The following is a 115,343-nucleotide window of genomic DNA, read 5'->3' on the forward strand; positions in this document are numbered from 1 at the left end:
AGCGACTGCCATCATGTTCCTGGGTGGAATGTTCGCCCTGATGATCAAGCTGTTACCGTGGCTACTGCTGGCGGTGGCTGTGGTGTGGGTGATCAAAGCAGTAAAAACGCCAAAAATCCCACAGTATCAGCGCAATAACCGTCGGTTTTACTAAGGTATTGAGCGGTTCGTCACAACCTGGAACTTTGCCCTCACAAGCAAATAGGAATCGATTATTAAATCTGTCATGATTGCGCAGGTAACGAATTCATCGCGCTGTACCCTACATACAGCCGAACAAAAAAAGAAAGGGCTTCCCGGGTGGAAGCCCAATTTCTTTGCAGAGCTATTACGGAATCAGCAGGCTTGAGCCCTGTGTGGCCCGGCTTTCCAGCACTTCATGCGCGCGACGGGCATCTTTTAACGCATAGCGTTGATTTTCAGCCACATCAACTTTAATCACGCCGCTGGCGATCAATGAGAACAATTCATTGCTGGCTTCGGTCAGTTCTTCACGCGTCGTAATATACCCCTGTAGTGAAGGTCGCGTGGCATACAGGGAACCTTTCTGATTCAGAATACCTAAATTCACGCCAGTGACGGGGCCGGACGCATTGCCGAAACTGACCATCAGTCCCCGACGTTGCAGGCAGTCCAGTGAGGCTTCCCAGGTATCTTTCCCCACGGAGTCATAGACCACGCGGACTTTTTTGCCGCCGGTGATCTCTTTTACCCGTTCGACAATGCTCTCCTCACGGTAATTAATCACCTGCCAGGCGCCGGCGTCCAGCGCCCGCTGCGCTTTTTGCGCGCTACCGACGGTACCGATAAGCTTCGCGCCCAGCGCTTTCGCCCATTGGCAGGCGATCAGACCGACGCCGCCCGCAGCGGCATGAAACAGGAAGGGTTCGTCGGGTTTCACTTCATAGGTTTTGCGCAACAGGTAAAAAACGGTCAATCCCTTGAGAAAAGAGGCTGCCGCCTGTTCGAAAGAAATGGCGTCAGGCAAAATCGCGGCTTTATCTGCGGTGACGTTATGGACGGAACTGTAAGCGCCGAGCGTTGACTGCGCGTAGACGACGCGATCGCCGACGCGAATGTGCTCCACGCCGTTGCCGACTTTACTGACCACACCCGCAGCTTCGGTTCCCAGGCCCGCAGGCAACGACGGGGGCGGATAGAGTCCGCTACGGATATAGGTGTCGATGAAGTTGATACCAATGGCTTTGTTCTCAACCTGGATTTCGTGTTCCGCCGGTTCCGTTGGCGTAAACTCCACGGTCTGAAGCACTTCCGGACCACCATGCTTGTGAAATTCAATACGCGTTGCCATGCTTCCTCCAAAAGAAATGTGGTAATCTTTCGACCCAATCACTATCTCGGTAACTCCATTCACTATGGCAGGAAATAAACCCTTCAACAAACCACAGACTGATGCCCGCGACCGCGATCCGCAGGTTGCCGGGATAAAAGTGCCGCCGCACTCGATTGAAGCGGAACAGTCGGTGTTGGGCGGTTTAATGCTGGATAACGAGCGCTGGGACGATGTGGCCGAGCGCGTGGTGGCGGAAGATTTCTATACCCGTCCGCATCGCCATATCTTTACGGAGATGGGGCGCTTGCAGGAAAGCGGCAGTCCTATTGACCTGATCACGCTCGCGGAATCGCTGGAGCGGCAGGGCCAACTGGACAGCGTCGGCGGTTTCGCCTATCTGGCGGAACTGTCTAAAAACACGCCAAGCGCGGCGAACATCAGTGCTTATGCGGACATTGTGCGCGAACGCGCCGTGGTCCGCGATATGATCGCGGTGGCGCATGAAATTGCGGACGCCGGTTACGATCCACAGGGGCGCAATAGCGACGAACTGCTGGATCTGGCGGAGTCGCGCGTCTTCCAGATCGCGGAAAACCGGGCCAACAAAGACGAAGGTCCGAAAAGCATCGACCAGATCCTCGACGCTACCGTGGCGCGTATTGAGCAGTTGTTCCAGCAACCGCACGATGGCGTTACAGGCGTGGATACCGGCTATCAGGATCTCAATAAAAAGACGGCAGGGTTACAGCGTTCGGATTTGATTATCGTCGCGGCGCGTCCCTCCATGGGTAAAACCACTTTTGCGATGAACCTCTGCGAAAATGCGGCGATGTTGCAGGATAAACCGGTACTGATCTTCAGCCTGGAGATGCCCGGCGAACAGATCATGATGCGTATGCTGGCCTCGCTGTCCCGCGTCGATCAGACACGTATTCGTACCGGTCAACTCGATGATGAAGACTGGGCGCGAATCTCCGGCACGATGGGTATTCTGCTGGAGAAACGCAATATGTATATTGACGACTCCTCAGGTCTTACGCCGACAGAAGTCCGTTCGCGCGCGCGGCGTATTTTCCGCGAACATGGCGGGTTAAGTCTGATTATGATCGACTACCTGCAATTGATGCGTGTGCCGTCGCTTTCTGATAACCGTACTCTGGAAATCGCCGAAATTTCTCGCTCGTTGAAAGCGCTGGCGAAGGAACTCCAGGTGCCGGTCGTGGCGCTATCGCAGCTTAACCGCTCCCTGGAGCAACGCGCGGATAAACGTCCGGTGAACTCCGACCTGCGTGAATCCGGCTCTATTGAACAGGATGCCGACTTAATTATGTTTATCTACCGTGATGAGGTTTATCACGAGAACAGCGACTTAAAAGGCATTGCTGAAATTATTATTGGTAAGCAGCGTAACGGTCCTATCGGTACGGTTCGTCTGACGTTCAATGGTCAGTGGTCGCGCTTCGATAACTATGCGGGACCGCAATACGATGATGAGTAACTCTCCGTCATTCTGTTAACAAGGAATTCAAATGCAAGCGGCAACAGTCGTCATTAACCGCCGCGCTCTGCGACACAACCTGCAACGTCTGCGTGAACTGGCGCCTGCCAGTAAGCTGGTTGCGGTGGTGAAAGCGAACGCTTATGGACACGGTCTTCTGGAGACCGCGCGAACGCTCCCTGATGCTGACGCTTTTGGCGTGGCGCGTCTTGAAGAGGCTCTACGTCTGCGAGCGGGCGGGATCACGCAGCCTATCCTGCTGCTGGAGGGTTTTTTCGACGCCGCCGATCTGCCGACCATTTCCGCGCAATGTCTGCATACTGCCGTACATAATCAAGAGCAGCTTGCCGCCCTGGAGGCGGTGGAGCTGGCGGAGCCGGTAACGGTCTGGATGAAACTGGATACCGGTATGCATCGTCTCGGCGTGCGTCCCGAAGAGGCGGAGGCGTTCTACCAGCGTCTGACGCACTGTAAAAATGTACGCCAGCCGGTGAATATCGTCAGCCATTTTGCCCGTGCGGATGAGCCGGAATGCGGCGCTACCGAACATCAGCTCGACATTTTTAATGCCTTCTGTCAGGGTAAACCCGGTCAGCGCTCTATTGCCGCGTCTGGCGGTATCCTGCTGTGGCCGCAGTCTCACTTTGACTGGGCGCGTCCGGGCATCATTTTGTATGGCGTATCGCCGCTGGAGCACAAACCCTGGGGGCCGGATTTTGGTTTTCAGCCGGTGATGTCCTTAACCTCCAGTTTGATCGCGGTGCGTGACCACAAAGCGGGCGAACCGGTGGGCTACGGCGGGACATGGGTGAGTGAGCGCGACACGCGCCTGGGCGTGGTGGCGATGGGTTATGGCGATGGCTACCCACGAGCGGCGCCTTCCGGTACGCCAGTACTGGTCAATGGTCGTGAAGTTCCGATTGTCGGGCGGGTGGCGATGGATATGATTTGCGTAGATTTGGGGCCAAACGCGCAGGATAACGCGGGCGATCCGGTGGTCTTATGGGGTGAAGGTCTGCCGGTTGAACGTATCGCTGAAATGACAAAAGTAAGTGCTTACGAACTTATCACGCGCCTGACCTCAAGGGTGGCGATGAAGTATATTGATTAAATACGCGGCGGGCCGGGTGGCGCCTGCGCTTATCCGGCTTGTATCGCGCATTGGCTGTAGGCCGGATAAGACGTTCACGCCGCTATCCGGTAATATGCGCATCCACCACAACATCCTCTCGATCTTCTCGTCCTTCCGGTTTATTGTGTTATTTCCTGCCCTCTGTAAACCTGGAGAACCATCGCGTGTTTCAAAAAGTTGACGCCTATGCCGGCGATCCGATTCTTTCACTGATGGAGCGTTTTAAAGACGACTCCCGTCACGACAAAGTAAATCTGAGCATTGGCCTGTATTACAACGAAGACGGGATTATCCCACAGCTCAAAACGGTGGCCGAAGCCGAAGCCCGGCTTAACGCGCAGCCGCATGGCGCTTCGCTGTACCTGCCGATGGAAGGACTCAATACTTATCGCCATACTATCGCGCCTTTGCTCTTTGGCGCCGATCACCCGGTTCTTCAGCAACAGCGCGTGGCCACTATCCAGACATTAGGCGGCTCCGGCGCGCTGAAAGTAGGCGCGGATTTCCTGAAGCGTTATTTCCCCGACGCAGGCGTATGGGTGAGCGACCCCACCTGGGAAAACCATATTGCGATATTTGCCGGGGCAGGATTCGAAGTGAGTACTTACCCCTGGTATGACGACGCGACTAACGGCATCCGTTTTAACGATCTGCTGGCCACGCTGAATACGTTACCTGCGCGCAGTATCGTGCTGCTGCACCCCTGTTGTCACAACCCGACCGGGGCGGATTTAACGCCTTCGCAATGGGATGCGGTGATTGAAATAGTGAAAGCGCGCGATCTGATTCCGTTCCTTGATATTGCCTATCAGGGGTTTGGCGCAGGCATGGACGAGGATGCTTACGCTATTCGCGCCATTGCCAGCGCCGGGTTACCTGCGTTAGTCAGTAATTCTTTTTCGAAGATTTTCTCGCTGTACGGCGAGCGCGTCGGCGGCCTGTCCGTGGTGTGTGAAGATGCTGAAATCGCCGCGCGGGTTCTGGGACAGCTAAAAGCGACGGTGCGCCGAATTTACTCCAGTCCGCCGTGTTTCGGCGCTCAGGTGGTCGCTACGGTCCTGGGCGATGAGGCGTTAAAAGCGGGCTGGCTGGCGGAAGTCGACGCGATGCGTAACCGCATTATATCGATGCGCCAGACGCTGGTGAAGGAGCTGAAGGCGGAGATGCCTGACCGCAACTTTGATTACTTGTTACAGCAGCGCGGTATGTTCAGCTATACCGGGTTAAGCGCGGAGCAGGTCGAGCGGTTGCGCGATGAGTTTGGCGTTTACCTGATTGCCAGTGGCCGCATGTGTGTCGCCGGGCTTAATGCTTCAAATGTACACCGCGTGGCGAAGGCATTTGCCGCTGTCATGTAATATTCAGGCCGGACGGCGATAACAGTGCCCTCCGGCCTGACAATAGCTGTTGTGATCATCCTCTTTTTTCGTAACAAAACCGCAGATAATCCTTCCTTTTGACCGTTACTGGCGTTATGGTCAGATAGTTTTTTGAGCAAAGACTCATCTTAATAATTATAATATTTTGAATTTTAAGGGAAAACCATGAAAAAAATAACCCTGGCGCTGAGTGCCGTCTGTTTGTTGTTTACGCTAAACCATTCCGCGAATGCGTTAGTATCCTCCCCTTCGACACTCAATCCGGGCACTAATGTTGCAAAACTCGCGGAACAAGCGCCTGTCCATTGGGTCTCTGTCGCCCAGATTGAAAACAGCCTCACCGGACGCCCGCCGATGGCGGTCGGCTTTGATATTGACGACACCGTGTTATTTTCCAGCCCCGGATTCTGGCGCGGAAAGAAAACCTATTCCCCGGACAGCGACGATTATCTGAAAAATCCGGCCTTTTGGGAAAAAATGAACAACGGCTGGGATGAGTTCAGTATTCCAAAAGAAGTGGCCCGACAGCTCATTGATATGCATGTTCGCCGTGGCGACAGTATTTACTTTGTCACTGGTCGTAGTCAGACGAAAACGGAAACCGTGTCGAAAACGCTGGCGGATAACTTCCATATTCCGGCGGCGAATATGAATCCGGTGATTTTCGCCGGCGATAAACCGGAACAAAATACGAAAGTACAGTGGCTGCAGGAGAAGAACATGCGTATCTTCTACGGCGATTCGGATAACGATATTACCGCGGTTCGTGATTGTGGTATCCGCGGTATTCGCATCCTGCGCGCGGCTAACTCCACCTACAAACCGCTGCCGCAGGCAGGAGCGTTTGGCGAGGAAGTCATTGTCAACTCGGAGTACTAAAAATCAGGAGAGCGTCAGGCTCTCCTTTTTTGCATGATTTTTGCACAAACTTGCCCCGCTGGCTTTTACCTTTTCCAGACTTGCTGCACACTATTCAGGAGACGTTTGTTTTTAGGAAGGAGCAGCCTATGTGGTATCAGCGCACCATTACATTGAGCGAGAAGCCGCGCGGGTTTCATCTGATAACAGATGAAATTATCGATAAATTGTCTGGCTTACCGCCTGTCGAAACGGGTTTGCTGCATCTGTTGTTGCTACATACCTCGGCCTCGCTGACGCTAAACGAAAACTGCGATCTCACCGTGCGCGCTGATATGGAGCGCCATTTCCTGAAAACCGTTCCCGATAATGCGGCGTATGAACATGACTACGAAGGCGCGGATGACATGCCTTCGCATATTAAGTCGTCAGTATTGGGCGTCTCGTTGCTGCTGCCTGTACGCCAGGGGCGTTTACAGTTAGGAACATGGCAAGGTATCTGGTTGGGAGAGCACCGTATTCACGGCGGTCCACGTAAAATCATCGCGACACTACAAGGGGAATGATAATGACCATTTCGGAATTACTGCAATACTGCATGGCAAAACCTGGCGCAGAGCAGAGCGTCCACAGCGACTGGAAAGCGACGCAAATTAAAGTGGAAGATGTACTTTTCGCGATGGTAAAAGAAGTTGAAGGACGCCCGGCAGCCTCTCTCAAAACCAGCCCGGAACTGGCAGAGTTGTTACGTCAGCAGCACAGCGATGTACGACCGAGTCGGCACCTTAATAAAGCGCACTGGAGCACGGTCTATCTGGACGGCTCGCTGCCGGATTCACAACTCTATTATCTGGTCGATGCCTCTTATCAACAGGCGGTAAATGCGCTGTCGGAAGATAAACGCAAGCAGTTGCCGCAGTCCTGATTATAGCGCGCCGACCAACAACGCCAGGGCGATATCAATGAGGCGGATGACCGTAGACCGGATACGGCTGCCGAGGGCGATTTGCGCATTATTGGCGCGTAGCCTGGCGAGGTCCCGCTGTCCTTCCAGCAGAATAATCATATCGTCGTCGTCCAGCCAGCCGCGAGCATGTTCCTGAAGCGCGCGGGCGATAAACGCGGCGGACTCGCGGATAGCGTCGTCGCTGTCTTCTCTTGCCTGCTTATACGTCTGGATAAACTCGGCAATCGCCGAGGACGCTACAGGGTGTTCGGCCCGGGCGGTGGTCATCAGGTAATGTATTTCGTTAATAGACGCCATTTTCATCTCCTTGAGTGCAGTGGGCGCCCCAATGCAGACACTCACCCTGTATAGCTAATTTCCAGACCTGATTATTTTGCTGTTGGTATCTCTCTGCCTGGATGTGAGTAAGTGGTTGCTTACGTTGCATAACCCGCGTATAAAGACGCAAATAGTGATTTTTCAGCAGCGCCAGATTATCGAGTCGGTGTTTATCCCCACCTTGACGGGCGACCCGCTCAGCCTGAAAAAATGTCTGGCGGATATCGCGGTCATCCTTGAGCAGTGTCTCTTTTTGCCACGGTATTCGCGCCGCGTCCTGCAGGAAGCGGGTTGAGCGCGTTTGTAATAGCGTCAGTTGTTGAAAAGCCACGGCGCTAAAGCGGTCAGGCAGCGTACAGGCGGCTAAAAACAGGCACAGCAGTAGTGTGATTGCGTAGGGCAACTTCATGGTGTTTTCCATAACAGACCGTTTGCGCTATCACATGTCAGAGCGAGGCGGCACGCAAATCACAAATGCTCAACACGGATACAATGAGGTGGGATGAGGAAAAATGATGCCGCTTCCCGGCGAATCGGAAAGCGGCGTGAAGGTTATTTGAGCATAGGTTTAAGGAAGCGGGCGGTATGCGACGCCTCGCACTCCGCCACGGTTTCCGGCGTACCGGAGACGAGAATTTCGCCGCCGCCGCTGCCGCCTTCCGGGCCGAGGTCGACAATCCAGTCCGCCGTTTTAATGACGTCCAGGTTGTGTTCGATCACCACGATGGTGTTGCCCTGATCGCGCAACTGATGCAGAACGTCAAGCAACTGCTGAATATCGGCAAAGTGCAGGCCGGTGGTCGGCTCGTCGAGAATATACAGCGTCTGCCCGGTGCCGCGCTTCGACAGTTCGCGCGCCAGCTTCACGCGCTGGGCCTCGCCGCCGGAAAGCGTCGTCGCCGACTGACCAAGACGGATATAGGTCAGCCCCACGTCCATCAGCGTCTGCAGCTTACGCGCCAGCGCCGGAACCGCATCAAAGAACTCACGCGCTTCTTCAATGGTCATATCCAGCACTTCGTGGATGGTCTTGCCTTTGTACTTAATCTCCAGCGTTTCCCGGTTATAGCGCTTGCCTTTGCACTGGTCGCACGGCACGTAAATATCCGGCAGAAAGTGCATTTCGACTTTAATGACGCCATCGCCCTGGCACGCTTCGCAGCGACCGCCGCGCACGTTGAAGCTGAATCGCCCTGGCGTGTAGCCGCGCGAGCGAGACTCCGGCACGCCAGCAAAAAGCTCGCGAACCGGGGTAAAGACGCCCGTATAGGTCGCCGGGTTGGAACGCGGGGTGCGCCCGATTGGGCTCTGGTCGATATCGATCACTTTATCGAAATGTTCCAGCCCCTGAATATCCCGATACGGCGCCGGTTCGGCGATAGTCGCCCCGTTTAACTGACGCTGGGCGATGGGGAACAGCGTGTCGTTAATCAGCGTCGATTTACCGGAACCCGAGACGCCGGTGATACAGGTAAACAGCCCTACCGGTAGCGTAAGGGTCACATCTTTCAGGTTGTTGCCGCGCGCGCCGGTGAGTTTGAGCACTTTTTCTGGATTTGCCGGCACGCGTTGTTTCGGCACTTCAATTTTGCGTTTACCGCTCATGTACTGGCCGGTCAGCGATTCCGGTACCGCCATAATGGCTTCCAGCGGGCCTTCCGCCACCACCTCGCCGCCGTGAACGCCCGCGCCGGGGCCAATATCGATCACATGGTCGGCGGCGCGAATGGCGTCTTCATCATGTTCCACCACAATCACGGTATTGCCAAGATTGCGCAGATGAATCAGCGTACCCAGCAGCCGTTCGTTATCGCGCTGGTGCAGACCGATGGACGGCTCATCCAGCACATACATCACGCCGACTAACCCGGCGCCTATCTGGCTCGCCAGACGAATACGCTGGGCTTCGCCGCCGGAAAGCGTCTCTGCCGAGCGGGAGAGCGTGAGATAGTTCAGGCCGACGTTCACCAGAAACTTGAGGCGATCGCCGATCTCTTTTAGCACTTTTTCGGCGATTTTCGCTCGTTGCCCGGAAAGCTTGAGATTAGTGAAAAAATCCATCGCATGGCCAATGCTCATATCGGAAATAGCAGGCAGCGGCGTATTTTCCACAAATACATGGCGCGCTTCGCGATTCAGTCGCGTTCCTTCACAGCTGGCGCAGGGGCGATTACTGATGAACTTCGCCAGCTCTTCGCGCACCGCGCTGGATTCCGTCTCTTTATAACGGCGCTCCATATTATGCAGCACGCCTTCGAACGGATGGCGGCGCACGGAAGTATCGCCGCGATCGTTCATATATTTAAATTCAATGTTCTCTTTGCCGGAACCGTACAGCACGACTTTATGTACGTTGGCGCTGAGGCTTGCCCACGGCGCATCCACGTCGAACTTATAGTGTTCCGCCAGCGACTTGAGCATTTGAAAGTAATAAAAATTGCGACGATCCCAACCACTAATCGCGCCGCCTGCCAGCGACAGGTCGGGATTCTGGATCACGCGGTCCGGATCGAAATATTGCTGAACGCCGAGCCCGTCACAGGTCGGGCAGGCGCCTGCCGGGTTGTTGAACGAGAACAGACGCGGTTCCAGTTCGCGCATACTGTAGCCGCAAATCGGACAGGCAAAATTGGCGGAGAACAGAAGCTCCTCCGCTTTCTCATCGTCCATATCGGCAACAACCGCCGTGCCGCCGGATAATTCCAGCGCCGTTTCGAACGACTCCGCCAGGCGTTGGGAAAGATCGTTGCGAACTTTGAAGCGATCGATCACCACCTCAATGGTATGTTTCTTTTGTAGCTCCAGCTTCGGCGGATCGGAGAGATCGCAGACTTCGCCGTCAATACGGGCGCGAATGTAACCCTGGCTTGCCAGATTTTCCAGCGTTTTGGTGTGTTCGCCTTTACGCTCTTTAATAATCGGCGCGAGCAGCATCAGACGTTTGCCTTCCGGCTGTGACAGCACGTTATCGACCATCTGGCTAACGGTTTGCGCCGCCAGCGGCACGTCATGATCCGGACAACGCGGCTCGCCCACGCGGGCAAACAGCAGGCGCAGGTAGTCGTGGATCTCGGTAATAGTACCCACCGTAGAGCGCGGGTTGTGCGATGTCGATTTCTGTTCAATTGAGATCGCGGGCGATAGCCCCTCAATATGGTCGACATCCGGTTTTTCCATGAGCGACAAAAACTGCCGCGCGTAAGCGGAGAGCGATTCAACGTAACGACGCTGCCCTTCGGCATACAGAGTGTCGAAAGCCAGTGAGGATTTGCCTGAACCCGAAAGCCCGGTCACGACAATCAGTTTGTCGCGGGGGATGACGAGGTTAATATTTTTGAGATTATGGGTGCGGGCGCCCCGAACTTCGATCTTATCCATTCACCTTTCCCGGTAGAGACTCGGATGCCTGGTTTGTTTGAAGGACAAACGGCAGAAACGGCTAATTATGACACAATTTAACCTGTTTGAATATACAGTATTGGAATGCATCTTCAGCTAAAGTATGCAACAATATGAGGTTCGCGCGAGTGACCTGGAACCTGCATCGCAGCTATTAAAATGCTACGTGGAAATGGTACACTCACGCGTTTACACTATTTATGAAACGTATTCAGGAGACTCAATTATGGCCAGCAGAGGCGTAAACAAGGTGATTCTCGTTGGTAATCTGGGCCAGGACCCGGAAGTACGCTATATGCCGAGTGGCGGCGCTGTCGCCAACTTAACGCTGGCTACTTCTGAATCCTGGCGCGATAAGCAGACCGGCGAAATGAAAGAGCAGACTGAATGGCACCGGGTGGTGATGTTCGGCAAACTGGCGGAAGTGGCCGGCGAATATCTGCGTAAAGGTTCTCAGGTGTATATCGAAGGTCAATTGCGTACCCGCAAGTGGACCGATCAGAGTGGCCAGGAACGCTATACGACTGAAATTAACGTTCCGCAGATCGGCGGCGTGATGCAGATGCTGGGTGGTCGCCAGGGCGGCGGCGCGCCGGCAGGCGGTCAGCAGCAGGGGGGTTGGGGTCAGCCACAACAACCTCAGCAGCCGCAGGGCGGCAACCAGTTCAGCGGCGGCGCGCAGTCGCGTCCACAGCAATCCGCGCCAGCGCCGTCTAACGAACCGCCAATGGATTTTGACGACGACATTCCGTTCTGATTTTTGGTAAAAAAGTCAAAGCGTTATTTGCATTTTCGCTATAGCTCTCGTCTGCTGAAATGCCTGGTGTAAACCAGGCATTTTCTTACCTGGTATTATTGTCTTTGTATCCCTTTCAAAAAAGAGAAGCGCATATCTTACGGAAAAATGTCGCTTATCGCCTCTGGCCGACTCGCCTCGGCACATCATTATCCAGCCGAAGTTCATAAATGTACTGCAATAACCCGGATTGTCTTAAATATGAAAGAGAAAACTCATCTGCAAAATATATAATTTATAGCCATTTTTTGACAACAAAAAGATATTATAAAATAACGTTAGAGAATGGTCGGTATTATCAATGGTTAATTAAATGTTTGCTTTAGCTTGTGATGAGCTCAAATATGATATGTGCATCTTGCTTTATTTTTAATTGCTGAAGATAAAGTTGTTACTTATAGCTGGCTTTATATAAAAAATGGTTTTATTTGTGTGTGTTTTTACGCAATTCTGATTTTTTACTCCCCACTTATTATATTGTTAATGATTTAAGTTATATTGAAGTCCCTATGACCCTATGTTTTAATTGTGAAAATTAATTTTATCCTCTGGAGGCAAATTTATTAAATACGTATGGTTATAACGCGTATTAAAAAGAAATATGTCCTTAAAATGATTTAGAGTTTCAATGATTAGCTAACAAATCTATTTATCGGTGGGTGGTTTTAATTTGCTGATGACTATTTTTTATTTATGAGTTGAGAGCTTATGCGATACCTATTATTGGGGAAGATATAGTTAGTGCAATAATTGATGTCTACCTAATTAAAAAAATGAAGAGTGTTTTTAATTAAAGCACTCATCTTTGTTGTGGGCGCATAAAAATGGCGTCGTTGTTTTTATTTTTCTGATTACGAGATGTAGGAAAACTGAAATCTATAAAGCGTATTGGTAGCAGGAAGCCAAGGGCGGTAGCGTTCACTTTCTGAATAAGTTGAGCATCCTTTATCCTTTCTAATCCACAAAAACATTTTATTCACAATGTAATATCAGGAGACAACATGGAAGACGAAAGTAATCCGTGGCCTAGTTTTGTTGATACATTCTCTACGGTATTGTGTATTTTTATATTTCTTATGTTGGTGTTTGCACTTAATAATATGATTATTATGTATGACAACTCAATTAAAGTTTATAAAGCAAATATAGAGAATAAGACTAAATCTACTGCTCAAAATAGCGGAGCCAATGACAATTCAAATGATAATGAAATAGTTAATAAAGAAGTGAATACTCAAGATGTGTCGGACGGAATGACTACAATGTCAGGTAAGGAGGTTGGAGTATACGATATCGCCGATGGTCAGAAAATTGATATAACATCTACAAAAAATGAGCTTGTTATTACGTATCATGGCAGGCTGAGAAGCTTTTCTGAAGAGGATACTCATAAAATAGAGGCTTGGTTAGAAGACAAAATCAATAGTAATTTATTGATAGAAATGGTTATTCCTCAGGCAGACATCTCTTTCTCTGACTCTTTACGACTGGGATATGAACGGGGAATTATTTTAATGAAAGAGATTAAGAAGATATATCCTGATGTAGTTATTGACATGAGTGTTAACTCCGCAGCATCAAGTACAACGAGTAAAGCTATTATCACGACTATTAATAAAAAGGTGTCAGAGTGAAATATATAAATCATTACCGCTATTTGTTTGTCTGTTTTTTCCTTGCCATACTCCCTTTTTTCGCTTTATCTTTTCCCGGTATAAGAGAGTATGTTTTTGATAACTTTATGGTTTCTGCAATTTACAATGGGGTCATTATTGCCATTTATATTACAGGTTCTTTGTGTGCATTATTCACTATTCTTAAAAATATTTCAGCAAAAGACATATTAATAGCTCAGGACGCCAGTAGAAAAAATAGCATTCTTTCTAACCTCAATCAGGTTTTGTTTGCCGGGGAACCCAAACAGTGTGATTTCAATTTGCTGATGGAATTAGATGACAATGTGTCTACCGCCCGTAATCAACGATTGTCATTTATTATGAGCTGTAGCAATGTGTCGACGCTTGTTGGCCTGTTGGGGACGTTTGCGGGTCTGTCTATTACGATTGGTTCAATCGGGAACTTATTGAGCTCGCCATCAGATGTTGGCGGTGATAATGCAAGTAATACACTCAATATGATCGTGACAATGGTAGCGTCGCTTTCTGAACCATTGAAAGGGATGAATACCGCATTTGTATCTTCTATCTATGGTGTTGTTTGCGCCATACTCCTGACCTCACAAAGTGTTTTTGTTCGCAGCTCCTATTCCCTTGTTTCTACGGAAATCAAAAAATTAAAAATCATAAGCAACAGATCCAATAATAAACAACGAAGCCTGCGGGTTGAATCAGAGACGCTTGTAGAATTTAAAGAGTTGTTTAAAGCGTTTTTTGATAACTACCTGACAGTTGAAAACTTACGGACGCAGGATGAAGAAAAGAAACGAGTGATGCTATCAGATAGCTTTGTCACTTTGCAAAACCGACTATTGGATAACTCAGCAAAACTGGAACAACTTTCTACGCTGATTGATGGTTATCTGGTAAGCAATAACGAAAATACCAAAAAATTAGTTGACGGTGTAATAACAATTACCTCTCGTTTATCTGAAGGTAATACCCTGCTTGCTGATAATAATGCACGACTGGAGGCAATGAGTACAATACAAAATATTATAGATAAAAAGAATGATTCAATAATGACATCAGTTGATAAATGTTATCAGGAATCTCTTTCACATGGTAAGACCATAAACGATATTGCCGCTGGCAGTGCCGATATTTCTCATACTCTCGATGGGCTGAGAAAAGAAATGGATGAGGATATGAATAATGTTCATTTAGCGCTATCCGATCTATCGGCTACTGATAAAAAGATTATTGCCAATACTAAAGAGATTAGTGCTGAAATGGTTAGCTACCGTGATACCTATATGCCATTAATGGAAAAAATAACATCTATGCATCAGGAAATAGTAAAGCAACGTTTGTTAAACAAGGAGGAAAAAAATGAAGATTAAGATGTTTTTTCTGACGACTGCTTTTATTACACAAAGCACATACGCCAGCGAGCTTCCGGTCATTCCTCTAAGAGATTTAGTTAATGCCGCATTAATGCATCAGCCCTCTGTTGCTGTTTCATATTATGAGACTGAAAAGAAAAACAGTGACTTAGATCTTTCACGGGCAGCACTTTATCCTACCCTGGATCTAACATCTGGCCTTAATAATAACAGGAAAGAGTCATCAGGTACCGAGAGGAACGTTGAAAATAAGGTGTCTTTATCATACCGAATAACGGATTTTGGAGTGAGGGGGGCTAATATCAGGAAATCTGAATATGAAAGAGATAATAGTAAAACTGACTATGAAAAAACAAAGAATATAGTGTCTCAGGAGGTTGTGACAACCTATTACAACATCAGTAAATATCGTGAAATGATTGATGGCGTAAATCTGGAGAAAGAGTTTTATAAAAAGATGCTGGAAACTTTTTCGTTGCTGGTATCTTCCGGTGTAGCTATGCAATCTGATATGCGTAAAGTACAAGTATCTATCGATGCATTAAATACCAGAAGCATTATGTATCAGTCGATGTTGGATGATGAAATGTATAAAATGCAGAATATGACTGGTCTGAATTTATCGCCAGTTCAGATTCAAAGCGATGAAAAATTCAACCTCTTCAAAAAATATATCTTTGTCGAAAGCCCTGAAAAACTTATGGACATGGTGATGAAATACAACGATGACTATAAGATGCTTGTCAATACCCGAAAAGCCGCGACCGAAGATATTAATGCCGCAAAATCATCCTATTTTCCGACTGTAGATCTTGTTTCCAGCTATGTACAGAATAACCCGAGCGGTAGTGCCAAAAAAAGTGATTATGAAGATGAATTTAAAACGGGTATCAATGTCAGTTTCAACATTTTTAATGGGTTCAGAAATTCAGCCCAGGAAAGAAAAATGGTGGCAAGTTACTCGCAGGCTAAGCTGCAAATTGACGATTTTTTGATTAAAACGCGTTATAACATTGATTCACAACTTTCAAGATACGCCGCTGCAAAAGAGACTTACTCAGTGGCGGAACGTTCACATACAAACGCGTTACAGCTTACTGAATTATATGAGCAGGAGTTTCAGTTAGGGCAAAAAAGTTTGCTTGATTTAATTTCAAGCCGTAATGAAGCATTTCAGGCATATGTAAGCATGATCGACAGCAAATATAGCCTGTATATTTTAAAGCTACAGCAACTCTCATTGATTTTTCATTTAATGGATTATTTAAAAGGAAATACTGAAAGTGAGTTAAATGTAATGAAATGAATAGAAGACAAAGCGATCATCTCATGATGATAATTATTTCTTTGACGATCTTAATTATTATCCTTACCTACTTTATAGAAATTAATTCAGTGGTTCATGGTCAGGGCGTTATCACTACTAAAGATAATGCTCAGTTAATATCTCTTTCTAAAGGAGGGACGATACAAGATATTTATGTAGCCGAGGGTGATACTGTAAAAAAAGGAGAACTCCTTGCAAAGGTCGTTAACCTTGATCTGCAAAAAGAATATCAAAGGTATAGAACTCAAAAAGGGTATCTGGATAAAGATGTTAACGAAATATCTTTCATTCTTGATAAAGAAAATGAGAGTGGGTTGATTACCCTGGATGGCACCCGTTCTTTAAGCAATAAAGAGGTAAAAGCGAATATTGAATTAGTGCATAGTCAGATAAGAGCTAAAGAGTTAAAAAAAACCTCTCTTGATTCTGAGATTAGCGGATTACAAGAGAAGCTGAGTTCGAAAGAAAAAGAACTCGCATTGCTTGCCGAGGAAATAAATATTCTTTCCCCACTGGTAAAAAAAGGAATTAGCCCATATACCAATTTTCTTAACAAGAAACAGGCGTATATAAAAGTTAAGTCTGAAATTAATGATATTGAAAGTAGCATCACTTTAAAAAAAGATGATATTGAGTTGGTTGTTAATGATATTGAGGCGCTTAATAATGAATTGCGACTATCTTTATCTAAAATAATATCTAAAAATCTTCAGGAACTTGAGGTTGTTAACTCTACATTAAAAGTAATAGAGAAGCAGATAAATGAGGAGGATATCTATTCACCGGTTGACGGTGTAATTTATAAAATCAATAAAAGTGCCACTACTCATGGTGGTGTGATTCAGGCGGCGGACTTACTTTTTGAAATAAAACCAAAAGTAAGGACTATGCTGGCCGATGTGAAAATATTACCCAAATACCGTGACCAAATATATGTAGATGAAGCCGTTAAACTGGATGTGCAGTCAATTATCCAACCAAAGATAAAATCGTATAATGCGACTATCGATAATATTAGCCCTGATTCCTATGAGGAAAATACCGGAGGAACAATTCAGCGTTATTATAAAGTAATTATTGCATTCGATGTTAATGAAGATGATTTACGGTGGTTAAAACCAGGTATGACTGTTGACGCCAGTGTAATTACCGGAAAACACAGCATTATGGAATACCTGTTATCTCCCTTGATGAAAGGCGTGGACAAAGCCTTTTCAGAACCAGTTAATACTAAACGATTAGATACACCTTGAGAGTGAATATAATATTATGGGAAATAAAAGCATACAAAAGTTTTTTGCCGATCAAAATTCTGTAATTGATTTATCTTCTTTGGGTAATGCCAAAGGCGCAAAAGTTTCTCTTTCCGGGCCAGACATGAACATTACCACGCCGCGTGGTTCAGTGATCATTGTCAATGGCGCTCTTTATTCAAGTATCAAAGGCAATAACCTCGCTGTTAAATTTAAAGATAAGACTATTACCGGCGCTAAAATTCTGGGCAGCGTAGATTTAAAAGATATTCAACTGGAGAGAATTGACAGCTCATTGGTTGATTCTGCTCAGGTAGAAAAGAAAGGTAATGGCAAACGACGAAATAAGAAGGAAGAAGAGGAATTAAAAAAGCAGCTTGACGATGCTGAAAACGCAAAGAAAGAAGCTGATAAGGCGAAGGAAGAAGCAGAGAAAGCTAAGGAGGCTGCAGAAAAAGCGCTCAATGAAGCGTTTGAAGTACAGAACTCGTCAAAGCAAATTGAAGAAATGCTGCAGAACTTTTTGGCTGACAATGTAGCAAAAGACAATCTGGCTCAGCAAAGCGATGCTTCCCAGCAAAATACACAGGCTAAAGCAACGCAGGCTTCTAAACAGAACGATGCTGAAAAAGTTCTTCCTCAACCTATTAATAAAAATACCAGTACTGGCAAAAGTAATAGCAGTAAAAATGAGGAAAATAAGCTCGATGCCGAGTCTGTTAAAGAGCCGCTTAAAGTCACATTAGCGCTTGCGGCCGAGAGTAACAGCGGTAGCAAAGATGATAGTATAACTAATTTTACCAAACCTCAGTTTGTAGGTAGCACTGCTCCCAATGCCACGGTTATTATTAAAATTAATGGTATTGCTGTCGGTCAGGCTGTAGCGGATAGTTTGGGTAACTTCACCTTTACAGCGCCTGAAACATTGACTGATGGAACATATAATCTGGAGGCAGAGGCCAAGACTGCTGATGGGAGCGGTAGCGCCAAACTTGTCATTACTATCGATTCCGTTACCGATAAACCAACATTTGAACTTTCGCCTGAAAGTAGTGTGTCCGGTCATAAGGGCTTAACGCCGACCTTGACGCCTTCAATTGTTGGTACGGCGGAAGAGAATGCTAAGGTTGACATTTATGTAGATAATAAACTGGTTGCCAGCGTTGATGTCGATAAAGATGGAAACTGGAGTTATGAATTTAAGGATAATGAATTATCTGAGGGCGAAAATAGTATAAAAGTCGTTGCTGTAGATAAAGCAGGTAATAAAAACGAAACGACGGATAGTATCATAACCGACACCATTCCTCCGGAAAAGCCGACGATTGAGCTGGATGATAGTAGTGATTCCGGCATTAAAAATGACAACATTACAAATAGCACCCTGCCAACATTTATTGGTGTGGCGGAACCCGGTTCTACAGTCTCTATTTATCTTGGACTTAAACATCTTGGTGAGGTCATTGTTGCTAAAGATGGGACATGGAGCTATACGCTTACTACGCCGCTCAAGGATGGCGAATACAATATAACAGCAATAGCTACTGATATTGCCGGGCATACCTCAGCGACGGCAAATCTGCCTTTTACTATTGATACACGTATCAGCTATTTCAGCGCTGAGATTGAAACGACGAATGATAGCGGTATTGTCGGAGATAACGTTACTAACAATACTCGCCCAACCTTTACAGGTAAAACTGAGCCAAATGCTATTATCAGTGTCATAAATAGTGAGACTGGCGAAGAGGTTATTTTTAAAGCGAATGACAAGGGCGAATGGACGTTCAATTTCACTTCCGACTCAGTGGAAGGGATTAACAATCTTACGTTCACTGTTGAAGATGTCGCTGGCAACAAAAAGGATTTTTCCTTTAGTTACGTTATCGATACTATTGCCCCTGTACCTCCGACGGTTTCTTTGGAGGACTTTGTTGTTTTACCGAATGGTATAATTTTATCAGGGAATGATTTACCGGCTTTAGTCGGTACGGCAGAGCCAAAGTCTACCATCTTATTGATACGAGATGGTAAATTATATGACAGCATTGAGGTTGACTCAAACGGGACCTGGAATTATCAGTTTAGTAATAAATTTCTTCAGGGCGCCTATGATATTGAAATCATCTCTCAGGATGCCGCCGGTAATAAATCCTCTACTGTTAAATATTCTTTTACTATTCAAACTGAAGTTGTACCTCCAAAAGCGGAACTCGATGCCAGTGATGATTCCGGTGCAAAAGGCGACTGGATTACCAATAAACATAATGCTCTGACATTACTGGGAACAGCTGATAGGTTTGCTACCGTAAATATCCTTATCGATGGTAAAACGATAGGCGTGACGACTGCGGATGCAGACGGTAACTGGAATTTTGATATTTCCCGAAATCTGTCTGACAATGTTTATAAGATTACGGTTGAATCCATCGATCCTTTAGGAAGAACGTCATCTGTAGATTATCAGCTTACCATTGATAGCTTTACGCCGATCCCTACTGTTATGTTGCATGATAGCGCTGATTCTGGCGTTAAAGGCGATATGATTACTAAAATTAATACGCCGTTGTTTACCGGGATGGCTGAAGCTAATGCTAAGGTTTCCATCTATGTTGACGGTGTGTTAAGTGGTGAGGCTATTGCTGGCGATGATGGTGTATGGAATTTTCAATTTACCACAGCGTTATCCGATGGCTCGCATGACGTAACGGTAAAAGTAGAAGATATTGCCGGTAATACTGCCTCCTCATCAGCGTATAATTTCCAAATCGTAACGCAAACGCAAAAACCAACAATAGAGTTGGTCAACGATACGGGGGTTGATAATACAGACCATATTATTAATGAAAAGAATCCTGCACTGACAGGAACCGCTGCACCCTATTCAACGGTTAAACTCTATATTGATGGCGCACTGATCGCTGAGGTCAGAACAAATAAAGATGGCAGATGGGAGTATACCCTGAAAGCCGATCAAGGTTTGGTTGATGGCGATCATAGAATAACCGCTTCAGTTGAAGATATCGCTGGCAACATTGCCCATTCGGATCCTTTCTTAATTAGCGTCGATACTGCTATTTCAATACCGATAGTTTCATTGAGCCCGGATTCAGATTCGGGAATTGCAGATGATAATTTAACGAATATCGTTAAACCTACCTTGCACCTAAAAGATATTGATCCGGACATTATCAGTGTTCAGGTATGGGATGCCATGTCTGATACGCAGATCGGTGTTGCCACGCAACAACCTGATGGTTCATGGGCCTATACCTTTACTTCAGATTTAACGGAAGGCTTGCATCAGGTTTATGTCAAGGTTGAGGACATTGCGGGTAATAAAGCGAACAGTGCGGTATTCGATTTTACTATCGATACCACAGTATCAACGCCGGTGATTTCCCTGCTTTCTAAGGATGATACGGGGGTTACAGGCGATAACCTGACCAATATCAATAAGCCAGGTTTTGCTATTTCCGGTGTTGATGCCGATGCGCATCGGGTCGTCGTACAGGTGATGCATAATGGCGTGAGCGAAGAGATCGAACTTTCCCACCTCAATGGTAGTTGGTTATTTACACCAGGGAATACGTGGGCGGATGGCAGCTACACGTTAACGGTGAAAGTAGAAGATAAGGCAGGAAATACCAGCTATTCAGCGCCGCTGACGGTCGTTATCGATACCCAAATCGCCATTGATGGGGTGGAACTGGTCAACGATAGCGGTGTGAAAGGCGACAATATGACCAACGACGACCGTCCCCACTTTCGTGTGACGGTACCTACGGATGTCAATGAAGTCCGTCTGAGCATTGACGGTGGTAATTCGTGGGTTCAGGCAACCCCGGGCGTGGCAGGCAGCTGGGAGTATATCTGGCCGACAGACCTGGCAGATGGTCAATACACGCTAACGGTGGAGGCGACTGATAAAGCAGGCAATACCGTGACGAAGACCATCGATTTCGCGGTGGATACCACGCTGTCAGTGCCGGTCATCGTACTGAATAGCGCGGACGATACCGGTGTCCAGGGCGATAACATGACGAATCGCACCCAGCCGACATTTGCCCTGCAGCATATTGATGATGATGCCGTTCGCGTTACGGTCAGCGTGGAGCATGGCGGCGTCACCACCACATTTGACGCCACGAAAGGCACAGGCGGATGGACCTTTACGCCGCCGACATCATGGGCGGATGGTGATTATACCCTGAGTGTGTCAGTCGAAGATAAAGCGGGGAACACCAGCCATTCTGCATCGCTGACGGTGACGGTGGACACGCAAATCGCCATTAATAACATTGAACTGGTCAATGACAGCGGTATTCCCGACGATAATCTGACTAATAACGTGCGTCCGCACTTCCAGGTGACGGTACCGACGGATGTCAACGTGGTGCGCCTGAGCATTGACGGCGGCAAGACGTGGTTCAACGCTACCCAGAGCGCGACGCCGGGCGCCTGGGATTATATCTGGCCGGATGATGTGGCCGACGGAGGCTATACCCTGACGGTAGAGGCGACCGACAAGGCGGGAAACAAGACGACGCAGGAACTTGATTTCACCATCGATACCACTCTGTCTGTGCCGACCCTCTCGCTGGACAGCGCAGATGACAGCGGCATCGCGGGCGATAATATCACCAATGTTAAAACGCCGGGCTTTACCCTCAACAATATTGATACCGATGTCAGCCGGGTGATAGTGGAGGTAATGCACAATGGCATTAAACAGGAGGTGCCACTGGTTCAGACCGGCGGACAGTGGCGCTTTGCGCCGACCAGCGACTGGGCGGACGGCGACTATATCCTGACGGTGAAGGTAGAAGATAGGGCCGGAAATGTGAAGCAGTCCGCGCCGTTGACGGTGACAGTAGACACGCATATCGCCATTGACCGTATTGAACTGGTTAACGACAGCGGTATCCCCGGCGATAATCTGACCAATGAAGCGCGCCCGCACTTTCAGGTGACAGTACCGGCGGATGTTAACGGTGTAAGACTGAGTATTGATGGCGGCAAAACGTGGTTTGACGCCACGCAGAGCGCGACGTCGGGCGTCTGGGATTACACCTGGCTGACGAATGTGGCTAACGGCCCTCACACCCTGATGGTGGAAGCGTCCGACAAGGCGGGAAACAAAACGACGCAGAAACTGGACTTCATCATCGATACCCTGCTGTCAGAACCGACTATTACCCTGGACAGCGCGGATGATAGCGCCGCTGGCGATAACATCACCAACGTTAAGATGCCAGGCTTTACCCTCGGTAATATCGACGCCGACGTGACCAAAGTGGTGGTGACGGTGGCGCATGATGGTAAGAACCAACAGATAGAGTTGATTAAGAACGGCGGTGTGTGGCGCTTTACGCCGGGCGCAGCCTGGACCGATGGCGACTATACGTTGACGGTAAAGGTAGAAGATAAGGCGGGTAATACAAATTATTCTGCGCCGCTGACGGTGACTATCGATACGCAAACGTCTATTGATCGCATTGAGCTTCTTAATGACACGGGTATTGTCGGGGATAACCTGACCAATGAAGCACGTCCACAGTTTCATATTACGGTACCGACGGACGTGAACTCTGTGCAACTGAGTCTTGATGGCGGCATCAACTGGGTTAACGCAACGCTGACGTCTGACGGCGTTTGGGAGTATATATGGCCGACAGATCTGGTCGAAAATACGTATACCCTGACAGTGAAAGCAACCGATGTTGCAGGCAACACGGCGACGGAAACGCTCAATTTTATCATTGATACCACATTGTCGACACCGACCATCACGCTGGATAGCGCAGATGATAGCGGCACCGCCAACGATAATAAGACTAACGTTAAAACGCCGGGTTTTATTATCGGCGGTATTGATTCTGACGTGACTCAGGTCGTCGTGCAGGTGATGCGCGATGGTCACAGCGAGGAGGTGGAGCTGACGCAGACTAACGGGCAGTGGCGTTTTGTACCCGGCAGCGCGTGGACTGATGGCGACTATACGCTGACGGTAACGGTGAAAGATGAGGCGGGTAATATTCGCCACTCAGCGCCGTTGACGGTCACCATCGATACGCAAATCACCATTGACCATATTGAACTGGTCAATGACAGCGGTATTCCCGACGATAATCTGACTAATAATGTGCGTCCGCACTTCCAGGTGACGGTACCGACGGATGTCAACGTGGTGCGCCTGAGCATTGACGGCGGTAAGACGTGGTTCAACGCTACCCAGAGCGCGACGCCGGGCGTCTGGGATTATACCTGGCTGGCTGATGTGGGAGAGGGTAAGCATACCCTGACAGTGGAGGCGACCGACAAGGCGGGAAACAAAACGACGCAGCAACTGGACTTCATCATCGATACCCTACTGTCAGAACCGACTATCGTGCTGGACAGCACGGACGACAGCGGAACAAAAGGCGATAACCTGACCAACGTAAATAAGCCGACGTTTTTACTGGGCAATATTGACGCAGACGCGCGGTATGTCACGGTTGAGGTACAGCATGGCGGCACGAAAGAGGTGCTGACGGCCACCAAAGACGCGACCGGCAACTGGAGCGTAACACCGACCGGCACATGGGCAGATGGCGACTATACGCTGACAGTGAGGGTGGAAGATGAGGCGGGGAACGAAAAACACTCAGCGTCGCTAACGGTCACTGTTGATACCCAAATCACCATTGATGTTATTGAACTGGTTAATGATAACGGTATTCCCGGCGACAATATGACTAACGACGCCCATCCGCAGTTCCGCGTGACGGTACCGGGGGACGTTAACGAAGTTAGTCTGAGCATTGACGGTGGCGTGACCTGGGTTAAGGCGACACAGAGCGCGACGCCGGGCGTCTGGAATTATACCTGGCCGGGCACCGTGCCGGATGGCGACTATACGCTGAATGTGAAAGCGACTGACAATGCGGGTAATACGGTGACGGAGACACTCCACTTCACTATTGATACCACGCTGTCAGTGCCGGTCATCGTACTGAATAGCGCGGACGATACCGGTGTCCAGGGCGATAACATGACGAATCGCACCCAGCCGACATTTGCCCTGCAGCATATTGATGATGATGCCGTTCGCGTTACGGTCAGCGTGGAGCATGGCGGCGTCACCACCACATTTGACGCCACGAAAGGCACAGGCGGATGGAGCTTTACGCCGACAGGGGCGTGGGCGGATGGTGATTATACCCTGAGTGTGTCAGTCGAAGATAAAGCGGGGAACACCAGCCATTCTGCATCGTTGACGGTGACGGTGGACACGCAAATCGCCATTAATAACATTGAACTGGTCAATGACAGCGGTATTCCCGACGATAATCTGACTAATAACGTGCGTCCGCACTTCCAGGTGAAGGTACCGACGGATGTTAACGAGGTACGCCTGAGCATTGACGGCGGCAAGACGTGGTTCAACGCTACCCAGAGCGCGACGCCGGGCGTCTGGGATTATACCTGGCTGGCTGATGTGGGAGAGGGGAAGCATACCCTGACAGTGGAGGCGACCGACAAGGCGGGAAACCAGACGACGCAGAAACTGGACTTCATCATCGATACCATGCTGTCAGAACCGACTATCGTGCTGGACAGCACGGACGACAGCGGAACAAAAGGCGATAACCTGACCAACGCGAATAAGCCGACGTTTATACTGGGCAATATTGACGCAGACGCGCGGTATGTCACGGTTGAGGTGCAGTATGGCGGCACGAAAGAAGTGCTGACGGCCACCAAAGGCGCGACCGGCATCTGGAGCGTGACACCGACCGGCACATGGGCAGATGGCGACTATACGCTGACGGTGAGGGTGGAGGATGATGCGGGGAACGTAAAATACTCAGCGCCGCTGACGGTCACGGTTGATACCCAAATCACCATTGATGTTATTGAACTGGTTAATGATAACGGTATTCCCGGCGACAACCTGACCAATGACGTTCGTCCACACTTCCGCGTCACGGTGCCAGGGGATGTCAACGAGGTACGTCTGAGTATCGACGGCGGTAATACGTGGGTTCGTGCAACACAGGGCACGGCAGGGATCTGGGATTACACCTGGCCGAAAGATGTGACCGACGGGCTACATACCCTGACGGTAGAAGCGACCGATAAGGCGGGAAATAAGACGACGCAGACGCTCGATTTTACCATTGATACCCGGCTGTCAACGCCTACCATCACTATGGATAGCAGGGACGATACAGGTGCCATTGGCGATCATATTACGAGCGTCAAAAGACCGGGCTTTACCATTGGCAATATTGACTCCGATGCGCAATCGGTCATTTTGCGGATCACACAGGGCGGCAATAGCCAGGAAGTGACACTAACCCAGGTTGGAGGACAGTGGCGCTTTACGCCAGATGCTGACTGGGCGGACGGTAGCTATACACTGACGGTAGAGGTAACGGATAACGCAGGAAACGTTCGTCAGTCCACGCCGCTGATAGTGACGGTAGATACGCAAACCAGCATTACTGATATTACATTGGTCAATGATCATGGCATGCCTGATGACAATCTAACTAACAGCACCCGTCCGCAGTTTGAGATCACGGTGCCGGCGGATGTGAATTCTGTGCAACTGAGCATTGATGGGGGCGCAAACTGGGTGAGCGCGGCGCAGGGTATTGAAGGCGTCTGGGGCTATACCTGGCCAACGGATATGGGCGATGGAAAACACACCCTAACCGTCATGGTCACCGACAGAGCGGGCAATACGGCGACGCAAACGCTTGAATTTTTCATCGACACCCGGTTGTCGACGCCGACTATTGCGCTGGATAGCACGGATGATACCGGTACGCCTGGCGATGATATGACCAATCGCACCCGACCGACCTTTATTCTGCAGAATATCGATTCGGATGTTATCAACGTTACAGTCAGCGTCACGCATAATGGAACGACAACCTCGTTTACCGCGACACAGGGGGCTGGAGGCTGGAGCTTTACACCGCCAGCGCCGTGGGGCGACGGTGATTATACGCTGACGGTGACAGTGGAGGATCGGGCGGGAAATACGCGTCCGTCTACGCCGCTGACGGTGACAGTGGATACGCAAATAGCCATTGATCATATTGAATTAGTCAACGATAGCGGCGTCCCTGGCGATAATGTGACAAAACATGTGCGTCCGCAGTTCCAGATCTCGGTACCGGATGATGTGGAAAAGGTTCTTCTGAGTATTGACGGCGGCACGACCTGGGTTACCGCAATCAAGAGTTCGACGGCTGGCATTTGGGATTACACCTGGCCGACGGATATGCCAGAGGGACAGCATACCCTGACCGTGGAAGTGACTGACGGTGCGGGTAATAAGATGACGGAGACGCTCAATTTCACTATCGACATCACGTTGATGACGCCAACCATTGAGCTGGCGCCCGATCAGGATACCGGACAGAATAAGAACGATAATCTGACCAGCGTCACTCAGCCAGTATTTGTGTTGGGGAGTATCGATAAAGATGTTCGACACGTGGAATTGAGTATTGAGCATAACGGCACGTTTAAAACGGTGGTACTCACCGAATCAGCCGACGGCTGGCGCTATCGACCGGATTCTGCTTTGGCGGACGGTAGCTACACATTCACCGTGACGGTAACAGATGTGGCAGGCAACCAGCAAACATCCGCGCCTTTAAAGGTGACGATAGACGGTACGTTGACTACGCCGGTGATTGAACTGGCAGCTGGCGAAGATAGCGGTACTGTTGGCGATCGCCTCACCAATCACGATCGGCCTGTGTTCGACATACGCCAGGTTGATTCTGACGTTACGCGCGTGATGGTCAAAGTAACTTACAACGGTAAAACGCACGAGGAAGCGGCGGTATTCACCAATGGTCAATGGCGCTTTACGCCTTCTGCGAGCTGGGCTGATGGCTCATATCAGTTAGCCGTTGTGGTGGAAGATCTGGCGGGGAATGTAAAAGAGTCTGCGCCGTTTGAGGTGCGTATTGACACCACGACAACCATTAACAATATCGTATTGCTTAATGATACTGGCGTGCAGAATGATCAATTAACGAATGTTGCCAAACCGTCATTCAGAATTGACGTTCCCGGTGATGTCGTCCAGGTACGCGTAACCCTGGATGGTGGCGCTAACTGGAATGTGATACGCAAAAATGCCGACGGACAGTGGATTTTTGACAGCCCGAATACTCTGGTTGACGGCACATATACCCTTCGCGTAGAGGCCACGGATGAGGCAGGTAATATTGCGAATAAAGATTTAGTATTTAATATCGATACTAATATACAGGTTCCGACTATTGCTTTAGACGCAGGACAAGATACCGGAGCGAATACAGCCGATAATATCACTAATATTTCACGACCCACCTTTACGATTGGTAATGTTGACCCCGATGTTATCAAAGTCGTGGTGACGATTGATGGTCATGATTATAACGCGACTAAGGTTGGGGCTGGTTGGCAATTTACGCCAGGCAATGCCATTCCGGATGGTTCTTATAATATTACCGTTACGGTTGAAGATAAGGCCGGAAATACCGCGACATCGAAACCATTACCTGTTGTGATAGATACGACGGCTGAAATTGAAAGCGTCACGTTGGTTACAGATAGCGGTGATAGTGATGTAGATAACATTACCAAAGTCGACAAGCCGCAGTTTAGTATTGTTACCGCTGATGATATTACTCATGTGCGCGTTAAAATCGATAACGCCGCTAATTGGATTGAACTCACAAAAGGAGGGGATGGCCGCTGGATATTTAATGTCGGTTCGGCATTACCTGATGGGCAACACACTCTCTTGGTTGATGTGACTGATATCGCCGGCAACGTTGCGCAGGAAACGCTGCAGTTTACGATTGATACGACTCTGCGAGAGCCGACAATTGTACTCGATCCCACCCATGATACTGGTGATGATACTAATGATAATCTTACCAGGATTAACAAACCGGTGTTTATTATCGGTAATGTCGATAATGATGTATCACACATTGTGGTTCATATTGATGGTCGGGATTACACCATTGAAAACACAGGGGGGAATTTAACCTTTACGCCGGATCAACCGCTGTCTGACGGTCAGCATACGATCTCTGTTACCGTAACGGATATTGCTGGTAATACCAAAACATCGGCCGAACTGAAGATTGAAATCGACACGCAGGTTCAGATTGACAGTGTTACGTTAACAACAGATAGCGGCGTCAACGATCACGATAATGTCACCAATGCTACCCGTCCCTCTTTTGAAATTGCAACGCCTGATGATGTGACATCGGTGCTGGTTTCTTTCGATGGCGTAAACTGGACGCCCATCAGTAAAAATGCGGCCGGGCAGTGGGAATTTACTGCAGGTAGCGCATTGCCTGATGGTCATTATACTCTCCATGTCCAGGCGACGGATCGGGCAGGGAATACGGCAAATTCCACGCTGGGCTTCACCGTGGATACGCAGATTGACGGCCTGAGCGTCGTGATGCTGGACGACGCCGGAAAGGATTCTACGGATGGTATTACGAATATTACCTCTCCACGTTTTGAGATTTCAGCCAGAGAACCGCTGCAGAGCGTGACGGTAATTTTAAACGGGAAATCCAGCACACTGACTCAGGGGGCAGGTAATAAATGGCTGTTTACCCCTGATACACCGTTAGTGGATGGAACTTACAAAATAGAAATAGTGGCTGAAGATATCGCAGGTAATAAAATTAGCAAAGAGGTATCATTCACAATAGACACTATTGTTTCTGATCCCAGTATTGATTTGCTGGATGCGGATGATACTGGCGAAAGCGCTGTTGATAATATTACGAGTGTCACTAAACCACGTTTCGTTATTGGCAATGTACCCGCCGATATTGATACTGTTGTAATCAGAATTAACGGCGTTTCTTATCCGGTTACGGCAAATGGCAATAACCTCTGGGAATTCCAGGTTCCCGTTGCGTTAAACGATGGCGTATATGAAGCCGTTGTTGTCTTCAGAGATATTGCCGGAAATACTTCTGAAACTAAGCTGCCCTTTACCATTGATACCACGACAAGCGTCAGTGTCAGAATGGAGCCAGCGTCTGATACCGGAAATTCCAATAGCGATAACCTTACGAATAAGCAAAATCCCAAATTCGAAGGTACTGCAGAGCCCAATGCGAAACTGGTGATTACCATTGTTGACGATAAGTCAGGTCGGGAGGTTTTAAAACAAACGATTACGGTTGGCGCTGATGGCAACTGGAGTGTGACGCCGAATATACTGCCGGATGGCATGTATACCATCAACGTCGTCGCAACAGATGTCGCGGGAAATACTGCGCAAACGCAGGAAAGATTCACTATCGATACGGTTACGATCGATCCCACCATTCGCCTTTCGGATCCATCTATTGATGATCAGCATGAAGCAACCAGCCTGCGTCCTGAGTTCAAAGGGTTTGCCGAAGCGTTCTCGACGATTATGATTCAGTGGGATGGGAAAGTGGTCGGCTCGGCAAACGCCAATGCGAATGGCGAATGGAGTTGGACGCCGCCATCAGTATTAGCGCCAGGCTCCTATGTTGTGAGCATTGTTGCCAAAGATAAAGCGGGTAATGAATCGTCGCAGGTCGACTTTCCTGTCGTAATACCTGTTATTGATGTCACGCCTCCAACCATAAAGCTCAGCGAGGAGAGCGATAGTGGTGCCTTAGGAGACTTTACCACGAATAATAAAACGCCGACCCTGGTTGGGAACACGTTACCTAATGCGATTGTGAGTATTTATGTGGATGGCGTGAAGGTCGGCGAGGCGACAGCGGATACAGCGGGTCGATATACTTTCCAGTTATCGGAAATGAAAGATGGCCATTATGTCGTCCAGGTGGGTATAGTCAACCCTCGCGATAATAGCGAACTGCGTTCCACCGCCGTTGATGTCACTATCGATACCGAGGTTGCTGAACTGGTATGGAATATATCTGGAATGCATGAGGGCGGATATATCAATACGGTGACGCCGGAGATTGGCGGCACCAGTGAGCCAAACAGCAAAATCACTATCTTTGTGAATGGCGTTGAAAAAGCGATTGCTTATACGACAGGCGCAGGACACTGGGGCGTAGTATTACCTGCTTTGGGTAATGACGGTAATTATGTATTAACGTTTAAAGTTGAAGATGTTGCCGGCAATATCAGAGAGTTTGGTCCGCAGAATGTGATACTGGATACGGTAATTTCGCCGTTAACCGTGGTATTACGCGAAGCTGATGACAGTGGCAAAGTTGGCGACTGGATCACCAATAAATCTCATGTCACCATCGATGGTACTGCCGAAGCCGGAAGTACTTTAACCATCAGGAGTCCGCAGGGGGTGGTTATTGCTACCCTGGTGGTAGGCAATGATGGTCGATGGAGCGCAGAATTAGATCTGCGTGAAGGTAGTAATGCCTTTGTCGTGGTATCGGAAGATAAAGCGGGCAACAGCCAACAAAAAGATATCCTGATAGAACATGATACGCAGATTGAAATCAGCGATATTTCATTAAGTCGGGATACTAATAGCGGTGATAAATATGATCTGATTACCAATAATAAGTCTCCGGTACTGGTTGCCATGACCGATCCCGGCGCGACGGTACAGGTTTATATTAATGGTGTGTTACAAGGCACAGTAGAGGCGAGTTCGTCAGGTAATATTAGCTATACCATGCCGGCAAATAGCGCCGACGGCGAGTATCAGGTGCAATTTGTTGCTACGGATACTGCTGGTAACCGGGTTGAGTCTGCGATTACAACCGTGACAATCGATTCTCAAATTGCTGTCTTTGACATTGATGAAGATTCATTACCGGCCCTCTCTAATAACCGGGCGTTGTCAGTCTCAGGTGTCGGGGAGGCTGGTTCTCAGGTCAGCATCTTTGTCGATGGTAAATTAGTCAACGTTGTTATGGTTGAGGCTGATGGCACATGGCGCGCGCCGATACTGCTGCAAGATGATGGTACGTTTAATATTCATTTCAGCATTACTGACGTTGCTGGCAACACTGAAGTGAGCAAGGATTATAGCGTGGATGTCGATTCATCAACCGACTTCCCAACGCTCAACCTTGAAGATGCAAGCAACTCTGGTTCATTTGACGATCTGATTACTAATCGCAACAAGCCTGTGTTAGTTGGCACCGCAGAAGCGGGAGCCACAATCCATATTTATGTGGATGAAAAGATCGTGGCAAATGTGCTTGTGCTTGAAGATGGAACCTGGTCCTACCAGTTTGATAATGCGTTAAAAGATGGTGAATATTCTATCCGTGTGGTTGCCGAAGACCCGGCAGGTAATACGGCAGAATCGCCTCGCTTACTCGTCACGATAGATACCAGTACGTTTATCGATAATCCTGCTATGGTGGCAGGTTCTGATAACGGTATTTTCAGTAATGATAGTATAACGAGTCAGACCCGGCCTACGTTTAGTATTTCTGGAGAAATGAACCAGAGTGTTCAGATTTTCATTGATGGGGTGTTAGTCGATACGATCACGGTGACGGACAGAAATCAAGTTTATCGACCTGAGTCACCGTTGGGCGATGGTTCCCATAGCATTTATTATGTTATCACCGATAAAGCAGGCAACACGGCTACCTCGAAAACGCTAAACTTTACTATCGATACCTTTAATACGACGCCTGTCGCCATTGATTCTATCGGTGGACAAACGTTAGCAGAGATGACCGGTAGTGATGGCAAAATATATATAACGGACACGACGCGTAACTTATTGTTTAGTGGCAGTGCCGAGCCCAATAGCAAAATAGAAATCATCATTAATGGCTTAAATGTGGGGGAAGTTTGGGTTAATGAAAAAGGCCACTGGCAGATGCCGGTGAACCCGCTTTATTTCACAGAAGGCCAACTGGATATCACTGTTAAATCTACGGACCGTGCTGGTAACGTAAATCAGGAAAAGTATTCCATTTGGGTCGATACGCATATCCAGGTATTTACCAGCGAGCTTGATGACAATAAATCATCATCGAAAACGGACTGGTGGAGTAATAGCTCCACTATTACCATGAGAGGTATGGGGGAAATTGGCGCTACGGTATCATTAATCGTGGCAGGGGTCACGTTGGCAACCGCTGTCGTTGCGGCTAATGGGCAGTGGGAATTATCGACCGATCAGCTTCCGGAAGGTAAATACGATATCACGTTGAGTATTGAGGATAACGCAGGCAACCGTAAGGAAGAGGTACATGAAATATTTATTGATCGAACGCCGCCAAACGCTCCGGTCGTAACTTATTCAGATATTGTCAACGATCTAATTATTATGCAGGGGACGGCGGAAGCCAAATCTCAGCTAATAATAACCGATAGTAATGGGAATACTTATACGTTAACCGCTCCTGATAATGGTAAATGGAGTATGGCTATCCCGTATCCATCGGAAGGGAAGTTTACCATTACGAGTGTGGATGCGATTGGTAACCGGAGTGATGATGTCTCTCTCGATATCATGAAAGAGGTTCCCGTTATTTCATTATCTCCAGACTCAGACAGTGGTACGGTGGGCGATAATATTACGCGAGATAAGCAACCTACCTTTATTATCGGGAATCTGGAAAGCGATGTTGTGGTCGTTCAGGTTGATATCAATGGGACCGTATATAATGCTGAAAAAAATGCCGATGGCGTTTGGTTCTTTACGCCAGGTACACCGTTAGCTGATGGTTCCTATACGATATCGGTAATCGCAAGCGATGCCGCGGGTAATCAGAAAAACTCGTTACCCATTACCGTTACGATCGACAGTACGCTGACGGTGCCGGAGATTGCGTTGGCAGCAGGTGAAGACAATGGCGTTTCAGACAGCGATAACGTGACGAATCACACCCAGCCTAAGTTCACGCTGCAGCATATTGATGCTGATGTGACCGGGATGACCGTAAACGTGACGCATAACGGCGTGACAGACACCTATCAGGCGACGCAAGGCGCGGATGGCTGGACCTTCACGCCGCCAGCCGCCTGGAATGATGGTACCTACACGCTGAGCGTGACGGTGGTGGATCGCGCGGGGAACTCACAGCAATCTGCTTCGCTAGCGGTGACGGTTGACTCAACGGTGACGGTAACAGCGGATAGCCAGCATGACGATGCGAGCGATGACGCCACGGCAACAGCGGTTACTCCACCGGAGTCTGAAACAGTGAATGCCGAAAGCGCTACGCATCTTCGTACAGTGCCGTCTGCGGCGGAAGAAAGCGTGGTGAAGGAGACAGCCTATAGTATTACATTGTTAAACGCTGACTCTGGGGATGAAATAGATCGTTCAATTAGTCAGACACCTTCTTTTGAAATATCAGTACCTGAGAATATTGTTAATGTCAGTATTATGTTTGAAGGAGAAGAGTTTACTCTGCCGATAACTAACCAGAAAGCAATATTCGAAGTTCCGCTATCTTTGGAAGATGGTGAATATACTATGGACGTGAAATTCATTGATAAAGACAATGATTTCCTGATTAAGGAGAAAACATTCTCAGTCGATCACTCCTCGGCGGATATTGTGAACGCAATGAATGCAAGAGGAAAGACCGAGGATGATATTAATGATTCCCCTTCCACGAGTTCTGTAGGGCACAACAATAACGGCGCTATTGATGTTTTCGCCGTTAATGAAGTTACGCTACCTGTAGATAATCAAGAAGAACACGCATAATAACGGAGGCCCCTCACCTTTGGGTGAGGGGGTTTACTTATGGATAAAAAACTAGAACCTTATTATTTAAGTGCGGAAACGGCATTATCTATAGTGTCTAAAAAATTCAACATAAAAATTGATATCAAAGAGGATGATATAAATTTAAGATTTAAAAAGTACGACAGAAATAACACTGATGACTCTATACAAATGAAGAATTTCTTTTTGTCGTTAGGGCTTTCTCTACAGGATATATTATTTAATAATGGTGAGGATTTACTAAATGAGCCTATGCCGATTTTACTATTAACACCAGAAATGAAGTGGATGGTGTGTGTGAGTGGCGGGCAAAAAATAAAGTTGGTAAACGCGCGCGGTGAACTCTGTTATGTTGAAATTGAAGATGAATATTTAAAAGAGTTATCTGCATTTAGTATACTACCTTTAAATAAAGTTGTTGATAGTATAAGAGTAAAAAATATCATAAAAAACTCTTTATCGATGAACAAGATTTTTTATACTAAATACTTTTTTTCATCTCTTTTTATGGCAATTTTTGCGTTAACTATCCCAGTATTTAGTAATCTGTTCTATGATAAGCTTGTTCCAAGCGCTTCGGTTTCATCTTTATTTGGCGTGGCTATAATTGTTGCTGTATTTATTGTTTTTGAGTTTATCCTTCGTACTTCGAAAGATATTTATCAGTCTATCACAGCAAGGCAGGATGACGTCGATATTGATATCGCATTTCTTGAAGCGGTACTTTATAGTAAAAAGAAAAATGGCAGATCCATGTCATCAGCATTTGTGCTATGGAATGAGTTTCAGAAAATTAAACCCGTTTTATTAAACTCGATCTTTCAACGTATAGCCGATATTCCAATATTTATTATATTTCTCATTGTTATATATGTAAATTTAGGTCTGGTTGTTATTGTACCTATTACCATGTTTATCGTCTCTATTATTATTTCCCTCGTTAACCACCATTATACTAATGAGTTAATGAACAAACAAAAAGAAGGACAGAAGAACAGGAATATTTTTATCTCAGAAGTTTTCTTATCTATTAAAATGATCCATACCTTAAATAATCAAGGTTTACTTTTTGATTGGGTTAATACGTCAAATGAACAGTCGTATCTTAACCTGAAGATAAGGAAATTAAATCTTATCTATCAATCTATATTGGGGAGTATGTCATCTATTACCCAAATAACTATTATGGTAATAGCCTTTTTTATGGTAATCAAGGGTGATGTTACTACTGGCGCAATTGTTTCATCTGTCATTGTCTCTGGCCGTATTTCCGGGATCATTTCGAATTTTTCTTCTACATTAATCTCTATTTTATCAGCAGAAAAAACCGGTAAGGATCTGCTTTCTTTTTTTGATGAAGATCAGGCAGAAAAAACACCGGCATTACAGTCAATATCAAAGTGCAATGGCGATATCTCTATCCGGGGCGTGAGTTATCAGTATGATGCTCAATCTCCGATGATTATTAACCGACTGTCTATAGACATACCTGCGGGGCAACGTGTCGCGGTGGTAGGCGAATGCGGAGCAGGAAAAAGCTCATTACTGGGAATGCTATCTGGCTACCTTTCGCCAACAGACGGTGCCATTTTATATGATGGATATAACTTAGGACATTTATCGCAGAACTTTTTTTCTCAGCATTTAAGCGTGGTGACGACACATGATGTTTTATTCACCGGAACCATTGAAAGTAATTTCGCGTTAAAACCGCAAAACGACAGGGGCCGGGTACTCAAGGCGCTTCAGCTGGCGAACTGTGGTTTTATCTTGCAACATCCTATGGGGCTGAAGTTTCCGGTGAATTTTATGGCTAAAAACCTGTCATCCGGACAGCAGCAGCAGTTATTATTAGCACGTAGTCTGAGTAGTGACGCCAGCGTCTTTTTATGGGATGAACCAACATCAAATCTGGATGAGAATACCGAGAAGCAAATTTTTGATAACTTAGATGAGTTTATTCATGGGAAAACGTTGATCATGGTGACGCATCGTCGATATCTGATAAAGTATTTTGACCGGGTCCTGGTAATGAAAGGTGGAAAAATAATCCGTGATTGTTCTCCGGATAAATTATTAATGTAAAATAAGCAGCGCTTGTCGCTGTTATCAGGTGGTACTGCTTAATAAAAAAGACCCGTTGCACAAACGGGTCTTTTTTGTCATTTAACGAGTCGGCAACGTCTTCAATAAGTTTAGCTCGATTCTGTTAGGGCTATTCCACTTGCCATTTTTGGATAACCACACCTGGCGGCCCTCATCAACGGCAATGCGAGGGACGTGATGGTGCGCAAGGCTACCCCTGGCGCGCGATTCCGCGTTGAGATAACCGGTGGGCGGCTTCAGCGGCAGCGATAGCGTATCAGGTCAGCACCATCGGCCATTCTGGCGGGGTCTGGCTCATCGTTTCGACCATTACGGCTTCAATGTTATGCCAGATCGCAGCGAGATCCATCATGGTAATACCGAGTAAACCGGTGGCAAACCAGCAGGCGGATACCACGCCCAGACCGCTACTGATCACCGCCAGACCAATATAATCTGATTTACGGAAACGGATATTGAGCGTGCTGGCTAAAAACATGAGCACGGCGCTCAGCAGTTGCCAGCGGAGAAGAACGACACCAGTGGTTATGGCAGCCATGAAACATTTCCTCTGAATAGACCTTTGTCCAGGACAGCACGGCGTTGTTCCCGGGAAACGTGGGACATTCTGGCTATCAACGGACATCACATCAACATCGAATGAAACATTGTTTCTATTTCATTGTTTTTGTGAACTATATCACAAAAAACAGCTTGTTCGCCAGATCGGCAATGTATTTTTTGTGCGTTTTATAACCGTATTTTTTGTGTGAATTCTACGCGTCCGTAGAGAAACTGCCGGAAAGCAAAGATGTATTATTACTACTCTTTTATTTTTTTCGTGAAATTCAGACCTGATAAAAATATCAAGTTATTTATCAAAAGAAAGGAGTAAAGATGTATACCCCATCGTTTACTTGAGTATAAATCTGATATTATCAAAAATATTTAGTGTCCTGCCTGGTATGCGAAAGAGATTGCGCGTAGTTATTAATGGTAAATGTTGATCGGTAAAAGTCTGTTGCTAATATTGATAAATTCATGCACCGTAAACCTCCATTTGGTTCACGTCTTATTTTGCCAACAATAGTCACAAATAATGCAGGGAAATAGGCTGAAAATGAGTCAAAGCACACGACGCAAGGTGTTGAGATTTCTCGGAACGATCATTGTGGTGTTACTTCCTATATTGCTGGCGATCTGGTTTGCTCATATCCGGGCAGTCTCTGAAACCAGAAATCAGTTACATTCATTTGCGCAGTTGGTATTAGATAAAACGGAGCGGGTTATCCTGCAAGCAGATTTAGCCCGCGATGCCGCTGAACAATATCAGGGGCAAGCCTGTACGCCAGCCCATCAACAGCGAATGCTGAATATTATCCGCGGTCGTTTGTACATTAATGAGTTGATTTATGCTAAGGGCCAGCGTTTTCTATGCTCTACGGTTATGACGCCAACAAGTCCTTATTTTATTCCCCGCGCTGACTATAAACGAAAGCCTGACATCGCTATTTATTACTATCGTGATACGCCTTTTTTCAACGGTTATAAAATGACATATATGCAGCGGGGAAACTATGTCGCGGTTATCAATCCCTTATCTTATAGCGAGGTGATGTCAGACGATCCGGCGTTGGCCTGGGGAATGTATGATACGGTGACCAACACCTTTTTCTCCCTGAGTGAACAGGCGCAGGCTGATCAGCTATTACCTTTGGTACGACGGAGTGAACCTGTGTTCCAACAGGGTGAGCGTTTTTATACTCTGGTTAAATCAGCAAAACGACCGGTTGCCACGATTGTTTCAACCTCAAAGCAACGCTTTTACCAGAACCTCTTTCATCAGCTTACGTTAACGCTACCGTTAGGGATCATCTGTAGCATTATCGTCTTATTTATGTGGTCACGATCCCGGCAGGCATATTACTCACCGCGTCGATTGCTGCAACGGGCCATTACCAGGCACCAGCTTTGCCTTCATTATCAGCCGATCATTGATATCCGAAACGGGACATGTGTAGGTGCCGAAGCGCTATTGCGTTGGCCGGGCTATCACGGTCCGGTGATGAGCCCGTGCGAATTTATTCCGCTGGCGGAAAAAGAGGGGATGATTGAGCAGATCACCGATTATGTCGTCGAAGAGGTATTTAATGATTTAGGTGGTTTTCTGGCCGCGCACCCGCATCTTTATGTCTCTATCAATCTCTCTGCCGCTGATTTTCTCTCTTCCCGGCTAATTGTGATGATTCATGAAAAAACGCGTCAGCATTCAGTGCTTGCGCAACAGATAAAAGTTGAAGTGACCGAGCGCGGATTTATTGATGTGCCTAAAATGACGCCGATTATTCAGGCGTTTCGCCAGGCGGGATACGAGGTGGCAATTGATGACTTTGGTACCGGCTATTCGAACTTGCATAACCTGTACTCATTAAATGTCGACCTTTTAAAAATTGATAAATCTTTTGTCGACACGCTAACCACTAATAGCGCCAGCCATTTGATTGTGGAACATATTATTGAAATGGCGCAAAGTTTGCGGCTAAAAATCATTGCTGAGGGGGTTGAAACGGCTGAACAGGTTAGCTGGTTGCTAAAACGCGGCGTTCAGTATTGTCAGGGATGGCACTTTGCGAAGGCGTTGCCACCGCAGGAATTCATCGCCTGGTTACAACAAACGCCCGCGCCTCTGACGATACGCGGGCAGAGGCCCTACAGGCGGTGACGGTAATCGCTGGGAGTGCGATCGAACTCGCGGCGGAATACACGCGAGAAGGTTTGCTGCGATACATAGCCCAGGTCCATCGCGATATCAAAAATCGGGCGCTCGGTCGTTCGTAGCTCAACGGCCGCCAACAGGAGACGGCGCTGGCGAATATACTCGCCTAATGTTTGATGCGTTACCGTACGAAACATCCGCTGCAAATACCACTTGGAGTAGCCCGATTTTTTTGCCACCACATCAATGTTTAGCGGTTGGTCGATATGTTCATCAATCCATTCGATAAGGGTCTGAATTATCTGCTGATGCGACATATTGTTGCCTCTTAAACAGTATTCGATTCGTCGTTTTGTCTGCGGGCGAGTATAATTCCTCAAGTTAACTTGAGGTAAAGCGATTTATGGAAAAAAAATCTCCCCGTTTAAAAGCCTTACTGACGCCGGGGGAAGTTGCGAAACGTAGCGGTGTTGCTGTGTCCGCCCTGCACTTCTATGAAAGCAAAGGGCTAATTACCAGTATCCGTAATAGCGGTAACCAACGGCGATACAAGCGTGACGTGTTGCGTTATGTCGCGATTATCAAGATCGCCCAGCGTATCGGCATCCCGCTGGCAACTATCGGCGACGCGTTTGGTATCTTGCCGGAAGGACATACGTTAAGCGCGAAAGAGTGGAAGCAGCTCTCCTCGCAGTGGCGCGAAGAGTTAGACCGACGTATTCATACGCTGGTGGCGTTGCGCGATGAGCTGGACGGTTGTATCGGCTGCGGCTGTTTATCGCGTAGCGACTGTCCGCTGCGAAATCCAGGCGACAGGCTTGGCGAACACGGGACGGGCGCCCGGCTGCTTGAAGATGATTAACATGCACTCGGCCATCGGGCTGAGTTCACCTAAAACTAAAGCGCCGCTAAGGGCGCTTTAGTTTGTTTCCGGTCTTTGTCTTTCGCTCTATCCCGCTGATTACAGGAGGGTTTCCCCCGACGTCAACACCCCTCATATCGAGCACATGGTGGAGGTTCCGGTTTGTGTTGATACTGTAAGTGTAAGCGACGACGCCCTGTTCGCCAGCGAAATGCTGATTTTTTAGCCGAAATTTTTACGGCAACTGCCATAATTTTCTATAGTTAGTTGGCATACCTTACAGGAGACAGCCATGCTGACGGTGCACCATTTAAATCAGTCTCGTTCGCAGCGCATCCTCTGGGCGCTGGAAGAGCTGGCGTTGCCTTACCAGATTGTGCGTTACCAGCGTGAAAAGACCATGCTGGCGCCGCCGGCATTGAAAAAAGTGCATCCGCTGGGCAAGTCTCCGGTTATCGAAGATCACGGTATGGTTATTGCGGAATCGGGCGCCATCCTGGAATATTTGCAGGACACTTACGACAATATCGGACGCTTTAAGCCTGCGGATGCGCAGGGAAAACAACACTATCGATTCTGGCTACATTACGCTGAAGGTTCGCTCATGCCCTTGCTATTGATGAGACTGCTCTTTACCTCTCTGGGTAAACCGCCGGTCCCATTGGGCCTGCGAACGTTGGGCGGCGTTATCGGTAAGGGCGCGCAAAAAGCGTACCTCAATCCGCAACTGGAAACCCATGCGCGCTTTATTGACGGGCATCTGGCAAATCACCCCTGGTTTGCCGGAGAGCAGTTAAGTATGGCGGATATCCAGATGAGCCTCCCGCTATTTGCGCTGCTTGCCCGAGGCGGAATCGCTCATCTCGACCATATCAACGCATGGAAAGCGCGGGTAGAAATGCGTCCAGCCTGGCAGCGAGCGATTCAGCAGGGCGGTCCGTTTACCATTTCCGGCGGATAATGGCGTTTTTGTGAGCAGATTGCGCAACGTATTTGCTAACAGCGATGCGAAAAATTGTTGCTGGATTGCGCAGGGACGATAACGTTTGCGCATCGTCTGGCTATTTATTGAGCATACTAAGCAGAAAAGCATAAAAAGCGGCAAAGTTCAGTTGAAAAAGCGTTGATGATCGCTGGATAATCGTTTGCTTTTTTTTGCCACCCGTTTTGTATACGTGGAGCTAAACGTTTGCTTTTTTTGCGGCGCCCCGGCTGTCGTAAATGTAGCACAAGGAGATAACGTTGCGCTGTTAGTGGATTACCTCCCACGTATACCGACGAATAATAAATTCTCAGGGGATGTTTTCTATGTCTACGCCTTCAGCGCGTACCGGCGGTTCACTCGACGCCTGGTTTAAAATTTCACAACGCGGGAGCACCGTTCGCCAGGAAGTCGTTGCTGGCTTAACCACGTTTCTCGCGATGGTTTACTCCGTCATCGTGGTGCCAGGGATGCTGGGTAAAGCCGGGTTCCCGCCTGCCGCCGTCTTTGTAGCGACCTGCCTGGTCGCAGGCGTCGGCTCTATTGTTATGGGGCTATGGGCGAATCTGCCGCTGGCTATCGGTTGTGCTATATCGTTGACAGCGTTTACCGCGTTTAGCCTGGTCCTGGGGCAGCATATTAGCGTCCCGGTCGCGCTTGGCGCCGTATTCCTGATGGGCGTACTGTTTACCGTTATCTCCGCCACCGGCATTCGTAGCTGGATTTTGCGTAACTTGCCGCAGGGCGTGGCCCACGGAACCGGTATCGGTATTGGCCTGTTTTTGTTGCTGATTGCCGCCAACGGCGTCGGCCTGGTCATTAAAAACCCGCTGGATGGCCTGCCGGTCGCGCTGGGCGATTTCGATACCTTCCCGGTGATTATGTCGCTTGTGGGTCTGGCTGTTATTCTCGGTCTGGAAAAGCTGAAAGTCCCCGGCGGCATTCTGTTGACCATTATTGGCATTTCTATTGTGGGTTTGCTCTTCGATCCTAACGTCCATTTTTCCGGCATTTTCGCCATGCCTTCGTTGAGCGATGAAAACGGCAACTCGCTGATCGGCAGCCTGGATATTATGGGCGCGTTAAACCCTGTCGTTCTGCCAAGCGTGCTGGCGCTGGTGATGACGGCGGTGTTTGATGCGACCGGCACGATTCGTGCGGTCGCAGGGCAGGCTAATCTGCTGGACAAAGACGGACAAATTATCGATGGCGGCAAAGCGCTAACCACCGACTCACTGAGTAGCGTTTTCTCCGGCCTGGTCGGGGCGGCGCCAGCCGCGGTGTATATCGAGTCTGCGGCCGGTACGGCGGCGGGTGGTAAAACGGGCCTGACGGCGATTACCGTGGGCGTGCTGTTTTTGCTGATCCTGTTTCTTTCGCCGCTCTCTTATCTCGTTCCCGTCTACGCAACCGCCCCGGCGCTCATGTATGTCGGTCTGCTGATGCTGAGTAACGTGGCGAAAATCGATTTTGCTGATTTCGTCGATGCGATGGCGGGGCTGGTAACGGCCGTATTTATTGTACTGACCTGTAACATCGTCACCGGGATTATGATCGGCTTTGCCACGCTGGTCGTCGGGCGTCTGGTTTCCGGTGAATGGCGTAAGCTGAATATCGGAACTGTCGTCATTGCGGTCGCGCTGGTCGCTTTTTATGCCGGCGGCTGGGCTATCTAGTTCTGCCTTCATTCTGAAAAACGGGCGGCGTTGGTCGCCCGTTTTCATTTTCAGGACACATCACGTTACCTTTTGCGTTAATCTGAAGAAGGTGAAACCGAGGCATGATGCCTCTCTCCATCATAAAAAACATCGCAAACAGGGAACGCATGGAAATTTTCTTCACAATACTCATCATGACCCTTGTGGTCTCGCTGTCGGGGGTATTTACGCGTGTATTACCCTTCCAGCTTCCTTTACCCCTTATGCAGATCGCCATTGGCGCGCTGTTGGCGTGGCCGACGTTTGGTTTGCATGTGGAATTCGACCCGGAACTCTTCCTGGTGCTGTTTATTCCGCCGCTGCTGTTTGCGGATGGCTGGAAGACGCCGACCCGTGAATTTCTTGAGCATGGACGAGAGATTTTCGGGCTGGCGCTGGCGCTGGTCCTGGTAACGGTCGTGGGAATCGGCTTCCTGATTTATTGGCTGGTGCCCGGCATTCCGCTGATCCCCGCCTTTGCGCTGGCCGCCGTGCTGTCACCGACCGATGCGGTAGCGCTCTCCGGAATTGTGGGCGAGGGGCGTATCCCGAAAAAAATCATGGGCATTCTGCAGGGAGAGGCGTTAATGAACGACGCCTCCGGTCTGGTATCGCTGAAATTCGCCGTCGCGGTGGCGATGGGGACGATGGTCTTTACCGTCGGCGGCGCGACGCTGGAATTTTTTAAGGTCGCTATCGGCGGTATTCTGGCGGGTTTTGTGGTCAGTTGGCTGTATGGCCGCTCGCTGCGTTTTTTGAGCCGCTGGGGCGGCGATGAACCCGCGACGCAAATCGTCCTGCTGTTTCTGCTGCCCTTCGCGTCTTACCTGATTGCCGAACATATTGGCGTCTCAGGCATCCTGGCCGCGGTTGCCGCCGGGATGACCATCACCCGTTCTGGCGTAATGCGCCGCGCGCCGCTGGCAATGCGTTTGCGCGCGAACAGTACCTGGGCGATGCTGGAATTTGTCTTTAACGGTATGGTCTTTCTGCTGTTGGGACTGCAACTGCCGGGGATTCTGGAATCTTCGCTGGCGGCGGCGGAAGCTGACCCGAATGTCGAAACCTGGATGCTCTTTACCGATATCGTGCTGATTTATGCGGCATTGATGCTGGTTCGCTTCGGCTGGCTGTGGACCATGAAAAAGTTCAGCCTGCGCTTTTTGAAGAAGAAACCGATGGAGTTCGCCAGCTGGACGTCGCGTGAAATTCTGATTGCTTCCTTCGCTGGCGTTCGTGGGGCGATCACCCTGGCTGGTGTGCTCTCTATACCGTTACTTTTGCCGGATGGCAGCGGATTTCCGGCGAGTTATGAACTGGTATTCCTGGCGGCTGGCGTCATTCTGTTCTCGTTGTTTGTCGGTGTGATCATGCTGCCGCTGCTGTTGCAACATCTGGAAGTCGCCGATCATGCGCAACAGTTGAAAGAGGAGCGTATCGCCCGTGCGGCGACGGCGGAAGTGGCGATTGTTGCCATTCAGAAAATGGAAGAGCGTTTGGCGGCGGATACCGAAGAAAACATCGATAATCAGTTGCTTACTGAAGTAAGCTCACGTGTCATTGGTAACTTGCGTCGCCGTGCCGATGGGCGAAACGATGTCGAAAGCTCCATACAGGAAGAAAACCTGGAGCGACGTTTCCGTCTGGCGGCGCTGCGTTCCGAACGCGCCGAGTTGTATCATCTGCGCGCCACGCGAGAAATCAGCAATGAAACATTGCAAAAGCTGCTGCACGACCTGGATTTGATGGAAGCGCTACTGATAGAAAATCAGTAGTCCTTGTGGCCCGGTGGCGCCATGCTTACCGGGCCTACAAGTAGGCCGGATAAGGTGCTTGCGCCGCCATCCGGCAAGGGTCTTAACCCATGGCTTACGGTTGTTTCAGCCAAAACCCTTCGCAACAGGTTAACCATGCCCGGGCGCTGTGCGACAGATACACGCCCTCGCGCCAAATCATGCCCAACTGCCAGCGGAGATCGCTTTCCAGCGGTAGCCAGCGCAGCGTGGCCTTATCCAGACGCTGACAAATCGGCTCCGGCAAAATGGCGATGCCGACGCCCGCTTGCACCATGGCGGCGAGAAAATCCCATTGCCCGCTGCGCACGGCAATCCGTGGTTTTACGTCATGCTGGCTAAATAAGGTCATCAACTGGCGGCTCAGGGCAAAGTCTTCGTTATAGATAAGAAGAGGATGCTCCGCCAGAGCTTCAGGCGCGATGGAGTCGCAGGTTGTCCACTGACCGGAACGGGGAACCAGCACGCACAGCGGATGACTGAACAGCGATAACGTCGTCAGCCCGCTCGCTTCTTCCACCGGGAGCGCGGTCATCGCAACATCCAGCTCGCCATTCATTACCGCCTGCTGTACCGTCAGGCCGCCAAACTCCGAAATTTTGAGTTCAACGCCAGGGTAGCGTTGTCGAAACAAACTGATTGGCCCGGCCATCAACATGCCGACCATCGGGGGAATACCCAGCCGCAGCACGCCCTTATTGAGATGGTTAATATCGCTCAACTCGGCCTCTAACTGGCGAAACTCAGCGAGGATCGCCAGACCGCGTTCAAACACCACGCGTCCGGTATCGGTCAGCAATAACTTACGTCCGTCGCGGATCAGTAGCGTACAGTTAAGCTCATCTTCAAGATTTTTCAGCATCTTGCTAATGGTGGGCTGGGTGACAAATAACTTCTCCGCTGCGCGGGTGAAACTTTGCTGGCGCACCACCTCGACAAAATAACGCAGCGTTCTGATATCCATGATTATTCCTTCCGACTATGCCTGCAATGATTTTAATTCATTTCTGCCCGTGACGGAGGTTCTCTATACTGGCGCTCCGTATTATTTTTCAGGACATTCCCTCATGGCTGTGGCGATAAGCCGCGTTACGCCTGCCGTTGTGCAACGACTCCAGGTACCGGTTCAGGTACTGCTCTATGCAGGTTTATTCATTTTTTCCCAATATCTTGTCTCCTGGCTGCACCTGCCGTTGCCCGCGAATCTGGTCGGCATGGTGCTTATGTTGGCGCTGATCGTTTGCCGGATTATTCCGCTTAGCTGGGTACGCGCAGGCGCACGCTGGCTGCTGGCGGAGATGCTGTTATTCTTTGTTCCCGCCGTCGTGGCGGTAGTGAACTATGCCCATCTGTTACTGGTGGACGGCTGGCGCATCTTCTCGGTGATAGCGATCAGTACCTTAATGGTACTCGGCGCGACGGCGTGGGTGGTGGATAAAGTGTATCGCTATGAGATGAGTAGGCTAAACCGTGAATAACGTTCAGTTAAGCGTACTGTGTCTGGTGATTACGCTGGGGATTTACTTCGCCAATAAGCGTCTGTATCGCCGTTTTCGCAAACTGCCGTTGATGCCATTAGTGTTGACGCCGGCACTGCTGGTGTTAATGCTGGTGTTCGGTCATATCTCCTGGCAAAACTATATTGGTGAATCGCACTGGCTATTGTGGCTGCTCGGCCCGGCGACTATTGCCTTTGCGGTGCCGGTGTACGATAACCTCGCGATTATCAAACGTCACTGGATGTCGCTCACCGCGGGCGTAGTGACGGCGACGGTGGTGGCAGTCACCAGTTCCGTTTGGCTGGCGCGTCTGTTCACGTTATCGGATGAGATTCAGCGTAGTCTGGCGGTACGTTCCGTTACTACGCCGTTTGCGCTGGCGGCGGCAGAACCCCTGGGCGGGCAGCCAGATCTGGTGGCGCTGTTCGTGGTCGTCACTGGCGTGTTTGGCATGGCGGTCGGCGACGCGCTATTTTTGCGTCTCTCTATCCGGGAAGGCATGGCAAAAGGGGCAGGATTCGGCGCGGCGTCACATGGGGCGGGCACGGCGCGTTCCTATGAACTTGGTCAGCAGGAGGGCGTCGTCGCCAGTCTGGTAATGATGCTGTCCGGCGTGGTGATGGTGCTGGCAGCCCCGCTGGTGGCGAGGGTGATGTTCTGATTTTCCTCCGACCCACGGGGCCGGAGGAAACGGTAAGATTAATGCGCACGCCCTTGTTCTACGCCGAATCCCGTTTGGGAGCGGATAAACTGAGCGCGGAACTGCTCACGTTCACGGTTGCCTTCTGCCGAGTTATCGGTGGCCGAGAAAAACCAGATCCCCAGGAACGCCACACTGATAGAGAACAGCGCCGGATACTCATACGGGAAGATCGCTTTTTCGTGGCCGAGGATCTGCACCCAAATGGTAGGGCCAAGAATCATCAGCACCACCGCTGTCAGTAAACCTAACCAGCCGCCCAGCATAGCGCCGCGCGTGGTCAGTTTTGACCAGTACATGGAAAGCAGAATGATGGGGAAGTTGCAGCTCGCGGCGATAGCAAACGCCAGGCCCACCATAAAGGCGATGTTCTGATTTTCAAACAGGACGCCGAGGATAATGGCGATCACGCCCAGCACCAGGACGGTGATTTTCGACACCTTCAGCTCTTCACGTTCGGTTGCGCCTTTGCGGAACACGTTGGCGTACAAGTCATGCGACACCGCCGATGCGCCCGCCAGCGTCAGACCGGCGACCACCGCCAGAATGGTGGCAAACGCCACTGCCGAAATAAAGCCGAGGAACAGGTTGCCGCCTACCGCGTTGGCCAGATGCACCGCCGCCATGTTATTGCCGCCAATCAGCGCGCCCGCCGCATCTTTATAGGCGGGATTCGCCCCCACCAGCATGATAGCGCCGAAGCCGATAATAAAGGTCAGAATGTAGAAATAGCCCATAAAACCGGTGGCATAGAACACGCTCTTGCGCGCCTCGCGGGCATCGCTGACCGTAAAGAAACGCATCAGAATATGCGGCAAGCCGGCGGTGCCGAACATCAGTCCCAGACCCAACGACAATGCCGAAATCGGATCTTGCACCAATCCTCCTGGGCTCATAATCGCCGTGCCTTTCGGGTGTACCGCCATGGCTTCGGTAAACAGATTATTGAAGCTAAAGCCGACGTGTTTCATCATCATAAAGGCCATAAAACTGGCGCCAAACAGCAACAGGACGGCTTTGATAATTTGCACCCACGTTGTCGCCAGCATCCCGCCGAACAGCACGTACATCATCATCAGCACGCCGACCAGCACCACGGCGATGTGATAGTTGAGGCCGAACAGCAGTTCAATCAGTTTACCGGCGCCGACCATTTGGGCGATGAGATAAAGCGCCACCACTACCAGGGAGCCACAGGCCGAAAGAATACGGATTGGCCCCTGTTTCAGGCGATAAGAGGCAACGTCAGCAAAAGTATAACGTCCCAGATTACGCAGGCGCTCGGCAATCAAAAACAGGATGATTGGCCAGCCGACAAGAAAGCCCAGCGAATAGATCAGCCCGTCATAACCGGAGGTAAACACCAGCGCGGAAATGCCGAGAAATGACGCGGCGGACATATAGTCGCCGGCAATCGCCAGCCCGTTCTGGAACCCGGTGATATTGCCGCCAGCCGTGTAGTAGTCGCTACGGGAACGTACGCGTTTAGAGGCCCAGTAGGTAATACCGAGCGTAAACACGACGAAAATCAAAAACATGATAATCGCCTGCCAGTTGGTGGGCTGGCGTTCAACCGCGCCGCTAATGGCATCAGCCGCATGAGCGGCGAAGGGGAGTGCGGCGGCAAGCGCCGTCAGAACTCTCTTCATAATGCTTTCACCTCATGCAGTACGGCGTTATTAAGACGATCGAATTCGCCGTTCGCCCGCCAGATATAAATTCCGGTCAACACAAAAGAAATCACAATCACCCCGACGCCAATGGGAATTCCTCGGGTGACGCTGGTTCCCGCATGTAGAGGCGTGCCCAGCCAGCCAGGCGCGAAGGCGATCAGTAAAATAAAGCTGATATAAACCGTCAGCATGATAACCGACAGAATCGTGGCAAACCGTTGCCGTTTTTCAACTAATTCCCTGAAACGCGCACTGTCTTCTATCCGCTGATAAATTTGGTCATTCATCACAGAGCTCTCCAGAGGTCCCCCTGCGTCTTTCGCGCTACAGGCGCGTTAGCCGCACTCGCGCGCCCCAGCCACATAGTGAACTTGAACTATGCTGCTGAGGGTGTGCTCGCTTGCCGCCTTCCTGTAACACGAAATCCTTTGGGGGAGGGTTTTTTATATTTCCCTCTCCCGGTTTGAGAGAGGGCAGGGGTAGGGTCGTAGGCCGGATAAAACGCGTTCGCGTTGCCATCCGGCATTTATGGTTATGACGGCATCGCGATGGCCTGCTTCTCTTCGAGCAGTTTCTCCACCACGCCAGGATCGGCGAGAGTCGAGGTATCGCCCAGATTGCTGGTATCGCCCGCCGCGATTTTGCGCAAAATGCGGCGCATAATTTTGCCGGAACGGGTTTTTGGCAGTGAGTCGGTCCAGTGCAGCACGTCCGGCGTCGCCAGTGGGCCAATCTCTTTACGTACCCAGTTGCGCACCTCCGCGTACAGTTCTGGCGACGGCTCCTCGCCGTGGTTGAGCGTCACATAAGCGTAAATCGCCTGGCCTTTGATAGCGTGTGGAATACCCACCACCGCCGCTTCGGCGATCTTCGGATGCGCCACCAGCGCTGACTCGATTTCCGCCGTACCCAGACGGTGGCCGGAGACGTTTAACACGTCATCCACGCGACCGGTGATCCAGTAATAGCCGTCCTCATCGCGACGCGCGCCGTCGCCGCTGAAATACATATTCTTAAAGGTAGAGAAATAGGTCTGCTCAAAACGTTCATGATCGCCGAACAGAGTGCGCGCCTGGCCCGGCCAGGAATCGGTGATGACCAGATTGCCTTCCGTCGCGCCTTCTTGCGGATGGCCTTCGTTATCCACCAGCGCAGGCTGTACGCCAAAGAAAGGACGGGTGGCGGAACCGGCTTTCAGTTCGATAGCGCCTGGTAGCGGCGTGATCATAAAACCGCCTGTTTCAGTCTGCCACCAGGTGTCGACGACCGGACATTTTTCCTTGCCGATCTTCTTCCAGTACCATTCCCACGCTTCGGGATTGATCGGCTCGCCGACGGAACCCAGAATGCGCAGTGAAGAACGGTCGGTGCCTTCAATGGCTTTATCGCCTTCCGCCATCAGCGCGCGGATAGCCGTCGGGGCGGTATAAAGAATGTTGACCTGGTGTTTGTCGACCACCTGGCACATGCGAGCGGGCGTTGGCCAATTCGGCACGCCTTCAAACATTAAGGTGGTCGCGCCGCAGGCCAGCGGGCCATACAACAGATAGCTGTGCCCCGTCACCCAACCCACATCGGCGGTACACCAGTAAATATCGCCAGGGTGATAATCAAAGACATACTTAAAGGTGGTCGCGGCGTAGACCAGATAGCCGCCGGTGGTGTGCAGCACGCCTTTCGGCTTTCCGGTGGAGCCGGAGGTATAAAGGATAAACAGCGGATCTTCGGCATTCATCGCTTCAGGCTGGTGCTCAGGGCTGGCTTTTTCAATCAAATCGCGCCACCACAGGTCGCGGCCTTCTTGCCAGTCAATGTCGCTGTCGGTGCGCTTCAGGACGATCACATGCTCAACGCTAGTGACATTCGGGTTTTTCAGCGCGTCATCGACATTCTTTTTCAGCGGGATACTGCGTCCGGCACGTACACCTTCGTCAGCGGTGATCACCAGCCGCGAGCTGGAGTCGATAATGCGTCCGGCGACGGCTTCCGGCGAGAAGCCCCCGAAGATCACCGAATGCACCGCACCGATGCGGGCGCAGGCCAACATTGCCACCGCCGCTTCCGGCACCATCGGCATATAAATCGCTACCACATCGCCTTTTTTAATGCCCAGATCCAGCAGCGTATTCGCGAAACGGCAGACATCGCGATGCAGTTCGCGATAAGAGATATGTTTACTCTGCGACGCGTCATCGCCTTCCCAGATAATGGCGGTGCGATCGCCATTTTCCTGCAAATGGCGGTCAAGACAGTTCGCCGCCAGATTCAGCGTGCCGTCCTCGTACCATTTAATCGACACATTGCCTGGCGCAAAGGAGGTGTTTTTCACTTTTTGGTACGGCGTGATCCAATCGAGAATTTTTCCCTGTTCGCCCCAAAACGTATCGGGGTCGTTAATAGACTGTTTATATTTAGTCTCATACTGCTCTGGATTTATCAGGCAACGATCCGCAATGTTGGCGGGAATGGCGTGTTTATGTGTTTGGCTCATGCTGTTGTTCTCCTTGTAGGATGTTAATAATATGTCGCATAAACGTTAAATGTAGGGTCTTAATAAGTTTTGTTTAGTATTTGGGCGACAGATCACGCAAAAAGGGAACTGTGCAAATAAGCAGCAATCTATTTTTTGATTGTGTCCCGCAAAATTAGATAAATTTTCGGAATAACATGACGTTATATGAAATTTTTTAAAAAAGTGATCCGTGTCCGGAAATCAGAAAAGAGAGGGAGTTTTGTCCAGGTTACTAACTCTAAAGTGGTATTTTACATACACTTACAATTGATTAAAGACAACATTTTAAGTGTGGTTATTTGTTACACATAGAGGAGATCAATGTAATAACAGTATTTGTGCGGTTGCTGTTATGGAAAACGATAAAAAATCGCCATTAAAGATAATGGCGCAATCTGGATGAGACCTCTATGGCAAGGAAAACACTACGCGCACGCCGTTTCTTCAGCCTTATATTTCCTTTTTTCTTCATTACCTCTGTTTACGCTGAGCAAACGCCTGAATCCGCAAAAACCGTTACTGTTGAAGCGAAAAATGAAATGTTCGCGCCTCAACACCCCGACCAATATCAGTCATGGAAAGCGACGTCAGAACAGTCTGCCCGTGAAGATGCGCTGGCGGAAGACCCTCGTCTGGTGATCCTGTGGGCGGGCTATCCCTTCTCCCGTGATTACAACAAACCACGCGGCCACGCGTATGCGGTAACTGACGTGCGCGAAACACTGCGTACCGGCGCGCCAAAAACGGCGGAAGACGGCCCGCTGCCGATGGCCTGCTGGAGTTGTAAAAGCCCCGATGTCGCGCGCCTTATCCAACAAGAAGGCGAAGACGGCTACTTCCATGGCAAATGGGCGCGCGGCGGCCCGGAAATTGTCAACGATTTGGGCTGTGCCGACTGTCATAACACCGCGTCGGACGATTTCGCCCAGGGGAAGCCAGCGTTAACGTTGTCGCGCCCCTATGCCGAACGGGCGATGGAGGCTATCGGCAAACCGTTTGATAAAGCGGGACGATTTGATCAGCAATCGATGGTCTGCGGTCAGTGCCACGTGGAGTACTACTTTGACGGTAAAAACAAAGCCGTTAAGTTCCCGTGGGATGAAGGCATGAAGGTCGAAAATATGGAGCAATACTACGACGCCATCGCCTTCTCTGACTGGACTAACTCGCTGTCGAAAACCCCAATGCTCAAAGCGCAGCACCCGGAATATGAAACCTGGAGCGCGGGCATTCACGGTAAGAACAACGTGACCTGTATCGACTGCCACATGCCGAAAGTACAGAACGCCGAAGGCAAGCTCTGCACCGACCATAAAATCGGCAACCCGTTCGACAATTTCGCGCAAACCTGCGCCAACTGCCACACCCAGGACAAAGCGTCCCTGCAAAAAGTGGTCGCCGAGCGTAAACAGGCGATTCATGACCTGAAAATCAAGGTTGAAGATCAGCTGGTACATGCGCACTTCGAAGCGAAAGCCGCATGGGATGCGGGGGCGACAGACGCGGAAATGAAACCGATTCTGAACGATATTCGCCACGCGCAGTGGCGTTGGGATCTGGCGATTGCGTCACACGGTATTCATATGCATGCCCCGGAAGAAGGTCTACGGATGTTAGGCAGTGCGATGGATAAAGCCGCGGATGCCCGTACTAAACTGGCGCGACTGCTGGCGACCAAAGGCATTACCCATGAAATTCCGCTGCCGGATATTTCGACGAAAGAGAAGGCGCAGAAAGCGATTGGTTTGAATATGCAACAAATCAACGCGGAGAAGCAGGACTTCCTGAAAACGGTCGTACCGCAGTGGGAAGATCAGGCGCGTAAAAACGGTCTGTTAAGCCAATAACCTCACATGCGACAAATTTGCCGGATGACAGCGCAAGCGCTTTATCCGGCCTACAGAAGTCTTGTAGGCCTTAAAGCTGCGCGCCATCAGGCATTATGTAATGGAGTGAATATGAGCGTATTACGTTCGTTATTAACTGCTGGGGTGCTGGCGTCAGGCCTGTTCTGGAGCCTGAGTGGAATTACTGCCACGCCAACGCCGCAGGAGTCGGATCAACGCTGGACGGTCACCCAGCAGCGTAATCCGGATGCTGCCTGTCTGGACTGTCACAAGCCGGACACCGAAGGTATGCACGGTAAACATACGGGCGCTATCAACCCGAACAATAAATTGCCGATAACCTGTACCAACTGCCACGGTCAACCGTCGCTTCACCACCGTGAAGGGGTGAAAGATGTGATGCGTTTTAACGACCCGATGTATACGGTAGAGCAGCAGAACAGCGTCTGTATGTCCTGCCACTTGCCTGAACAACTGCAAAAAGCGTTCTGGCCGCACGATGTTCATGTTACTAAAGTGACCTGCGCCAGTTGCCATTCCCTGCATCCGCAGCAAGACACGATGCAGACGCTAAGCGAGAAAGGGCGGATCAAAATATGCGTGGATTGCCACAGCGATCAGCGTACTAACCCGCACTTTAATCCGGCGTCCGTTCCGTTGCTTAAGGAGCAGCCATGAGTTGCACCCGACGTCAATTTATTACCCGCGTCGGCGCGCTGGCGGCTGTCAGTGGGATGGCAGGACGCGTTGTAGCGAACACGTTGAATATTAATGGCGTGCGTTATGGCATGGTACACGATGAGTCATTATGCATCGGCTGCACGGCCTGCATGGATGCCTGTCGGGAAGTCAACAACGTGCCGGAAGGCGTATCGCGCCTGACGATTATTCGCAGCGAGCCGCAGGGGACGTTTCCTGATGTGAAATATCGCTTCTTCCGCCACTCGTGCCAGCATTGCGACCATGCCCCCTGCGTTGACGTCTGCCCGACGGGGGCATCATTCCGCGATGCCGCCAGTGGTATTGTCGACGTGAACCCGGACCTTTGCGTCGGCTGTCAGTACTGCATTGCCGCGTGTCCCTACCGCGTGCGCTTTATCCATCCGGTCAGTAAGACGGCGGATAAGTGCGATTTCTGCCGGAAAATCAACCTGAAAGCGGGCAAACAGCCCGCCTGCGTTGAGTCATGTCCAACGAAGGCGCTGACGTTTGGTAATCTGGACGATCCCAACAGCGATATCTCCCGTTTGTTGCGGCAAAAAACCACCTATCGTTACAAGCTGGCGCTGGGCACAAAACCGAAGGTCTACCGCGTTCCCTTTAACTATGGGGAGGTGAGCCAATGACATCCGCTTCTCCATTTCATTTTGCATCACTGGTGTGGGACTGGCCCATCGCCATCTATCTGTTTCTGATTGGCATCTCCGCCGGACTGGTCACGTTGGCGATTCTGCTGCGTCGCTTCCATCCGGAGGCGGGCGGTTCGGACAGCACGCTGCTGCGCACTACGCTGGTGTTAGGGCCGGGGGCGATTATCTTCGGTCTGCTGATTCTGGTCTTCCACCTGACGCGCCCGTGGACCTTCTGGAAGCTGATGTTCCACTACAGCTTTACCTCGGTGATGTCGATGGGGGTGATGCTGTTCCAGTTGTACATGGTAGTGCTGGTGCTGTGGCTGGCGAAAATCTTTGAAAAAGAGGTGATTGCCCTGCAACAGCGTTGGCTGCCGCGGTTAGGGATCGTGCAAAAAGTGTTGGCGCTAATAACGCCGTTTCATCGCGCGCTGGAGACGTTAATGCTGGTACTGGCGGTTCTGCTCGGAGCGTACACCGGCTTTCTGCTGTCGGCGCTGAAATCCTATCCGTTCCTGAATAACCCGATCCTGCCGGCGCTGTTTCTGTTCTCCGGCATCTCCTCCGGCGCGGCGGTGGCGCTGATCGCTATGGCGTTACGCCATCGTAGCAACCCGCACAGCACCGAGGCGCGCTTTGTACATCGCATTGAAACCCCAGTGGTATGGCTGGAGATCTTCCTGCTGGCGGCCTTTTTTATCGGGCTGGCGCTGGGCGATGACGGCAAAATGCGCGCGCTGGCGGCGGCGCTGGGCGGCGGATTCTGGAGCTGGTGGTTCTGGCTTGGCGTCGTAGGGCTGGGATTGATTATCCCGCTGCTGCTGAAGCCCTGGGCAAACCGTAGCGTCACGTTTCACGGCGTGCTGGCCGTTTGCGGCGCCAGTTTGACCGGCGTGCTGCTGCTGCGCTTTTTCATTCTTTATGCGGGACAGCTAACGGTTGCATAATCTGGACATCTTCCTTCCTGAAGCCGGATTTCTGGCGCTGTTGTTGAGTCTCGGGGTCAACGTGCTGACCCCGCTGGCGACGTGGTGCGGGATGGGGCTGCACTGGCGCGGCGTCATGCGCCTGACGACCTGCGGCGCGTGGACGGCGTTCACGCTGCTGCTACTGGCGTTTGCGATTCTGGTTAGCTGTTTTCTGACCAGCGATTTTTCGGTCGTTTATGTTGCGCAGCATAGCCATAGTCAGTTGTCATGGGGACTGAAACTGGCGGCGGTATGGGGCGGTCATGAAGGCTCGCTCCTGCTGTGGGCGCTGCTTCTTTCGGGGTGGACGGCGCTATTCGCCTGGCGCTCCCGGCATGAATCTGACGCGCTTTTTCCGCTGACCCTGAGCATCTTGTCCCTCATTATGGCTTCGCTGCTGCTATTTATTGTGCTGTGGTCCGATCCGTTCCTGCGTATTTTCCCTCCCGCCATGGAAGGGCGCGACCTTAATCCCATGCTGCAACATCTGGGGCTGATCTTACATCCGCCGCTGCTCTATCTGGGTTATGGCGGCCTGATGACCGCGGCGAGCGTAGCGCTGGCTTCGCTACTGTGCGGCGGCTTTAACGCCGCAACCGCCTGGGTTTGCTGGCGCTGGGCGTTACCCGGCTGGTGCGCTCTGACGCTGGGGATCATTCTCGGATCGTGGTGGGCGTATTGCGAACTGGGCTGGGGCGGCTGGTGGTTCTGGGACCCGGTGGAAAATGCCTCGTTGTTGCCGTGGCTTGCCGCCAGCGCGTTGCTGCACAGTCTGTATGTCAGCCGCCAGCGCGGGAGCTTCCGTCACTGGTCGTTGCTGCTGGCGATACTGACGCTGATCCTCTCGTTGCTGGGAACGCTGATTGTGCGTTCCGGCATTCTTGTTTCGGTACATGCCTTTGCGCTGGATAACGTGCGCGCGGTGCCGCTGTTTACCCTTTTTGCCGCGTTAAGTCTGGCATCGCTTGTGTTGTACGGCTGGCGGGCGCGGGAGCCGTATCCGGCGACGCGTTTGGGCGGCGGAAAGTGCGAAACGCTCATTCTGGCGACGCTGCTGCTCTTTAGCGCCGTCTTGTTGATCGTGCTGGTCGGGACGCTCTACCCCATGATTTATGGTTTGATGGGCTGGGGAAGGCTTTCGGTGGGCGCGCCCTATTTTAATCGCGTCACGCTGCCGTTTGGCCTGCTGATGCTGGTAGTTATCGTGCTGGCGACAATCAGAAGCCGCAAAGTCTCTGTGCGTTGTCAGCTTCCGGCATTGCTGGCGCATACGGGCGTATTTATCTTCGCCGCCGGGATCATGGTTTCCAGCGGCAGTCGGCATGAAATCAGCCTTAACCTCAGCCCCGGTCAGCAGGTGGTACTGGCGGGCTATACCTTTCGTTTCGAGCGTCTGGATCTGGAGGCCAAAGGCAACTACACCAGTGAAAAAGCGCGGATCACGTTGTGGCGGAATGAAAAACGCATTGGCAGCCTGCAGCCTGAAAGGCGCTTCTATGCCGCGCGTCGTCAACAGATGATGGAGCCGGGGATTCACTGGGACCTGCTACATGACTGGTACGCGGTGATGGGCGAAAAAAACGGACCGGATCGTTACGCCATGCGCTTATACGTGCAGACCGGCGTGCGCTGGATCTGGGGTGGGGGATTGTTGATGGTGTGTGGAGCGCTGCTGAGCGGATGGCGGGGGAGGAAGCGTGATGCGTAAATTACTCACAGCGTTGCCGGATGGCGGCGTAAACGCCTTATCCGGCCTACAGGATGCGCAAACCGTAGGCCGGATAAGCGTAGCGCCATCCGGCAGAAAGTTTTTACTCTTAACGATCGTCCTGTTTTTAATCACCTTCGCCACCCACGCCCAGGTGGTGGATACCTGGCGCTTTGACAATCCACAACAGCAGGAAAAAGCGCTATCTATTGCCAGTCAACTGCGCTGTCCGCAGTGTCAGAACCAGAATTTGCTGGAATCCAATGCGCCCGTGGCGGTCAGTATGCGCCATCAGGTTTACAGCATGGTGGCCGAAGGTAAAAGCGAAGCGGAAATCACCGCCTGGATGACCGACCGTTATGGTGATTTCGTACGCTACAACCCGCCGTTGAATGAGCAAACGCTGCTGTTGTGGGCGCTGCCGTACCTGCTGTTATTGCTGGTGGGCGTGGTGGCCTGGCGGGTGAGAAAGCGTCAGCACGCAGGAGAGGGGGGAGCAATGAGCCAGTCTGAACACTCCACTGTGCCGTTACGTCCCATGCCCGTAAAGCGTCTGGCGGCTGCGGCGGTGTTGATGGTGGCTGCCTGTGTCGGCGGCTATCTGTTGACGCCGAAATGGCAGGCTGTGCGTAGCGAGCAACAGCGTCTGGCCGATCCGCTACGTGACTTTACGAACCCGCAAACGCCAGAGGCGCAGCTTTCCAGGCTGCAAGAAAAAATCCGCGCCAATCCGCAGGATAGCGAGCAATGGGCGCGGCTGGGCGAGTATTATCTCTATCGCAATGCGTATGACAATGCGCTGCTGGCATATCGTCAGGCGTTGCGTCTGCGAGGCGATAACGCGCAGCTTTTCGCCGCGCTGGCAACGGTGCTGTATTACCAGGCCGGGCAACATATGACGCCTGCGACGCGTGAAATGATTAATAAAGCGTTAGCGCTGGATGCGACAGAAGTGACCGCGCAGATGCTGTTGGCGGCGGATGCGTTTATGCAGGCGGATTATGCGCAAGCCGTGTCGCTGTGGCAAACCTTACTGGATGCCAACTCGCCGCGAGTGAACCGCGCGCAGCTGGTAGAGGCAATTAATTTGGCTAAATTGTTACAAAATCGGCAGAAATAATTTTTTCTTTTTTGTGACTTTTGTCATGTGTGCTGTTTAAAAAAACGGCGAATGAGACACAAGTAAAAATTAATTACCTCAGTGTATTATTCGTTTTTGACGAAGTAAAAAACTTTCCATAACAAATAGTTATTCATCATTAACGCCATAAACTCGCGTTATTATGCATAAAAACAGCCAAAAGCCCTGTTATGAAAGGGTTGCGCAAGACGCTATGCAAATGATACTGATTATGCGCGTTAAAAAACTCTACAAACCAACGCAACACAAATCATACCCTTTCAGTATGTATTGCTCTCATGCTTTCGGCGGAGAGCAACGCTTCATCGAGGAAGTCTGTTGTTATGAAAAATTTGAAAGTCAGCCTGGCCTGGCAAATTTTGCTGGCTATGGTGCTGGGCATTCTGTTGGGCAGCTATCTGCATTATCACAGTGACAGTCGTGAATGGCTGATTGCCAACCTGCTGTCGCCTGCTGGCGATATCTTTATCCATCTGATTAAAATGATCGTCGTGCCGATCGTGATCTCGACTCTGATTGTCGGCATCGCCGGCGTTGGCGATGCGAAACAGCTAGGCCGTATCGGCGCCAAAACCATTCTCTATTTTGAACTGATCACCACGGTGGCGATTATCCTCGGCATTACGCTGGCGAATGTCTTTCAGCCAGGCTCAGGCATTGATATGTCGCAACTGGCGACCGTCGATATTTCGAAATACCAGAACACCACGGCGGAAGTACAAAGTCATGTGCATGGGCTGATGGGGACGATACTGTCGCTGGTGCCGACCAATATCATCGCATCGATGGCCAAAGGGGATATGCTGCCAATTATCTTTTTCTCGGTCCTGTTTGGGCTGGGGTTGTCGTCCCTGCCGGCAACGCACCGCGAACCGCTGGTGACGGTATTTCGTTCCATCTCTGAAACCATGTTTAAAGTCACCCATATGGTGATGCGCTATGCGCCAGTGGGCGTTTTTGCGCTGATCGCCGTCACGGTAGCGAATTTTGGTTTCGCGTCGCTGTGGCCGCTGGCGAAACTGGTGCTGCTGGTACACTTTGCCATTATCTTCTTTGCGCTGGTGGTGCTGGGTATCGTGGCGCGCCTGTGCGGGTTAAGTATCTGGATTCTGATTCGCATTCTGAAAGATGAATTGATTCTGGCGTACTCGACCGCCAGCTCCGAGAGCGTGCTGCCGCGCATTATCGAGAAGATGGAAGCTTACGGCGCACCAGCCTCTATCACCAGTTTCGTGGTACCGACCGGTTACTCATTTAACCTCGACGGCTCCACGTTATACCAGAGCATCGCCGCCATTTTTATCGCGCAGCTATACGGTATCGACCTGTCGCTGTGGCAGGAAATTGTACTGGTGCTGACGCTGATGGTGACGTCGAAAGGGATTGCCGGCGTGCCTGGCGTTTCCTTCGTGGTGTTACTGGCGACGCTGGGCAGCGTGGGCATTCCGCTGGAAGGGCTGGCGTTTATCGCCGGTGTCGACCGTATCCTCGACATGGCGCGTACTGCGCTAAATGTGGTGGGGAATGCGCTGGCGGTGCTGGTGATCGCCAAGTGGGAACACAAGTTTGACCGCAAAAAAGCGCTGGCCTACGAGCGCGACGTGCTGGGCAAATTTGATAAGACCGCCCAATAACGGATTGCCGGATGGCGCTTTGCTTATCCGGCCTACAACGACTACGTTCATCCGGCAATAAACATCAGCCATTTGTTAGCGTTTCGAACTCTTCGCAACCGGTATCAAACCCTTCCAGACAGCTTAGATTCAACCAGTGCAACGCCTTCTGCTTGTTCTTTTCAATAAAGCCCGGTTCTCCGTTTAAAAACATCATTCCCGCCCAGTATTCTGAATAGCCGGTACGGGAAATGGCGGAACTGCGTTTGAAATACCAGGCGGCTTTTTCATCATCGGCGGCAATGCCCACGCCGTTGGCGTAAATCAGGCCAAGCAACATTTGCGCATCCACCGCGGAGTCGTTATCCAGATCTTCAGAGGCCTTTTGCAGCAGCGAGATGGCTTTTGGGTAGTCCGGACGCCCGGCCTGGGTGTTGATCAGGATCCGCGCCAGCGTAATTTCGCCCGCTTTACTGCCCGCGTTAGCCGCCTTTTCAGCCAGCTTTTTCGCGTCGGGATAATCCAGGCTTACCGGATTAGTGATTTTGATTTGCGCCAGTAGCGCGCAGGCGTCGGCGTCGCCACTGTCGGCGGCTTTTTGCGCCCAGTATTCAGCTTTGTTCAAATCGCCATAGCTCAACCAACTGTCGGCCAGAAAATATTGTGCGCGTCTGTCACCTGCCTCTGCTGCCTGCAAATACTGGCTACCCGGCTCAGGATCTGCGGCATGGGCAAAGAATGTCATAAACAACATCAATGCAAGAAGTAGTTTCATTTTGAATTTTATTTAGGGTACGGAAAAGACAGTATAAAGAGATCGTATGGATAAAAAAACAGCCTCCGGGCGGAGGCTGTTATAGGGAAAATGCCTGATGGCGATGCTAATGCATCTAATCAGGCCTACAGTAGACGCAGGCCGAATAAAGCATTCTGATGCCGCCATCCGGCAGATCAACCCATTGCGCTTTCGCGCAGGCGGGTTTTCAGCTTGTTGTACTCATCAATCACATACTGCTCGGCGGCTCGCTGATCGGCGATCGGCTCAACGCGTACGGCGCAGTATTTGTACTCCGGCGTTTTGGTAATCGGGCTGAGGTTTTCAGTCACCAGCTCGTTACAGGCGCCAATCCACCACTGGTAGGTCATGTAAATCGCCCCTTTGTTTGGGCGATCGCTGACCTGCGTGCGGGTGATGATTTTGCCTTTGCGCGAATGAACCCACACCAGCGCTTCATCTTCAATGCCCAGACGCGCGGCGTCGGCGGTATTGATTTGCGCATAGCCCGGTTCATCGGCCAGCGCGGCCAGCGCCGCACAGTTACCGGTCATTGAGCGGCAGGAGTAGTGGCCGACTTCGCGCACCGTCGACAGTACCATCGGGTACTCTTCGGTGAGTTTATCGATAGGCGCTACCCAGTCGCAGGTGAAGAACTGCGCCAGACCGTTGGGGGTATCGAACTTCTCTTTAAAGAGGTACGAGGTTCCCTGATCGGCATCCGACGTGTCGCGGCATGGCCAGCCCAGTTCGCCCATCTTCTCGTAAGTGGCGCCGTAGAAATCCGGGCACAGATGACGCAACTCATCCCAGATTTCCTGGGTATTGTTGTAGTGCATCGGATAGCCCATCCGGGTGGCGATTTCACTGATAATCTGCCAGTCGGTTTTCAGGTCCCACTTCGGTTCAACGGCTTTAAAGAAGCGCTGGAAGCCACGGTCAGCCGCAGAGAAGACGCCTTCATGCTCGCCCCAGGAGGTGGAGGGTAAAATCACATCCGCCGCCGACGCGGTTTTGGTCATGAAGATATCCTGCACGATGACCAGTTCCAGATCCTCAAACGCTTTACGTACTGCAGAGAGTTCCGCATCGGTTTGCAGCGGATCTTCACCCATAATGTACGCCGCGCGCACTTCGCCATGCGCCGCACGGTGCGGCAGCTCGCTGATGCGATAGCCGGTATGCGCAGGCAGACTTTCTACGCCCCAGGCTTTAGCGAACTTCTCGCGGTTTTCCGGGAACTTAACGTACTGGTAGCCCGGATAAGTATCCGGGAGCGCGCCCATATCGCACGCGCCCTGAACGTTGTTCTGGCCGCGAACCGGGTTAACGCCCGCGCTTGGCTTGCCGAGGTTGCCGGTCAGCATCGCGAGGCTGGTCAGTGAACGCACGGTTTCCACACCCTGATAGAACTGCGTGACGCCCATACCCCACAAGATCGCTGCGCTTTTCGCGCTGGCATACATCCGCGCCGCCTGACGAATTTCCTGTGCGCTCACGCCAGTGATCTCTTCGACGGACTCCGGCGTATAGCCTTCGACAATCTTACTGTACTCTTCAAAACCTCCGGTACGGCTGGCGACAAACGCTTTGTCGTACAGGTTTTCTTCAATAATGACATGCCCCATGGCGTTGAGCAGCGCGATATTCGAGCCGTTTTTCAACGCGATATGCATGTCAGCGATGCGCGCGGTTTCAATTTTGCGCGGATCGCAGACGATAATTTTCGCCCCGTTGCGTTTAGCGTTAATTACATGATTCGCCACGATAGGGTGGGAATCCGCCGGGTTATACCCGAAGACGAACACTAAATCAGTGTTATCAATTTCGTTAATCGCATTACTCATTGCGCCGTTACCGACCGATTGGTGCAGACCTGCAACCGATGGGCCGTGTCAGACGCGAGCGCAGCAGTCAACGTTATTGGTACCAATAACGGCGCGTGCGAATTTTTGCATTACATAGTTGGTTTCATTTCCGGTACCGCGAGAGGAGCCGGTTGTCTGGATTGCATCCGGACCGTACTTCGCTTTGATGGCGCTCAAACGTTCAGCGACGTAATTGAGCGCTTCATCCCAGGAAACAGATTCCAGTTTGCCGCCACGCTGGCGACGGATCATTGGGGTTTTCAGGCGCGGGGTCAGGATCTGGGTATCATTAATAAAATCCCAGCCGTAGTAGCCCTTCAGACACAGGGTACCCTGGTTGGTTTTCCCCTGCGCCGCCTCAGCCCGGACGATTTTGCCGTTATCGACCACCAGATTGATTTTGCAACCTGATGCGCAATACGGGCAAACCGTGACGACTTTTTTCATCGGTTTCGCTCCAGTTAATCAAATCGCGCATACGCGCTGTCGCCCTCAGTATGCATGTTTTATGCCACTTTTTTAGTATGGGCTTTCCCTGATATTACGGGCGAATTTTGCTCAAAACCCTGACGAAAAACAGGCTATCGTCAGTTTTGACGTGTCGAAAGAAAATACCGCATGACATTTATTATGGGGAGAAACGCGGAGCGCAGGCCAGATAAGGCGGAGCCGCTATCCGGCAATCTGCTCTGCCTGAAGTGGAAATTATCCGGATGGATAGACTCAAGGCCAGGGAACGCTTTGAGACTAACGCCAGGATAGAACAGGCCGCGGCAGGCAGTTCCATACCGCGGCCCGGCTTCAGAGGAGGCTGAAAAGGATTATCGCGGCAAAAATAGCAGCAATAACGAGATATTTCAGGGCGTAATAGAGAGTGCGGTTTTTCTTTTTCAGACGTTGCCCGGCATCGCGTGCTGCGTGAACGTATTTAAAGATGCGATTAATCGCACCGGTGCGATCGTTCTCGTCGTTTGGCGAACTGGCGGCGGACATCAACGATGCGCCGACCCAGTGGTTTACGCTCTGCGCCCAGCGCCATTTCATTGGGCGCTCAATATCGCAAAAGAGGATAATACGCGTCTGTTCAGTTTTATTTTCCGCCCAATGAACGTAGGTTTCGTCGAAGATGACGGCTTTGCCGTCGCGCCAGCTATGGCGCTGTCGATCAACTTCAATAAAACAGCGGTCGTCATTCGGTGTGCTTAATCCAAGATGGTAACGTACTGAACCGGCATAGGGGTCGCGATGTTTTCCCAGATAGGCCCCGGGAGGCAACTCGGCGAACATCGCCGCTTTAATAGAGGGGATGCTGTTGACCAGCTTTGTCGTTATCGGGCATAACGTTTCCGCCGACGGGTGGGCATCGGAATACCATTTAAGGTAAAACCGTTTCCAGCCGCGCTTGAAAAAGGTGTTGAATCCGGCGTCGTTATTGGCCTGCGCGGCTTTTATGTGATGCTGAAGCCGTAGCGCCTCTTCACGAATCACCTGCCAGTTTTCCGTCAGCTTCTGCAGCTCTGGAAATGCCGTGGTATCAAAGTACGGCTGCTTTGCCGGTAACGTTGAGAAGCGAGTCATGAACATATTGATCGGCGCCATAAACGTCGAGTGGTCAAAGAGTTGACGGGAAAGTTTTTGTTTTTCCACACCGCGTGAATGCGCATAAATGACGCTGATAATAAAAATACCGATAATGATTGCTGCGAACATAACGTCACTGTCCTTCTAAGAAAACCTCATCCCGGGATTTTCAGGCAACCCTCCCGGTGATGCCAAAGAGAAAAGTGTAGTTCGTTGACAATAAATTTACATTTCTACAACTTAAAAGGGCCATTTTTGCTAAAGAAGCGAGTCAGCCCGTTTAACCTTTATCCAGGCTTGCCGACAGTAGAATTGAGATGGCTCCGCTACTTCACCCGGTGACGGCTGATTACGTTATGCCTTATCTCCTGATGACGGCTGCCAGATCACAATGCTTTGGTAAACCGGAAATGACTTTGCTTGTAACCTTCGCGAAGATAAAAACGGTGTGCATCGCGGCGTTTAATATTTGTGGAAAGCTCCGTTAGCTCGGCGCCCGCCTGACGTGCTTCTTCTTCTGCCCAGGCCAGAAGCTGACTGCCAATTTTTTGTCCCCGCATCGGCGGTAATACCACCAGCTCCTGAATTTCGCCAATCCAGTTGGCATGATGGAGATGAAACTGCATATGCAGGCTGATCATGCCGACTACCTCTCCGTTACGCAGCGCTAAACGATAATGAAAGTTGGGGTCCAGTAAATTAGCGGCGAACCCATCCCTGAAAGCCTGATAATCAAGCTCATTTTTAAGTAACTCACAGATAAGCGCGTAAACAGAATCGGTATCCTCTGTTGTCGCGTGGCGTAATTCACAGACTGGCATAATGTCCTCCCGACGCTTCATCAGGATCAACCATCTTTCGACAGACTGTAGCAAACTACCGTCATTATTTATTCTATGGCAGTTAAACGGCGGATAACGTGCAGCCAAAGATCACTCTGATGGCAAGGGGGAGGGCGAGCCTCCCGGGGAGTTAGGTGGCAGGCTGATGTTTAACCACGTTAATCATCCACGGCACACCGAAACGATCGCTGACCTTGCCGAAACCCTGCGCCCAGAAGGTCTCCTGCCAGTCCATTTCGATTTGCCCTTGTGCGGCAAGGTTATCAAACCAGCGCTTCCCTTCTGCTACATCCTGGGTATCAAGCACCAGCGTAAAGCCGGAATAATGCGCCGTTCCCGACGGGCTGGCATCACTCATCATGATATCGCTGCCGGCAATACGCATGTTGGCGTGGGCGATAGCAGTATCGGGAAAGCGCATTCCTGACGGGCAGCCCTCTTCGTTATCCGCCGCCGAGGGGGGCATTTCACCGAAGCTGAGTTTATAAAGCAGTTCTGCGCCTAACGTTTGTTGATAATACGCGATGGCGTCGGCACAGTTGCCGGCAAAAGAGAGATAGGGACTTAACGGCATGATGGTTACCTCAGGTAAGAGATGCTCGTTAAGTGTAGTTCGAAATTGGCACAATATTGTCGGTGGCAGGGCCGCTCAGGCCCGGTAAGCAAGGCGCTACCGGGCAATGACGCGGTAAATCAGTTCTTTTTCACGAACTCTGATTTCAGTTTCATCGGGCCAAAACCATCGATTTTGCAGTCGATGTTATGGTCGCCTTCAACCAGACGAATGTTCTTCACTTTGGTGCCGATTTTCAGCATGGAAGAGCTGCCTTTTACTTTCAGATCTTTCACGATGGTGACGCTATCGCCTTCTGCCAGCAGGTTGCCGTTGGCGTCTTTGACAATCAGCTCATCGCTCTCCTGAGCGGGTTCCGCATCGTTCCATTCGTGAGCGCATTCCGGGCAGATGAACATGCCGTTATCTTCGTAGGTATATTCGGAGTTACATTGCGGGCAGTGGGGTAATGACATGTTGGTATCCTCAAAAAGTCAGCGGGGGCAAACGCGCCCAAAAATGGCAGATCGCCGAAAAAGGCCGCAATTATACACAAAATCCTTAGCGTTGTCGGGACTATTGCCGCTTTTATAAAAGGGTCTGCGCCACGCCAGTCAGCAATGGTTTACACTCGAATAACCGCTTTTTTACTGTCACCACAGCGCATTAGGGCGTCCTTGTTTACACCTTTTGACCGAATTGACATATATGTGTGAAGTTGATCACATATTTAAACCCTGTTAGGGTAAAAAGGTCATTAACTGCCCATTCAGGCGTCAACAGGTTCGGTTGTACAGTCCGTAACCGGACAGTGTAAGTAAACCTGCTACGCTTGTATGAGGGATAGCGTTCGCGCCCCTCCCTCCGCTCGACGGCGACGCTGGCGCGGTATGCCAGTGCCCGCCGTATATAGCGCTACAGGGCTTAGCCTATGAGGACAGCTATGCTGAAAAGGAAAAAAATAAAACCGATTACACTGGGCGATGTGACCATCATTGATGACGGTAAACTTCGCAAAGCGATTACCGCCGCCTCGCTGGGCAACGCGATGGAGTGGTTTGATTTTGGTGTTTATGGATTTGTTGCCTACGCGTTGGGTAAAGTCTTTTTCCCCGGCGCCGATCCCAGCGTTCAAATGATTGCCGCGCTGGCCACGTTTTCCGTTCCCTTCCTGATTCGTCCGCTCGGCGGGTTATTCTTTGGTATGCTCGGCGATAAATACGGGCGCCAGAAGATCCTGGCGATCACGATTGTGATTATGTCGATCAGTACCTTCTGTATCGGGTTAATCCCCTCTTACGCGACGATCGGTATCTGGGCGCCAATACTGTTGTTGCTGTGTAAAATGGCGCAGGGCTTCTCGGTTGGCGGGGAATATACCGGCGCGTCGATCTTTGTCGCGGAATATTCGCCGGATCGTAAACGCGGATTTATGGGAAGCTGGCTGGATTTTGGTTCCATCGCCGGGTTCGTGCTGGGCGCGGGCGTGGTGGTCTTGATCTCGACGATTGTCGGCGAGGAGAATTTCCTTGAGTGGGGCTGGCGTATTCCGTTCTTTATCGCCCTGCCATTGGGGATTATTGGTCTCTACTTACGCCATGCGCTGGAGGAGACGCCAGCGTTTCAGCAGCACGTGGATAAACTGGAGCAGGGCGACCGCGAAGGGTTGCAGGATGGGCCGAAAGTCTCCTTTAAAGAGATTGCCACCAAACACTGGCGTAGCCTGTTGTCATGTATCGGTCTGGTGATTGCCACCAACGTGACCTACTACATGCTGCTCACCTACATGCCGAGCTACCTGTCGCATAACCTGCACTATTCTGAAGATCACTGCGTGTTGATTATCATCGCCATTATGATCGGGATGCTGTTTGTGCAGCCGGTGATGGGGCTGCTGAGCGACCGTTTCGGTCGACGTCCATTTGTGATTATGGGCAGCATTGCGCTGTTCGCGCTGGCGATCCCGGCCTTCATCCTGATTAACAGTAACGTTATTGGCCTGATTTTTGCCGGTTTGTTGATGCTGGCGGTGATTCTGAACTGCTTTACCGGGGTGATGGCCTCGACATTGCCGGCGATGTTTCCGACGCATATTCGTTACAGCGCGCTGGCGGCGGCTTTTAATATCTCTGTATTGATTGCCGGTCTGACGCCAACGCTGGCGGCCTGGCTGGTGGAAAGCTCGCAGGATCTGATGATGCCGGCGTATTATTTGATGGTCATCGCGGTGATAGGCTTGATTACCGGTATTTCCATGAAAGAGACGGCCAATCGTCCGTTAAAAGGCGCAACGCCAGCGGCGTCGGACATCCAGGAAGCGAAGGAAATTCTGGGCGAGCATTACGATAATATTGAGCAGAAAATCGACGACATCGATCAGGAAATTGCGGAGCTGCAGGTCAAACGTTCGCGTCTGGTACAGCAACATCCGCGTATCGATGAATAAATTTCGCGCTTAAGGTTCGCTTAATCTCTCGCGGGCATACTCTCCTCCATACCTTTGGAGGAGAGCGTCATGAAAAGCTATATTTATAAAAGTTTGACGACCCTGTGTAGTGTGCTGATTGTCAGCAGTTTTATCTATGTGTGGGTCACGACGTATTAAACGCCTGTTATGCCTTTTTCAACAGCACCCAGGCACGGGTGCCTGTTCTTTCCGTACGGTTTTGCAGGAAAAACTGTCCCTGATGTAGCTGGGTGATGCGGCTGACGATACTCAGCCCCAGGCCAATTCCGCCATAACGGCTGTCCATCCGCACGAACGCTTCGCTTAGCTTCCCGCATTTGCTTTCATCAATACCCGGCCCCTCGTCTTCGACCGCCATAATAGCGTCGGGGTCGGCGCTAATGTGGATAGTGATATGGGTTCCTTCAGGGCTATAGCGATGCGCGTTTTCCACCAGATTTCGCAGCAGCATACGCAGTAACGTCGCGTCACCGCGCACTACCACGTCCGCCGCACTTTCCGGCAGCAACAGAGTTTGCTGGCGCGTTTCCAGCATGGTGTTCAGCTCATCGTAGGAGGGGAGGATCACATCTTCCAGCAGTTTTACTTCCTGATAATTCCCGGAAGAGAATGACTGGCCCACGCGCGCCAGTTGCAGAAGCTGGGAGACGCTATCCATCATCTGGTCAAGACGGGCGATAAGCGGCGCGACATCAACATTGTGGGTTTTTGACAATAATTCCAGATGCAAACGCACCCCCGACAGCGGCGTGCGTAGCTCATGGGCCACATCGGCGGTAAAAAGGCGTTCATTGTCGAGCGTGGTGGTCAAACGCGTAACCAGTTGATTGATCGCCGAGACGACGGACTCAATCTCAAGCGTGGAGCTGTGAATGGCGATCGGCGCCAGATTATCCGCCGTCCGCGCTTCCAGCTCTTTTTGCAGTTCGGCGAGCGGACGGGTAATACGCCGTACCGCCTGGTAACAAATTAGCAGCGTCAGGCTAACCATAAATACGCCGGGGACGATCAGGCTGGCGACCGCCTCGCGAATTTCGTGCATGATATGGCGATCGTTGTTGCGATTATCCCGCAGCGCCTGCTCGAACAATTGGATTTGCTCAGTGCTTTCATGCCATAACCAGAAGGTACTGATTAACTGGAACACCAGCAGAATAAGACCAATTGTCAGCATTAAACGCTGGCGAAGGGTCATCGCTCTTCGCTGAAAACGCATCAGGCTCACTTAGCTTTCCTCAGTGGCAACCAGCATGTAGCCAAACCCGCGAACCGTGCGAATGCGCGACTTGCCGACTTTGTCGCGCAAATTATGTATATGCACTTCCAGAGTGTTGGTCGAGGGTTCGTTATCCCAGTTGTAGATATCGTTATAAAGAATTTCCCGGTGCACCGGACTGCCTGCCTTGAGCATCAACCGTGAGAGCAACGCGTACTCCTTAGGCGTCAGGGTCAGTTCCTGTCCATCCCTCCATGCCTGATGACGGCCTATATTGAGCGTCAGATTGCCAACCGTCAGTTCACTTTCACCCTGGTTATTATGGCGGCGCAGCAGCGCGCGGATGCGGGCGTGCAACTCCTCCAGGGCGAAGGGTTTAACCAGATAATCATCTGCGCCGACATCCAGCCCGGTAATGCGGTCATTGAGCGTATCGCGGGCGGTCAGAATGAGTACCGGCAGGGTATATTTTTTCTGTCGGATTCGCGTCAGGAAATGCAGGCCATCCTCATCGGGCAGCCCTAAATCCAGCACCATCAGACTGTAATGACCAGACTCCAGACTATGCTCGGCGGCACGCGCTGTCGAAACGCCATCACACGCATAGCCTTCGGTTTGCGCGGCGAGTATTAACCCCTGTAATAATAGCGTGTCGTCTTCAACAATCAGTATCTTCATTCGCTTAGTCTCCTGCACGGTTGCAGAATATCATCTGCGGCCTGGTAATACGTCGTTTGTACGCCGGTTAATCCCAGCATGGTTGAGAAAAGATTGTCCTGTGAATAATCCAGCGTGCTCGCCCGTTTTTGCAGGCAGGCCTGATCCACCTGATAACGCTGTTGATAATCTTTAGAAAGCCAAATGAGCATCGGGACATGTTTTTGCGTATCCGGCGCAATGGAATACGGCAGACCGTGTAAATAAACGCCATTTTCACCCAATGATTCGCCGTGATCGGAAAGATAGACCAGGCTGGTGGTGAATTTATCCTGATGAGATTTCAGCAGGTTAATGGCTTTATCTACAATATAGTCCACGTACAGCACGGTATTATCATAGGTGTTGATCAACTGCTGTTGGGAACAGTTCTGAATTTCGTTAGTGTCACAGGTTGGGGTAAATTTTTTAAACTGCGGTGGATAACGGTTGTAATAGGTTGGGCCGTGGCTGCCGATGGTATGTAATACAATAACGCCATCGCCTTTCAAATGGTCGATATAGTCTTCCAGACCGTGAAATAACACTTCATCGTAGCACTCGCCGTCGATACATTGTCCGGGCAGGTTTAGCTCGGTGACATTTTGATGCGGAACGCGATCGCATGCGCCTTTACAGCCGCCGTCATTATCATTCCACAGTACGTTAATCCCCGCGCGCTGGATAATATCCAGCAGCCCTTCCTGGTGATGCGCCAGCTCTTCGTCATAATGTTTGCGCGGCATATCAGAAAACATGCAGGGAACGGAGATCGCGGTCGTCGTACCGCAAGAGGTGGTATGCGGGAAATAGATCACATCGTCTTTCGCCAGCCGCGGATTGGTGTCGCGCGGATAGCCGCCAAGAGAGAAATCATCGCCGCGCGAGGTTTCGCCAACGATGAGAATCGTCAGGTTTTTGCGATCGCTTTTCAGCATTAATGGATTGCGATGGGCATCCTCGCCAATGCGTACCAGCGGCAAATTCGCCAGCCGTTGATGCGAATACCATGACCAACTGGCGACAATACTGTTCGATGGGCTTAACGCTTTGATCAACTGTTTATTATTTCGAAATAGCGAGGCGTAATCTTTATAGAAAAAGGCGGCGACCAGAATAACTAATAAAATAGAGATCAGGACGCTGACCAGGCGGTAAAGCCCGCTACGTAAGCGCGGCGTCGCCGGACGGATTTTGACCCAGAAGGCAATCACGGCTGCCAGAACGCCGCTTAATCCCAGCGTCAGCACCATTTGCGGCGTCATCAGCGCAAAGGTTTCCGCGGGCGTGGTATCCATCATATTGGCGATCATGGAACGATCGATGATGATGCCGTAAGTCAAAATAAAATACTGCGCGGCAGCGCCGACCAGAATAAAAACGCAGGCCAGCGGTCGGTTTAGCCAAATAAATGAGGCCAGCGTCAGCACACTATTGACCACGCTAAACGCGACGACCGGCATGGAAATAAACACCAGTACATTGCGCAGCGAGTTTAACGGTAGGTCTTGTAGTACCTGCTTGTAGAACGCAATGTTCAGGCAGACGGCAATATAAAAGGAAAAAAGCAGAAGCCAGGCGATTTGCCCAAGAACAGGTCTTTTAAGAAAGCGCTTTAACATGTTGATGCGTCCATCGATTCGGTGACGCTAATCGTGACAAAGTAAAATTAAGTGAACCTTAAGAACTTAATGTTGGTGGCGGCCGGATAACCTGCGCTATCCGGCCTGTTGCGATAACATTAACTACACGTGGTCAATCCTGTTTAACCGGCGCATCCAGCGGATACGGGTTTTTGTGAATACGGTTGTAATTCAACGCATACAGCGCGGTGATCACCATCAACGTGACGAACGACCACATCACTTCTTTGGCGCCGGAACCGATGACCGCCCAGATGCAATACACAAACGCGACGAAGGTAATCAGCAGATACAGCGGGCGCGCTTTACCAAAGTGACCGTGGCCTAACAGCAACAGCGCGGCACAGGTGTAAAGATAAGGCACCAGGGTGAAGATAACCGACACGGAGGAGACCAGACCAAACTCTTTCGCGGCGTTCGGCGACATACTGCTGAACTGGAAGATAGTCATCAGCACGCCGACGATAAGCAACCCAGCCACTGGCGTACCGGCTTTATTAACCCGCGCGAAGATCGGCGGGAAGAGACCATCGTCCGCCGCCGCTTTTGCGGTTTGACCGGCAAGCAGCGTCCAGCCGCCGAGAGAGCCCAGGCAACCCGCTGCCGCACAGAAGGAAACAATAGCCCCTGCGGTATCGCCCAGCGCCATACGCGCCGCGTCACCGAAAGGCGATGCCGACACGCGCAGCGCCGCGTTGGGGATCATCCCCATAATCGCCGTTGTGGAGAGCACATAGCAGACGGCGGCGATCAGTACCCCGCCGATGGTGGCGATAGGCACATTGCGTTTCGGGTTTTTGACCACACCGGCCGCAACGGAGGCGCTTTCTACCCCGATGAATGACCACAGCGTAACGTTCAACGTGCTTTGAATCGCGCCGAAGGTATTCATGCCGCTCACGTTCCAGGCCGCCATATAGGTTTCGCCTTTAAACCAGAACCAGCCGAAGACCGCAATCCCTACGATAGGCACCAGCGCCAGTACGGTGGCGACGGCCTGTACGCGGGTAATCATTTTCGGCCCGACGATGTTCAGCAGAACAAAAATCCACAGCACCGCGACGCAGGTAAGCGTTAATACCAGCGGATCTTTCAGAATCGGGAAGAAATAGCTCAGATAGCCGACGCCGATAACGACCATCGCGATATTACCGATCCAGCATGCCAGCCAGTACAGCACGTTCGTTTGATAGCCCAAAAACGGCCCGAAGCAGCGGCGTGCGTAGGCATAAGAACCGCCGGGACTGGGATCTAAGGACGACATTTTGGCATAAACCATCGACAGCGCCAGGGCGCCGATGATAGTGACCAGCCATCCGTAGATTGCAATCCCGCCAGTGGCCGCCAGGTTGGCAGGGAGTAAGAATACCCCTGAACCCATAATATTCCCCGATACCATTAAGGTGACGGGGATTAGGCCCACTTTGTGAGCATCAGCATCCGAAGACATAATTTGGACTCCTGAAAAGGTGACTTCGTTACGATAAATTACGTCGTATCATACCCCTTCAGAATGCCGCTGAATTATGTCGGAGACGGGTTATCGCCAATGCTGTTATTATCGTGTCTTATCGTTGAGTGTAGAAAAATTAGGCAGCCGATCGTTCCCGATGTTGGCTAACATAATGCAGGGGGGTCATACCATAAAACTCTTTAAACACGGAAATAAAGTACGATGTGCTGTTATACCCACACAGCTGTGAGACTTGAGAGATATTCTTTCCGTCCATTAATAATTGGTTTACGGCATAACGCATTCGGCAGGTCGTGATTATTTGGCTATAACTGGTATTCTCGTTTTTGAGCTTTTTCTTTAACAAGCTTGGACTCAGGCACAGGCAGCTGGCAACGGCGCTCAGATTCCAGTCTTTATGAATATCGCTCTGAATGATGTGGTAAACGCTGTCACTGATGCGGCTGCGCAGCATGTGCATTAACAAAGAAATAAATTTTTTGTGGTCAAGAAAGCGGGATAAAACGGTGAAAAGGAGCGCACGGGTACGTTCACTAACAATTTCATCCGGTGCTTCCATCGCGCTGTAGCGGGCGGCGACCCTGAAGATATCCGGCGTCAGACAGTTGGCGGTCAATAAGGGATCGGCGTTGCGTTGCCAGACGGGAAGGTGTGAGAGATCTTTATTCAGGAATTGTAAATAGTCTTTAATATTATTGCGACTCACTTGTATTACTAGCACGCTATTTAATGATGAAATGTCAATAACGTTATTTTCACAAGCCAGAATGGCCATATGATTCGCTTTTAAGCTGATTGGCTCCTTACCATTTACTCGTAACCATGTATCTTTTTCGGTTAATAACACTATGCAAGGTTCGTTGCTGCAAATCCTCATACCCGAACTCCTGGAATATGAACATAAAATACCGGATCTCGCCAAACGGGAGAGATAACGGGGACTGAGTCAATTGTGTGATGAATTGAAACTGCACTAAAATAACTTTCCTGAATAATATTACAATATTTGTACGATGAATTAGGGTGTACAAAAAGTTGTACGCGAGTGGAAACTTGTCATTTTTGTATAAAAAAAGCGCGGGATGGGGCCCGCACAAAAAGGTATGACAGTATTATTGTTTTGCAGCAATACTCAGGGAATACATGCCATCCTCAAAAAAAAGACTCTTTGTGATTAGGCTTTCACGCACATAACGTGATATACGCCATCAATAATTTCCGTGCCTTCGGTTTCATGCTCAAAGCCAGGGAAGTGATGATCCCAAGATTGCAGTGAGCGTAAGTAACCCACCTGCGGACTGTTTTCATCGCCAAAGTTTTCGCCGGAGAGCAGCATCGGGATGCCTGGCGGGTAAGGAATAACGGAGTTCGCCGCAATGCGACCCGGTAGATTTTCAATCGCCACCATTTCAATATTGTTGTTCACAATCGCGTTGTAGGCGTCGCGCGGGGTAATCTCCGCAACCGGCAGGGTGGAATAGGCGGCGTTGAGACGGGCGCCCGGGTTATTTTTACGTAGCCAGGCAAACATTTTATCGCCCAGGTCATGAATACCCATGTTCGCGTAAGTGTCAGGATAATCCTGCACCAGTTCCGGCATCACCTGCGCCAGCGGCGTATTAGCGTCGTAATGATGTTTGAAGGAGCACAGCGTGTTGATCAGCGTTCCCCATTTCCCGCGAGTTACCCCCATAGAGAACAGGAACATAATCTGAAAGTCGGTGGTGCGGGTCGGCACGATACCGTGGCGGCCAAGCCATGCTGTGACCAGCGCAGCGGGTACGCCGGATGCTTCCAGTTCGCCATCGTCACCCATACCCGGCGCCAGGATACTGACTTTAATCGGGTCCAGCATACTCCAGTTATCCGGCAGATCTTTAAAGCCGTGCCAGGTTTCCCCGGGGCGCATGACCCAGCAGTTCTGGTCGGTGGCTAGCAGTTTTGCCGGCGCGTCGGCGAAGTCATATGTTTTACCGGTTTGTGGATCGGTGACGACGTCTTTATTCCACGGTTTAAAGAACCAGTCGCCTTCATCGGTAAACTCTTTATAAAGACGCGCCATCGCCTGACGGAAATCAACCGCTTCGTCAATCACCTCTTGAGTCAGGGACAGGCCGCTGTTACCGTCCATCATCGATACCGCCACATCGTTGGATGCGCAGATGGCATATAACGGAGAGGTGGTGGCATGCATCATATATGCCTGGTTGAAGCGGGAGAAATTCACCGCGCCACGGCCTTCACGGACGTGAATGTAGGAAGCTTGTGAAAGCGCATTCAGTAGTTTGTGCGTGGAGTGGGTGGCAAACACGGTCGGACCGTTATGGTCGCCTGGCTCGCCGCGCATCGCGTAGTGATCGCAATAAATCGGGTTGAAGCGCGCATAGCCGTACCATGCTTCGTCGAAGTGAATGCGATCGCTGGTTTTTGCCAGCAGATCCTGCGCCTCTTTGGCGTTATAGCATACGCCGTCATAGGTACAGTTGGTCACTACGCTGTAAGACGGTTTCTGTCCGGCTTTAGTTTTGGTCAGTGGGCTGGCGCTGATTTTTTTCTGCAAGGTTTCAGGCTGCATTTCCTGCGGGTAGATTGGCCCGATAATGCCGTAACGGTTACGGCTTGGCACCATATATACCGGTTTGGCCCCAGTGAGGATCAGCCCCTGCTCGATGGATTTATGGCAGTTACGATCCAGTACAACGACATCATTATCCGTCATACAGGCCTGCATAATAGTACGGTTAGAACCGGAGGTCCCGACAACCACGGACCAGGAGCGGTCAGCATCGAATACGCGGGCGGCGTTTTTCTCGCTTTCGCCAAACGCGCCGGTATGGTCGAGGAGTGAACCGAGCGTGGTACGCTCAATCCCCATATCGCTGCGGAACAGGTTTTCGCCATAATAATCGTGATAAAAGCGACCGGCAGGCGTTTTAGTGAAACCGACGCCGCCCTGGTGTCCCGGCGCCGCCCATGAATATTCATGAATGTCGCTGTATTTCATCAACGCGTTAAACAGCGGCGGTAACAGTTGCTGGCGATACCGGGTCATGGCGGCAACGGCGCGTCCGGCGATAAAGTCAGCGGTGTCTTCCAGAATCCAGGCGAATTCATCGACAAGCTCCAGCAGGTCGCGGTCCAGCGATGCCGTCGCTTTTTCCCTGTCGCCTAACAGGAAAACGGGCACGTTTTGCTGACGCTCGTGAAGCTTACCGATCAATTGCCTGACGCTCAGGTGCTCATCCGGTTGTTCCATTTGGTAGCTAAACATCAGACAGTCAATGGCTTCGTTCGCGGACAAGATGGCATAGCCGTCATCGAAGGATGTCGATTTAATGACGGTAACATTTTGTTGGCTCAAGGCATCCGCCAGACGCTCAACCGCGTTGCCAACCCAGGTGTCCTGATGCAGAAACTCACTTTCAACAATTAATACTTTCATCATCTTTTACCCGGTTGTGGAGGCCGTGCAATTTACGCCTTGCCGACCCGCCGTATGAATGTGACGTGGGCAAGTATTACCCCGTCAAATAGGGGGTGTAAAGTGATGGAATAATGGTCAGTTATTGATATTATTATTTAATAAACAAAGGGTTAATTATTGATAGCGAGCGATTTCACCCGCCGTTTATCGACAGGTGAATTATTTTTTTGGCTGATAGTGGTATCCGGCTTTAGCCGGGCATCGTCTGGCGTCGTTGCTGGCTTAGCTTGCGGTATTGTTGCGGCGACATACCGACAAATTTGCTAAAAGTACTGTAAAAACGGCTGCTGGATCGGAACCCGGCAGTCAGAGCGACATCGAGGATCGTTTTGTCAGTATCACTCAATAAGGCACGTACGTGATTGATGCGCATCGCCGTGATGTACTGCTTCATCGTCAATTGCATAACCCGCTGGAATATCCCCATCGCGTAGTTAGCATTGAGTTTGACATGCTCCGCGACGTCGTTAATGGTTAGCGCCTGATCGTAGTTATCGGCAATAAATCCCAGCATCTGGCTTACGTAAAACTGCGCATGGCGTGAGACGCTATTCTTGTGGGTGCGTGATGTTTTATTGAGCAAAATGGGCTGCCAGCCGGAAAGGCTAAAGCGTTTAAGCATCAGGCCGATTTCATCGATCGCCAACTGGCGAATTTGCTCATTCGGGCTGCTTGTTTCCTGCTGCCAGCGCAACACTTCAAAGGTGCTAAGCTGCTGGGTCGCCAGTGATTTAACCACCATCCCGTGCGTGACGTGGTTGATAAGATCGCGATCCAGCGGCCAGGAGAGAAACAGGTGCATCGGCAAACTGAAAATCGCCATCTGGCGGCAGTTGCCGGGGCGGGTAAGCTGGTGTGGCGTACAGGCCCAAAACAGGGTGATATGCCCCTGCTTTATCTGCACGACTTCATTGTTGATTAAATACTCCACATCGCCGTCAAACGGAACATTCACTTCTACTTGTCCATGCCAGTGACTGCTGGCCATTCTGTGCGGCGGCCTCAGTTCAACGTCCAGTCGTTGATATTCGGAATAGAGCGACAGCGGGCTACGGGTTTGCTTTTCATCGCCGTTGCACATGTGCGGGTCGGGCGGGAGGAGGGATATTGCTTGCGTACTCATCGTGACTCCATTTCCTGAATTATCAGAATTATGCCCCTTTAGCCGGGAGGAAACCGGGAATCCGGACACAGAATCCGTCGATATTGTAGAGCGTAGCCTGACTATCAGGCCGAATACTCTGCTTTTTACGCCATTTTGTCCCAAAAACTCAGATCTCCCGCGCGCCAGCATACGATCTGAGTTTTCGGGAATGCTCATCGGGGAAGACGGAGGTTTTCACCGGGAACGCGTGCCACCATGAAGGTGTTCACTACTGTTCTGGAGAGTCATGATGACGGCACCCAAAATTACCTTTATCGGCGCAGGTTCTACGATTTTCGTCAAAAATATCCTCGGCGATGTGTTTCACCGCGAGGCGCTAAAGTCAGCGCATGTCGCCCTGATGGATATTGACGAAACCCGGCTGGAAGAGTCGCACATTGTGGTACGGAAACTGATGGACTCAGCGGGCGCTTCTGGCCGGATTACCTGCCATACCAACCAGAAAGCGGCGCTACAGGATGCGGATTTCGTGGTGGTCGCCTTTCAGATTGGCGGCTATGAACCCTGCACCGTGACCGATTTTGAGGTTTGTAAGCGTCATGGCCTGGAACAGACGATCGCCGATACGCTGGGGCCGGGCGGCATCATGCGCGCGCTGCGGACCATCCCGCATCTGTGGCGGATTTGCGAAGACATGACGGAAGTCTGTCCGAAGGCCACCATGCTCAATTACGTCAACCCGATGGCGATGAATACCTGGGCGATGTATGCCCGTTATCCGCATATCAAACAGGTCGGCCTGTGCCATTCGGTACAGGGAACGGCGGAAGAACTGGCGCGCGACCTGAATATCGATCCCACCTCGCTGCGCTACCGCTGCGCCGGCATTAACCACATGGCGTTTTACCTCGAACTGGAGCGCAAAACGGCTGACGGGACTTATGTCAATCTCTATCCTGAATTGCTGGCGGCCTATGACGCCGGACAGGCGCCGAAGCCCAATATTCACGGCAATGAACGCTGCCAGAACATCGTGCGCTATGAGATGTTCAAAAAGTTGGGCTACTTCGTCACTGAGTCATCAGAGCATTTTGCCGAGTACACGCCGTGGTTTATTAAACCGGGACGCGAGGATCTGATTGCGCGCTACAAGGTGCCGCTGGATGAATATCCGAAACGCTGCGTAGAACAACTGGCGAACTGGCATAAAGAGCTGGAGGAGTATAAAACCGCCGAGCGTATCGACATCAAACCGTCCCGCGAGTACGCCAGCACCATTATGAACGCTCTGTGGACCGGCGAGCCGAGCGTGATTTACGGCAATGTGCGTAACGAGGGGCTGATTGATAACCTGCCGCAGGGAAGCTGCGTGGAAGTGGCTTGTCTGGTGGATGCCAACGGCATTCAACCGACGAAGGTGGGGACGATCCCTTCCCATCTGGCGGCGATGATGCAGACCAACATCAACGTGCAAACGCTGTTGACCGAAGCCATCCTCACGGAAAACCGCGATCGCGTGTATCACGCGGCGATGATGGACCCTCATACCGCAGCGGTGCTGGGTATCGAAGAAATCTATGCGTTGGTTGACGATCTGATCGCCGCGCATGGTGACTGGCTTCCGGCCTGGTTACGCCGTTAATCTCCAGCCGCGCTGGACGGCAGATCCGGCGTTTAACCTCTACTAACAGAAGGCGGGCGCTGGTAACAGCGACCCGGTACCCTATGAGCATCTCTCTGACAACAAAGCTGAGTTACGGGTTCGGTGCGTTTGGTAAGGATTTCGCCATCGGCATTGTGTATATGTACCTGATGTATTACTACACCGATGTGGTGGGACTCTCGGTCGGCCTCGTCGGCACCCTCTTTCTGGTCGCGCGAATCTGGGATGCGATAAACGATCCCATCATGGGCTGGATTGTCAACGCCACGCGTTCGCGGTGGGGGAAATTTAAGCCGTGGATATTGATCGGCACCTTAACCAATTCGCTGGTGCTTTTCCTGCTGTTCAGCGCTCATCTTTTTGAGGGAACCGCGCAGGTTGTGTTTGTCTGCGTAACCTACATCCTGTGGGGCATGACGTATACCATTATGGATATCCCATTTTGGTCGCTGGTGCCGACCATTACGCTTGATAAGCGAGAACGCGAACAACTGGTGCCGTTCCCGCGTTTCTTCGCCAGTCTGGCTGGCTTCGTCACTGCCGGTATAACGCTGCCGTTTGTGAACTACGTTGGCGGAGCGGATCGTGGGTTCGGCTTTCAGATGTTTACGCTGGTGCTAATTGCGTTCTTTATCGCCTCGACTATCGTGACATTATGCAACGTCCATGAGGTGTACTCCTCCGACAACGGTGTAACGGCGGGCCGCCCACATCTGACGTTAAAAACGATCGTTGGATTGATATACAAAAATGATCAGCTCTCTTGCCTGTTGGGAATGGCGCTGGCGTATAACATTGCCTCCAATATTATCAATGGCTTTGCGATCTACTACTTCACCTATGTGATTGGCGATGCCGATCTTTTTCCCTATTACCTTTCTTACGCCGGCGCGGCGAATATTGTGGGCGGGCGCCTCCGTGATGCCCGTTCTGAGTTGCGCAGGGCTCTTCGCGATGGCGTTGGCGGATGTCCATAATGCCGCTTTAATCGTGGCGGCGGGTATTTTCCTGAATATCGGGACCGCGCTCTTTTGGGTGCTTCAGGTAATCATGGTGGCGGATACGGTCGATTATGGGGAATTTAAGCTCAATATTCGCTGCGAGAGTATCGTTTATTCCGTACAGACGATGGTCGTGAAGGGCGGCTCGGCGTTTGCGGCGTTCTTTATCGCTTTGGTGCTGGGGCTGATTGGCTACACGCCGAACGTGGCGCAGTCTGCGCAAACCCTGCAGGGGATGCAGTTTATTATGATTGTCCTGCCGGTACTGTTTTTCATGATGACGTTGGTTCTCTACTTCCGCTACTACCGTTTGAATGGCGACATGCTGCGCAAGATTCAGATCCACCTGCTGGATAAATACCGGAAAACGCCGCCATTCGTCGAACAGCCGGATAGCCCGGCGATTTCTGTGGTAGCGACCAGCGATGTAAAAGCGTGAGCATGTTCTCTCGTGCAGGCCGGATAAGCCGGATAAGCGTAGCGCCATCCGGCAATTAACCGATAACGCGGCCCGGGAGAACGCCGGGCCTGCCAAGTTATTTCGCGCAGTTAGCGCACTGTTTGCTGACAATCTGCTGGAAGAAATCGTTGCCTTTGTCATCCACCAGGATAAAGGCCGGGAAATCTTCTACTTCAATTTTCCAGATAGCTTCCATGCCGAGTTCCGGATATTCGACACACTCCAGATGCTTAATGCTCTGCTGTGCCAGTACCGCCGCCGGGCCGCCGATACTGCCCAAATAAAAGCCGCCATGTTTTTTACAGGCATCCGTGACCTGCTGACTACGGTTGCCTTTCGCCAGCATAATCATACTGCCGCCGTGGGATTGCAGTAGATCGACATAAGAGTCCATTCGGCCTGCGGTGGTGGGGCCTAATGAGCCAGATGGATAACCTGCCGGGGTTTTTGCCGGACCTGCGTAATAGATGGGATGGTCTTTAATATACTGCGGCAGGTCTTCGCCGGATTCAATACGCTCTTTTAGCTTCGCGTGGGCGATATCGCGACCTACGATAATGGTGCCCGTCAGCGACAGGCGAGTCGAGACCGGGTACTGCGATAGCTGGGCGAGGATCTCTTTCATCGGACGGTTGAGATCGACTTTTACCGCGTCGCCTTCGCCCGCCTGACGCAGTGCTGGCGGAATATACTGGCCCGGATTGTGTTCCAGTTTTTCGATCCAGATGCCTTCGCGGTTGATTTTCGCTTTGATGTTACGGTCTGCCGAGCAGGAGACGCCCATCCCCACCGGACAGGAAGCGCCGTGACGCGGCAGGCGAATTACGCGAATATCGTGGGCGAAATATTTCCCGCCGAACTGGGCGCCGAGGCCAAATTTTTGCGCTTCTTCCAGCAGTTCCTGTTCCAGGTGGAGATCGCGGAATGCCTGGCCGTGCTCGTTACCTTCCGTCGGCAGCGCGTCGTAATAGTGGGTGCTGGCGAGTTTAACGGTTTTCAGCGTGCTTTCCGCCGAGGTGCCGCCAATGACAAAGGCGATATGGTATGGCGGACAGGCCGCGGTGCCCAGCGTGCGCATTTTCTCAACGAGGAAGTTTTTCAGCTTGCCTGGGGTGAGCAGCGCTTTGGTCTCCTGATAGAGATACGTTTTGTTTGCTGAACCGCCGCCTTTCGCCACGCAAAGGAACTTGTACTCGTCGCCGTCGACGGCATAGAGATCGATTTGCGCTGGCAGGTTGCTGCCGGTATTGACCTCTTTGTACATATCCAGCGGCGCGTTCTGCGAGTAGCGCAGGTTATCTTCGATATAGGTATTAAACACGCCTTTGGAGAGCGCGGCTTCATCGCCGCCGCCCGTCCAGACGCGTTGGCCTTTTTTACCCATGATAATCGCCGTGCCGGTATCCTGGCAGGTCGGCAGAACGCCTTTGGCGGCGATTTCGGAGTTTCTCAGGAATTGCAACGCCACATATTTGTCGTTTTCGCTGGCTTCGGGGTCATGGAGAATGGCGGCGACTTGCTGCTGGTGTTCAGGACGGAGCATAAAAGACGCATCATGGAAGGCTTGCTGAGCCAGCAATGTTAACGCCTGCGGCTCAACATTGAGGATAGATTCTCCATTGAATTCACTGACGCTGACATAATCGGAGGTGAGCAGATAATACTCTGTTTTGTCCTCTCCCATCGGGAAAGGCGCCTGATAGATAAACTCTTTTTTCGACATGTGCTTCCAGCCTAATAGTAAGAAAATGTATTAAGAGCCTCACGGGCCAGGCTCTAAGTCGCGCGCCGCGCATAACCGGGCGGCGCGCGCGGCCATTACAGGAATCCGTACATTGCGGCAAAGATCCAGCCAAAGACGCAGGAGACGCTCACGCCAATCAAACCCGGCAGAATGAAGCTGTGGTTAATGACGAAGCGGCCAATACGGGTTGTGCCGGAACGGTCAAACTGAATCGCCGCCAGATCGCTTGGGTAGGTCGGCAGGATATAGTAGCCATAACATGCCGGCGCAGAGGCCACGATATACGCCGGATCGACACCGATAGCCAGCGCGACGGGAACAATCGCCGCCAGCGCCGCCGCCTGGGAGTTAACAAACTTGGAGACCAGAAGCAGAACGATGGCATAGGCCCACGGATACTCTTTGACCATTTCGCCCAGCACGCCCTGAATTTCCGACATATGCGCGCCGAACATGGTTTCCGCCATCCAGGCGATCCCGTATACCGCGACAATCGCAATCATACCGGAACGAAAAACTTCGTTTTTTGAGATAGACGCAGGATTGGTTTTGGTCAGGATGATAATGAGCGCCCCGGTCAGCAGCATGAACATCTGAATGACCAGCACCATCGACAACGGTTTGCCGCCGAAGGTTGGACGTAAGTCGGAGTCCGCGCCCAGGAGAGCGACCACGGCAATCGCCGCCAGGAAGATCCACATCGCCAGCCAGTTGCTTTTCGGCAGTTTTTTATCCAGCAGCGTCGCGGTATCGCCGTACACGTACTGACGGTTTTCCGGTACGGAAATAAATTTCTGAAACGCTTCGTCTTTATCCAGATCTTTACCGCGGAACCAACTAAAAATACCGATTGCCAGGATACCGAGCAGGGTAGACGGGATGGTGATCGACAGCAGATCGAGGAACTCCAGATGTTTTCCGTCAAATGTCACGTTGCCCAGCATCGCTACCAGAGAAACCACGGCGACGGAAACCGGACTGGCGATGATGCCCATTTGCGCGCCGATAGAACTGGCCGCCATTGGACGTTCCGGACGGATATTATTCTTGATCGCCACGTCATAGATAATCGGCAAAATGGTGTAGACCACGTGGCCTGTCCCACACAGAATCGTCAGGGTACAGGTGACGAACGGCGCCACAATAGAGACGTATTTGGGGTTGCGGCGCAGCAGCTTTTCGGCAATCTGCAACATCACATCCAGTCCGCCTGACGCCTGCAACGTTGCCGACGCGGCGACTACCGCGATAATGACCAGCATTACGTCAACGGGCGGTTTACCTGGCTGGAGATGGAAAACAAACACCAGAATGACCAGACCGATACCGCCCAACAACCCGAGCGCGATCCCGCCCTTTCGGGCACCATAAAACAGACATATTAATATTATGAGAAGCTGTATACTAAATAACATTTTTATTTATCCTCGCGATAAACCCAGTCAATTTTGATAAATGGATCACAGCCATCTTCTGATTTGTGTGAATGAGCATCAGGAAATGGCGAATATTCAATGCGCCAGTGGCGACGATTAACGATTAAGCTTTTTACAGAGTTGCTTTAAGTAATTATTTTCTTGCGATAGTGATGTTCAGAGGGGCGTACCCTCTGGCGATGGGCAGGTGGAGTCAGCGAGAGCAGTAAATTATGATTTGTCTGTTTTAAAAACAGGCGTTTATTATTTAATTTTTGTGTCTCGCCATCAGGTAAATCACGAGATAAATCGAACAGAATGTGACTTATGTGATCATTGTCACGCCATTTTTTTAAATTATTAGTATGGCGTGTGGAGACGCGTATCTGCTCACCAATATACGTATTGTCCATAGGCGTAGCACAAGCTCCATTGCTACAAACATAGTTTTATTTAAGTGTCAGGAAAATTCCGGACAAATCCCTTTTTTAATAAAAATACACACTCTCGGCATGGGATAATACTTAATTAACTTTTGTTAGCGTTTTGAAATTAAAAACAGCGCAGAGCGCTGTAATAATAGAAAATAACGTTAACAGGCCTGGGGTGAGTATATTTGATCTGACACAATTTCCCAGGTTTGTTATTAATGTGATAGCATTTTTATTGGCATTGTTATAATAAATGTTACCAGGATATAACGCTTCGCGTCGGCTTTATGCGGTATCCTTACTGACAATATTGTTTCAGTAAAGAGTAATGTTCCGGCTGAACGCGGTAGCGGTAAACCGGCCTGCCGGTCACGCCGTAATGAATACTGGTAAACAAGATATGGCAATTCACCAGCCAGATGAGATATTTACGGCAGGAGACGCGCGAGATATTCACTTCGTTGGCCAACTCGTCGGTAGAAAATTCCTGCTCCTGATGCGCATCAATCCACTGACATAAGGTGCGTAGCGTTTGCTGCGTCAGCCCTTTTGGTAGCCGACGAGGCTCCTGCTCGCTGGATGAATTACCGTGAATGAGCAGGTCAAGCTCAGACTGTTCGTAATACTGGCGTTTTTCCATCGCCGTTTTCTTACGTAGCCAGCCGGTCAACGCTTCTTCAAAGCGCGTGGCCTGAAAAGGCTTGATCAGATAATCCACCACGCCGTAGTGAAGCGAATCTTTAATGGTGGCGGCGTCAGCGGCAGAAGAAATGACAATAACGTCGCTTTTGCAGCCTGCGCTGTGCAGGACAGGCAGCAGATCCAATCCGTTTTCCTGCTGCATATAGATATCCAGCAGGATTAGGTCAATGTGATTTTCACTGTTGAAGATAAACTCTTTCGCTTTTTCCAGCGTCGAAGCGGTTCCACAACAATGAAAACCGGAGATTTGCGCGACATAGCGGCGATTTAACTCCGCGACCATCGCATCGTCATCGACAATTAATACATTGATCATAGGCTGGTCCTTTTTCCATCCCAGGGTAACTGTACAAAAAATTGTGTGAAGATCCCAGGCTCGGACTCCACGGAAATTACGCCGCCAAGTGCTTCAACCTGCTGTTTAACCAGCGCTAAACCGACGCCGCGTTCGGCGCCTTTCGACGAGACGCCTTTTTCAAAAATCGCCTCGATGCGCTCAGGTTCGATACCCGGACCGTCATCGCTCACTTCGCAATGCAGCCAGCCATGACGGTAGTGTAACGAGACGCTGATTTCGCCGCCGGATTCCTGGCTCAACGCTTCCAGAGCGTTTTCAATCAAATTACCCAGCGCCGTAATCAGCACCGTAACCTGATCTTCATTGTTATTATCCGGTAACTGGCTGTCGCTGCTTATCACCAGGCTGTGCCCGAAATCAGAGGCACGAGTAATCTTACTGAGCAAAAAGCCAGCGATAATCGGCGACTTTATTTTACCCAGCAGCAAACCGATCTCTTCCTGATAGTTATTGGCCGTCTTGATAATATACGCTTCAAGCTGCTTATAACTCTTCAGGTGCAATAATCCCAGAATCACATGTAATTTGTTCATGAATTCGTGGGATCGTTCACGGAGCGCATCCGAGTAGTTCACCATCCCGTCCAACCGCTGCATCAGTTGGCGAACTTCTGTTTTATCCCTGAAGGTGGATATCGCGCCGATAATTTCGCCGTTGCTGCGCACCGGAACGGTATTCACCAGCAGCAGGCGGCCTTTGACGATGATCTCTTCATCGCGGCGCGGCGTACCGTCACGCAACACTTCGCTAATGTCCACTACCTGCGACCAGGCATGGCTCAGGGTGGATAATCTGGCGTCATCCTGCGTTTTTCGATAATCGAGCAGCGCCTGCGCCGCATGGTTAATCAACGTGACTTCGCCGCTATCATCCACGGCGATAACGCCCTCTTTGATTGACTGCAGCATCGCCTGGCGTTGTTCAAACAGGGTTGAGATCTCATAGGGTTCGAGGCCAAACAGGATACGTTTCAGCACCTTGACCAGCGCATAGGTGCCTAATAACCCCACCAGAGCGCCGAACAGAATGGACCAGATAATACTGCCGCGGCTATTGTTGATCTGCTGCGTAACGTGACTGAGTTCCGGCCAATCGCTACCACGCCGATCTGCCGGTGGCGTTCATCATAAACCGGTGTGAAAACGCGCAGCGCTTTGGCAAGAAAGCCGCGATTAATGGCAACGTTTTCCTTTCCCTGCAGCGCGAGCAGAATATCATCGCCTTTGAACGGTTGGCCGATTCGCTGCGTTTCTGGGTGCGAATAACGGATGCCCTGCATATTGGTCACCACAATAAACAAAAAGCCATTATGCTGGCTCACCGCTTCGGCGAGCGGCTGAATGCCGCTTTCCGCAGGCGGTTTTTTCAGCCCCTCGCGAATTGCCGGAGAGTCCGCCAGCGAGCGAGCCACCGCCAGCGCTTTATCTGCCAGCGCGTCGCGCGTCATGCTGCTGATTTGCGAAAAATAGATCAGATGGACCACAACGAGCACCGAAAACAAAACGGCGCTGACCATCAGAATGACGGTAGTGCCGAGTTTCATGGGGCGTTTGCGTAACGCCCGGCATGGCAGGGAGTGTTTCATAGTGGACCTGAGCGGACGAATCGTAAGGTTATTATCCCTGATGAGGCGTCTAATTCAAAGGCATAGGCGATGTTGCTCCAGTGTTGAAAAGCCCGTCTTGCCTTGCAGGGGGCGCTACCTGCTCATGTCGACTGGCAAACGTCATGTCGTTAATTAATATCGCCGGATACCGTGATGGGTAATTTATTTTCATCAGAATTACATAAAATAATTTTTCATTAATTTTTATAATAACGTATGCGGTATCACATTTTATTTTTACTGACGTTCAGAATGCGTTTGATCACAATCAATCAGCGCTAATATTTAATCTATTATGATTAGTTTTCATTACATATTATTAATAATTATGGAAGCAATGTGAGAAATAAAAAATGGAAATAAAAAAATGGCTGAACACAACCATAACCCGACGTGATGCTATTGTCGCTACTGCAAAAGTAGGGGCGGCGGTGACGCTAAGCTAGGCGATTACGCTGCCTTTTGCTACCACTGCCCAGGCGCAGGATACCCCGATACCGAAGGATGCCAACGGCGAAACCGTCAGGCACAGCGCCTGTCTGGTCAACTGTGGCAGCCGATGCCCGCTTAAGGTTATCGTGAAAAATGATCGCATTGTGCGTATTGAACCGGAAGACGCGAAAGATGACGCGGTATTCGGCGAGCATCAGATTCGTCCCTGCCTGCGCGGGCGTTCCAGTCGCTGGCGCGTCTATAGCCCGGATCGCATTAAGTATCCGATGAAAAGAGTGGGAAAACGCGGCGAAGGAAAATTTAAACGTATTTCATGGGATGAGGCCACAGCCTTTATTGCGGCAGAATTAACGCGCGTTAGCGAAAAATATGGCCGGGAAGCTATTTATTATAATTATCAATCCGGCGCGTATTATCACACGCAGGGCAGACCCGCCTGGATAAGATTACTAAATCTCACCGGCGGTTATTTAAATTATCACAACACCTATTCCACGGCGCAAATCGCCACCGCCACGCCTTATACCCACGGTGATTATGTCGGTAGCTATTTTACGCAGATCGCGCATTCCGATCTGGTGGTGCTATTTGGCCTGAATCTCTCAGAAACGCGGATGTCCGGCGGCGGTCAGGTTGAAGAGCTGCGCCGGGCGCTGGAGACCTCGAAAGCCCGGGTCATTATTATCGATCCGCGCTATACCGATTCGGTGATTACCGAACACGCCGAATGGCTACCGATTCGCCCAACCACGGACGCTGCGTTAGTCGCCGGCATAGCGCATACGCTGATTACCGAACAGCTTCTCGACGAGGCGCTGGTAAACCGCTATTGCGTCGGCTATGACCGTAGCACCTTGCCGGACACGGCTGCGCCTAACGCCAGCTATAAAGATTATGTTCTTGGCACGGGCGACGACGGTATCGCGAAAACCCCGGAATGGGCGGCGGATATCACCGGTATTCCGGCAACGCGTATTCGCCAACTGGCGCGCGAAATCGCCTCGGCGCGCGCCTGCTATATTTGCCAAGGCTGGGGGCCGCAGCGTCATGCCAACGGCGAACAAACCGTGCGTGCTATTCAGACGCTGCCAGCGTTAACCGGCCACTTCGGGCGGCCCGGCACCAACAATGGCAACTGGCCTTACGGTACGCCGTATGGCGTGCCATTGTTGCCTGTCGGTAAGAATCCGATCACAACCTCTATTCCTTGCTATCTGTGGACGGACGCCATTCAGCATCCGGAGAAAATGACCGCGACGACAATGGGTGTGAAAGGCGCGGACAGGCTAAAAACCGGAATTAAGCTGTTTTTCAACCAGGCCGGTAATACCTTGCTGAATCAGCACGGCGAAACGAACCGCACCCGACAAATTCTCGCGGATGAATCGCTGTGTGAAACCATTATCGTGATTGAAAACCATATGACGCCCAGCGCGATGTATGCGGATCTGCTGTTGCCGGAGACCAGCTATCTTGAGGCGGAAGACCTGGTGGACAGCTCCTATGCGGCGGGATCGCATAACTATATGATTGCGATTCAGAAAACCGTTAAACCGATGTGGGAAGTGCGCAGCACGTATGACATCTGCGCGGATATCGCCGGGCATCTTGGACTGCGCGAGCAATATACCGAGGGCCGAACTCAGGCGCAGTGGGCGGAGATGCACTATCAGCAGATCCGTGAAAAACGTCCATACCTGCCGGAGTGGAGCGTGGCGAAAGAGATGGGTGTGATTGACCAGCGTATCGCTACCGAGCAGCAGAGCCTTGCGTTTGCCGATTTCCGCGCCGACGGCGAAGTATCCGTTGCAGTTAAGCGGCTTCCATACCAAAGGGCATACCCACTCGACCTACAGCAATGTGCTGATGCTGCATGAGGCGGTGCCGGATGAAGTCTGGATTAACCCGATTGACGCCAGCGCCCGCCAACTGAAGTCCGGCGATCGGGTGCATGTATTCAATGACCGCGGCGTGGTGGAGCTTCCCTGTAAAGTGACCCAGCGCATTTTACCCGGCGTGGCGGCGATGCCGCAGGGCGCGTGGACGCGGCTTGACGGCAACGGCGTTGATGTCGGCGGCTGTATCAATACGCTGACCAGCCACCACCCTTCGCCGCTGGCGAAAGGCAATCCGCAGCATACCAATCTGGTTGAAATTAAACGCGCTTAAGGAGTGATGTACGATGAAACAGTATGGCTTTTATGTTGACTCCTCGCGCTGTTCAGGCTGTAAAACCTGCCAGGTAAGCTGCAAGGATAATAAAGATCTGGATGTCGGTCCGAAACTGCGCCGCGTCTATGAATATGGCGGCGGAAGCTGGGTGAAAGAGGGGGAAAGCTGGCATCACGACACCTTTACCTACTACCTCTCTATTGCTTGTAACCATTGCGATGAGCCGGTATGTGTCTCCGGCTGTCCGACCGGGGCGATGCATAAACGCAAAGAAGATGGTCTGGTCGTGGTGGATGACAGCGTATGCGTCGGCTGTCGTTATTGTGAAATGCGCTGCCCCTACGGCGCGCCGCAGTTTGATACGCAGGCGAACGTGATGCGTAAGTGCGACGGTTGTCTCTCCCGACTGGAGAACAATCTGCGCCCTATTTGTGTGGATTCTTGCCCGCAGCGAGCGCTGGATTTCGGCCCTGTCGATGAATTACGGGCAAAATATGGCACGGAGAATCAAATCGCGCCGCTGCCTTCGGCGTCGTTCACCCATCCTAACCTCATTATTAAACCGCATCCGAAAGCGAGACCCACGGGCGATACGGAAGGCGCAATCATGAACATTCGGGAGGTGCGCCATGCATGAGTTACCGCTGGTCTTTTTTACGGTCTTTACCCAGAGCGCGGTCGGCGCGTTTATTCTGCTGCTGATTGGCGGCGCAATGGGGCTGGCCGCGCCGCGGCGTAAGGCTATCGGTCTGTTCTCGGTGATGTGCCTGTTTGGGATTGGCGTCGTTGTCGGCACCTTCCACGTCGGGCAACCGCTGCGTGCGCTGAATATGCTGCTGCGCGTCGGACATTCGCCGATGAGTAACGAGATTGCTTTGTCGGCGGCTTTTGCGGCGCTCGGCGGTCTGGGGGCGCTCGGTTTATTCCTGAACCGTGCGACGCCGCTGTGTAACGCGTTGGTCTGGTTGGCGGCGATAGTCGGAGTAGTCTTCTTATACGCCGTTCCGCAGATTTACCAACTGCCGACGGTGGCGACCTGGCGTTCATCTTACACCACGGCAATGATGATATTGACGCCGTTGATTGACGGCGGCGCGTTGGCGGCATTGTTTGGCGTGCGCCGTCTGGGGCTACTGGTCAGCGTGTTGGCGATTTTGGTGAGCTTTTGTCTGCGCCCGGGCTATATGGCGACGCTGATGAGCGCCGATAGCGCTCTGACCGCTGCGCAGCATAGCTGGTTTACCGCCCAGGCGATATTGCTGGCGGCGGGCGTGGTCGGGGTGGTGGTCTGCGCGCGCCTGAAATCGAGCGCTGCGGTGCTGGCCATGACGGCTGTGGTGGTTATCGCGGCGGAGTTGGCGGGTAGGATTGCGTTTTACAATCTGTGGACGCTGCCAATGTAGTTTTTGCCCGGCTTGTGCCATGTAAGCCTGATCAGCGTAGCGTCATCAGGCGAAATATTTCAGGAGCTATTGCTATGCCTTCCCGTGCTGTTTTGCCGCGTATCCTCGGCGCACTGTTTTACTACTCCCCTGAGAGGCCGGAGGTGAAAGCGTTGTTCGATTGTTTGCCAACGTTGCCTGAGCTTTACCCCTGGCGCGATCGCGGACCTATTGAATCACTGTGTGCGTCATGGTCGCTACCGGATGATGATGCGCTTACATGGCAATTTTCCGTGTTGTTTGAAGGCCAGGGAAAGATGCCCGTCCCGCCCTGGGGATCGGTCTATCTGGAAAAAGATAATTTGCTGATGGGGGAAACCACCGCCGATTATCGAGCTTTTTTACAGTCGCAGGGAATGGTATTCACTGACCGTGAACGCGAGCCGGAAGATCAGTTTGGCCTGATGCTATTAGCCTGTAGCGATCTGCTGGCACGAGGCGACAACGTGGCGGCCAACCGGTTACTGGAGGCGCATCTGCTGCCCTGGGGATTCCGCTATCTGGAATTGCTGCAACGCAATACCGTTAGCGCCTTCTATGCCCGGCTTGCCGTCGTAGCGACCTGTTATCTGCAGGATGTTCAGCAGCAACAGGGACTACAGCCTGAGAATAAACGGTTGTTTTTCTGAGGTATTGGTCAGGTTTTGATGACGTGCCGTAATACTTGTGCCGCCATTGTGCCCGCTGTTGCGTCAGCGGGCACAGTTTACTATTACAGCTCCGGCGTCTTTTTGAAACCGGTCAGCATCAGCACCAGGCTCTGTTTTGAGTCCGCTGGCGTGAAGTCGTAGTGATTTCCCTGACGGTCGCCGCCGATATACCAGGATATTTCCGTTTTCCCTTCCGCCAGCGCTTTGCGCACCGCTTTATCGACATCAACCATGCGATACTCATGTGAATGGTCCAGATATAACACGGCATCGGAACGGTAGTTGATCGCCGGTTTATTGTTCCAGGACACGGTACTGACGTGCCAGTCACTGCTGGTCGGGTAAAAGAAAATTTGATCGGCGCCGTTCGTTTCCGTTTTGCCGCCAAAAAGGCGAATACGGTATTTGAATAGCGAAGTGTCCATATTGGCAGGCAGGGGCGGGATCTTAAATTTCACCAGCGTGAGCGTTTCCGGGTGCTGCGTGCGTCCGCCATTTGTCCAGTCATCCTGTACGTACAAGGTATCGACGCTGGCATGAGGCTTGTCGTCTTCGCTGCTTACCCAGGTATTTTCTTCCGCTTTACTGTAGGCGTAAGGAACCGTAGTGCCGCAATCCAGTCCCTGATTCATACACAGATCCGTCATAAACTGCGCGCCATCTTCCGTCCAGCCATTCATAAAATCGGCATGGGCGGTATAAAGACTTCCCCAGCGCTCTTCCCGGGTTTCGCCATGCATTACCGGGTCCATCGACAATTCCACTTTGGACGTATCCAGCGAGGAGATCTGCGGGAGTACCCAGGCGATGTTCATATTCACCGTTGGGATTTTGACCGGATAGTCTGCGGAACATTTCCCGTGGTCGGCATAGATAGCGTTATTGTGGCTATGGGTTGGTTTCAGGTTGACGCCATCCCAACAGTTGGGGAAAGCGATCCCGATATTAAACTGGACGGCATCGCCCGCTTTACGCAGGCCGCATATTTCGCCTACCTTGTTGGTGTAACCTTTGCCGTTGGCACATAAAAAGGTGATTGCGGTACTGGGGCCAGTACCGTGATGATCGCCTGCCAGTAACTCCAGCCCGGCCGGGAATGGATGGAGCGGATATTGCGCTACATTTGTGGATTGATAATAGGTCTTTTGGTAGGTCGGATTTACGATTTCACCATCGGGTAATTTCATGGACGGTGCCCAGTAAGCGGAGCTGTCGGCTTTATTATCACAGGTGGTATCGGGTTGCGCGCGCAACGTCTGGTAGGTAGAGACCGCGTCGGTGTGGGTGTTGCCAAAAAAGTCATGCCACATCGCCTGATTCGCTTTACCAAACATCATAATTGCGTCATCGCCCAGCGTGTGGTGATAGCCGCACACGACATGCGCCTGAGGACCGGCATGGGCCGGGAATGCGCCAGCGGCAACGAGCGTAGCCAGGCTGACGGTAATAAGGTTGAGTTTCATTTTTTTGCTGCCCGGTTGAATAGAAGTGGAAGCAGCAATAGCAGATCAGATTGCGGTGTTACATCTCATTAATTATCACTTTTTGTCATTCGTCCTGCATACAGAGAAGAATTTGCAGACTTACTATTTAAATAATTAGCCGAAACTACCCTCCTCTTGATTATGTCAATTTACAAAAAGGGGACGTTAGTGATTAAAATCGGGCTTTTTGTGATAACCCTCACTATTTCATTTTGCCTATGCTAATGGCGCTCGCCATAACCGAATAACGATTCTATCGGACATCGGCTTTATTTTTAAGAAATGCGTTACGACATCAGTCGTGACGCGATCTGCTATGGATTTTTTATGAGATTACTAAAACGCGTTATTGTGGTTGTACTCTTGGGCGTGATTTTATTTATGGTCAGGGACGATATACGCTATGTTTATCAACTGATCCTCAAATATGGTGATAAACCCTCGGCGCTAGCACTGAGTAGCTATAAAGCGGTTATTCAGCAAAAACCAGTCGCAGGAGTTAAGAGTAACCTTTCAGGTTTGACCTACTCCGCCGAAGACAGGATGCTTTTCGCCGTTATTAATAATCCCCCTGAACTGGTCTGGTTAACGACAGAAGGGCAGCTGGTAGGACGGATGCCGCTGCAGGGCATCCACGACCCGGAGTCTATTGCATGGAGTGGGGGCAACCAGTTCCAGATAGGCAGTGAGAAAGATGGCGCGGTCTATAAAACACAGGTGGATATTCAGCGCGGCACCATGCAGATAATCTCCATGGTGAAGCTTGAGGGCTATGACAAAGCAAAAAATAAAGGGCTGGAAGGTACGGCATGGGATGCGAAAAATGAGAGATTATATGCCGCAAAAGAAAGAAAACCCATTATGATCAAAGAAGTAGAGATGAAAAATGGTATCACCAGAGCGTTGCCTTCTGCCATCACTGCGAGTGTGAGCGATGTCTCCGGACTTGAATACCATGCCCTAACGGATTCGCTGCTGGTGTTGTCGGACGAGTCAAAAATGATTCTTGAGGTCAGTTCCGAGTGGCGGGTGCGCGATCGATTGTTCCTGACGGCGGAGTGGTCAGGGCTCAGAGACGATATCCCCCAGCCAGAAGGGATTGCCATGGATAATGAAAATAATTTGTATATTGTGAGTGAACCAAATCTGTTTTATAAATTTTCGTGTGATATACAGAATGACTAAAATCTATTTTTACTGTCACAGTATGCTAAAACAGAACAAGGTTATTAATACCATGATTTGACGATTGTTTGATTCGTTGATTCATTGTTGGGGATATTTATGTTTTACTTACCTCAGTAACGGATTACTTTGTGGTGTAGCGCAACGGTAATTGTCCTCCTCATGCGGCAGCGTAGTCTGCCGCTTTTTTTTATAAATTAACTCTCTCTGTAATAATTAACAGACAATGAATATTATTCTGTTTTTTCAGCAGGCCTCCGAAGAGACCTCGCATGGTGATGTTTAGTTATCAGGCATAATATTCTTCATCAACACTTACCGAATGCCATGTCGCCTCGCTAAGCGAAATCATTTCATCTACGCCGGAACTCTTGTTAACCGGGTTTTTCGTCGGCGATGTGCCTGTAAATGTTCCACTGGCGGCGGCGCTATTACCAGCGGGATCGGTGGCCGTTATGGTGTACTGATTTGCCCCCGACAGAATAGCGGGTTGCGGAACAGAAACATGTCAGTTACTGATATCGTTATCGATACTGGCGGTGTAGTCCGTATCGTTGACCGTGACCTTCACCTGAATATCCTGATGCGCCTCCACGACTCCCTTAAGGGTGACGGTGTTATCCAGACTGTTAACAGTCGATCCCAACGTTGGTTCGGCGGACGGTTGTGTATCAATAGTCAGCTTAATTGTTGCGTGAGCTTCTGAGGAGCCGATGAAGGTCGGTGTATTGATGTTAGTGATATTATCGCCTCTGGCGCCAATATCACTATTATCCTTCATGGAACGTACTGGCGGTGTAGAGTCTATCGTCAGCCAGCCGATAGACAGCGAAGAATTATCCATAGCGTTTGCGGAACGAACACTGATTGATCAGCTTTCATTCACTGCTGTTCCCGGAGATTTTATGGGTATTATCGGTACATCAGGTTCAGGTAAATCTTCTTTAATCAAAGCACTATCAAATTCCAGTCATTGCTATACGGGAACAGTTAAATTAAACAACGTAGATATCACACCGATCTCTGAAGATGATATCCAGAGTTGCCTTGCCTACCACTCTACCAACATTTTAGGAAAAATTACGTAATATCGACTGATATATAAAACTCATTCAGCATCAAATGGATTAATTCAACATCAGTAGTAATATCCATTTTTTTATAGGCTGATCTCTTTTGTGTTGAAATCGTTTTTATATTTCGATCTAATAAATTTGAGCAACTTTTAACAGATAATCCTGCTGCCACGTAATAAATAACTTTTTTTTCGCTCAATGTTAGGTCGAATTTTTTAGCGAGCAACAGAATCCCGTCTTTTATATTAATATGTTTTGCTTTGTTCTTATACTGCATTGTCAGATATCTCAATTAACATATTGATGACGAGAGGAAGATAAAAACGCTAAAAATTCCGATGGTGTAGTTTTGAAATGTTTTTTAAAAACGCATGTAAAATAAGAAGCACTATCATAACCACACATATAAGCCACTCGAGTAATATTATATTCACTATTGCGTAGAAGTTTTGTCGCTTTATTCATTCGCGCATTAAGGTAAACTTCGCTGAATGAGGTGTTCTCTTGTTTCAATTTCCTTTTTAATGTGGAACAACTCATATAGAGTGAGTCAGAAATATCCTTGAGCGCCCATTTTCGACTTATGTCGCTTATAATAATATTATAGATATTTTCGGCTAATGTATTTTGCGATAGTTCTCTAAAGAGGGCAAATGCTTCAGGTTCATAGATGAACTCTGAAAGTAGAAATCTTATTAAATATTCCTTTTTATCTTGGGATAATTTCTGGCTTTTATTTGAAGAGTGTAAAAGGTTGAATACTCTTGCTACGCCTGTTTCTATTGGCGCTAACAGATGTTTTGTCGTCGGTTTTGTTAATGGGGACGAAAAGTCTGCATGTTCATACAGAAAAAAATTATAAGCATTTTTTATTGACGCAGAATCTAATTCAATTAAATTATAATTTAACTGTTCATGAGTCTCTTCCATAGTGATATGAATAGTTTGATCTTTAGCTAAAAATATTAACATTGGCCCTGATGCCGTAATATACTCCCCGGACGATGTCGTAATTGAAATTTTACCCGTGGTGAGCTTGATGAGTACGGACTGCAGTAAATTTAATCCCTGAAGTGATAAGGATTTCCTCTGCCAGTTTTGCGCTGATTGTAAACATTCAATGCTCCCCACCTGGACAGGTGAGGGATTAAATACTTTTAGCATGATAATTTCCTTTTATTAAATGTGCGTGTAAATCAAAAATTATTCTGAAAAATATTTCAAAATAAAACTAATATATAGCTATATAATTATTTGCGAACTTAAGGTATCAGGTGGCGATCTTTTCATTTTCTATGGAAAATGCTATTTTATATTGCATTTCTACATATTATAGTATCGTTAAAAAACTATGTCGCGTATAAAAAAAAGATGGAAATTTACAAGAATTGGCTCATGTTATTATCAATTTATCTCTTTAAAATTTGAATTAAGTAATAATTGCCTTTAATCTTTTAGAGAATAGCTCTTTAATTTCATGGAGGTAGTTAGCATGAGGTATAAGATCTGATGTTAATTTGTGATAAGGTTTATCCTGGATGTAAATATTAACGCTCTCGGCCAGGAAAGGCATACAACGCGGTAAATATATACTGCGGCGGGTAGACGGTGTAGCGATATCCGGAAGTTTGAGGGGAGGGGAAGCATTCAATAGTATGGTTGGCTTTATGAAAAACGGTGTAACACGTTATTGAGGTTCTTACTGTGCGTATCCGTTAGGTTTATGCTTTCTGATTATATAATGTTGCGTGTTTTGGCACGGCAGTATTGAATCTTTTGCTGCGTCGGCCCCGAGGAGGAATCACTCACAGCGAATGCCAGCGCACAGCCTGGTACTGAATCTCTAAATGAGTAGAAAACCTTTCGGTTCGATACTCCGGTTCTATTCCTTCTAAATTTATCGTAATGACATCTGCGTTACGCGTGTTGTATACTTAATATCCACAGAAGTACAAGAGGACAACACTATGCCAGCCGCAAACAGTATGGCGATGAAACGCGAAACCCTGAACCTGCGTATCAAACCCGCCGAGCGCGATCTTATTGATCGAGCGGCGAAAGCCAGAGGGAAAAACCGCACTGACTTTGTGCTGGAAGCTGCCCGTGCTGCCGCCGAGGAAGCGCTGATCGAACAACGCATCATTATGGCCGATCCAGAGGCTTATCAGGAGTTTCTCGTTCGTTTGGATCAAACACCTTCACCTAATGCCGCACTGCGTAAAACCATGCAGACCCCTGCGCCGTGGGAGCAGGAAAAATGATCTCCACCCCTGAGCCGCTTCATGCCGGACATATTCTTACTCCGTTTTGCTGCGGTGTGGATTCTATAGATAACTGGCTGAAACAGCGGGCGATGAAAAATCAGACCACTGGCGCGTCCCGTACCTTTGTGTGTTGTGGCAGCGATTCGAACGTACTGGCCTATTACTCGCTGGCGTCCAGCGCGGTCACGACGAATACCTCCCCCGGTCGCTTTCGTCGCAATATGCCTGACCCGATTCCGGTTGTGGTATTGGGGCGTCTGGCGGTGGATAAATCGCTTCATGGGCAGGGCGTCGCTCGGGCGCTGGTACGCGACGCAGGGCTGCGGGTTATTCAGGTGGCGGAGACTATCGGCATTCGTGGGATGCTGGTTCACGCCCTGTCGGATGAAGCGCGGGAATTTTATCAGCGGGTGGGGTTTGTACCGTCGCCGATGGATCCGATGATGTTGATGGTGACGTTGGGGGATTTGGTGGAGAGTGTTTAAACTCCAGAACGCATCCCTTAGCTTCTGATGGCCGGAATTCGCTGTGGATAGTCAGTGAGCCAGACCGGTTTTACCGCTTCAGCCGGACAACGACGTCATGACGGTCTGGACGGACTGCAAACGGGGGAAGGGGGCGTTGAATTCATGCGAATCGGGGAAACCAAAGGCATTCTCCACGCCCGGCCGCTCCTACGCAGTTGCACTTCCTTTCATTTGCTGTGGCCAGTTTGCGGGAAGACTTTCACCTTCAGTAATTAAGTTCGGGGTGATCTTCTTTACTCAATAAATTATTTTTGTCGTTCAGCTCCTCACGGACTTTTGCCAGTGACTTCTGAAATGCCGGGATTGTTTGCAGTCTTGCAAACTCTACTGCTCCCACATAACGACCAGCATCAACATCGCTTTGCCAGTGAGCACCGCATATCACTCTGCTTTGCCCGAACTCCCATCCTCGTCTGGCGAGCTCCTGCGCGCGTTCCGGTCTGGCCTCGGATAATACTAATGCCAGAAGTGTACCATAAGCAGTATGCCCGGAAGGGTAAGAGCCATCTTTTCGCAAAGTATTCTCATCTTCAGGACGGCAGGTGGAATGATTAAATAAGACAAAGGGACGAGTGCGCATATAATATTTTTTTGCCGAAGCAGTAGCGTAGTAGCCGCCCATTGTCAGAAGATTCTGTAACATATTCCAGGTTTCTGGCGTATCTTTGGGATTAATTTTAGCACCCACTACTGGCGAGAATATTCTGGCTATATTTTCCACGCTTACATCTGCATCCTCAGCAGCTTGTTTCCATCGCGGGGAACCCTTTATCGCATAGCCCTTAAAATAAGCCTCCTTATCATAGCGGAAAGCCGGATCATCATTACCTGGCGGTGGTGGTAAGTAGAACTGACTGTTCACTGATTCTTCAGGAGAATGAAAGGGTTGCACTGTTTCTGCTGATGTATATTTAGCTACGATCAGTGGTAGAAAAAATACTAAATAACGACTTTTCATAAAGACTCACTCCGGATCAGGCAATAATAAACAGATGTAATCCTATAATGATTTATTGCAATGGTTATTCAACATACAGGTAAAAAAGCAGGACGCTGCACTGGTATTATTGTCTGTCCATACCGGACTGACTGTAGCGGACAACAGAACAATACCGGTACTTCCGGCTAACAGCATTTTGTTTAAATTTTCTCCCCGGTTGTTTTTTATCTGCGTGCCTGACTGACATGCATTAGGTTAAAATCTTTCCGTAATAACAAACTATGAATAAGTATTTTAAAGTATGTGCTCTGTTACCCCGGTAACTACCATCAGTCATGATGTGCTGAGTATTAATTTATGATTATGAACAAGAGTCGGAAACAGTATTTAAGAATAAAGAAGCCGACAAAGAAAAAATGCCAAAACTGGCGAAGGGATTATTGTTTTCAGTGATGAAAAAGTTCATGGCGGAGATATTGGACTCACTTGTCGGGGTTAGCGAACCGTCAGATGAAGTGATAGGCGTTATTACTGGTAATAATCTCCCTGTAGCTAAGTAAGCTTTTGACCCTAGCCCAAAGGTGAGCGGTTGATCGACGAAGCGCTGGGCGTTGCGCCAGAGAAAATCTGGCCTTCTCGTTATAGCTAGTCAGACCAGAGATGGGGGCTACGGATTTCCATTCCCAGAAAAGCAAAAACCCAGCCATAGGCTGGGTTTTCTGAATAAGTGGTGCCCGGACTCGGAATCGAACCAAGGACACGGGGATTTTCAATCCCCTGCTCTACCGACTGAGCTATCCGGGCAACGGGGCGCATTAAACCGTAAAGGGGCGCGGTCGTCAACGGCTTTACACGAAAAAAGTGATAAAAGCGCGCTGACTGCCTGCTTTTCAGGCAAAATGCATAAAATCAGTACCCGTCAGGTGAGCGCGCCACCCTGACGGCACTGTGCAAAACGCAGAATATCTTCCGCCAACCGCTGAGCGGTATCTACATCAGCCTGACTGCGGTTGACCAGCATTCGGCTGAGACAACCTTCCAGCACCAGCTCCATCTGCCTTGCGACCATCGCCGGATCGTCAATTTCCAGCGTGGTCAGTAGCTCATGGGTAAAATCATGTGCCGCGCGTTTTTGTTGATTGGCCAGTTGGTGAATAGGATGGGTTGGGTCGGGATAAAACGTACAGGCGGCAATGAACAAGCAACCAGGATAACGGTTATTACTGACACATTCCGAAAGCGCGCTGTAGCGTGCCAGTAGCTTTTGTTCAGCAGAAAGCGTCTCATCAAGAAGAAGCTGGCGTCGCCAGATATCTACCTGCTGACTCAGATAACGTAGCGCGTCATATAAAATGGCTTCTTTATCTGGCCAGAAACGCTGTAATGTGTCGAGTGGGCGATTTACGCGCTCCGCCACCATTTCCAGCGTAGTATCGGCTATCCCTTGCGTCTCCAGTAATTTCAGGGCTTCTCCCAGAATATCTTCATGTTGCACGGTATTCTCCTCCGTCTTTGCTTTTGCAAGTGTCGCTCACGGTTGGCGATCGTGCAAATGCGCGCTAAAGGTGGCGGCGTCCATAAAGCCGGTGACTCGCGATTGCGGCTGTTCCTGGCCTTGGGCATTAAAGAACAGAATGGTGGGCAGCCCGAGGACTTGCAGATGCTTTAACAGCGCGACATCCTGCGCATTGTTAGCGGTGACGTTAGCCTGCAAGAGCACCGTGTCGCCGAGCGCCTGCTGGACCCGCGGATCGCTGAAGGTATACTTTTCAAACTCTTTACAGGCCACGCACCAGTCGGCGTAGAAATCCAGCATAACGGGTTTGCCTTTGGCCTGCGCCAGCGCCTGATTGAGTTCGTCCACGGTAGAAATAGCCGTGAAATTGAGGTGCGCTGGAGCTTGCGCGGATGGCGATCCGAACGCCCAATCCTGTAGAGGCCGCACGCTAATGAGCGCTGCCGCCAGCAGGATAATCTGTACGATACGCATCCACGCTCGTCTGGCCTGAAGGCTGGTGATAAAGGCCCAACCAAAGAAAGCGACGCCCAGCAGCGACCACAGACGTAAACCCCAAGCCTCGCCAATAATCCGCTCCAGTAAAAAGACCGGTAACGCGAGGATCACGAAACCAAAAGCGGTTTTAACATGCGCCATCCACGGGCCGCTTTTCGGTAACAGGCGGTTGCCAAACACGGTGACCAGCATTAGCGGCAGACCCATACCTAATGCATACAAATACAGCGTGCCGCCGCCCAGCCACATGTTGCCGCTCTGAGCGATATAAAGCAGAATCGCGCTTAACGGCGCTGTAGTGCAGGGCGAGCAAATTAATCCGGCAATCGCCCCCATAACAAAAACACCGCCGGGCGAGCCGCCTTGCTGACGATTACTCATTAATGTCAGCCGGGTTTGCAGTGAGGAGGGGAGCTGTAGTGTGAACAGGCCAAACATCGACAACGCAAGCAGGGTGAACACGATGGCAAGGCCGATTAACACATAAGGGTGCTGCAGCGCCGCCTGAAACTGTAATCCCGCTGCGGCGACGACCAGACCCAGTGCGGTATAGGTCAGCGCCATCCCTTGTACATAGATAAAGGCCAGCAGCAGTGCGCGCCCCGTCGACAAACGTTGCCTTCCCCCCAGGACAATACCGGAAATCAGCGGATACATGGGTAAAACGCAGGGCGTAAAGGCGATGCCTATGCCGATCAGCAGTGCCCAGAGCGCGGAAAAAGGTAGCTGGGCGGCGGGTTTTGACGTCTCACTCGTCTGGGTGACAGCAGGCGTCGGCGTGGCGTCTATTGCCGCGGCGACTTCACTTAGCGGCACCGTTTTCGTTTCCGGCGGATAACAGAATCCCGCATCGGCGCACCCCTGGTACGTTATCGTTAATGTCGCGCCAGCCGCCGCCTGGTTAACCGTTACCGGAACGTTTAGCCGCTTACGGTAGATTTCGCTTTTCCCGTAGAACTCATCTTCATGCCAGACGCCTGCCGGGAGTTGGACTGCTGCGATATCCGCTTTCGTCGGCGTGATACTGATTTGTTTACGGTAAAGGTAGTAACCCTCTTTTACCTGCCAAGAGAGGGTAAGATCGTGTTGATTTTGCTGAAAATCAAAAACAAACGCCCGGTCGGCAGGGACGAACTGCGAGCGACCCGGCGCGTCGAATAATCCGGCGAAGGCGGATGTGCTGCACAGCAGCAGGATCAGCGTAAAGATGCGTTGAGCCATGAGAGGTAATCAGTATCTCCGTGAGTAACAGGTAAAACCAGAAGTTCAGGCGTTTGATACGGGTGATGAGACTTCAGGCAGTCGATAAGCGCTTGCTGATGTGAAACGGTGGTTTTTAAGATCATTTGAACTTCATACTCCTGCTCCAGTTTGCCTTCCCAGTAGTACAGCGATGTCGCGCCGGGGAGGAGGGTGGCGCAGGCGGCCAGTTTTTCCGCCAGCACTTTGGCGGCCAGATCCTGGGCGGTAGCTTCATCCGGGGCGGTACAAAGCACCACAACGGCCTCGGGGATGGAAATATCCTGACTCTTAACATCAAGCATAAACACCTCGAAAGAACAAAAAGACCCGCAAGTGAACGGTCACTATACAACGGACGAGGGCAGGATGTTAGTCAAAGGGCGGGAGAATGCGGGGCGTGATACGCCCCGCGGGTGAAACACTTACAGCATAAAGCTGCCCAGCAGGAAGCCGAAGCAGACAGCCAGAACGACGCCCAGGGTGCCTGGGATGAAGAACGGGTGGTTAAAGACGAATTTACCGATACGGGTTGTACCGGTGTCATCCATCTGTACCGCCGCAACCAGAGTCGGGTAGGTCGGCAAAATGAACAGGCCGGAAACGGCGGCGAAGGAAGCGACTGCCGTCAGCGGAGAGACGTTCAGCGCCAGCGCCATCGGCATCAGCGCTTTCGCCGTTGCCGCCTGAGAGTAGAGCAGCGCGGAAGCAAAGAAGAAGATGACGGCCAGCAGCCACGGATGCCCCTGGATGACGCTACCCGCAGTGTCTTTGATCCAGTCGATGTTAGCGGATACGAAAGTATCGCCCAGCCACGCCACGCCCAGAATACAGATACAGGCGCTCATCCCTGCTTTAAAGGTACTGGAGTTGAGGATGGCGTCAGTTTCCACTTTACACAGGATGGTGGTCAGCGTTGCGACGCTCAACATGATGATCAAAATAGCGTTGGTGGTGTTCATCAGCGGTTTCTCAACCAGGCCGAGGCTCGGACTGTTAACAATCGCATAAACAACCACGCAAATAACGCCCAGCAGGAACAGCCAGACGGAATTTTTTGCCATCGGTTTGATTTCAATCTGCTTTTCACCACGCAGTTCAATCAGCCCTTCTTCCAGACGCTTGCGGTAAATCGGGTCGTCCGACAGTTTGGAGTTGAACAGCATCGTGACCAGGAAGGACATCACCAGCACCGCCAGCAGCGTAGAGGGGATAACCACGGACAGCAGGTGAATGTAGCTAATGCCATGACCTTCCATAACAGAAGACATATACACCACGGCCGCAGAAATCGGCGAGGCGGTAATCGCAATCTGCGCGGATACCACGGCGGTCGAGAGCGGACGGCAAGGTTTGATTCCCTGCTCCTTCGCGACTTCAGCAATAACCGGCAGCGTTGCCAGGGAAATGTTCCCGGTACCAGCAAAAATAGTCAGGAAATAGGTCACAATCGGTGCGAGGATAGTGATGTATTTCGGGTTCTTACGCAGCAGTTTTTCCGTCTGGTTTACCAAATAATCCAGACCGCCCGCGACCTGCATAGCAGAGATCGCGGCGATAACCGCCATGATGATGGAAATGACATCGAATGGAATTGTCCCTGGCTTCACGCCGATGGCGGCAAGTACCAGAACACCCAGCCCACCTGCGAATCCAATACCGATGCCCCCAAGTCTGGCGCCCAAAAAGATTGCCAGCAAAACAATGATAAGTTCGACAACTATCATATTAGCCTTCCTTGTTGTTTAACAAGTTGATATTAAATTGTTGTTATTTGGTAACTTCTTGTAAGAAAAAAGGCACGTCATCGTGACGTGCCTCTTTGGTACTACCCTGTACGATTACTGTTCGCTTTCATCAGTATAACGTTTAGCTTTATAAGCCGGGTGCATCAAGTTCTGTACGGAGAAAATATCGTCCAGCTCGGCTTCCGTTAACAGGCCGCGCTCCAGCACAACTTCACGTACGCTCTTACCGGTTTCAGCACAGATTTTACCGACGATGTCGCCGTTGTGGTGGCCGATGAACGGGTTGAGGTAAGTGACGATACCGATGGAGTTATAAACGTACCCTTCGCACACTTCTTTATTCGCGGTAATGCCGTTAACGCATTTTTCCAGCAGGTTGTAGCACGCGTTGCTCAGAATGTGGATGGATTCGAACATCGCCTGACCGATAACCGGCTCCATAACGTTCAACTGCAACTGACCGGCTTCCGCCGCCATCGTAACGGTGGTGTCGTTACCGATGACTTTAAAGCATACCTGGTTTACGACTTCCGGTACAACCGGGTTCACTTTGGCTGGCATGATGGAAGAGCCCGCCTGCAGTTCCGGCAGGTTGATCTCGTTCAGGCCGGCACGAGGACCAGAAGAGAGCAAGCGCAGGTCGTTACAGATTTTGGACATCTTCACTGCCAGACGTTTCAGCGCGCTGTGAACCATAACATACGCGCCACAGTCAGATGTCGCCTCAATCAGATCTTCAGCCGGAACACAGGCGAAACCAGTGACTTCAGCCAGTTTTTTCACCGCCAGCGGAGAGTATTCTTTCGGCGTGTTCAGACCAGTACCGATTGCCGTTGCGCCAAGGTTGACTTCCAGCAGCAGCTCAGCAGTACGCTCGATGCTTTTCACTTCTTCTTTCAGCAGGATGCTGAACGCACGGAATTCTTGACCAAGCGTCATCGGTACGGCGTCCTGCAACTGGGTACGACCCATTTTCAGGATGTCCTGGAATTCAACCGCTTTACGTTCGAAACCTTCACGCAACTGGTTGATGGCATCGATCAGTTTGACGATAGAAGCGTAAACCGCTACACGGAAGCCTGTCGGATAGGCGTCGTTAGTGGATTGACATTTATTCACGTGGTCGTTCGGGTTCAGGTACTGATATTCACCTTTCTGATGACCCATCAGTTCCAGCCCGATGTTGGCCAGCACTTCGTTGGTATTCATGTTGACGGAAGTGCCCGCGCCGCCCTGGTAGACATCTACCGGGAACTGGTCCATGCACTTACCGTTGTTAAGGACTTCATCACATGCGGCAATGATGGCATTCGCCACACTCTTAGGAATGGTTTGCAGCTCTTTGTTGGCCAGCGCCGCCGCTTTTTTTACCATAACCATGCCACGCACAAATTCAGGGATGTCGCTGATTTTGTTATTGCTAATGTAGAAGTTTTCAATCGCTCTCAGAGTGTGAACACCATAGTAGGCTTCAGCTGGAACTTCCCTGGTACCCAACAGATCTTCTTCGATACGAATGTTGTTTGACATGTGAACCTTCTTTTTCAAGCTGCCAATGATTTTTACTTTAAAACACACAGGATATATGTGATTTCGAATGTTTTCTGACCGACGATTATCCCCTCCATCGGCCTGATAAACGAGATCATATGCTGGTTCAGAATTCCTACCGTAATCTGGATCACTTAAAGTGTGGGAATTTACCCCTTATTTATTATTTTGTGAAATAGGTCACCGCTTTAGTATTACTACCTAAAATAGGTGTACAAACCACTTGAAATTTTGCTACGCACCACCATATCGAATCGATGCGAATCGCAACCCCATTCAAATGGTCGTCGCAGACGGCCATGACTTACAGGAGAGTCCTTTGCGCTGGATACCCTTTTTAGCTGTCTTTCTCTATGTTTACATTGAGATTTCTATCTTTATCCAGGTCGCCCATGTGCTTGGCGTCCTGATGACGTTAATCCTGGTGATTTTTACGTCTGTTATCGGTATGTCGCTGGTACGTAACCAGGGTTTTAAAAACTTTTTGCTGATGCAACAAAAAATGGCGGCCGGTGAGAGCCCGGCGGCAGAAATGATTAAGAGTGTATCGCTGATCATCGCTGGCTTACTGCTCCTGTTGCCGGGATTTTTCACCGATTTTCTCGGCCTTCTCCTTTTGTTACCGCCAGTGCAAAAACATTTGACGCTGAAGTTGCTGCCGCATTTACGTTTTTCCCGGATGCCGGGCGGCGGGTTTAGCGCGGGTACTGGCGGTGGCGAAACATTTGACGGCGAGTATCAGCGTAAAGATGACGATCGCGATCGTATTGAACATAAAGACGATCGTCGGGATTAAAGGTAGAGATGCTGGCCGGATAAGTCGCGTGAGGCGTTATCCGGCCAACAGATACGTCTTACGCCATGCGTTTTCGCTTCGGTAAAAACAGCCATAATGCTGCCAGCATGATAATGGCATATAAGCTTTTCCACCCCAGCATTACCAGCAATAACAGGCACAGTAGACAACCCGTCACCGCCAGTGCATAGCAGCGCCCTTTCAATAGTCGACAGCCCGCCAGCATACAAAGCAGATAGAGCATAATAAAAATACCGTTAGCATAGACGATCAGCGCATTGAGGTTAATCTTCAGGGCGTAGACGACCAGGGAACTCACGCAACAACAGGCCAGAATAACGTTTAACGCGTGCAAGGGAAGGCGCCCGGGAGAGAGTTGAGCCAGATAGTGATCGGGCTGATATTGCATTTGCGTCCATATCAGACGCGCAAAACTCTGAGCATACACATTCAGGCTGGCAAAGCAGGTGAGATAACCAATAATGCAGGCTATCCACAACCCTGGATACCGAAGAGATGAACAATAATAAGCGGTAGCGATGCTGTTGCCGCTATCTTGTCGCTATAGACGCCAAAATGCAGCACCACGGCGGTACAGGTCCAATAAATGGAGCCGGCCAGCATCAGGCCAATGATCAATGCGCGCGGAAAATCACGTTCAGGATTTTTAAATTCAGACGACAAATGCGTAAACGCCTCAATTCCCACAAATCCCCAGAACATGATCGCCAGGGCGGTACACAGCCGGGAAAAGGTGATTTCGTTTGCGGCTGGGAAGGTGATATCCGCAGGTTTAATCGCGCCTTTCCACAGAATGGCGGCAATAAGCGCGATAATTAATCCAGCGATAATGGCTTGCAGGTTGGCGCTGGAGCTGGCGCCGCGCGATCCCATAAACCATAGCAAACCTAGAGTACCCAGCTCCCCAAATAAGAGCTGTTCGCTTTGCCAGCCAAACAGCGCCTGGCCGAAACCCACCGCAATATGCAAGGCTGCGGGAAAACTAACAGGAATGACTGATAAAAACAGCCAACTGATCACCCGTTGCAGACGCGGGCCAAATGCCATCCCGACAAAATGCGCTACGCCGCCAGCGTGTGGAAAATGGCGCCCCAGCACAGCAAAGACAATCGCAATAGGGAAAATCAAAATAATGAGCAGCGGCCATGCCCAAAGGCTGATGTCGCCTGCCGCCAGCGCAGCCAGCTCCGGAAGCGCAAAAACGCCAGTCCCTAATAATGATGTGGTTAACAAGATAACGCCCTGAACCAACCCAAGCTCTTTTTTTAGTTCATTCATCAGCTCATTATCCGGCGGCATTGTAACGTCAGGTGACGACAGGCATTTTTAAGCGTATCACACACGCCTTTTCTTATAGCAGGATGTTCTAAACCTTGGGTAAACGTGAGATAAGTAGCGTTTTTACCGCTTTTTTCGCTCAGAAGAATTTTTTTTCATCTCCCCCCTTGAAGGGGCAAAACCCCATCCCCATCTCTCTGGTCACCAGCCGGGAAACCGTTTACGGGCTGGCGTCACCCATAACTGATAATGACTTTCTCAAAGGAGAGCTATCAATGAGTATTCGTCCGTTACATGATCGTGTGATCGTCAAACGTAAAGAAGTTGAGTCCAAATCTGCTGGCGGCATCGTACTGACCGGTTCCGCAGCGGGTAAATCAACTCGTGGCGAAATCATCGCTGTCGGTAAGGGTCGTATCCTGGACAACGGTACTGTACAGCCGCTGGACGTGAAAGTTGGCGACATCGTTATTTTTAACGATGGCTACGGTGTGAAATCTGAAAAGATCGACAATGAAGAAGTGTTGATCATGTCTGAAAGCGACATTCTGGCAATTGTTGAAGCGTAATCTGCGAACGACACTGAACATACGAATTTAAGGGAAAGAGAAAATGGCAGCTAAAGACGTAAAATTCGGTAACGACGCTCGTGTGAAAATGCTGCGCGGCGTAAACGTACTGGCAGATGCAGTGAAAGTAACCCTGGGTCCGAAAGGCCGTAACGTGGTTCTGGATAAATCTTTCGGTGCGCCGACTATCACTAAAGATGGTGTTTCCGTAGCGCGTGAAATCGAACTGGAAGACAAGTTTGAAAACATGGGCGCGCAGATGGTGAAAGAAGTTGCCTCTAAAGCGAACGACGCTGCAGGCGACGGTACCACCACCGCGACCGTACTGGCGCAGTCCATCATTACCGAAGGCCTGAAAGCCGTTGCTGCGGGCATGAACCCGATGGACCTGAAACGTGGTATCGACAAAGCGGTTGCTGCTGCGGTTGAAGAGCTGAAGGCGCTGTCCGTACCGTGCTCCGACTCTAAAGCGATTGCTCAGGTAGGTACTATCTCCGCTAACTCCGACGAAACCGTAGGTAAACTGATCGCGGAAGCGATGGATAAAGTCGGTAAAGAAGGCGTCATCACCGTTGAAGACGGTACCGGTCTGCAGGATGAACTGGACGTGGTTGAAGGTATGCAGTTTGACCGCGGCTACCTGTCTCCTTACTTCATCAACAAGCCGGAAACTGGCGCAGTAGAGCTGGAAAGCCCGTTCATCCTGCTGGCTGATAAGAAAATCTCCAACATCCGCGAAATGCTGCCGGTTCTGGAAGCCGTTGCAAAAGCAGGCAAACCGCTGCTGATCATCGCTGAAGATGTTGAAGGCGAAGCGCTGGCTACCCTGGTTGTTAACACCATGCGTGGCATCGTGAAAGTGGCTGCTGTTAAGGCACCGGGCTTCGGCGATCGTCGTAAGGCGATGCTGCAGGATATCGCTACCCTGACCGGCGGTACCGTAATCTCTGAAGAGATCGGTATGGAGCTGGAAAAAGCAACCCTGGAAGACCTGGGTCAGGCGAAACGCGTTGTGATCAACAAAGACACCACCACCATCATTGATGGCGTGGGTGGAGAAGCTGCCATCCAGGGCCGTGTTGCTCAGATTCGTCAGCAGATTGAAGAAGCGACCTCCGACTACGATCGTGAAAAACTGCAGGAGCGCGTAGCGAAACTGGCAGGCGGCGTTGCGGTTATCAAAGTTGGCGCTGCGACCGAAGTTGAAATGAAAGAGAAGAAAGCCCGCGTTGAAGATGCCCTGCACGCGACCCGTGCTGCGGTAGAAGAAGGCGTGGTTGCTGGTGGTGGCGTTGCGCTGATCCGCGTTGCTTCTAAAATTGCTGACCTGAAAGGCCAGAACGAAGACCAGAACGTGGGTATCAAAGTTGCGCTGCGTGCAATGGAAGCTCCGCTGCGTCAGATCGTGCTGAACTGCGGCGAAGAGCCGTCTGTTGTCGCTAACACCGTTAAAGGCGGCGACGGTAACTACGGTTACAACGCAGCAACTGAAGAATACGGCAACATGATCGATATGGGTATCCTGGACCCAACCAAAGTTACCCGTTCTGCGCTGCAGTACGCGGCTTCTGTGGCTGGTCTGATGATCACTACCGAGTGCATGGTGACCGACCTGCCGAAAAGCGATGCTCCTGATTTAGGCGCTGCTGGTGGCATGGGTGGTATGGGTGGTATGGGCGGCATGATGTAATTGCCCACACCCTGCATCCTTCAGGCTGCAGATGTGTTGGCTAACCCCAGTCACTTACTTGAGTAAGTGACTGGGGATTAACAAACTGGCCGCCTTCCTGCAACCAGAATGATTTGGATGTTTATCTCCCAGAATTGAGAAACCCCCGGGCAGAAATGACCGGGGGTTTTTCTTTTAGTCATCTTTTTAGTATAAGATTCAGATACGGACAAAACGTCCAGCTCATTGATTATGGGGAATAACATGCACGTGAAATATTTAGCAGGGATCGTTGGCGCCGCGCTGCTGATGGCGGGTTGTAGCTCCAGCAACGAACTCACCGCTGCCGGCCAAAATGTACGCTTTGTCGAAGATAAGCCAGGCGCGGAATGCCAGCTAATTGGTACGGCAACCGGTAAACAGAGTAACTGGTTTTCAGGCCAGCACGGCGAAGAGGGTGGCTCAATGCGTGGCGCAGCGAACGATCTGCGTAATCAGGCAGCCGCGATGGGTGGAAACGTGCTGTATGGCGTAAGTAGTCCGTCACAGGGCATGTTGTCCAGTTTTGTCCCGACGGCCAGCGAGATGAACGGCCAGGTTTATAAATGTCCGAATTGATATGTCTGGATCGTAACGCCCTCTGAAAGATTCAGAGGGCGATATGGTTAGCGTTTTCCCTGCGATGATGCCATGCGTAGATTATGCAACGCGCGCATGCATTGATCTTGCGTCAGACGCGCTGCTTTACCGGTTCCAAGCGTTCTGACAAAAACCTTACACGGTTTTCCTTCCAGCTTTTTAAGACGCGGGCTGAAATTCAGCAAGCGGCGTGATATTGCTTCAGCTTCTTTAGAGCCTGACTGACTACGGGTCTTAATGATGGTGCCGCAATCATGCGATTGTCCTGCCTCATCCGTATAACGATAAACGAGCGCTAAATAATGGTTATACAGATTATGTTTCCAGTCAGGCTGGTTATAGGTATCGAATTCGATATTACCGTTTTCCAGGCAGTCAGCATCGTATAATGGTAAAAAGTCCAGCATTGAAGAAATACGCAATGCGAGCTCACGCATTTCGGCATTATTAATGGCGTGAATAATAGCCATCACCAGAACTTCAACCTGCCACTCACCGACCTGTAAATCAAGATGGCTACCATTGTGCAGCTTTAACGTAAAAGTTAATACTTTTTCTGTATTATCGCTCAACGCTAAAGATTCAACACGCTGATTAACATCGGCGTTTTCCAGCTCTTCACGGAGTATTGCCGGAATATTCTCATGCATTTTAAGCACATGACTGCTTTTGGCTTTCTGGCGTTTTTCCTGCTCTTGTTCCGGAAGCGAGTGTTGTAAATAAAGCCGGTGTTCAAGGCCGATCAACAAGTCTCGCAGCGCGAGTACAGGAAAGAAAAGCAGTGTTTCTTTATTTCTCAGTGACTTCACCTTAAGCGCCAGCGCGATAAACTTATCATTGTGACGAATAACGCCGGTATTTAGTCCCTTAATCGTTAAGGCCATGTCAATTCTCCACAAATATAAAATAATTAAATGTTTTACTGCAATGTATTTGATATATAAATTGTTTATGCCGTCCTATAAAAAGGAGAACCAGTATAATTCGAAAATGCAGTACACGCTAAGCGAGTCCTAAAACGGACTTTATTGAAAAGAGAGGACCGGAAAGGTGTATTTAACGAAGGTTAGTTTATCCTCGCCAGAGGGTGAGGAGAATCGCGGGGGAATCTCCTCGTAATATTGCGCGCTAATATTTTTCGTCGTCCCTGACGCGCCCGCGAGGATTAGCACTGCCGAAGCTGTAAATCCAGCGGTGTTTTGCTCGGTTCGCCGCCGATTTCACGCGCCAGTCTTGGCACCATATAGCCGGATACCAGCGTGAGCAGTTCGCGCATGATTTGCCGGGCTTCGTCATCGGTGACCATAAAATGCGCGGCGCCCTGCACTTTATCCAGCACATGCAGGTAATAGGGCATCACGCCAGCGTCAAATAGCGCGTTGCTCAGATTCGCCAGCGTTCGCGCGTTATCATTCACGCCACGCAGCAGGACACTCTGGTTGAGAAGCGTGACGCCCACGTGGCGCAGTTTCTTCATCGCTAGGCAGAACGCCTCGTCCACTTCATTAGCGTGGTTGATATGGTTCACCAACAAAATTTGCAGACGTGACTGGTCAAAGCGGGCGACCAGTTCGTCAGTAATGCGTGCCGGGATGACGATAGGCAACCGACTGTGGATGCGTAGCCGCTTGACGTGCTTAATGGCTTCCAGTTGCGTGAGCAGCCAGTCCAGCTCATGATCTTTCGCCATCAGCGGATCGCCGCCGGAAAAGATGATCTCATCCAGTTCCGGGTGTGCGGCGATATACTCCAGCGCGACTGTCCAGTTGCGCTTATTGCCTTGATTCTCCGCATACGGGAAGTGACGACGGAAACAGTAGCGGCAATTTACCGCACATCCGCCTTTTACCAGCAATAGCGCCCGGTTTTGGTATTTATGCAATAATCCTGGCACCACGCTGTGTTGCTCTTCCAGCGGGTCGGTGGAGAAACCGGGGGCGACAATAAATTCATCCCGGGACGTCAGTACTTGACGTAAAAGAGGATCGTCAGGGTTGCCCTTCTCCATGCGCGCAATAAAAGCGCGCGGCACGCGGAGGGCAAACAAGCGCCTGGCGTCCTGTCCTGCCCGGAGGTTTTCATCAGCTTCAATCTGTAAAAGATGCAGCAGTTCGTCGGGATTGGTCACAACATCGGCAAGTTGCGCTAACCAATCTTCTCGCAATGGGGTATTTAGGGTTACAATATGCGCCATTTTGTGGCTTAGCTACCAGTTAACAATTTCAGAGGGCCTTATGGCGACTTACTATAGCAACGATTTTCGTTCCGGTCTTAAAATCATGTTGGATGGCGAACCTTATGCGGTTGAATCCAGTGAATTCGTGAAACCGGGTAAAGGCCAGGCGTTTGCCCGCGTTAAGCTGCGCCGTCTGCTGACCGGCACGCGCGTTGAGAAAACCTTCAAATCGACCGATTCCGCTGAAGGCGCGGATGTAGTCGATATGAACCTGACTTACCTGTACAACGACGGTGAGTTCTGGCATTTCATGAACAACGAAACCTTCGAGCAGCTGTCTGCAGATGCCAAGGCTATCGGCGACAACGCAAAATGGCTGTTGGATCAGGCGGAATGCATCGTAACCCTGTGGAACGGTCAGCCTATCTCTGTCACTCCGCCGAACTTTGTTGAACTGGAAATTGTTGATACCGACCCAGGTCTGAAGGGCGATACCGCAGGTACTGGCGGCAAACCAGCCACGCTGTCTACTGGCGCAGTGGTTAAAGTTCCGCTGTTCGTGCAGATTGGCGAAGTGATCAAAGTCGATACCCGTTCCGGCGAATACGTATCCCGCGTAAAATAATTTACGTTATCGGGAAAAATGGTGCAGCGTATGCTGCGCCATCTTTTTTTCGCGCCTCAATGATGAAACGCTTTATCAGCCTTGTCGCGCTGGTTCTTCTTACCAGCACATTATTAACGGCATGTAATACCGCCCGCGGCTTCGGCGAAGATATTCAGCATCTTGGCCACGCCATCTCCCGCGCAGCCAGCTAATCGCTTCTCGTCTTCCTAAAATTAGTCGATCGCCCGTCATTTTCTGGGATGTTGTCTATTATTAAGTTGCTATACACAAACAACATTGGCTAGAAAAGGAAGACATTATGGTTAAAAAGACAATTGCAGCGATCTTTTCTGTTTTGGTACTTTCCACTGTATTAACTGCTTGTAATACCACGCGCGGCGTGGGCGAGGACATCTCGGACGGTGGTAGTGCGATCTCTGGCGCTGCAACCAGAGCTCAGCAGTAATCATCAACGGTACGGCATGGCGTCGTACCGTTAATCGATTTTCTCCGGAAGCATAAGAAAGGGAGAATACCGATTATCCATATGAAGTTTCATACGGATATTACGCTTATAGGTGTAAACCGTTTTCCCGTGAATGCCAAGCGCATACGCAATCTCTTTATTGCTGGTGCCTTCCGTCCACATCGCGAGCACTTTTTCCTCCTGCGGAGAGAGCAATGGCGTGGCGCTTTCCGGCGCTTCCTGCAGTGGATGAGTATGTAGCGCTCCTTTAATTCGTTGTGCAAGCTCATGTAAAGGCGTGTGTTTAGATAACACCTCATGACTGGCATATTGCGGTCTGTACGGCATATTCCCTGACTGTAATAATACCAACGGCGTCATCCTGCAGGCGGCAAAAAATGCATTGATAGGCTGTTCGGGTAAGGCATCGTTGAGAAAACCATATAAATCAGCGATAACCAGGTGGGGCTTCCATTGCAGAATATGTTCTTTCGCCAGTATAAGGTTATTCATCCCGGATACCAGCAGTGAAGAACTGAGCACATCAGTGTGATTAAGCCAGGCCTCCATGCCCGTACGGGTAAAGTGGCATCGGTCTATCACTAAAATTTTCAACATATTTTTTTGCACCCGGAAGTAGATAAAGCACTTTCTTTCCCAGAAGGCGTTCCATCATAGAGAACTCCTGTGGGCGCTAAATGCGAAAACTACGCGGCTTAAAAGGGCCAATTCCCGCCTTTAGACGGAAAAAAATAAAAAGGTTGAAATTCATTTTCTCTCAGGCAAGAATGGCTTTTCATCCGTATACGTTACAGGACGACCTGTAAACGCTATTCTCACCGGGGACGGCCCCATTAATTATCTGGAGCCTGCTATGTCCTGGATCATTCTATTAATCGCTGGTTTACTTGAAGTGGTATGGGCTGTCGGCCTGAAGTATACCCACGGTTTTTCTCGTCTGACCCCCAGTATTATCACCATTACGGCCATGGTTATCAGTATGGCGTTACTCTCCTGGGCAATGAAAACGCTGCCTGTTGGAACGGCGTACGCCATCTGGACCGGCATCGGCGCCGTTGGGGCGGCAATCACCGGTATCCTTCTGCTGGGCGAGTCTGCCTCACCGGCGCGTTTGCTCAGTCTTGGCTTGATCGTCGCGGGTATCATTGGGCTAAAACTCAGTGCGCATTAATTCGTCGCTGACATTGCTACGAACCTGATTGTTTTACCCAAATTAATTTATTGACGTCAAACCCCTCCCGGGTCGCGACGGCCAGCATTTGCTGTTTTATTTCCTCAGAAAGCGTTGGCGTGCGAGAGAGTATCCACAGATAGTCGCGATCCGGGCCGCACACCAGCGCATGACGGTATTCCCGGTCAAGCGCAATCACGTTATAGCCGCCGTAGAACGGGCCGAAAAAAGAGACCTTGAGCGCGGCGCGGTTTGGACTACCGGTAAAATACGCTTTGCCTTCTGTTTTTTGCCACATTCCCCGATCCGGGTTATAGCCTTTATTGATGACATTAATCCCGCCATCGTCACGCAGACTATAGGTGGCCGTGACTTGTTCCAGTCCACGTTCAAATCGATGATCGAGGCGTGCGATCTCATACCAGGTGCCGAGGTAACGTTTGGCATCAAAGTTATTTACCACGGTAACGCCTTTAGGCGGAGTAGGCGAACTACAGGCGACAACCAGAAATGCAGCCGTAACTGCAGCAACGACGGGCAGAGTGCGCATAAAATTTTCCTTCCAGTGTTTTTTTCTAAGTGTAGAACCTGGCGGGAAAATGAGAGGCAGGAAAAGAAAAAACGCCCTCTTATCGGGTAGATAAGAGGGCGTCGTGGCAACTTAGAGAGTGATAACGCCAATTGCCGTCACAACGGTCAGGATTACCGCCAGACCGTAAAAGACCCATTTGCCCGCGGGCACGTGGATTTTCAGGTCATGCATCGCGTGGTGCATACGGTGTAGGCCACACCATAGCGGCAGCACGATCATCAGGAACAGAAAAACGCGACCAATAAAGCTTTGGGCGAACGTCAGTACGCGCTCAAAACTCAGGGCATCGCCCGGAAATAGCCCCAGCGGCAGCATGATGCCAACCAGTAGCACGATCACCGGCGCGATGATCGCGCCCCACATACCGCCTGCGCCAAACAGTCCCCAGAATACGGGTTCAT

Annotated in this window: 87 protein-coding genes, 1 tRNA gene and 8 pseudogenes (2 of these 96 cut by a window edge); 49 read left to right on the forward strand and 47 right to left on the reverse strand. The window is 50.5% G+C overall.

What is annotated here, in order from left to right; translation table 11 throughout:
- On the forward strand, nt 1-154 hold the 3' portion of the coding sequence (gene pspG / locus ACQ29O_RS02455; protein WP_000891412.1) for an envelope stress response protein PspG. 89 nt of this gene lie to the left of the window's left edge; only the last 154 of its 243 coding nucleotides appear in the window; the start codon falls outside the window, past its left edge; its stop codon occupies nt 152-154.
- Between the two features lie 174 nt (nt 155-328).
- Here the strand turns inward: pspG and ACQ29O_RS02460 are convergent, their stop codons facing one another.
- On the reverse strand, nt 329-1,312 hold the full coding sequence (locus ACQ29O_RS02460) for a quinone oxidoreductase (RefSeq protein WP_000235559.1): 984 nt from the start codon (nt 1,310-1,312) through the stop codon (nt 329-331).
- Nucleotides 1,313-1,376: 64 nt separating this feature from the next.
- Here ACQ29O_RS02460 and dnaB point away from each other — a divergent pair, with 64 nt between their 5' ends.
- The 6 genes from dnaB to ACQ29O_RS02490 all read left to right on the forward strand — a co-directional run bounded on the left by dnaB (nt 1,377) and on the right by ACQ29O_RS02490 (nt 7,086).
- Nucleotides 1,377-2,792 carry a replicative DNA helicase gene (gene dnaB, locus ACQ29O_RS02465; RefSeq protein WP_000918353.1) on the forward strand — a complete coding sequence of 472 codons (1,416 nt, stop codon included), beginning with the start codon at nt 1,377-1,379 and terminating at the stop codon, nt 2,790-2,792.
- Between the two features lie 31 nt (nt 2,793-2,823).
- Nucleotides 2,824-3,903 (forward strand): alanine racemase, encoded by a 1,080-nt coding sequence (gene alr, locus ACQ29O_RS02470; RefSeq protein WP_001147297.1) that lies wholly within the window; start codon nt 2,824-2,826, stop codon nt 3,901-3,903.
- 185 nt (nt 3,904-4,088) lie between these two features.
- Nucleotides 4,089-5,282 (forward strand): aromatic amino acid transaminase, encoded by a 1,194-nt coding sequence (gene tyrB, locus ACQ29O_RS02475; RefSeq protein ID WP_000486908.1) that lies wholly within the window; start codon nt 4,089-4,091, stop codon nt 5,280-5,282.
- A gap of 186 nt (nt 5,283-5,468) precedes the next feature.
- Complete coding sequence (aphA, locus tag ACQ29O_RS02480; protein WP_020937292.1) at nt 5,469-6,182, forward strand: acid phosphatase AphA; 714 nt, start codon at nt 5,469-5,471, stop codon at nt 6,180-6,182.
- A gap of 128 nt (nt 6,183-6,310) precedes the next feature.
- Nucleotides 6,311-6,727, forward strand: coding sequence for a secondary thiamine-phosphate synthase enzyme YjbQ (locus ACQ29O_RS02485; RefSeq protein WP_000270389.1), 417 nt, complete (start codon nt 6,311-6,313; stop codon nt 6,725-6,727).
- Nucleotides 6,728-6,729: 2 nt separating this feature from the next.
- Entirely contained in the window at nt 6,730-7,086 is a 357-nt protein-coding gene (locus tag ACQ29O_RS02490) for an MmcQ/YjbR family DNA-binding protein (RefSeq protein WP_000155666.1), read from the forward strand.
- Here ACQ29O_RS02490 and ACQ29O_RS02495 read toward each other — a convergent pair whose 3' ends face one another.
- The 3 genes from ACQ29O_RS02495 to uvrA form a co-directional block, all read right to left on the reverse strand.
- The gene (locus tag ACQ29O_RS02495; protein WP_000146599.1) at nt 7,087-7,425 is read right to left on the reverse strand and encodes a membrane protein; all 339 of its coding nucleotides are present in this window, start codon (nt 7,423-7,425) and stop codon (nt 7,087-7,089) included. It abuts the gene before it with no gap.
- Entirely contained in the window at nt 7,412-7,867 is a 456-nt protein-coding gene (locus tag ACQ29O_RS02500; protein ID WP_000432198.1) for a hypothetical protein, read from the reverse strand. Before ACQ29O_RS02500 ends, ACQ29O_RS02495 begins: the two co-directional genes overlap by 14 nt.
- A gap of 131 nt (nt 7,868-7,998) precedes the next feature.
- Nucleotides 7,999-10,824: an excinuclease ABC subunit UvrA gene (gene uvrA, locus ACQ29O_RS02505; RefSeq protein WP_000357728.1), complete on the reverse strand. Its 2,826-nt coding sequence runs from the start codon at nt 10,822-10,824 to the stop codon at nt 7,999-8,001.
- Nucleotides 10,825-11,071: 247 nt separating this feature from the next.
- Between uvrA and ssb1 the strand changes: the two genes are divergently transcribed.
- The 7 genes from ssb1 (at nt 11,072) to siiF (ending at nt 36,045) form a co-directional block, all read left to right on the forward strand.
- Nucleotides 11,072-11,602: a single-stranded DNA-binding protein SSB1 gene (ssb1, locus tag ACQ29O_RS02510; protein ID WP_000168322.1), complete on the forward strand. Its 531-nt coding sequence runs from the start codon at nt 11,072-11,074 to the stop codon at nt 11,600-11,602.
- Nucleotides 11,603-12,642: 1,040 nt separating this feature from the next.
- Complete coding sequence (gene siiA / locus ACQ29O_RS02515; protein WP_000389238.1) at nt 12,643-13,275, forward strand: SPI-4 type I secretion system auxiliary protein SiiA; 633 nt, start codon at nt 12,643-12,645, stop codon at nt 13,273-13,275.
- Nucleotides 13,272-14,660, forward strand: coding sequence for a MotA/TolQ/ExbB proton channel family protein (locus ACQ29O_RS02520; RefSeq protein WP_000875190.1), 1,389 nt, complete (start codon nt 13,272-13,274; stop codon nt 14,658-14,660). The genes siiA and ACQ29O_RS02520 overlap by 4 nt, the downstream gene beginning before the upstream one ends.
- Nucleotides 14,650-15,969, forward strand: coding sequence for an SPI-4 type I secretion system protein SiiC (siiC, locus tag ACQ29O_RS02525; protein ID WP_001746915.1), 1,320 nt, complete (start codon nt 14,650-14,652; stop codon nt 15,967-15,969). Before ACQ29O_RS02520 ends, siiC begins: the two co-directional genes overlap by 11 nt.
- The gene (gene siiD, locus ACQ29O_RS02530; protein ID WP_001081935.1) at nt 15,966-17,243 is read left to right on the forward strand and encodes an SPI-4 type I secretion system protein SiiD; all 1,278 of its coding nucleotides are present in this window, start codon (nt 15,966-15,968) and stop codon (nt 17,241-17,243) included. Before siiC ends, siiD begins: the two co-directional genes overlap by 4 nt.
- A 16-nt stretch (nt 17,244-17,259) precedes the next feature.
- Nucleotides 17,260-33,939 carry a non-fimbrial adhesin SiiE gene (gene siiE / locus ACQ29O_RS02535; protein ID WP_254486127.1) on the forward strand — a complete coding sequence of 5,560 codons (16,680 nt, stop codon included), beginning with the start codon at nt 17,260-17,262 and terminating at the stop codon, nt 33,937-33,939.
- Between the two features lie 39 nt (nt 33,940-33,978).
- On the forward strand, nt 33,979-36,045 hold the full coding sequence (siiF, locus tag ACQ29O_RS02540) for an SPI-4 type I secretion system protein SiiF (protein ID WP_000358566.1): 2,067 nt from the start codon (nt 33,979-33,981) through the stop codon (nt 36,043-36,045).
- A gap of 277 nt (nt 36,046-36,322) precedes the next feature.
- Here siiF and ACQ29O_RS02545 read toward each other — a convergent pair whose 3' ends face one another.
- The gene (locus tag ACQ29O_RS02545; protein WP_000719058.1) at nt 36,323-36,604 is read right to left on the reverse strand and encodes a YjcB family protein; all 282 of its coding nucleotides are present in this window, start codon (nt 36,602-36,604) and stop codon (nt 36,323-36,325) included.
- A 561-nt stretch (nt 36,605-37,165) separates the two neighbouring features.
- Between ACQ29O_RS02545 and ACQ29O_RS02550 the strand changes: the two genes are divergently transcribed.
- Entirely contained in the window at nt 37,166-38,767 is a 1,602-nt protein-coding gene (locus ACQ29O_RS02550) for an EAL domain-containing protein (RefSeq protein WP_000083642.1), read from the forward strand.
- Here the strand turns inward: ACQ29O_RS02550 and soxS are convergent.
- Nucleotides 38,755-39,078 (reverse strand): superoxide response transcriptional regulator SoxS, encoded by a 324-nt coding sequence (gene soxS / locus ACQ29O_RS02555; RefSeq protein WP_000019483.1) that lies wholly within the window; start codon nt 39,076-39,078, stop codon nt 38,755-38,757. The two genes, ACQ29O_RS02550 and soxS, sit on opposite strands and share 13 nt — an antisense overlap.
- An 86-nt stretch (nt 39,079-39,164) precedes the next feature.
- Between soxS and soxR the strand changes: the two genes are divergently transcribed.
- From soxR to ACQ29O_RS02575, 4 genes are all read left to right on the forward strand, one after another.
- The gene (soxR, locus tag ACQ29O_RS02560) at nt 39,165-39,623 is read left to right on the forward strand and encodes a redox-sensitive transcriptional activator SoxR (RefSeq protein WP_000412686.1); all 459 of its coding nucleotides are present in this window, start codon (nt 39,165-39,167) and stop codon (nt 39,621-39,623) included.
- A gap of 292 nt (nt 39,624-39,915) precedes the next feature.
- Nucleotides 39,916-40,584 (forward strand): glutathione S-transferase family protein, encoded by a 669-nt coding sequence (locus ACQ29O_RS02565; protein WP_000958573.1) that lies wholly within the window; start codon nt 39,916-39,918, stop codon nt 40,582-40,584.
- Nucleotides 40,585-40,931: 347 nt separating this feature from the next.
- Nucleotides 40,932-42,281: a guanine/hypoxanthine transporter GhxP gene (gene ghxP, locus ACQ29O_RS02570; protein ID WP_000106907.1), complete on the forward strand. Its 1,350-nt coding sequence runs from the start codon at nt 40,932-40,934 to the stop codon at nt 42,279-42,281.
- Between the two features lie 149 nt (nt 42,282-42,430).
- Nucleotides 42,431-44,077: a Na+/H+ antiporter gene (locus ACQ29O_RS02575; protein ID WP_001746837.1), complete on the forward strand. Its 1,647-nt coding sequence runs from the start codon at nt 42,431-42,433 to the stop codon at nt 44,075-44,077.
- Nucleotides 44,078-44,171: 94 nt separating this feature from the next.
- Here ACQ29O_RS02575 and ACQ29O_RS02580 read toward each other — a convergent pair whose 3' ends face one another.
- Nucleotides 44,172-45,059 carry a LysR family transcriptional regulator gene (locus ACQ29O_RS02580; RefSeq protein ID WP_000354962.1) on the reverse strand — a complete coding sequence of 296 codons (888 nt, stop codon included), beginning with the start codon at nt 45,057-45,059 and terminating at the stop codon, nt 44,172-44,174.
- A 103-nt stretch (nt 45,060-45,162) separates the two neighbouring features.
- Here ACQ29O_RS02580 and ACQ29O_RS02585 point away from each other — a divergent pair, with 103 nt between their 5' ends.
- Complete coding sequence (locus tag ACQ29O_RS02585; protein WP_000257347.1) at nt 45,163-45,573, forward strand: CidA/LrgA family protein; 411 nt, start codon at nt 45,163-45,165, stop codon at nt 45,571-45,573.
- Complete coding sequence (locus ACQ29O_RS02590) at nt 45,566-46,255, forward strand: LrgB family protein (RefSeq protein WP_001067096.1); 690 nt, start codon at nt 45,566-45,568, stop codon at nt 46,253-46,255. The genes ACQ29O_RS02585 and ACQ29O_RS02590 overlap by 8 nt, the downstream gene beginning before the upstream one ends.
- A gap of 38 nt (nt 46,256-46,293) precedes the next feature.
- Here the strand turns inward: ACQ29O_RS02590 and actP are convergent, their stop codons facing one another.
- The 3 genes from actP to acs all read right to left on the reverse strand — a co-directional run bounded on the left by actP (nt 46,294) and on the right by acs (nt 50,458).
- Entirely contained in the window at nt 46,294-47,943 is a 1,650-nt protein-coding gene (gene actP / locus ACQ29O_RS02595) for a cation/acetate symporter ActP (RefSeq protein ID WP_000832523.1), read from the reverse strand.
- Complete coding sequence (locus ACQ29O_RS02600; protein WP_000999623.1) at nt 47,940-48,254, reverse strand: DUF485 domain-containing protein; 315 nt, start codon at nt 48,252-48,254, stop codon at nt 47,940-47,942. Before ACQ29O_RS02600 ends, actP begins: the two co-directional genes overlap by 4 nt.
- Nucleotides 48,255-48,499: 245 nt before the next feature.
- Entirely contained in the window at nt 48,500-50,458 is a 1,959-nt protein-coding gene (gene acs, locus ACQ29O_RS02605; protein ID WP_000083871.1) for an acetate--CoA ligase, read from the reverse strand.
- 431 nt (nt 50,459-50,889) lie between these two features.
- On the opposite strand from acs, the gene nrfA reads away from it, so the two are divergent.
- The 7 genes and pseudogenes from nrfA (at nt 50,890) to gltP (ending at nt 59,129) form a co-directional block, all read left to right on the forward strand.
- Nucleotides 50,890-52,326: an ammonia-forming nitrite reductase cytochrome c552 subunit gene (gene nrfA / locus ACQ29O_RS02610; protein WP_000101769.1), complete on the forward strand. Its 1,437-nt coding sequence runs from the start codon at nt 50,890-50,892 to the stop codon at nt 52,324-52,326.
- A gap of 111 nt (nt 52,327-52,437) precedes the next feature.
- On the forward strand, nt 52,438-53,004 hold the full coding sequence (gene nrfB, locus ACQ29O_RS02615; RefSeq protein ID WP_000115065.1) for a cytochrome c nitrite reductase pentaheme subunit: 567 nt from the start codon (nt 52,438-52,440) through the stop codon (nt 53,002-53,004).
- Nucleotides 53,001-53,672 (forward strand): cytochrome c nitrite reductase Fe-S protein, encoded by a 672-nt coding sequence (nrfC, locus tag ACQ29O_RS02620; RefSeq protein ID WP_001278022.1) that lies wholly within the window; start codon nt 53,001-53,003, stop codon nt 53,670-53,672. Before nrfB ends, nrfC begins: the two co-directional genes overlap by 4 nt.
- Complete coding sequence (gene nrfD / locus ACQ29O_RS02625; RefSeq protein ID WP_000199678.1) at nt 53,669-54,625, forward strand: cytochrome c nitrite reductase subunit NrfD; 957 nt, start codon at nt 53,669-53,671, stop codon at nt 54,623-54,625. Before nrfC ends, nrfD begins: the two co-directional genes overlap by 4 nt.
- Nucleotides 54,618-56,847: pseudogene (gene nrfF, locus ACQ29O_RS02630) on the forward strand (heme lyase NrfEFG subunit NrfF); the annotation flags it as partial. The gene nrfD and the pseudogene nrfF, both read left to right, overlap by 8 nt.
- Before the next feature lie 6 nt (nt 56,848-56,853).
- The gene (gene nrfG / locus ACQ29O_RS02635) at nt 56,854-57,474 is read left to right on the forward strand and encodes a heme lyase NrfEFG subunit NrfG (RefSeq protein WP_000083243.1); all 621 of its coding nucleotides are present in this window, start codon (nt 56,854-56,856) and stop codon (nt 57,472-57,474) included.
- A gap of 344 nt (nt 57,475-57,818) precedes the next feature.
- Nucleotides 57,819-59,129 (forward strand): glutamate/aspartate:proton symporter GltP, encoded by a 1,311-nt coding sequence (gltP, locus tag ACQ29O_RS02640; protein ID WP_001746832.1) that lies wholly within the window; start codon nt 57,819-57,821, stop codon nt 59,127-59,129.
- 64 nt (nt 59,130-59,193) lie between these two features.
- Here the strand turns inward: gltP and yjcO are convergent, their stop codons facing one another.
- From yjcO to ACQ29O_RS02670, 6 genes are all read right to left on the reverse strand, one after another.
- Nucleotides 59,194-59,883, reverse strand: a complete 690-nt coding sequence (yjcO, locus tag ACQ29O_RS02645; protein WP_000771451.1) for a Sel1 family TPR-like repeat protein YjcO — start codon at nt 59,881-59,883, stop codon at nt 59,194-59,196.
- A 176-nt stretch (nt 59,884-60,059) separates the two neighbouring features.
- Complete coding sequence (fdhF, locus tag ACQ29O_RS02650; protein ID WP_253336240.1) at nt 60,060-62,198, reverse strand: formate dehydrogenase subunit alpha; 2,139 nt, start codon at nt 62,196-62,198, stop codon at nt 60,060-60,062.
- A gap of 354 nt (nt 62,199-62,552) precedes the next feature.
- Complete coding sequence (gene lpxO / locus ACQ29O_RS02655) at nt 62,553-63,461, reverse strand: lipid A hydroxylase LpxO (protein ID WP_000457031.1); 909 nt, start codon at nt 63,459-63,461, stop codon at nt 62,553-62,555.
- A gap of 257 nt (nt 63,462-63,718) precedes the next feature.
- Nucleotides 63,719-64,153, reverse strand: coding sequence for an aminoalkylphosphonate N-acetyltransferase (gene phnO, locus ACQ29O_RS02660; RefSeq protein WP_001576546.1), 435 nt, complete (start codon nt 64,151-64,153; stop codon nt 63,719-63,721).
- A 151-nt stretch (nt 64,154-64,304) separates the two neighbouring features.
- The gene (gene yjdN / locus ACQ29O_RS02665) at nt 64,305-64,748 is read right to left on the reverse strand and encodes a VOC family metalloprotein YjdN (protein ID WP_001131305.1); all 444 of its coding nucleotides are present in this window, start codon (nt 64,746-64,748) and stop codon (nt 64,305-64,307) included.
- A gap of 119 nt (nt 64,749-64,867) precedes the next feature.
- Nucleotides 64,868-65,203: a zinc ribbon domain-containing protein YjdM gene (locus tag ACQ29O_RS02670; protein WP_000056484.1), complete on the reverse strand. Its 336-nt coding sequence runs from the start codon at nt 65,201-65,203 to the stop codon at nt 64,868-64,870.
- Nucleotides 65,204-65,670: 467 nt separating this feature from the next.
- Between ACQ29O_RS02670 and proP the strand changes: the two genes are divergently transcribed.
- Together proP and pmrR are read left to right on the forward strand one after the other, a co-directional pair.
- Nucleotides 65,671-67,173: a glycine betaine/L-proline transporter ProP gene (gene proP, locus ACQ29O_RS02675; RefSeq protein WP_253336239.1), complete on the forward strand. Its 1,503-nt coding sequence runs from the start codon at nt 65,671-65,673 to the stop codon at nt 67,171-67,173.
- Nucleotides 67,174-67,242: 69 nt separating this feature from the next.
- Nucleotides 67,243-67,332 carry an LpxT activity modulator PmrR gene (gene pmrR / locus ACQ29O_RS02680; protein ID WP_000844399.1) on the forward strand — a complete coding sequence of 30 codons (90 nt, stop codon included), beginning with the start codon at nt 67,243-67,245 and terminating at the stop codon, nt 67,330-67,332.
- A gap of 7 nt (nt 67,333-67,339) precedes the next feature.
- Here the strand turns inward: pmrR and pmrB are convergent, their stop codons facing one another.
- The 7 genes from pmrB to melR form a co-directional block, all read right to left on the reverse strand.
- Nucleotides 67,340-68,410: a two-component system sensor histidine kinase PmrB gene (gene pmrB / locus ACQ29O_RS02685; RefSeq protein WP_001212189.1), complete on the reverse strand. Its 1,071-nt coding sequence runs from the start codon at nt 68,408-68,410 to the stop codon at nt 67,340-67,342.
- Between the two features lie 9 nt (nt 68,411-68,419).
- Nucleotides 68,420-69,088 carry a two-component system response regulator PmrA gene (pmrA, locus tag ACQ29O_RS02690; RefSeq protein ID WP_000697899.1) on the reverse strand — a complete coding sequence of 223 codons (669 nt, stop codon included), beginning with the start codon at nt 69,086-69,088 and terminating at the stop codon, nt 68,420-68,422.
- The gene (eptA, locus tag ACQ29O_RS02695; protein WP_000919305.1) at nt 69,085-70,728 is read right to left on the reverse strand and encodes a phosphoethanolamine transferase EptA; all 1,644 of its coding nucleotides are present in this window, start codon (nt 70,726-70,728) and stop codon (nt 69,085-69,087) included. The genes pmrA and eptA overlap by 4 nt, the downstream gene beginning before the upstream one ends.
- A gap of 133 nt (nt 70,729-70,861) precedes the next feature.
- Nucleotides 70,862-72,199, reverse strand: coding sequence for an arginine/agmatine antiporter (gene adiC / locus ACQ29O_RS02700; RefSeq protein WP_000093130.1), 1,338 nt, complete (start codon nt 72,197-72,199; stop codon nt 70,862-70,864).
- Between the two features lie 139 nt (nt 72,200-72,338).
- Entirely contained in the window at nt 72,339-73,100 is a 762-nt protein-coding gene (locus tag ACQ29O_RS02705; protein WP_001217074.1) for an AraC family transcriptional regulator, read from the reverse strand.
- 297 nt (nt 73,101-73,397) lie between these two features.
- Nucleotides 73,398-75,665, reverse strand: a complete 2,268-nt coding sequence (gene adiA, locus ACQ29O_RS02710; protein ID WP_253336241.1) for an arginine decarboxylase — start codon at nt 75,663-75,665, stop codon at nt 73,398-73,400.
- Between the two features lie 232 nt (nt 75,666-75,897).
- On the reverse strand, nt 75,898-76,830 hold the full coding sequence (gene melR / locus ACQ29O_RS02715) for a transcriptional regulator MelR (RefSeq protein ID WP_000106992.1): 933 nt from the start codon (nt 76,828-76,830) through the stop codon (nt 75,898-75,900).
- 268 nt (nt 76,831-77,098) lie between these two features.
- Here melR and melA point away from each other — a divergent pair, with 268 nt between their 5' ends.
- Entirely contained in the window at nt 77,099-78,454 is a 1,356-nt protein-coding gene (gene melA, locus ACQ29O_RS02720) for an alpha-galactosidase (protein ID WP_001520868.1), read from the forward strand.
- Nucleotides 78,455-78,537: 83 nt separating this feature from the next.
- Nucleotides 78,538-79,915 (forward strand): annotated as a pseudogene (gene melB / locus ACQ29O_RS02725) (melibiose:sodium transporter MelB).
- 97 nt (nt 79,916-80,012) lie between these two features.
- Here melB and fumA read toward each other — a convergent pair.
- The 5 genes and pseudogenes from fumA to ACQ29O_RS02750 form a co-directional block, all read right to left on the reverse strand.
- Nucleotides 80,013-81,659 (reverse strand): class I fumarate hydratase FumA, encoded by a 1,647-nt coding sequence (gene fumA / locus ACQ29O_RS02730; protein ID WP_020937300.1) that lies wholly within the window; start codon nt 81,657-81,659, stop codon nt 80,013-80,015.
- Nucleotides 81,660-81,754: 95 nt separating this feature from the next.
- The gene (gene dcuB, locus ACQ29O_RS02735) at nt 81,755-83,095 is read right to left on the reverse strand and encodes an anaerobic C4-dicarboxylate transporter DcuB (RefSeq protein WP_000899149.1); all 1,341 of its coding nucleotides are present in this window, start codon (nt 83,093-83,095) and stop codon (nt 81,755-81,757) included.
- A gap of 146 nt (nt 83,096-83,241) precedes the next feature.
- Nucleotides 83,242-83,508 (reverse strand): hypothetical protein, encoded by a 267-nt coding sequence (locus ACQ29O_RS02740; protein WP_001576548.1) that lies wholly within the window; start codon nt 83,506-83,508, stop codon nt 83,242-83,244.
- Between the two features lie 316 nt (nt 83,509-83,824).
- Nucleotides 83,825-84,544, reverse strand: a complete 720-nt coding sequence (gene dcuR / locus ACQ29O_RS02745; RefSeq protein WP_000611307.1) for a two-component system response regulator DcuR — start codon at nt 84,542-84,544, stop codon at nt 83,825-83,827.
- A pseudogene (locus ACQ29O_RS02750) lies at nt 84,541-86,171 on the reverse strand (sensor histidine kinase). Before ACQ29O_RS02750 ends, dcuR begins: the two are co-directional and overlap by 4 nt.
- 374 nt (nt 86,172-86,545) lie before the next feature.
- Here ACQ29O_RS02750 and ACQ29O_RS02755 point away from each other — a divergent pair.
- From ACQ29O_RS02755 to ACQ29O_RS02770, 4 genes and pseudogenes are all read left to right on the forward strand, one after another.
- Nucleotides 86,546-88,814, forward strand: a pseudogene (locus tag ACQ29O_RS02755) (DMSO/selenate family reductase complex A subunit).
- Nucleotides 88,815-88,827: 13 nt separating this feature from the next.
- Entirely contained in the window at nt 88,828-89,454 is a 627-nt protein-coding gene (locus tag ACQ29O_RS02760; protein WP_253336238.1) for a DMSO/selenate family reductase complex B subunit, read from the forward strand.
- Entirely contained in the window at nt 89,447-90,220 is a 774-nt protein-coding gene (locus ACQ29O_RS02765) for a dimethyl sulfoxide reductase anchor subunit family protein (RefSeq protein WP_000544910.1), read from the forward strand. Before ACQ29O_RS02760 ends, ACQ29O_RS02765 begins: the two co-directional genes overlap by 8 nt.
- Nucleotides 90,221-90,294: 74 nt before the next feature.
- The gene (locus ACQ29O_RS02770; RefSeq protein ID WP_001524257.1) at nt 90,295-90,888 is read left to right on the forward strand and encodes a TorD/DmsD family molecular chaperone; all 594 of its coding nucleotides are present in this window, start codon (nt 90,295-90,297) and stop codon (nt 90,886-90,888) included.
- An 83-nt stretch (nt 90,889-90,971) separates the two neighbouring features.
- Here ACQ29O_RS02770 and ACQ29O_RS02775 read toward each other — a convergent pair whose 3' ends face one another.
- The gene (locus ACQ29O_RS02775; RefSeq protein ID WP_000773795.1) at nt 90,972-92,372 is read right to left on the reverse strand and encodes a DUF7594 domain-containing protein; all 1,401 of its coding nucleotides are present in this window, start codon (nt 92,370-92,372) and stop codon (nt 90,972-90,974) included.
- 303 nt (nt 92,373-92,675) lie between these two features.
- Between ACQ29O_RS02775 and ACQ29O_RS02780 the strand changes: the two genes are divergently transcribed.
- Nucleotides 92,676-93,578 carry an SdiA-regulated domain-containing protein gene (locus ACQ29O_RS02780; protein WP_020937303.1) on the forward strand — a complete coding sequence of 301 codons (903 nt, stop codon included), beginning with the start codon at nt 92,676-92,678 and terminating at the stop codon, nt 93,576-93,578.
- A gap of 289 nt (nt 93,579-93,867) precedes the next feature.
- Here the strand turns inward: ACQ29O_RS02780 and ACQ29O_RS02785 are convergent.
- Both ACQ29O_RS02785 and ACQ29O_RS02790 read right to left on the reverse strand, forming a co-directional pair.
- Nucleotides 93,868-93,999: pseudogene (locus ACQ29O_RS02785) on the reverse strand (hypothetical protein); the annotation flags it as partial.
- Nucleotides 94,000-94,116: 117 nt separating this feature from the next.
- Nucleotides 94,117-94,422: pseudogene (locus ACQ29O_RS02790) on the reverse strand (Ig-like domain-containing protein); the annotation flags it as partial.
- Between the two features lie 61 nt (nt 94,423-94,483).
- Between ACQ29O_RS02790 and ACQ29O_RS02795 the strand changes: the two are divergent.
- On the forward strand, nt 94,484-94,666 hold the full coding sequence (locus ACQ29O_RS02795; RefSeq protein WP_001676222.1) for an ATP-binding cassette domain-containing protein: 183 nt from the start codon (nt 94,484-94,486) through the stop codon (nt 94,664-94,666).
- Here ACQ29O_RS02795 and rtsB read toward each other — a convergent pair.
- From rtsB to ACQ29O_RS02810, 3 genes are all read right to left on the reverse strand, one after another.
- Nucleotides 94,659-94,946: a transcriptional regulator RtsB gene (rtsB, locus tag ACQ29O_RS02800; RefSeq protein WP_001541332.1), complete on the reverse strand. Its 288-nt coding sequence runs from the start codon at nt 94,944-94,946 to the stop codon at nt 94,659-94,661. The two genes, ACQ29O_RS02795 and rtsB, sit on opposite strands and share 8 nt — an antisense overlap.
- On the reverse strand, nt 94,943-95,818 hold the full coding sequence (locus tag ACQ29O_RS02805) for an AraC family transcriptional regulator (RefSeq protein WP_000921680.1): 876 nt from the start codon (nt 95,816-95,818) through the stop codon (nt 94,943-94,945). Before ACQ29O_RS02805 ends, rtsB begins: the two co-directional genes overlap by 4 nt.
- 265 nt (nt 95,819-96,083) lie before the next feature.
- The gene (locus ACQ29O_RS02810; protein ID WP_001576552.1) at nt 96,084-96,305 is read right to left on the reverse strand and encodes a hypothetical protein; all 222 of its coding nucleotides are present in this window, start codon (nt 96,303-96,305) and stop codon (nt 96,084-96,086) included.
- Nucleotides 96,306-96,621: 316 nt separating this feature from the next.
- Here ACQ29O_RS02810 and ACQ29O_RS02815 point away from each other — a divergent pair, with 316 nt between their 5' ends.
- Nucleotides 96,622-96,915 carry a DUF1778 domain-containing protein gene (locus tag ACQ29O_RS02815; protein WP_001110452.1) on the forward strand — a complete coding sequence of 98 codons (294 nt, stop codon included), beginning with the start codon at nt 96,622-96,624 and terminating at the stop codon, nt 96,913-96,915.
- A complete protein-coding gene (locus ACQ29O_RS02820; RefSeq protein ID WP_000626100.1) occupies nt 96,912-97,403 on the forward strand; it encodes a GNAT family N-acetyltransferase in 492 nt (163 codons plus the stop codon). The genes ACQ29O_RS02815 and ACQ29O_RS02820 overlap by 4 nt, the downstream gene beginning before the upstream one ends.
- Before the next feature lie 247 nt (nt 97,404-97,650).
- Here ACQ29O_RS02820 and ACQ29O_RS02825 read toward each other — a convergent pair whose 3' ends face one another.
- Nucleotides 97,651-98,403 carry a non-specific acid phosphatase gene (locus tag ACQ29O_RS02825; protein ID WP_000842432.1) on the reverse strand — a complete coding sequence of 251 codons (753 nt, stop codon included), beginning with the start codon at nt 98,401-98,403 and terminating at the stop codon, nt 97,651-97,653.
- Between the two features lie 556 nt (nt 98,404-98,959).
- Here ACQ29O_RS02825 and ACQ29O_RS02830 point away from each other — a divergent pair.
- Nucleotides 98,960-99,034: pseudogene (locus ACQ29O_RS02830) on the forward strand (helix-turn-helix domain-containing protein); the annotation flags it as partial.
- Between the two features lie 79 nt (nt 99,035-99,113).
- On the opposite strand, the gene ACQ29O_RS02835 reads toward ACQ29O_RS02830, so the two are convergent.
- The 6 genes from ACQ29O_RS02835 to aspA all read right to left on the reverse strand — a co-directional run bounded on the left by ACQ29O_RS02835 (nt 99,114) and on the right by aspA (nt 104,916).
- Nucleotides 99,114-99,189: transfer RNA gene (locus ACQ29O_RS02835), tRNA-Phe, on the reverse strand.
- 115 nt (nt 99,190-99,304) lie between these two features.
- A complete protein-coding gene (locus tag ACQ29O_RS02840; protein ID WP_253336237.1) occupies nt 99,305-99,880 on the reverse strand; it encodes a transcriptional regulator in 576 nt (191 codons plus the stop codon).
- A gap of 36 nt (nt 99,881-99,916) precedes the next feature.
- Nucleotides 99,917-101,620, reverse strand: coding sequence for a protein-disulfide reductase DsbD (locus ACQ29O_RS02845; RefSeq protein ID WP_000068885.1), 1,704 nt, complete (start codon nt 101,618-101,620; stop codon nt 99,917-99,919).
- Complete coding sequence (gene cutA, locus ACQ29O_RS02850) at nt 101,596-101,943, reverse strand: divalent cation tolerance protein CutA (protein WP_000887832.1); 348 nt, start codon at nt 101,941-101,943, stop codon at nt 101,596-101,598. Before cutA ends, ACQ29O_RS02845 begins: the two co-directional genes overlap by 25 nt.
- A gap of 120 nt (nt 101,944-102,063) precedes the next feature.
- The gene (gene dcuA, locus ACQ29O_RS02855) at nt 102,064-103,365 is read right to left on the reverse strand and encodes an anaerobic C4-dicarboxylate transporter DcuA (protein WP_000637595.1); all 1,302 of its coding nucleotides are present in this window, start codon (nt 103,363-103,365) and stop codon (nt 102,064-102,066) included.
- A 114-nt stretch (nt 103,366-103,479) separates the two neighbouring features.
- Nucleotides 103,480-104,916: an aspartate ammonia-lyase gene (gene aspA, locus ACQ29O_RS02860; protein ID WP_000069440.1), complete on the reverse strand. Its 1,437-nt coding sequence runs from the start codon at nt 104,914-104,916 to the stop codon at nt 103,480-103,482.
- 340 nt (nt 104,917-105,256) lie between these two features.
- Between aspA and ACQ29O_RS02865 the strand changes: the two genes are divergently transcribed.
- Nucleotides 105,257-105,733: an FxsA family protein gene (locus ACQ29O_RS02865; RefSeq protein ID WP_001267291.1), complete on the forward strand. Its 477-nt coding sequence runs from the start codon at nt 105,257-105,259 to the stop codon at nt 105,731-105,733.
- 58 nt (nt 105,734-105,791) lie between these two features.
- Here the strand turns inward: ACQ29O_RS02865 and yjeH are convergent.
- Nucleotides 105,792-107,032, reverse strand: a pseudogene (gene yjeH, locus ACQ29O_RS02870) (L-methionine/branched-chain amino acid transporter).
- A 275-nt stretch (nt 107,033-107,307) separates the two neighbouring features.
- On the opposite strand from yjeH, the gene ACQ29O_RS02875 reads away from it, so the two are divergent.
- The 3 genes from ACQ29O_RS02875 (at nt 107,308) to ACQ29O_RS02885 (ending at nt 109,888) form a co-directional block, all read left to right on the forward strand.
- Nucleotides 107,308-107,601 carry a co-chaperone GroES gene (locus tag ACQ29O_RS02875; RefSeq protein WP_000027827.1) on the forward strand — a complete coding sequence of 98 codons (294 nt, stop codon included), beginning with the start codon at nt 107,308-107,310 and terminating at the stop codon, nt 107,599-107,601.
- Between the two features lie 43 nt (nt 107,602-107,644).
- The gene (gene groL / locus ACQ29O_RS02880; protein WP_000729131.1) at nt 107,645-109,291 is read left to right on the forward strand and encodes a chaperonin GroEL; all 1,647 of its coding nucleotides are present in this window, start codon (nt 107,645-107,647) and stop codon (nt 109,289-109,291) included.
- 243 nt (nt 109,292-109,534) lie between these two features.
- Complete coding sequence (locus ACQ29O_RS02885) at nt 109,535-109,888, forward strand: DUF4156 domain-containing protein (protein WP_000558210.1); 354 nt, start codon at nt 109,535-109,537, stop codon at nt 109,886-109,888.
- Nucleotides 109,889-109,935: 47 nt separating this feature from the next.
- Here ACQ29O_RS02885 and ACQ29O_RS02890 read toward each other — a convergent pair whose 3' ends face one another.
- Both ACQ29O_RS02890 and epmB read right to left on the reverse strand, forming a co-directional pair.
- Entirely contained in the window at nt 109,936-110,793 is an 858-nt protein-coding gene (locus tag ACQ29O_RS02890) for a YjeJ family protein (RefSeq protein WP_001229228.1), read from the reverse strand.
- Nucleotides 110,794-111,074: 281 nt separating this feature from the next.
- Nucleotides 111,075-112,103 (reverse strand): EF-P beta-lysylation protein EpmB, encoded by a 1,029-nt coding sequence (epmB, locus tag ACQ29O_RS02895; RefSeq protein WP_000940482.1) that lies wholly within the window; start codon nt 112,101-112,103, stop codon nt 111,075-111,077.
- A 40-nt stretch (nt 112,104-112,143) separates the two neighbouring features.
- On the opposite strand from epmB, the gene efp reads away from it, so the two are divergent.
- The 3 genes from efp (at nt 112,144) to ecnB (ending at nt 113,158) form a co-directional block, all read left to right on the forward strand.
- Entirely contained in the window at nt 112,144-112,710 is a 567-nt protein-coding gene (gene efp / locus ACQ29O_RS02900; protein ID WP_000257282.1) for an elongation factor P, read from the forward strand.
- Between the two features lie 59 nt (nt 112,711-112,769).
- Nucleotides 112,770-112,904 carry an entericidin A/B family lipoprotein gene (locus ACQ29O_RS02905; RefSeq protein ID WP_001595192.1) on the forward strand — a complete coding sequence of 45 codons (135 nt, stop codon included), beginning with the start codon at nt 112,770-112,772 and terminating at the stop codon, nt 112,902-112,904.
- Nucleotides 112,905-113,011: 107 nt separating this feature from the next.
- Complete coding sequence (gene ecnB / locus ACQ29O_RS02910) at nt 113,012-113,158, forward strand: lipoprotein toxin entericidin B (protein ID WP_000239598.1); 147 nt, start codon at nt 113,012-113,014, stop codon at nt 113,156-113,158.
- Nucleotides 113,159-113,188: 30 nt separating this feature from the next.
- Here the strand turns inward: ecnB and ACQ29O_RS02915 are convergent, their stop codons facing one another.
- On the reverse strand, nt 113,189-113,776 hold the full coding sequence (locus tag ACQ29O_RS02915; RefSeq protein WP_000912960.1) for a helix-turn-helix transcriptional regulator: 588 nt from the start codon (nt 113,774-113,776) through the stop codon (nt 113,189-113,191).
- A gap of 256 nt (nt 113,777-114,032) precedes the next feature.
- Here ACQ29O_RS02915 and sugE point away from each other — a divergent pair, with 256 nt between their 5' ends.
- Complete coding sequence (sugE, locus tag ACQ29O_RS02920) at nt 114,033-114,350, forward strand: quaternary ammonium compound efflux SMR transporter SugE (RefSeq protein WP_000118469.1); 318 nt, start codon at nt 114,033-114,035, stop codon at nt 114,348-114,350.
- A gap of 16 nt (nt 114,351-114,366) precedes the next feature.
- Here sugE and ACQ29O_RS02925 read toward each other — a convergent pair whose 3' ends face one another.
- Nucleotides 114,367-114,900, reverse strand: coding sequence for a lipocalin family protein (locus ACQ29O_RS02925; RefSeq protein WP_001259690.1), 534 nt, complete (start codon nt 114,898-114,900; stop codon nt 114,367-114,369).
- A 111-nt stretch (nt 114,901-115,011) separates the two neighbouring features.
- Nucleotides 115,012-115,343 carry the 3' portion of a fumarate reductase subunit FrdD gene (gene frdD, locus ACQ29O_RS02930; RefSeq protein WP_000609651.1) on the reverse strand. It continues 28 nt past the right edge of the window, so only the last 332 of its 360 coding nucleotides appear in the window; its start codon lies beyond the right edge, outside the window; its stop codon occupies nt 115,012-115,014.

The sequence above is a fragment of the Salmonella sp. GDC200615 genome (assembly GCF_050574145.1).
In the GTDB taxonomy this organism is placed as follows: Bacteria; Pseudomonadota; Gammaproteobacteria; order Enterobacterales; family Enterobacteriaceae; genus Salmonella; species Salmonella enterica.

Coding starts and splice junctions, on each gene's coding strand:
- ACQ29O_RS02460 (WP_000235559.1), bottom strand. CDS start 1,312: ATGGCAACGCGTATTGAATTTCACAAGCATGGTGGTCCGGAAGTGCTT.
- dnaB (WP_000918353.1), top strand. CDS start 1,377: ATGGCAGGAAATAAACCCTTCAACAAACCACAGACTGATGCCCGCGAC.
- alr (WP_001147297.1), top strand. CDS start 2,824: ATGCAAGCGGCAACAGTCGTCATTAACCGCCGCGCTCTGCGACACAAC.
- aphA (WP_020937292.1), top strand. CDS start 5,469: ATGAAAAAAATAACCCTGGCGCTGAGTGCCGTCTGTTTGTTGTTTACG.
- ACQ29O_RS02485 (WP_000270389.1), top strand. CDS start 6,311: ATGTGGTATCAGCGCACCATTACATTGAGCGAGAAGCCGCGCGGGTTT.
- ACQ29O_RS02490 (WP_000155666.1), top strand. CDS start 6,730: ATGACCATTTCGGAATTACTGCAATACTGCATGGCAAAACCTGGCGCA.
- ACQ29O_RS02495 (WP_000146599.1), bottom strand. CDS start 7,425: ATGGCGTCTATTAACGAAATACATTACCTGATGACCACCGCCCGGGCC.
- ACQ29O_RS02500 (WP_000432198.1), bottom strand. CDS start 7,867: ATGGAAAACACCATGAAGTTGCCCTACGCAATCACACTACTGCTGTGC.
- uvrA (WP_000357728.1), bottom strand. CDS start 10,824: ATGGATAAGATCGAAGTTCGGGGCGCCCGCACCCATAATCTCAAAAAT.
- ssb1 (WP_000168322.1), top strand. CDS start 11,072: ATGGCCAGCAGAGGCGTAAACAAGGTGATTCTCGTTGGTAATCTGGGC.
- siiA (WP_000389238.1), top strand. CDS start 12,643: ATGGAAGACGAAAGTAATCCGTGGCCTAGTTTTGTTGATACATTCTCT.
- siiC (WP_001746915.1), top strand. CDS start 14,650: ATGAAGATTAAGATGTTTTTTCTGACGACTGCTTTTATTACACAAAGC.
- siiD (WP_001081935.1), top strand. CDS start 15,966: ATGAATAGAAGACAAAGCGATCATCTCATGATGATAATTATTTCTTTG.
- siiE (WP_254486127.1), top strand. CDS start 17,260: ATGGGAAATAAAAGCATACAAAAGTTTTTTGCCGATCAAAATTCTGTA.
- siiF (WP_000358566.1), top strand. CDS start 33,979: ATGGATAAAAAACTAGAACCTTATTATTTAAGTGCGGAAACGGCATTA.
- ACQ29O_RS02545 (WP_000719058.1), bottom strand. CDS start 36,604: ATGGCTGCCATAACCACTGGTGTCGTTCTTCTCCGCTGGCAACTGCTG.
- ACQ29O_RS02550 (WP_000083642.1), top strand. CDS start 37,166: ATGAGTCAAAGCACACGACGCAAGGTGTTGAGATTTCTCGGAACGATC.
- soxS (WP_000019483.1), bottom strand. CDS start 39,078: ATGTCGCATCAGCAGATAATTCAGACCCTTATCGAATGGATTGATGAA.
- soxR (WP_000412686.1), top strand. CDS start 39,165: ATGGAAAAAAAATCTCCCCGTTTAAAAGCCTTACTGACGCCGGGGGAA.
- ACQ29O_RS02565 (WP_000958573.1), top strand. CDS start 39,916: ATGCTGACGGTGCACCATTTAAATCAGTCTCGTTCGCAGCGCATCCTC.
- ghxP (WP_000106907.1), top strand. CDS start 40,932: ATGTCTACGCCTTCAGCGCGTACCGGCGGTTCACTCGACGCCTGGTTT.
- ACQ29O_RS02575 (WP_001746837.1), top strand. CDS start 42,431: ATGGAAATTTTCTTCACAATACTCATCATGACCCTTGTGGTCTCGCTG.
- ACQ29O_RS02580 (WP_000354962.1), bottom strand. CDS start 45,059: ATGGATATCAGAACGCTGCGTTATTTTGTCGAGGTGGTGCGCCAGCAA.
- ACQ29O_RS02585 (WP_000257347.1), top strand. CDS start 45,163: ATGGCTGTGGCGATAAGCCGCGTTACGCCTGCCGTTGTGCAACGACTC.
- actP (WP_000832523.1), bottom strand. CDS start 47,943: ATGAAGAGAGTTCTGACGGCGCTTGCCGCCGCACTCCCCTTCGCCGCT.
- ACQ29O_RS02600 (WP_000999623.1), bottom strand. CDS start 48,254: ATGAATGACCAAATTTATCAGCGGATAGAAGACAGTGCGCGTTTCAGG.
- acs (WP_000083871.1), bottom strand. CDS start 50,458: ATGAGCCAAACACATAAACACGCCATTCCCGCCAACATTGCGGATCGT.
- nrfA (WP_000101769.1), top strand. CDS start 50,890: ATGGCAAGGAAAACACTACGCGCACGCCGTTTCTTCAGCCTTATATTT.
- nrfB (WP_000115065.1), top strand. CDS start 52,438: ATGAGCGTATTACGTTCGTTATTAACTGCTGGGGTGCTGGCGTCAGGC.
- nrfC (WP_001278022.1), top strand. CDS start 53,001: ATGAGTTGCACCCGACGTCAATTTATTACCCGCGTCGGCGCGCTGGCG.
- nrfD (WP_000199678.1), top strand. CDS start 53,669: ATGACATCCGCTTCTCCATTTCATTTTGCATCACTGGTGTGGGACTGG.
- nrfG (WP_000083243.1), top strand. CDS start 56,854: ATGAGCCAGTCTGAACACTCCACTGTGCCGTTACGTCCCATGCCCGTA.
- gltP (WP_001746832.1), top strand. CDS start 57,819: ATGAAAAATTTGAAAGTCAGCCTGGCCTGGCAAATTTTGCTGGCTATG.
- yjcO (WP_000771451.1), bottom strand. CDS start 59,883: ATGAAACTACTTCTTGCATTGATGTTGTTTATGACATTCTTTGCCCAT.
- lpxO (WP_000457031.1), bottom strand. CDS start 63,461: ATGTTCGCAGCAATCATTATCGGTATTTTTATTATCAGCGTCATTTAT.
- phnO (WP_001576546.1), bottom strand. CDS start 64,153: ATGCCAGTCTGTGAATTACGCCACGCGACAACAGAGGATACCGATTCT.
- yjdN (WP_001131305.1), bottom strand. CDS start 64,748: ATGCCGTTAAGTCCCTATCTCTCTTTTGCCGGCAACTGTGCCGACGCC.
- ACQ29O_RS02670 (WP_000056484.1), bottom strand. CDS start 65,203: ATGTCATTACCCCACTGCCCGCAATGTAACTCCGAATATACCTACGAA.
- proP (WP_253336239.1), top strand. CDS start 65,671: ATGCTGAAAAGGAAAAAAATAAAACCGATTACACTGGGCGATGTGACC.
- pmrR (WP_000844399.1), top strand. CDS start 67,243: ATGAAAAGCTATATTTATAAAAGTTTGACGACCCTGTGTAGTGTGCTG.
- pmrB (WP_001212189.1), bottom strand. CDS start 68,410: ATGCGTTTTCAGCGAAGAGCGATGACCCTTCGCCAGCGTTTAATGCTG.
- pmrA (WP_000697899.1), bottom strand. CDS start 69,088: ATGAAGATACTGATTGTTGAAGACGACACGCTATTATTACAGGGGTTA.
- eptA (WP_000919305.1), bottom strand. CDS start 70,728: ATGTTAAAGCGCTTTCTTAAAAGACCTGTTCTTGGGCAAATCGCCTGG.
- adiC (WP_000093130.1), bottom strand. CDS start 72,199: ATGTCTTCGGATGCTGATGCTCACAAAGTGGGCCTAATCCCCGTCACC.
- ACQ29O_RS02705 (WP_001217074.1), bottom strand. CDS start 73,100: ATGAGGATTTGCAGCAACGAACCTTGCATAGTGTTATTAACCGAAAAA.
- adiA (WP_253336241.1), bottom strand. CDS start 75,665: ATGAAAGTATTAATTGTTGAAAGTGAGTTTCTGCATCAGGACACCTGG.
- melR (WP_000106992.1), bottom strand. CDS start 76,830: ATGAGTACGCAAGCAATATCCCTCCTCCCGCCCGACCCGCACATGTGC.
- melA (WP_001520868.1), top strand. CDS start 77,099: ATGATGACGGCACCCAAAATTACCTTTATCGGCGCAGGTTCTACGATT.
- fumA (WP_020937300.1), bottom strand. CDS start 81,659: ATGTCGAAAAAAGAGTTTATCTATCAGGCGCCTTTCCCGATGGGAGAG.
- dcuB (WP_000899149.1), bottom strand. CDS start 83,095: ATGTTATTTAGTATACAGCTTCTCATAATATTAATATGTCTGTTTTAT.
- ACQ29O_RS02740 (WP_001576548.1), bottom strand. CDS start 83,508: ATGGACAATACGTATATTGGTGAGCAGATACGCGTCTCCACACGCCAT.
- dcuR (WP_000611307.1), bottom strand. CDS start 84,544: ATGATCAATGTATTAATTGTCGATGACGATGCGATGGTCGCGGAGTTA.
- ACQ29O_RS02760 (WP_253336238.1), top strand. CDS start 88,828: ATGAAACAGTATGGCTTTTATGTTGACTCCTCGCGCTGTTCAGGCTGT.
- ACQ29O_RS02765 (WP_000544910.1), top strand. CDS start 89,447: ATGCATGAGTTACCGCTGGTCTTTTTTACGGTCTTTACCCAGAGCGCG.
- ACQ29O_RS02770 (WP_001524257.1), top strand. CDS start 90,295: ATGCCTTCCCGTGCTGTTTTGCCGCGTATCCTCGGCGCACTGTTTTAC.
- ACQ29O_RS02775 (WP_000773795.1), bottom strand. CDS start 92,372: ATGAAACTCAACCTTATTACCGTCAGCCTGGCTACGCTCGTTGCCGCT.
- ACQ29O_RS02780 (WP_020937303.1), top strand. CDS start 92,676: ATGCGTTACGACATCAGTCGTGACGCGATCTGCTATGGATTTTTTATG.
- ACQ29O_RS02795 (WP_001676222.1), top strand. CDS start 94,484: ATGGGTATTATCGGTACATCAGGTTCAGGTAAATCTTCTTTAATCAAA.
- ACQ29O_RS02805 (WP_000921680.1), bottom strand. CDS start 95,818: ATGCTAAAAGTATTTAATCCCTCACCTGTCCAGGTGGGGAGCATTGAA.
- ACQ29O_RS02815 (WP_001110452.1), top strand. CDS start 96,622: ATGCCAGCCGCAAACAGTATGGCGATGAAACGCGAAACCCTGAACCTG.
- ACQ29O_RS02820 (WP_000626100.1), top strand. CDS start 96,912: ATGATCTCCACCCCTGAGCCGCTTCATGCCGGACATATTCTTACTCCG.
- ACQ29O_RS02825 (WP_000842432.1), bottom strand. CDS start 98,403: ATGAAAAGTCGTTATTTAGTATTTTTTCTACCACTGATCGTAGCTAAA.
- ACQ29O_RS02845 (WP_000068885.1), bottom strand. CDS start 101,620: ATGGCTCAACGCATCTTTACGCTGATCCTGCTGCTGTGCAGCACATCC.
- cutA (WP_000887832.1), bottom strand. CDS start 101,943: ATGCTTGATGTTAAGAGTCAGGATATTTCCATCCCCGAGGCCGTTGTG.
- dcuA (WP_000637595.1), bottom strand. CDS start 103,365: ATGATAGTTGTCGAACTTATCATTGTTTTGCTGGCAATCTTTTTGGGC.
- aspA (WP_000069440.1), bottom strand. CDS start 104,916: ATGTCAAACAACATTCGTATCGAAGAAGATCTGTTGGGTACCAGGGAA.
- ACQ29O_RS02875 (WP_000027827.1), top strand. CDS start 107,308: ATGAGTATTCGTCCGTTACATGATCGTGTGATCGTCAAACGTAAAGAA.
- groL (WP_000729131.1), top strand. CDS start 107,645: ATGGCAGCTAAAGACGTAAAATTCGGTAACGACGCTCGTGTGAAAATG.
- ACQ29O_RS02885 (WP_000558210.1), top strand. CDS start 109,535: ATGCACGTGAAATATTTAGCAGGGATCGTTGGCGCCGCGCTGCTGATG.
- ACQ29O_RS02890 (WP_001229228.1), bottom strand. CDS start 110,793: ATGGCCTTAACGATTAAGGGACTAAATACCGGCGTTATTCGTCACAAT.
- epmB (WP_000940482.1), bottom strand. CDS start 112,103: ATGGCGCATATTGTAACCCTAAATACCCCATTGCGAGAAGATTGGTTA.
- efp (WP_000257282.1), top strand. CDS start 112,144: ATGGCGACTTACTATAGCAACGATTTTCGTTCCGGTCTTAAAATCATG.
- ACQ29O_RS02905 (WP_001595192.1), top strand. CDS start 112,770: ATGATGAAACGCTTTATCAGCCTTGTCGCGCTGGTTCTTCTTACCAGC.
- ecnB (WP_000239598.1), top strand. CDS start 113,012: ATGGTTAAAAAGACAATTGCAGCGATCTTTTCTGTTTTGGTACTTTCC.
- ACQ29O_RS02915 (WP_000912960.1), bottom strand. CDS start 113,776: ATGTTGAAAATTTTAGTGATAGACCGATGCCACTTTACCCGTACGGGC.
- sugE (WP_000118469.1), top strand. CDS start 114,033: ATGTCCTGGATCATTCTATTAATCGCTGGTTTACTTGAAGTGGTATGG.
- ACQ29O_RS02925 (WP_001259690.1), bottom strand. CDS start 114,900: ATGCGCACTCTGCCCGTCGTTGCTGCAGTTACGGCTGCATTTCTGGTT.